Source organism: Saccharothrix sp. ALI-22-I (assembly GCF_001984175.1).
Taxonomy (GTDB): domain Bacteria; phylum Actinomycetota; class Actinomycetes; order Mycobacteriales; family Pseudonocardiaceae; genus Actinosynnema.
Genome location: NZ_MTQP01000060.1, coordinates 115,343 through 230,685, shown reverse-complemented (window position 1 = coordinate 230,685; position 115,343 = coordinate 115,343). Strand labels below are relative to the sequence as shown.

The 115,343-nt window shown below is 70.9% G+C and carries 85 protein-coding genes and 1 pseudogene (2 of these 86 running past the window's edge); 52 read left to right on the top strand and 34 right to left on the bottom strand.

The window, feature by feature from the left end; genetic code table 11:
- The 41 genes and pseudogenes from ALI22I_RS20490 to ALI22I_RS20290 form a co-directional block, all read left to right on the top strand.
- A protein-coding gene (locus ALI22I_RS20490; protein ID WP_077007142.1) for a hypothetical protein crosses the window boundary here: on the top strand, nucleotides 1-413 show its 3' portion. Its footprint begins 217 nt before the window's first position; only the last 413 of its 630 coding nucleotides appear in the window; its start codon lies beyond the left edge, outside the window; its stop codon occupies nucleotides 411-413.
- A gap of 249 nt (nucleotides 414-662) precedes the next feature.
- Nucleotides 663-1,736 carry a DUF4192 domain-containing protein gene (locus tag ALI22I_RS20485; RefSeq protein WP_077007141.1) on the top strand — a complete coding sequence of 358 codons (1,074 nt, stop codon included), beginning with the start codon at nucleotides 663-665 and terminating at the stop codon, nucleotides 1,734-1,736.
- Between the two features lie 207 nt (nucleotides 1,737-1,943).
- Nucleotides 1,944-2,543 (top strand): hypothetical protein, encoded by a 600-nt coding sequence (locus tag ALI22I_RS20480; protein ID WP_077007140.1) that lies wholly within the window; start codon nucleotides 1,944-1,946, stop codon nucleotides 2,541-2,543.
- A gap of 191 nt (nucleotides 2,544-2,734) precedes the next feature.
- Nucleotides 2,735-3,070, top strand: a complete 336-nt coding sequence (locus ALI22I_RS20475; RefSeq protein WP_143532336.1) for a hypothetical protein — start codon at nucleotides 2,735-2,737, stop codon at nucleotides 3,068-3,070.
- Between the two features lie 337 nt (nucleotides 3,071-3,407).
- Nucleotides 3,408-3,971 carry a hypothetical protein gene (locus tag ALI22I_RS20470; protein WP_077007138.1) on the top strand — a complete coding sequence of 188 codons (564 nt, stop codon included), beginning with the start codon at nucleotides 3,408-3,410 and terminating at the stop codon, nucleotides 3,969-3,971.
- A 248-nt stretch (nucleotides 3,972-4,219) separates the two neighbouring features.
- Nucleotides 4,220-4,450, top strand: a complete 231-nt coding sequence (locus tag ALI22I_RS49415) for a hypothetical protein (RefSeq protein WP_179118292.1) — start codon at nucleotides 4,220-4,222, stop codon at nucleotides 4,448-4,450.
- A gap of 229 nt (nucleotides 4,451-4,679) precedes the next feature.
- Nucleotides 4,680-4,904 (top strand): hypothetical protein, encoded by a 225-nt coding sequence (locus tag ALI22I_RS20465; RefSeq protein WP_077007137.1) that lies wholly within the window; start codon nucleotides 4,680-4,682, stop codon nucleotides 4,902-4,904.
- Nucleotides 4,905-5,123: 219 nt separating this feature from the next.
- Entirely contained in the window at nucleotides 5,124-5,735 is a 612-nt protein-coding gene (locus tag ALI22I_RS20460; RefSeq protein ID WP_077007136.1) for a DUF6927 domain-containing protein, read from the top strand.
- A 66-nt stretch (nucleotides 5,736-5,801) separates the two neighbouring features.
- Nucleotides 5,802-6,056: a hypothetical protein gene (locus ALI22I_RS20455; RefSeq protein WP_077007135.1), complete on the top strand. Its 255-nt coding sequence runs from the start codon at nucleotides 5,802-5,804 to the stop codon at nucleotides 6,054-6,056.
- A 421-nt stretch (nucleotides 6,057-6,477) separates the two neighbouring features.
- Nucleotides 6,478-6,762 (top strand): hypothetical protein, encoded by a 285-nt coding sequence (locus ALI22I_RS20450; RefSeq protein ID WP_077007134.1) that lies wholly within the window; start codon nucleotides 6,478-6,480, stop codon nucleotides 6,760-6,762.
- Nucleotides 6,763-7,238: 476 nt separating this feature from the next.
- Nucleotides 7,239-7,598: a hypothetical protein gene (locus ALI22I_RS20440; RefSeq protein ID WP_077007132.1), complete on the top strand. Its 360-nt coding sequence runs from the start codon at nucleotides 7,239-7,241 to the stop codon at nucleotides 7,596-7,598.
- A gap of 381 nt (nucleotides 7,599-7,979) precedes the next feature.
- Nucleotides 7,980-8,546, top strand: a complete 567-nt coding sequence (locus ALI22I_RS20435; protein ID WP_077007131.1) for a hypothetical protein — start codon at nucleotides 7,980-7,982, stop codon at nucleotides 8,544-8,546.
- 226 nt (nucleotides 8,547-8,772) lie between these two features.
- Complete coding sequence (locus ALI22I_RS20430; RefSeq protein ID WP_077007130.1) at nucleotides 8,773-9,114, top strand: hypothetical protein; 342 nt, start codon at nucleotides 8,773-8,775, stop codon at nucleotides 9,112-9,114.
- 554 nt (nucleotides 9,115-9,668) lie between these two features.
- On the top strand, nucleotides 9,669-10,340 hold the full coding sequence (locus ALI22I_RS20425; protein WP_077007129.1) for a hypothetical protein: 672 nt from the start codon (nucleotides 9,669-9,671) through the stop codon (nucleotides 10,338-10,340).
- Nucleotides 10,341-10,823: 483 nt separating this feature from the next.
- On the top strand, nucleotides 10,824-11,741 hold the full coding sequence (locus tag ALI22I_RS20420) for a hypothetical protein (protein WP_077007128.1): 918 nt from the start codon (nucleotides 10,824-10,826) through the stop codon (nucleotides 11,739-11,741).
- A gap of 243 nt (nucleotides 11,742-11,984) precedes the next feature.
- Nucleotides 11,985-12,908, top strand: coding sequence for a hypothetical protein (locus tag ALI22I_RS20415; protein WP_077007127.1), 924 nt, complete (start codon nucleotides 11,985-11,987; stop codon nucleotides 12,906-12,908).
- A gap of 203 nt (nucleotides 12,909-13,111) precedes the next feature.
- Entirely contained in the window at nucleotides 13,112-13,402 is a 291-nt protein-coding gene (locus ALI22I_RS20410) for a hypothetical protein (protein ID WP_077007126.1), read from the top strand.
- Nucleotides 13,403-13,730: 328 nt separating this feature from the next.
- On the top strand, nucleotides 13,731-14,495 hold the full coding sequence (locus tag ALI22I_RS20405) for a hypothetical protein (protein ID WP_077007125.1): 765 nt from the start codon (nucleotides 13,731-13,733) through the stop codon (nucleotides 14,493-14,495).
- 424 nt (nucleotides 14,496-14,919) lie between these two features.
- The gene (locus ALI22I_RS20400; protein WP_077007124.1) at nucleotides 14,920-15,510 is read left to right on the top strand and encodes a hypothetical protein; all 591 of its coding nucleotides are present in this window, start codon (nucleotides 14,920-14,922) and stop codon (nucleotides 15,508-15,510) included.
- 311 nt (nucleotides 15,511-15,821) lie between these two features.
- Entirely contained in the window at nucleotides 15,822-16,757 is a 936-nt protein-coding gene (locus ALI22I_RS20395) for a hypothetical protein (RefSeq protein ID WP_077007123.1), read from the top strand.
- Between the two features lie 170 nt (nucleotides 16,758-16,927).
- The gene (locus tag ALI22I_RS20390) at nucleotides 16,928-17,359 is read left to right on the top strand and encodes a hypothetical protein (RefSeq protein WP_077007122.1); all 432 of its coding nucleotides are present in this window, start codon (nucleotides 16,928-16,930) and stop codon (nucleotides 17,357-17,359) included.
- Nucleotides 17,360-17,759: 400 nt separating this feature from the next.
- Complete coding sequence (locus ALI22I_RS20385) at nucleotides 17,760-18,134, top strand: hypothetical protein (RefSeq protein ID WP_077007121.1); 375 nt, start codon at nucleotides 17,760-17,762, stop codon at nucleotides 18,132-18,134.
- A gap of 437 nt (nucleotides 18,135-18,571) precedes the next feature.
- Nucleotides 18,572-19,702, top strand: a complete 1,131-nt coding sequence (locus ALI22I_RS20380) for a hypothetical protein (protein WP_077007120.1) — start codon at nucleotides 18,572-18,574, stop codon at nucleotides 19,700-19,702.
- Nucleotides 19,703-19,776: 74 nt separating this feature from the next.
- Nucleotides 19,777-21,084, top strand: coding sequence for a hypothetical protein (locus ALI22I_RS20375; protein WP_077007119.1), 1,308 nt, complete (start codon nucleotides 19,777-19,779; stop codon nucleotides 21,082-21,084).
- Between the two features lie 218 nt (nucleotides 21,085-21,302).
- Nucleotides 21,303-22,271 carry a hypothetical protein gene (locus ALI22I_RS20370; RefSeq protein ID WP_077007118.1) on the top strand — a complete coding sequence of 323 codons (969 nt, stop codon included), beginning with the start codon at nucleotides 21,303-21,305 and terminating at the stop codon, nucleotides 22,269-22,271.
- A 482-nt stretch (nucleotides 22,272-22,753) separates the two neighbouring features.
- Nucleotides 22,754-23,044 (top strand): hypothetical protein, encoded by a 291-nt coding sequence (locus ALI22I_RS20365; protein WP_143532334.1) that lies wholly within the window; start codon nucleotides 22,754-22,756, stop codon nucleotides 23,042-23,044.
- A 269-nt stretch (nucleotides 23,045-23,313) separates the two neighbouring features.
- Nucleotides 23,314-23,925, top strand: coding sequence for a hypothetical protein (locus ALI22I_RS20360; protein ID WP_143532333.1), 612 nt, complete (start codon nucleotides 23,314-23,316; stop codon nucleotides 23,923-23,925).
- 321 nt (nucleotides 23,926-24,246) lie between these two features.
- Complete coding sequence (locus ALI22I_RS20355) at nucleotides 24,247-24,879, top strand: hypothetical protein (RefSeq protein ID WP_077007115.1); 633 nt, start codon at nucleotides 24,247-24,249, stop codon at nucleotides 24,877-24,879.
- A gap of 208 nt (nucleotides 24,880-25,087) precedes the next feature.
- Entirely contained in the window at nucleotides 25,088-26,056 is a 969-nt protein-coding gene (locus tag ALI22I_RS20350) for a hypothetical protein (protein ID WP_077007114.1), read from the top strand.
- A gap of 307 nt (nucleotides 26,057-26,363) precedes the next feature.
- The gene (locus ALI22I_RS20345; RefSeq protein WP_077007113.1) at nucleotides 26,364-27,335 is read left to right on the top strand and encodes a hypothetical protein; all 972 of its coding nucleotides are present in this window, start codon (nucleotides 26,364-26,366) and stop codon (nucleotides 27,333-27,335) included.
- A 339-nt stretch (nucleotides 27,336-27,674) separates the two neighbouring features.
- Nucleotides 27,675-28,184: a hypothetical protein gene (locus ALI22I_RS20340; RefSeq protein WP_077007112.1), complete on the top strand. Its 510-nt coding sequence runs from the start codon at nucleotides 27,675-27,677 to the stop codon at nucleotides 28,182-28,184.
- A gap of 171 nt (nucleotides 28,185-28,355) precedes the next feature.
- Nucleotides 28,356-29,093: a hypothetical protein gene (locus tag ALI22I_RS20335; RefSeq protein ID WP_077007111.1), complete on the top strand. Its 738-nt coding sequence runs from the start codon at nucleotides 28,356-28,358 to the stop codon at nucleotides 29,091-29,093.
- Nucleotides 29,094-29,287: 194 nt separating this feature from the next.
- Nucleotides 29,288-29,740 carry a hypothetical protein gene (locus ALI22I_RS20330; RefSeq protein WP_077007110.1) on the top strand — a complete coding sequence of 151 codons (453 nt, stop codon included), beginning with the start codon at nucleotides 29,288-29,290 and terminating at the stop codon, nucleotides 29,738-29,740.
- A gap of 186 nt (nucleotides 29,741-29,926) precedes the next feature.
- On the top strand, nucleotides 29,927-30,280 hold the full coding sequence (locus tag ALI22I_RS20325) for a hypothetical protein (RefSeq protein ID WP_077007109.1): 354 nt from the start codon (nucleotides 29,927-29,929) through the stop codon (nucleotides 30,278-30,280).
- Nucleotides 30,281-30,676: 396 nt separating this feature from the next.
- Nucleotides 30,677-31,417: a DUF7715 family protein gene (locus ALI22I_RS53785; protein ID WP_238598476.1), complete on the top strand. Its 741-nt coding sequence runs from the start codon at nucleotides 30,677-30,679 to the stop codon at nucleotides 31,415-31,417.
- Nucleotides 31,418-31,608: 191 nt separating this feature from the next.
- Entirely contained in the window at nucleotides 31,609-32,382 is a 774-nt protein-coding gene (locus tag ALI22I_RS20315) for a 5' nucleotidase, NT5C type (protein ID WP_083751874.1), read from the top strand.
- A complete protein-coding gene (locus ALI22I_RS20310; protein ID WP_077007107.1) occupies nucleotides 32,379-32,762 on the top strand; it encodes a hypothetical protein in 384 nt (127 codons plus the stop codon). Before ALI22I_RS20315 ends, ALI22I_RS20310 begins: the two co-directional genes overlap by 4 nt.
- Nucleotides 32,763-33,231: 469 nt before the next feature.
- The gene (locus ALI22I_RS20305) at nucleotides 33,232-33,672 is read left to right on the top strand and encodes a hypothetical protein (RefSeq protein ID WP_143532332.1); all 441 of its coding nucleotides are present in this window, start codon (nucleotides 33,232-33,234) and stop codon (nucleotides 33,670-33,672) included.
- Entirely contained in the window at nucleotides 33,669-35,321 is a 1,653-nt protein-coding gene (locus tag ALI22I_RS20300; RefSeq protein WP_077007105.1) for a relaxase/mobilization nuclease domain-containing protein, read from the top strand. Before ALI22I_RS20305 ends, ALI22I_RS20300 begins: the two co-directional genes overlap by 4 nt.
- Before the next feature lie 161 nt (nucleotides 35,322-35,482).
- The gene (locus ALI22I_RS20295) at nucleotides 35,483-36,880 is read left to right on the top strand and encodes an FAD-binding oxidoreductase (protein WP_077007104.1); all 1,398 of its coding nucleotides are present in this window, start codon (nucleotides 35,483-35,485) and stop codon (nucleotides 36,878-36,880) included.
- A 60-nt stretch (nucleotides 36,881-36,940) separates the two neighbouring features.
- Nucleotides 36,941-37,833 (top strand): annotated as a pseudogene (locus ALI22I_RS20290) (IS982 family transposase).
- 119 nt (nucleotides 37,834-37,952) lie between these two features.
- Here ALI22I_RS20290 and ALI22I_RS20285 read toward each other — a convergent pair.
- Nucleotides 37,953-38,414, bottom strand: a complete 462-nt coding sequence (locus ALI22I_RS20285; protein ID WP_143532331.1) for a hypothetical protein — start codon at nucleotides 38,412-38,414, stop codon at nucleotides 37,953-37,955.
- Between the two features lie 362 nt (nucleotides 38,415-38,776).
- Between ALI22I_RS20285 and ALI22I_RS20280 the strand changes: the two genes are divergently transcribed.
- The gene (locus ALI22I_RS20280) at nucleotides 38,777-39,634 is read left to right on the top strand and encodes a hypothetical protein (protein WP_077007102.1); all 858 of its coding nucleotides are present in this window, start codon (nucleotides 38,777-38,779) and stop codon (nucleotides 39,632-39,634) included.
- Nucleotides 39,635-40,045: 411 nt separating this feature from the next.
- Here the strand turns inward: ALI22I_RS20280 and ALI22I_RS20275 are convergent, their stop codons facing one another.
- Nucleotides 40,046-40,753: a hypothetical protein gene (locus ALI22I_RS20275; protein WP_077007101.1), complete on the bottom strand. Its 708-nt coding sequence runs from the start codon at nucleotides 40,751-40,753 to the stop codon at nucleotides 40,046-40,048.
- A gap of 205 nt (nucleotides 40,754-40,958) precedes the next feature.
- On the opposite strand from ALI22I_RS20275, the gene ALI22I_RS51010 reads away from it, so the two are divergent.
- From ALI22I_RS51010 to ALI22I_RS20250, 5 genes are all read left to right on the top strand, one after another.
- Nucleotides 40,959-41,174, top strand: a complete 216-nt coding sequence (locus ALI22I_RS51010) for a hypothetical protein (RefSeq protein WP_179118291.1) — start codon at nucleotides 40,959-40,961, stop codon at nucleotides 41,172-41,174.
- Between the two features lie 507 nt (nucleotides 41,175-41,681).
- A complete protein-coding gene (locus ALI22I_RS20265; protein WP_143532330.1) occupies nucleotides 41,682-43,373 on the top strand; it encodes a hypothetical protein in 1,692 nt (563 codons plus the stop codon).
- Between the two features lie 152 nt (nucleotides 43,374-43,525).
- The gene (locus ALI22I_RS20260; RefSeq protein WP_179118290.1) at nucleotides 43,526-46,297 is read left to right on the top strand and encodes a DnaB-like helicase N-terminal domain-containing protein; all 2,772 of its coding nucleotides are present in this window, start codon (nucleotides 43,526-43,528) and stop codon (nucleotides 46,295-46,297) included.
- Complete coding sequence (locus ALI22I_RS20255) at nucleotides 46,294-46,695, top strand: hypothetical protein (protein ID WP_077007097.1); 402 nt, start codon at nucleotides 46,294-46,296, stop codon at nucleotides 46,693-46,695. Before ALI22I_RS20260 ends, ALI22I_RS20255 begins: the two co-directional genes overlap by 4 nt.
- A gap of 78 nt (nucleotides 46,696-46,773) precedes the next feature.
- Entirely contained in the window at nucleotides 46,774-47,943 is a 1,170-nt protein-coding gene (locus tag ALI22I_RS20250) for a hypothetical protein (RefSeq protein WP_077007096.1), read from the top strand.
- Nucleotides 47,944-48,064: 121 nt separating this feature from the next.
- Here ALI22I_RS20250 and ALI22I_RS20245 read toward each other — a convergent pair whose 3' ends face one another.
- From ALI22I_RS20245 to ALI22I_RS51005, 3 genes are all read right to left on the bottom strand, one after another.
- Complete coding sequence (locus ALI22I_RS20245) at nucleotides 48,065-48,727, bottom strand: SMODS-associated NUDIX domain-containing protein (protein ID WP_143532328.1); 663 nt, start codon at nucleotides 48,725-48,727, stop codon at nucleotides 48,065-48,067.
- Nucleotides 48,728-48,740: 13 nt separating this feature from the next.
- Complete coding sequence (locus ALI22I_RS20240; RefSeq protein ID WP_077007094.1) at nucleotides 48,741-49,376, bottom strand: SMODS-associated NUDIX domain-containing protein; 636 nt, start codon at nucleotides 49,374-49,376, stop codon at nucleotides 48,741-48,743.
- Between the two features lie 486 nt (nucleotides 49,377-49,862).
- Complete coding sequence (locus tag ALI22I_RS51005) at nucleotides 49,863-50,027, bottom strand: hypothetical protein (RefSeq protein WP_179118289.1); 165 nt, start codon at nucleotides 50,025-50,027, stop codon at nucleotides 49,863-49,865.
- Between the two features lie 495 nt (nucleotides 50,028-50,522).
- Between ALI22I_RS51005 and ALI22I_RS20235 the strand changes: the two genes are divergently transcribed.
- The gene (locus ALI22I_RS20235; protein ID WP_143532327.1) at nucleotides 50,523-51,026 is read left to right on the top strand and encodes a polyketide cyclase; all 504 of its coding nucleotides are present in this window, start codon (nucleotides 50,523-50,525) and stop codon (nucleotides 51,024-51,026) included.
- A 192-nt stretch (nucleotides 51,027-51,218) separates the two neighbouring features.
- Here the strand turns inward: ALI22I_RS20235 and ALI22I_RS20230 are convergent, their stop codons facing one another.
- From ALI22I_RS20230 to ALI22I_RS20155, 18 genes are all read right to left on the bottom strand, one after another.
- Nucleotides 51,219-52,391 carry a hypothetical protein gene (locus ALI22I_RS20230; RefSeq protein ID WP_077007093.1) on the bottom strand — a complete coding sequence of 391 codons (1,173 nt, stop codon included), beginning with the start codon at nucleotides 52,389-52,391 and terminating at the stop codon, nucleotides 51,219-51,221.
- Nucleotides 52,388-53,032: a hypothetical protein gene (locus ALI22I_RS49400; RefSeq protein WP_143532326.1), complete on the bottom strand. Its 645-nt coding sequence runs from the start codon at nucleotides 53,030-53,032 to the stop codon at nucleotides 52,388-52,390. Before ALI22I_RS49400 ends, ALI22I_RS20230 begins: the two co-directional genes overlap by 4 nt.
- A 239-nt stretch (nucleotides 53,033-53,271) precedes the next feature.
- Entirely contained in the window at nucleotides 53,272-53,826 is a 555-nt protein-coding gene (locus ALI22I_RS49395) for a hypothetical protein (RefSeq protein ID WP_143532325.1), read from the bottom strand.
- Between the two features lie 29 nt (nucleotides 53,827-53,855).
- The gene (locus tag ALI22I_RS20225; RefSeq protein ID WP_077007092.1) at nucleotides 53,856-54,911 is read right to left on the bottom strand and encodes an NlpC/P60 family protein; all 1,056 of its coding nucleotides are present in this window, start codon (nucleotides 54,909-54,911) and stop codon (nucleotides 53,856-53,858) included.
- A complete protein-coding gene (locus tag ALI22I_RS51000; RefSeq protein ID WP_077007091.1) occupies nucleotides 54,908-55,324 on the bottom strand; it encodes a hypothetical protein in 417 nt (138 codons plus the stop codon). Before ALI22I_RS51000 ends, ALI22I_RS20225 begins: the two co-directional genes overlap by 4 nt.
- 277 nt (nucleotides 55,325-55,601) lie before the next feature.
- Nucleotides 55,602-56,132: a DUF6292 family protein gene (locus tag ALI22I_RS20215; protein WP_077007090.1), complete on the bottom strand. Its 531-nt coding sequence runs from the start codon at nucleotides 56,130-56,132 to the stop codon at nucleotides 55,602-55,604.
- Nucleotides 56,129-82,555: a UvrD-helicase domain-containing protein gene (locus tag ALI22I_RS20210; protein ID WP_077007089.1), complete on the bottom strand. Its 26,427-nt coding sequence runs from the start codon at nucleotides 82,553-82,555 to the stop codon at nucleotides 56,129-56,131. The genes ALI22I_RS20215 and ALI22I_RS20210 overlap by 4 nt, the downstream gene beginning before the upstream one ends.
- Nucleotides 82,556-82,638: 83 nt before the next feature.
- Nucleotides 82,639-82,926: a hypothetical protein gene (locus ALI22I_RS50995; RefSeq protein ID WP_077007088.1), complete on the bottom strand. Its 288-nt coding sequence runs from the start codon at nucleotides 82,924-82,926 to the stop codon at nucleotides 82,639-82,641.
- 84 nt (nucleotides 82,927-83,010) lie between these two features.
- Nucleotides 83,011-83,406, bottom strand: a complete 396-nt coding sequence (locus ALI22I_RS20200; protein ID WP_077007087.1) for a hypothetical protein — start codon at nucleotides 83,404-83,406, stop codon at nucleotides 83,011-83,013.
- A complete protein-coding gene (locus tag ALI22I_RS20195) occupies nucleotides 83,403-84,194 on the bottom strand; it encodes a DUF4913 domain-containing protein (protein WP_077007086.1) in 792 nt (263 codons plus the stop codon). Before ALI22I_RS20195 ends, ALI22I_RS20200 begins: the two co-directional genes overlap by 4 nt.
- Nucleotides 84,191-86,056 (bottom strand): type IV secretory system conjugative DNA transfer family protein, encoded by a 1,866-nt coding sequence (locus ALI22I_RS20190; RefSeq protein ID WP_077007085.1) that lies wholly within the window; start codon nucleotides 86,054-86,056, stop codon nucleotides 84,191-84,193. The genes ALI22I_RS20195 and ALI22I_RS20190 overlap by 4 nt, the downstream gene beginning before the upstream one ends.
- A gap of 248 nt (nucleotides 86,057-86,304) precedes the next feature.
- Complete coding sequence (locus tag ALI22I_RS20185; RefSeq protein WP_077007084.1) at nucleotides 86,305-87,789, bottom strand: hypothetical protein; 1,485 nt, start codon at nucleotides 87,787-87,789, stop codon at nucleotides 86,305-86,307.
- Nucleotides 87,790-88,165: 376 nt separating this feature from the next.
- Nucleotides 88,166-89,656, bottom strand: a complete 1,491-nt coding sequence (locus ALI22I_RS20180) for an SCO6880 family protein (protein WP_077007083.1) — start codon at nucleotides 89,654-89,656, stop codon at nucleotides 88,166-88,168.
- On the bottom strand, nucleotides 89,653-91,650 hold the full coding sequence (locus ALI22I_RS20175) for a hypothetical protein (RefSeq protein ID WP_077007082.1): 1,998 nt from the start codon (nucleotides 91,648-91,650) through the stop codon (nucleotides 89,653-89,655). The genes ALI22I_RS20180 and ALI22I_RS20175 overlap by 4 nt, the downstream gene beginning before the upstream one ends.
- A 3-nt stretch (nucleotides 91,651-91,653) precedes the next feature.
- Complete coding sequence (locus ALI22I_RS20170; RefSeq protein WP_143532324.1) at nucleotides 91,654-92,499, bottom strand: hypothetical protein; 846 nt, start codon at nucleotides 92,497-92,499, stop codon at nucleotides 91,654-91,656.
- A complete protein-coding gene (locus tag ALI22I_RS20165) occupies nucleotides 92,496-92,801 on the bottom strand; it encodes a hypothetical protein (protein ID WP_077007080.1) in 306 nt (101 codons plus the stop codon). Before ALI22I_RS20165 ends, ALI22I_RS20170 begins: the two co-directional genes overlap by 4 nt.
- 75 nt (nucleotides 92,802-92,876) lie before the next feature.
- Nucleotides 92,877-93,518 (bottom strand): hypothetical protein, encoded by a 642-nt coding sequence (locus ALI22I_RS20160; RefSeq protein ID WP_143532323.1) that lies wholly within the window; start codon nucleotides 93,516-93,518, stop codon nucleotides 92,877-92,879.
- 625 nt (nucleotides 93,519-94,143) lie between these two features.
- A complete protein-coding gene (locus tag ALI22I_RS20155) occupies nucleotides 94,144-95,550 on the bottom strand; it encodes a GGDEF domain-containing protein (RefSeq protein ID WP_179118287.1) in 1,407 nt (468 codons plus the stop codon).
- A 1,185-nt stretch (nucleotides 95,551-96,735) separates the two neighbouring features.
- Between ALI22I_RS20155 and ALI22I_RS20150 the strand changes: the two genes are divergently transcribed.
- Nucleotides 96,736-97,923, top strand: a complete 1,188-nt coding sequence (locus ALI22I_RS20150; protein ID WP_077007078.1) for a cytochrome P450 — start codon at nucleotides 96,736-96,738, stop codon at nucleotides 97,921-97,923.
- Nucleotides 97,924-98,049: 126 nt separating this feature from the next.
- Here the strand turns inward: ALI22I_RS20150 and ALI22I_RS20145 are convergent, their stop codons facing one another.
- On the bottom strand, nucleotides 98,050-100,584 hold the full coding sequence (locus ALI22I_RS20145; RefSeq protein WP_143532322.1) for an ATP-binding protein: 2,535 nt from the start codon (nucleotides 100,582-100,584) through the stop codon (nucleotides 98,050-98,052).
- Nucleotides 100,585-101,144: 560 nt separating this feature from the next.
- Between ALI22I_RS20145 and ALI22I_RS20140 the strand changes: the two genes are divergently transcribed.
- Both ALI22I_RS20140 and ALI22I_RS20135 read left to right on the top strand, forming a co-directional pair.
- Complete coding sequence (locus tag ALI22I_RS20140) at nucleotides 101,145-102,686, top strand: FAD-binding protein (RefSeq protein WP_077007076.1); 1,542 nt, start codon at nucleotides 101,145-101,147, stop codon at nucleotides 102,684-102,686.
- Nucleotides 102,687-102,845: 159 nt separating this feature from the next.
- The gene (locus ALI22I_RS20135) at nucleotides 102,846-103,361 is read left to right on the top strand and encodes a hypothetical protein (protein ID WP_077007075.1); all 516 of its coding nucleotides are present in this window, start codon (nucleotides 102,846-102,848) and stop codon (nucleotides 103,359-103,361) included.
- Nucleotides 103,362-103,501: 140 nt separating this feature from the next.
- Here ALI22I_RS20135 and ALI22I_RS20130 read toward each other — a convergent pair whose 3' ends face one another.
- The gene (locus ALI22I_RS20130) at nucleotides 103,502-103,855 is read right to left on the bottom strand and encodes a hypothetical protein (RefSeq protein ID WP_077007074.1); all 354 of its coding nucleotides are present in this window, start codon (nucleotides 103,853-103,855) and stop codon (nucleotides 103,502-103,504) included.
- A gap of 99 nt (nucleotides 103,856-103,954) precedes the next feature.
- Nucleotides 103,955-104,323: an NUDIX domain-containing protein gene (locus tag ALI22I_RS20125; RefSeq protein WP_077007073.1), complete on the bottom strand. Its 369-nt coding sequence runs from the start codon at nucleotides 104,321-104,323 to the stop codon at nucleotides 103,955-103,957.
- 896 nt (nucleotides 104,324-105,219) lie between these two features.
- On the opposite strand from ALI22I_RS20125, the gene ALI22I_RS20120 reads away from it, so the two are divergent.
- Nucleotides 105,220-106,473 carry an IS110 family transposase gene (locus ALI22I_RS20120; RefSeq protein ID WP_202971021.1) on the top strand — a complete coding sequence of 418 codons (1,254 nt, stop codon included), beginning with the start codon at nucleotides 105,220-105,222 and terminating at the stop codon, nucleotides 106,471-106,473.
- A 585-nt stretch (nucleotides 106,474-107,058) separates the two neighbouring features.
- On the opposite strand, the gene ALI22I_RS20115 is transcribed toward ALI22I_RS20120, so the two are convergent.
- From ALI22I_RS20115 to ALI22I_RS20080, 8 genes are all read right to left on the bottom strand, one after another.
- Nucleotides 107,059-107,925: a helix-turn-helix transcriptional regulator gene (locus tag ALI22I_RS20115; RefSeq protein ID WP_077007072.1), complete on the bottom strand. Its 867-nt coding sequence runs from the start codon at nucleotides 107,923-107,925 to the stop codon at nucleotides 107,059-107,061.
- A complete protein-coding gene (locus ALI22I_RS20110) occupies nucleotides 107,922-109,283 on the bottom strand; it encodes a hypothetical protein (RefSeq protein WP_077007071.1) in 1,362 nt (453 codons plus the stop codon). The genes ALI22I_RS20115 and ALI22I_RS20110 overlap by 4 nt, the downstream gene beginning before the upstream one ends.
- 3 nt (nucleotides 109,284-109,286) lie before the next feature.
- On the bottom strand, nucleotides 109,287-109,991 hold the full coding sequence (locus ALI22I_RS20105; protein WP_077007070.1) for a YczE/YyaS/YitT family protein: 705 nt from the start codon (nucleotides 109,989-109,991) through the stop codon (nucleotides 109,287-109,289).
- A gap of 403 nt (nucleotides 109,992-110,394) precedes the next feature.
- Nucleotides 110,395-110,874, bottom strand: a complete 480-nt coding sequence (locus ALI22I_RS20100) for a DUF6355 family natural product biosynthesis protein (RefSeq protein WP_077007069.1) — start codon at nucleotides 110,872-110,874, stop codon at nucleotides 110,395-110,397.
- Nucleotides 110,875-111,186: 312 nt separating this feature from the next.
- Nucleotides 111,187-111,468, bottom strand: coding sequence for a hypothetical protein (locus ALI22I_RS20095; protein ID WP_143532321.1), 282 nt, complete (start codon nucleotides 111,466-111,468; stop codon nucleotides 111,187-111,189).
- A gap of 96 nt (nucleotides 111,469-111,564) precedes the next feature.
- A complete protein-coding gene (locus ALI22I_RS20090) occupies nucleotides 111,565-112,317 on the bottom strand; it encodes a TonB-dependent receptor (protein ID WP_077007067.1) in 753 nt (250 codons plus the stop codon).
- Between the two features lie 51 nt (nucleotides 112,318-112,368).
- Nucleotides 112,369-113,325, bottom strand: a complete 957-nt coding sequence (locus ALI22I_RS20085; RefSeq protein ID WP_238598475.1) for a L,D-transpeptidase — start codon at nucleotides 113,323-113,325, stop codon at nucleotides 112,369-112,371.
- 86 nt (nucleotides 113,326-113,411) lie between these two features.
- On the bottom strand, nucleotides 113,412-115,343 hold the 3' portion of the coding sequence (locus tag ALI22I_RS20080) for a S53 family peptidase (RefSeq protein ID WP_083751871.1). The gene runs 54 nt beyond the window's last position; only the last 1,932 of its 1,986 coding nucleotides appear in the window; its start codon lies beyond the right edge, outside the window — the gene reads right to left on this strand; its stop codon occupies nucleotides 113,412-113,414.

Sequence of the window (115,343 nt, the reverse complement as noted above, 5' to 3'; positions counted from 1 at the left end):
GCACGCTCTGGCACGCCGACCCTCCGACCCTTCCCCGATCAGCGTGGTGGACGAGGGTGCACCACGTGTTGAACCGGGCACGGGCCAACGGCCTGGACCCGGCCGCGCGAGGTTGGCAACACCTGGTGCAGCACCCCGGATGCTGGAACGTCGACCTCGCCGCACTGCTCCCGCGCACAACGCCGGCACCGCGCGAGTCGACCCGGCTGCGCGAGGCCGAACTGCAAGTGCACGACCGCACCCACGACGACGCCGGTGACACCTACGTCCTGGAGGTCCACGGCCTTCGCCTGCGCGTCCGGCTGTGCAAAGAGGACCCGCACGCACCGGTCGTCGAGGTCGGCGGCATCGGCGGGCACCGGCTGGTGCCGGTCCGGGTGGGCCTAGGCGACGAGGAGATCCACCCGCTGTGAACACGGTGCGGGCCGTCGGCGCGAACCCTCCGCCACGGCCCACACCTGCCCCGTCCGCCGCCCGCTCCCGACCGCCCGGACAGCCGAGGCGCCGGGGCGCCGGTCCGGCCGCGACCGCACAACGGCGCGGGCGCGAAGCGCCAGCGGACACGCGTCTTGATCGTTAACGTCCGTGGTGTCGGTCCGCTGGGGTGACGCCCTCGGGTCGACACGAACCCGACAACCACTCCACTCACCAGGAGATCAGCAGTGCTCGACGAGCCCTGGACGAACCACCTGCCCGTCACCGACCAAGCCCTCACCGACCCGACCCTGTTCCTGTCGACGCTGCCCTATCAGATCGGATTCCTTCCCACCGCCGGTCAGGCCGTGCTCACCTGCCGGCGGGCCGGCGTCTTCGCCGAGACGAAGGTCGTCAACCTCGACCACGACACGGAGAAGGTCCTCACCGAGTACGCGCAGCGGTTCCACCGCGACAACGCGGACCCGGCGATCGCCCTCACCGTCGTGGCCGAGGACCACCACGGCCCGACGTCGGCCGCCGACGTGCTCGACCGGCTGGTGGCGGCGTTGCGGCGGGTCGGCACCGACCCGGTCGCCGCGTGCCGCGTCGCGTCGATCACCGAGGGAGCGGTGTGGACTTCCGCCGCCGGCCGGACCGGGGTCCTGGTCGACCCACGGGACACGCCGGCAGGGATGGCGGCCGACATCCACGGCTACACCTTCCACGCCGACGCGCAGGCACTGGAGGCGATCGTCGCACCCGATCCGGACGAGGTGGTCCGCCGGCGCGCCGACGCCTTGGGGCAACTGCACTGGGCCGAGGGACTGACTCTGGTCGCGGCCGACTCTGGCGGGCCGTCCCCGTCGCGCCGCCGCTACGACCTGGCCATGAAGCACCTGATGGCGGCGATCGACCCGACTCCACCACTGTGCGAAGGCGAGATCGTCGATCTGGCCGCCGCGCTGGCCGACTGGCGCGTCCGCGACAAGCTGATGGGCCACGTCCACGACCGCGACCTGCGCAACGCCGGTGCGCGGCTGTTCGGAGAGCTGACCAGGGCATGCCCCACGCCCGTCGTCGCCGACGTCGCGTGTCTGCTCGCCTGGTACTCGCTGTGGCGCGGTGACCGCGCCCTGACATTGCGCGCGTTGGCCCGCGCCGAGGACGCGGTGCCCAACCACCTGCTGACCGAACTGCTGTCCGAGGCCGCGCGCTCGGACAGCGGCTTGAAGCGGTTCGACCACATCGTCGGGATCGCGCGCGACGTCGACCTGGACCGTTGGCCGGTCGTGGTGGGTTTGCCGCACTACGACCGCTGACGGCGATCGACCCGGCGGCGGGCGGGGACGCGACGGGGAGGCAACCCCGGAACGCACCCCCGCCCGCCCTCTGCGGAACGGTCCGCAACCGCGCGGTAAGCAACCGCGCGTGATCTGCACAAACACTAGAGTTGATCTTGTCGGGCACGGGGGTGACGTCCCGATCCCGACGCGAACCCGACAACACCGAACCACCAGGAGAGACCCTTGTCCGACAACGCCCCTACCCAGCCCAGCGCCGTCCAGTTGCCCCCCGGCTTGCACCGCATCGTCTCCGCCGCGCGCTTCCTGCACACCGAAGTGCAGCAGAACGGAGCCTGGCTCGCCGCCCGCGCCATGTCCATGTTGGACGCCCCCGTCCTGGCGGCCGTGCTCGCCGCCGTCAACGACGGGTGCACGGCGCTGGCGGAGGTGACCGGCCAAGCGGAGAAGACCATCCAGTTGCCGGCGCCGTCCGACGACTTCGACGACCCCACCGACGGAACGTGTTCCTTCGCGGACGCGGCCTCGGACCTCGACCACGTCGAAGGCGGGTTCCTCGTCGCCCTGGCGCTGCTGGACCCGCACGGCCTGCGCGACAACGTCACCTTCCGCGATCCCGGCACCTTCGTCGTCGACTTCCGCAACCAGCTCGACGGCACCGTGCAGCGGCACGAGGTTCCCGACATGGAGCGCGCGTACGACCTGATCGACGGCCCGCCACCGTTCGACCACGCCACGATGACCATCCAGTTCGCCGTCCGTCGGGACGGCAAGGTGCTGCTCACTCCGGTGGAATTCGCCCGCGCCGCACGCCAGCAGGGCTGAACGAAAGGCTCTGCGCGGCGGACTGCTCACGGCCGCGCCGCACAACGGTCGCGAGCAGTCCGCACGCTCAACCACGACGGCTTCCCCAACCGTAACCACGACGCCGCGACCGGCATCGAGGTCACCTGATCAGCCCCGCGCCGGGGCCGACCGCACGTCGGCCCCGGCGCACCCCACATCGAGGAGTGCCAGTGACGAGCCGACACACCTGGAGCAGTGTGACGACACAGATCGCGCTGAATCCCGGAACCGCGACCGTCACCTTCCATGGCGACGGCACCGCCGAGGTCCACCTGAGGGCGGTGATGGTCGCACGCAAGGACGTCACCGGCATCGTGTACTTCGGCCCGGACACGACGGTAACGAGCAACGACGTCGAGGACTCCTTTGCCAGCACACCGCTGAAGTCCCACGTGCTCAACGCGGCGGCCAGGCGGGCACAGCAGTACCTGGCCGCCGCCCGGCGGCAGGCCCTCGCCGTCCTCGACCGCGCCACGACCACGACGTCAACCGGCAGCAGCGAGTAGCAGTCGTCTCGCCGGATCGGCGTGCCGAGGAGCACCGCTGCCCGCATCCGCCGCACACGCCGCCGACCGGGCGACTTCCCACCGCCCACCAGGACGAGCAGGAGCGAGCACCACCCAAGTGTGCGAACAGAGAGCAGGCGAACCGGTTCCCGCTGCCGAAAAGGCCGCGTTGATCGCGCTTCCCCACACCCGCCGCACCCGTCCGGCCACCGCACCCACAGGGACGTCAAGCGCCGGCACCGATTCGGCACGACACCTAAAGTTGATCTTGTCGGACACGGGGGTGACGCCCCAGTGCCGACGCGAACCCGGCAACACCGATTCTCGGAGGATTCCCTTGTCTGACAAAGACATCAAGAACCACACACAAGTCGAACTGCCCGCCGGCCTGCACGGCATCGCCGTTGCCGCGCACCGCATGCACGTCGAGATGCAGCGGGGCGACGTGGACGCGGCCGCCCAGCAGTTGCGTCAGCTGCCCGGCCCGGTCCTGGCCGCCCTGCTCGACACCTACGACTCCGCCTTCAGGTCGCTGAGGACGCTGCTCGACCTGGCGCGGCACACCATCCAGGTCCCGGTGCCGTCACGCGATGTCGACAGCACCACCGACGGAACCTGCTCGCTGGAGGATGCCCTCGCGCGGTACCCCGTTCCCTTCGTCCTGGGCCTGCTGGACCCGCGCGACGAGCGCACGCGCATCGTCTTCACCACCTTCGTCGTGGACTTCCACCATCCCGAGGGCGGCATCGTGGAGCGGCACGAGGTCGCGGACATGGACAGCGTGGCCGAACTGGTCGAGGACACGTGCCTGTCCACCCACACCAGGGTGGGCATCGGCCGCATCGTGCAGGAGGACGGCAAGACGCTGGTCACGCCGCTGGAACTCGCCGACGCCGACTGACCTGCGGGCACCCGGTCCGCGGGTGGTAGCGCGCTCCACGCCTGAAGCGCGGAGCGCGCTGCCCGCCGGCCGGTGCGACCGCAGACCCCGCGTCGGCCGGAGCGCCACGCCCACGACCGGTGCGAGCCCGAGCAGCGATCCGCAGGAGAACCGTTGTGCACCACGACCGCGACGTGCAGCCCGCCGCCGAGCACGGACACGCCCGTACCGCAGGACACCACGACCACCGGCCATAGGGGGCGATGAACGTGGGAGCCAGAACAGCAAGGCGGCGGCGCGCCAAGAAATATCTGCGCAACCCGTGGGGACCACCGCCCGGTGCACGCGAGCAGTGGCGGGCCGACCGCCACTATGAACGCGAACGCGCATGGCTGATCGCCCAGGGCCTGATGTGCGCACGGTGCGGCTACCCCTGGGAGATGCCGCACTGCCCGCACTGTCCCGCCTTCGTCTCCGGTGACGCCGAGCCCGAGGACTGACTCCCTGCCGTGCGCCCACCGGAGATGCCACCGGGCGCACGGCAGGTGATACCGCCTGGTCAGCACTACCGCACGGCGCGCCAAGCGTCCGCGCCGACACCGCAGACCGAATCAAGTTGATCTTGTCGGACGCCGGGGGTGACGCCCCGACCCCGACACGAACCCGACAACCACGACTAGGAGCACACGCATACGCGCGCACGAGCACGACGACGCCGACTCCGCCGGCGTGCCGTCCGAGATCACCGACCTCCACCATCAAATCCTCGGCAACCTCGACCGCACCTACAGCCTCGACTACCTCGGCCAGGATGGAAGGTTGACCACCGGCCAGATCCACCTGGTACTCGCCACCGCGGCCGCGGGTTCCCCGCGAGCAGGCCGCGGGCGGGTGGCGCGCTACCGCGCGCGCGTTCGCGTACCCCGCCGAGCACCGGGACCGCTCGCACTGTGATTGCCACCGGTCCTGCGCCAAGTGAAGGGCCGGTACACCTCATCGCCCGTCGGCCGTGCAGGCGAGAGGGCGCGAAGACCCCGCCACGCAATTAACACAGTGCCTCGCTCGACACCCCACATAACCCCACGGACAACAGGTCTGCAATTCGACCGGCGCTGCCCCAGGCGGCATCGCTGAATCGAACCTGTCGACGTAAATGACTGCACGGAGGAAAACATGGGCTGGACTGTTTATCACCGACCGCCGGGTAAGAGCGACCGTGAGCATTTCGAGCGCGAATTGCTTGACGCAAGCCGCTACGAGATCGTCGAGTGTGCAAGTAGAATCAACGTCTTCTACGCGGCCGTCCGCACCAAGGAGACGGGCGAGGTCTGGGCGCTGGTCGTGCTCGTACAGCGAGGTCGAGGCCAGTACAACTTCGGGTACAAGGACATGTCAGAGAGTATGGGGCCGGTGCAAGCCGACGCTCCTGCCAAAGTCCTCGACGTCCTGACCTCGACCGACTCTGAATACGCGCTGGCATGGCGACAGCGGTGTCGGGACAACCTGGCGAAAAGTGCTGCCGCTCGCAACCGGCAGCGCTCAGTGACCGCAGGTGTGGTGATCCAGGTGGCTACCCCGATCCCTTTCAAAAACGGCCGCAGCGTGTCGCGTTTCAAGTGTGTGGAACGAGGCGGCCGGAAGATTCGGTGGCAGGCGCTCCCGGACGACGACGCCGTGTTCTATTGCAACCTCGGTGCTCACTGGGCCAGGCGCTACACGTGGAAGATCGTCCAGACGGAGCCGCCTCAGGCGTCCGGCCTACCTGCGGCTTCGGAAACCAGTTGAGCACTTGCGCCCACAGCCTGCCACGGCGCTCTCGCGTCCTCGAATGACGATCCTGCGCATCTTCGAATGGCGCTGGTCACCGCGGTAGGCGGGCCCGGCGATCCGTCGGCTGCTCCGTTCCCCCGCTTCCCCGACCTGAGAAAGGGGGGGCGCATCACCATGTCCAAGCCCTACTGGGCCGGTCACATCCGGTGCCTGCAACAACTGGGCCGCATCTGCCGTCGCTGGCCCACGCGACTGATGGCCGGGCAACACGATCTGCGGCCCGGGCCGACCGTTCACCGCCACCAAATCCAGGAGGTCACCGTGCCGCTCACCTGACCGCGCTGGATCACCCCGTACGACGCCAGCCGTTGCGACGTGATCCATACCCGTGGCCCGTGTCACCCGTGCCTACGGGTTGACACGGGCCGTTGTAGGTCAGGTGGCCTGTTGATCCTCCGAGCCCGCCCGAACGTGGTAATCATGAGCACCGCGCACCTGCGGACCGCGCCACCCATCATCGCGGGAGTGCTGTTGGCAACGCGAGCCGCCCGCCCCGCCGCGGCATCAACAGCAGCGACAGACCGGCGTGGGCGAATCCGCCAGGCAGGCAGCAGTGCGCCAAGCTGAACAAGGGCGGGTTCCCAGAACGCGCAGGGCGCGGCATCGTGAGCGACGTCGAGCACCCCGTCCGAACCATGTCGCCCCGTTATCGTCAGCCGTATCCGCCCGGCACGACCGGGACAAACAGGGGGACCCGATGACCAAACACCCGCAGCCGCCACACCGCCCCAACGACTACGCGCGCCGCAAGGTGAACCGGATCTTCTGGTACGCCATGGGCGGAGCTTTCACCCTGGTGATGGGCGGCGCGATCGGGCTGCTCGCGGTGGCTCTCGAGCTGGTTCCCGACGCCGTGGCGGCGAAGGTGACGGGGATGATGTGGACGTCCGTCGCTGTGGGCGCGAGCATCCTGCTCGTCGAAGGGCTAACGTTGGTCGTCGCCAACGGCGGTCCGACCACTGACGTACGCCGCCGCACGTGACGTCACCGCTTCGCATTGACCACGTGCCCACCCGAATGGCCTGCCGCGCACAGACGGTAGGCCGTTCGGGTGGGCACGACCACAACAGTGCGGGCATCGCACTCTGCGGCACAGAGCGTCACCCGGCTTCCGGACCGCCAAGCGGAACGCTTGGCCGCACACGCCGGCCACACCCACGACTCGCGCAAAGGCACAGCACCAGCAGCTCGTGTCAGGCCCACACGCCACTGCGAATACACCGGAACACGCCGCTATCGTCGGGTGCGGCACGACCGCGTCGACGGCAACCACGAAGGGGACACGATGGCCGGCCGGCCGAGGGCGCACCGATCAGGCAGGCGTGAGCACGATGCACGGTTTCGGCAGGGTATCCGGTTGATCATCGGCGGCATCGTTCTCGCGCCGGTGGCGCACGTGCTCGACCACGCCGACGTCGGTGACCTCGTGCCCTTCACGGCCTGGTCGCGGCCATTCCCGTGACCGGCGTCGGAGGGGTGCTGATCGTCGTCGGGAACGCCGGGGCACCCCGCCGGGACACCGACCACGGCGACCACGCCCACCGGCCATCGTGGGCGCGTCCACCCGGCCGCGATCAGCAACTGCGATTGCACAAGAGCGGTGTCTGGTGCCTGGGGTTCTCCGGCGTCCTCCTGCTTGCCCTCGGCGTAGTCAACGTCGTCAACGACCTCGGAAACACCGCGTGGGGCATCGCCGGCGGCACGACCTTCGTGATGGCGTTCACCGGCGTCTCGTTGATACGAATCGGCGATGGTGGCGTGGCCGACTTCTACACCCGATCGCAAGGCCGGCGGAACCGGCGCGGCGAAACGGACTGATCCATCGCCTCCGAGCCTGTCGTCTGGCCGGACACAGCCCCATACCGAGAACGGCCCGCCGCGTGGCGGGCCGTTCGCTTGTTACCGCCATGACCGGGGCGCACGTCGCGATCGGCGCGGTATCCCCACGCGTGCCGCCAGGAACCGCTCGACATCACCCGCCATCGGTGGCGGCCATGGGCTCCCCGGCCGCCCAGCGGCGGCAGAACTCCTTGCCGCACGCGAGCGCCCTTGAGCCTCGTGCCACCACGCGGACCGACATCACCCCGGCGGGTCACTAACCTGCCGCAGGAAATAGTTCACGACGATATTGTCGGTTTATCGCCGAATGCAGTTCTCGCTGGCGACAAATTCCCGTTCCGATCCGTCAGGAGCACCGCTATGCCCGAATCCGGGATCAATACTGCGGCCCGATACGTCACCACCCGTCGATCGGCCTCCGCCTGGCCGAAGTCCGACCCCGCCGAGCCGTGCCTCATCGTGCACCGGGACGTGCTGCCCGACCTGTCGACGCCGCACCCGCTGCACGTGCTGGAGGACGGTTCGATCGGCCACCAGGCGTTCCGGAACGGCGATCCCGCCGCGCTGCTGGGCTTCCAGCAGGGAGCGACGCGAGGGCCGGTCCTGTCGTGGGAGCAGTTCTTCGCCGACCCCGAGGCCGCGATCGGCCTGGTCGTCGTCCTCGTCGACGACCAGCGCAACGTCTACGCCCGCCCCGGGAGCCCTGTGGTGCGGGTCGAGCACGGCACGGCCCGCCGGCACGGGGACGACCAACCGGACGACTTGCGGGCCACGACGATCACCGACTCCGACAGCGTCGCCGCGCACGCCGCCGCCGAGGCGTGGCGACCCAACGATGTCTACCTGGCCGCCCCGACCCACAACCCCGGCCGCTGCAACCTGCCGGCCGACCTCTGCCCGGAGTGCCTGAAGTTGGAACAGCAGTGACAGCACAGCGGGCGACACCGCCTCCGGCTGTCCGGCCCACGCGGCCGGCCGGACAGCGCCCTTGCATCCCGTCGGGAGGCCGGAGTGACGCCCGGCCTTCCGGCACGAACCCGACAACCCCAACCCCGGGAGCCGAACCCGTGGCGATCGCGGTTTCGGCTCCCGCCCCGGCGGTGCGACGGGCGAGCCACCCCGAGCAGGCCGGCTACCTCACCGGAGGAATCCCGTGACCGTGATCTCGGTGTTCGTCCCCTACTTCGACAGTGTCGTGCTCGGCTCGGCGCACCGCCGCCCGTGGATCGCCGAGTCCGCGGCACAGGCCCGACTCTCCGTCCCCGACGTGCCCGACTACTCGCCGGTGTTCCTCACGCTGGACGCCTGCCGGGAGTGGATCGCGTGGCTCATCACCAGGAGCCCGTGGTTCGCCGGCCCGGACCGGCCGGTGGAGATCCGCGAGGTGGTCGCCCGGACGCACCGCTACGGCGACCAGCCCTGGACCTGGGTCACCCCGGCCAACGGCGTTCCGTGGGAGTACCAGCTCAACGTCCCGCGCCACCAGGCCGTCTGAGCCACTTCCCCCGCCTCGGCCCGGATCCACCTCGCGGACCCGGGCCGAGGCGTTCCCCGACCGAAGCACCGGCCGACGACGGCCACCCGTTTTCCCGCACGACCCACAGCTGAGCGCCAGTGCGGAAGCTCCAAGAACACGGGATTTCGGAGGATTCCCCTGCCCTTGCCGCCCCCGCCCCGGGAGCACAGCGAGCGCCGGCCGGGACGGCACCCCACCCGCCACCGGTGCCGAGACGGCATCGAACCGGTCGGCGCAGTCGTGCTCTGCGGCCCGTGCCGCAGGGTCGCCGGACACCTAAGCACCAGCGGGTGAGCTGCAAGAACACTAGAGTTGATCTTGTTCGAAGCCGGGAGTGACGCCCTGATTCCGAACACGAACCCGACACTCGCACGCCCAGGAGTCCAATCCGATGCACCTTCACTTCACCGCCGATCCCGAGGTCGGCACCGTCGAGTCCCGCACCACGCAGCCCGAGCTCGGCGGTGAGGGCTGATGTACGCCTGGATCGCGGTACTCAACGGCGACGTCCGTGCGACGAGCCGGGAGCCGCAGTGAACCTGAAGACCGCCACCCCCGGCGAGATCGACAGCGAGCTGGCGAAGCTGTACGGCGTGGTCGCCACCGCGTATGGGACCGTTGACGACGCCGTGGACGTGCTGCACCACCTGCTCGGCGACCGCAAGCAGGGCAGGGGCAAGCGGGCCTACTGGCTCGACGGTCCGGACCGGACCATCGAGCGGGCGCACGAGCGGTTGGCCGCAGGCACCCTCGCGCCGTACGCAGACTCGGTCCGGGAGCACCTCGCGCTCATCGAGGAGAAGCGCGCCGAGGTCCGCGTCGCCCTGGACGCGATCAAGCCGCTGGAGGGCGAGCACGAGCGGCGCGGGTGGACGCGGTACTTCATCGTCACCAGCAGCAACGGGCACATCCACGCCAACACCGCGTGCTCGAACCGGGGATGGACGGCGTACGGGTGGCTGCCCAAACTGTCCGACCTGACCCCGGCGGACGCTGTCGAGGCGCACGGGCCGCTGCTGTGCACCAAGTGCTTCCCGAACGCGCCGGTCGAGTGGACGGTGGGCAAGGCCAAGCCGGCGAGCTGCGCGGGCTCGGGGAAGGCGCCGGTCAAGTACGAGCGGCGCGGCCGGTTCTACGGCGGCGAGTGCGCCGGGTGCGGCACGTGGAAGCCTGCCAACACGAACGGCGGTCTGCGGAAGCACTAGCGCAGGGCTGACGGAGGCGAGGCGCACAGTGGCGATGCTCCCCTGGCCGAGGTACACCGACCACGGCTGGACCATCGACAGGACGTGACCGCCGAGGGGAAGTCCGGCAGCGGCCGAAGCCGCGTCGGCACGACGGGCCGCTCACCATCGCGCCGGAGATCGAGCGGCGGCCGGAGGCGGGCGAGGGCCGAGTGTCCCGCATGGTCCTCGCCGCCGACTGACCCGACGGGCCGGTCGAGGACCTAGTTGCCTTCGTGTGCCGCTACCTCGACGTGTCCGACGTCGACGGAGACCCCCAAACCGCAGCGACGAGTTCGACCCGCTGGACGACCTCGGCAAGCCCTAGGTCGACGCGAACGAGATCCACTACCAGCAGCCCAACAGCACCTGGAAACCGCTGTAGCCACTCGACTGCCGGACACCGGGGTGACGCCCCGGTGTCCGGCACGAACCCGACAACCACACGCGTAGGAGTCCGACCCGATGACCAACGACACCCCTGCCCCTCACTCCACCGTCGATTCCGAGGGCGATCCGCAGACGAAGCCCGACCCGGATTCCGCGCTCTGGCAGCTCGACCGCTGGGAAGCGGGCACTCTCACCGCCAGGACCTGCCTGCCGCGACGCGATGCCGTCGCCGCGCTCGCCTTCTACGTGCGCGCCTCCTGGCGGAAGGCGGCCGCGTTCGACCGCACACTGCCCGTCGAGCCGCCCGCACGGGACTGGCAGGCGATCGAGCTCTTCTACGCCGTGATGGGCAAGCTGGACGAGCAGGCCGAGCACTACGACCTGGAGCCGATGCGCTTCGAGCACCACAGCACGACGCACGAGGTCCGGTTGGGCGGTGCGGCACTGCGCCGCCTGGACCGCGATCCCGCGACCGAGCGCACCCCGGTCTACGTGCTCGACACGTTGGGCGTGAGCGTGTCGGTGAAGGAGACACCGGACGGCCAGCTCGAGATCGGCATCGACGCCCAGGACCACCCGGGCGGACCGGTACGGGTGTCGGCGCTGCGCGGCGCTCCCGAGCAGCACCACGTCTTCTACGCCGCAGACGAGGTCGTGGACGATCTCTACGGGTTCATCGGCATCAAGCACATCGCCGACCGGTTCGGCGTGGCCATGACCACGGTGTGCTCGTGGCGCACGCGGTACGCGACCTGGTCGTTGCCGTTCCCCGAGCCGGACAAGAGCGGGTACGCCCCGCAGTGGCGCGGCGACCGGTGGCCGGAGATCGCGCAGTGGCGCGCCGACCATCTGGCCGGCCGAGTGCGGAGGACGGCCGCAAGCCAAGTGACAGCGCCGCCGGATCGTCGTTCGGGGAGAAGCGGGTCCGCCGAACACTCGGGAGTGCGCCAGGGACGCATCGTCAGATCCAGCGTCCGCAGGATGGTCACCTGAGCGTTGTCCACGCCGATCCCGCCGCACCCGAACGGTGCGGCGGGGTTCGCCTTGCCGGTGGCCGGTGGCGGGAGGCGGGAGGCGGAGCGACTTGGTATCGCGCCCGGACCCGGGTGTCCTCACGCGCTTAACCAACCGCCCGCGAGCCGCGAAAACACTACGGTCGATCTTGTCCGGGCAAGGGAGTGACGCCCCGATCGCGGACACGAACCCGACAAAGTTCGCACCTCCGGGAGCAACGACATGAACGACCTGTCCACACAGCCCGAGCAGTCTCTGGTCCGCTGGCCCCACACCGGCATCCAGGCCCCCTACCTGCTCACCGCCCAGCGCACCGGGACCTTCGAGATGAGCCGGGGCGCGGCCTTCACCGCCGACCTGGTACACCCCGGCCTGGAGGTGGTCGGCACGCTGGAGAACCGAGGTGACGACTGCGGAACGTGGTTCTTCCCACAGGACCGCGCTGTGTTCTCCCAGCAGGACTTGGAGAGGTTCGCCGTGCAGTGCCTCGAAGACGGCGAGTCCTTGAGCGAGGTGGCGTCGGTGGCGTCGGAGTTCCTGCTCGACATGGTGGTCGAGGAGAGCGAGGTCGAGGCCCTCGTCGCCGAGATGCGCAAGCGCAACGGGTTCCTGGTGCGTGTCTACGAGCCTCGCACGGCCGGTAACTGCGGCCCGCTCCGAGGCGAGGTGCTGCTCTACCAGAACATCGTGTGGAGTCCCCGGGACCGAGCGGCGTTCGTCGAGCGGCTGAACGCGAACCCGGACAACCACGTTGCCGAGGGCGCGTACTGGGAGATGTTCACCGGCAGGGAGTGGGTGCCGCTGCCGGCCGAGCGGGCGACCGACCCGCAGCAGCACGCGGACCGTATCAAGGAGATGACTGCGGTCTACGCCGTGACCAAGCCCAAGGTCAATGGGCGTGTGCAAGGCGCCGGACCGCTGGCCGACGGGCGTTACGTCAACGGCGCACCGGGCATGGAGTGGCTGTTGGTCGAGGACACCGGCATCGGACGCACCGACCAGTGGTGCCGCTGCCCCTTCTCCGTCGGCCGGGTGGACCGCCGCGCCACCGTGCGGTTCGAAAAGTGGAGCGACCGCGAGGGTCTGCTCGGCACCGGAACGCTGCACCAGCACGCGGCGTGCCGCCGTCTGATCACCATCGACTGATCCACCCCACCCCGGCCGCCCGCTCTCGCACCCGGAGAGCGGGCGGCTCCCAGAGACCGGGCAACGCGACCGCGACCGGCCACCGGGAGCGCCAGACCCGATCGCAGCACATCCAGAACCCACCAACCGCTGTAGCCGCCCGCCGGACACCGAGGGTGACGCCCCGGTGTCCGGCACGAACCCGACAACCCCAAGGAGAACCGATGACCCGGAACACGCCCGAGCCGCCCGGCAGCCACTCGATGCCCCAGGCCACCGACGGCGACATCACCACGGACCGCGTGCTCGCTGCGCTGCGCTCGGTAGTGGACTACCTCGTCAAGCCGGAGGCCGCCGACTACATCGAGCAGGACGACGACGGCCGTCAGCACCACATCCTGCACGACCTCGCCGTGCTGTCCCGCTTCGGCGACGCCGTCGAACAGGGGCGAGTCAGCGTGAGCGCCGCTCCTCGGCGCCCCGGCGAGGACGCGACGCGCACGTCGGTCGTGTAAGAGCGATCCCGCATTGCGATCCGGTCCCCGCTGTGCCTGCCCGGTGCAGCGGGGACCGGCCCGTGTGCACCGGGTCGGCGCGGCTCGAAGAGCGCGGGCCACTGTGCGGTCGCCGACACCCGGCCGCTCCCCGAACGGCCGATACGCCGGAGCACGGGATGTCGGCGGAACACGTCCCGCTACTGCGTTCCCGCGCAGTCCCGGCCGTACCCGCGCCTAAGCAACAACTCCTGGTCTGCGGAATCACTAGCGTTGATCTTGTTCAACGCCGGGGGTGACGCCCCGGTCGCGGACACGAACCCGACAACGCGAACCTTCAGGAGTACCCGTGCACGACCACTCCGGCGTACCGGACGCCACCGCGACCCGCGCACCTTTCGTCCCTGCGGGCGATCAGCCGCGACTGCTGCTTCAGCCCATCGGTTCACCCGACGCTCTGGGCATCGAGCCCTACCCGTACTGGACCGACCACACCGGCAGGGTGGGGCGCCAGGACGTGTGGAAGGGCAGGCCCTTCCAGCTCATCGGCGTCCAGCCCGACCTGGACGACCCCGGCAACGCCGACAGCGTGATCCTCGTCGAGCAGGTCTGGGCCGATCCGCGGCTGGCCTCCGACACCTACCCGGTGTTCGTCCACCTCTCCGGACCCGACGCCACTCCGGGAGAGGACTGGAATCCACTCGCCGAACCGTTCTACACCTACCGGCAGCGCATCGGGTCCGCGCGCATCGTCCACATCCCGTCGGCACCCGACCCGGCGAGCCCGGACCACGACAGCGGATCGGGCATCCGGCAGGCCCCGGAGAGCTCCGCCGATGCCGGTGGACAGCGCGCGGAGATCGACCGTCTGGCGGAGTTGGGCAGGCTGTTGGACAGGGGCACGCACGTGCGCCGCGACGAGCGCTACCTGGTCGTGTTGGCCGCGTCGTTCGCCGAAGACGATCCGTACTGCGAGGTGGCCGGCCCCGTCACGGCGGCGGCGGCCCTGCGGGAGTTCCTCGCCGTCAACGACGACAAGCTGGTGTTGGTGGTGTTCGACCAGCACGAGCGCACCACGCACTTCGTGGAACAGGGCGAGTTCGACAGCCTGTAACACCGCCGGGCGGCGTTCCCGTGACGAGCTGGGAGCGCCGCCCGCCGCAGCCTCCGGCCCGTCACCTTCCCGGAGGCCCGACCCCGTCGCTGTGCCCGGCGGCTCGATGCCCTGGGCGAGCCAATGACGACGTGAGAGCACCGCCTCCGACCGACGTGCCAAGCGCCCACTGCGAGGCGGCGAGATCACTAGAGTCGATCTTGTTCACGGGCCGTGGGTGACGCTCCGGCCATCCGAACGCGAACCCGACACCATCCGCCCCGGAGGACTCCGGCCGACCTCGTGCCGCACCCGGTCTCCACCGGCGCGACCACCGGCGCGTCGCGACCACCGGGTCCGGCGGCCGACGTCAAGCCGGTCACCGGCGCCTTCGTCGCCGCGCCGGCCACGCGACCGAGGCCTCTACCAAATGTGAAGGAATTCCATGCCATACCCCTACGGCTATCCCGAACTGGACGAGCTGTTGGCCGACGCCGGGCTCAGCTCTCCCGTTGCCGCCGCGCCGATCCGCAAGTGGCCGAGGATTCTCATCCGCCTGGCGGCGTACTGGCACGGCTACACCGGCCGCGGCCCCGCCCGGATCGTCGTCGCCAGTCCCGTTCCACTGCCCGGAATGCCGCCCAGTCACCGGATCGAGAGCGTCACCATGACCAGCACCGTCGACTTCGGCAACGTCGGCTGTGCTTCCGTCGAGGCGCTGGCCGACCTGCTGGACACCGACCCCCACCGCACCGCGTACTACGACGGCAGGCCCGCGCCCGATGTCCCGCTGCACATCGCGTTCGACACCGAACCCGTCGATCCGGCGGTCCCGATCAGGCACCGCCCCGGCCGCGACGACATCACACTGGAAGGCGCGGCAGCCCTCATGCGGATCAGCACCCCGCAGCACATCCCGGCCAGGTGGTGGCCGGAGGAGATGGCGCCGGGCGCCCAGGCGGAGTGCACGAGCTTCGACTACCCCGAGATGTTCGCCCCCGTCCGAAACACCTGGCAGGAGTGGATCGGGGGCTGACCACGACCGGCACCCCACTGCCCGGCCCGTCGTACCCGGCCGGGCAGTACCCCATCCACGGGGGCACCGGGGTTCATCGGCAACGGAAACCACGACGGGCCGGCCGTGTTCACCGGCTCGGGTCGGACGACGCCGTCGACCACACCCCGACGGGAACAGCGGCGCACCACTCCCACCAGGGAACCAGGCCGCGGATCGCCTCTTTACCGGCAGCGCGGAAATCCCCGACCAATAGCATCGGCCATGTTCGGAAAAGGAGTGACGCCCGATCCCGAACACGAACCCGACAGCCTCAATCCACCGGGAGAGCCGTGAACGGCATTGACGACAAACGCGGTACCGCACTGGTCTGCTGGCCACAGACCGGACTGGAAGCGCCTTTCCTGTTCACCGCCGCCGGCATCGAGTACGAGAGGATGCCGGACCAGCGGGTCGCCTTCACCGCGAACCTCGTACACCCCGACCTCGACATCGTCGGCACGATCCGCAACGCCGGCACGGGCGGCCCGACATGGTTCAAAGCCGCCGATCACAACCGGTTCTCCGACCTCGACCTGGAGTGGTTCGCCACCCAGTGCCGACTGGGCGGTGAACCGCTGCCGGGCGCCGAACCGATCGCCATCCTCCTCGGACTCGTCCTTGACGAAACCGAAGCCGAGATCGTGACCGCGCTGAAGGCGGCCACGATGCGAACACTCGACGGTTTGATGATCCGCACGTTCACGCCCTACCACACCGAGACGGCCGGAACGCCGGATTGCGGGGAAGTCCTGCTGTTGAAGAACTGGCTCACCGCCGGAATGGCCCCCCGCAACCGGCCGGTGATCGCCGAGGGACTGGAACTCGAACCACGGTACCGACGGCCCGACGACGCGATCTGGCAGATGTTCAACGGTCGACGGTGGGTTCCGCTGCTCCCGGAGAGCGACCACCCGCTGGAGATCCCGGCCCTCGAACTCGCGATGATCGCCCAGGTCTACGACAAGGCCAAGGCCGCGACGGGCACGTCCCGCGTGCGCAGCGCCGGCCCGATGGACGGCTTCTACGTCAGCGACTCACGCGAGCCGTCGCAGCGCCTGCTGCTCGACGACACCGCAGGAACCGCCCAACTCGACACGTGGTGCCGGTGCACCCCCGCGAAGCCCGCCGTGACGCGCTTCCAGCACTGGGACGTCCGTAAGGGCCTGCTCGGCACCGGCACCGTGCACGCCGCCCGGCGCTGCCGGCGAGTGGTGACCATCGACTGACCCGGCACGCCGCGCCGTCCCCACCACCTCGCAGGCGGACGGCTCGGCGGACGCCCAGGCCGGTGCAACCGCCTGCGGACGAGTACCAGCCCCGTCTGCACGTCCACGACCACCCACCAGCATCACTCCGGACCGGCGGCATGCGTGCGCCCTGCCGCCGGCACGGAGTGATGCCCGCGAGGAGCCCGACCCATGACAAGGGACCGCACCCGACCGCGCACTCCGGTACCCGTACCGGCACCGTATGCCCGGCCTGCCTGATCGACACCGGCCGGAAGCACGACGAGAGCTGTTGCCTCGCCGCGTGCCTGGTCACCGGCCTCAAGCGACTGGACTGCCCCCTGCTCGACGAACCCGGCCACGACTGCGGACGGGACACCTGGACCGGACAGATCGTCGGCGAACGCGAGTGCCGGGAGCTGGGCTGGTACAGCCGGCCGGTGCCCAACCCCACGGGCGGCGGCTTCCTCTACGAACCGTGCGCCCCCGACGACCCGCACGCAACGGTCGACCTCAACCGCCTCTACCAGCAGGGCCTGTGGAACCCGGAACGGTGTCGGTGGGAGCCCCTGTCCGAGCCGGACGGGCCGTCCACGACCTGACCCCCAGGCGAGAACGCCGGGCGTCCCGACCGGGGTCTCCAGGCGCCGGACGAGGCGCTGTTCGAGCCCCTGTCTCCGCCTCTTCGCCGGAGTCCGTCGTGAACACGTCGATCACGGCCGGTCAGCGCATCCGCACCACGTGACGCACGGTCTTGCAGCCAAGCCACCGGCCAACGCCGCTCGACGACGTGAACCACCGCCACCCCGCACTGAGCGACAGCGCGGAAAACGCGGAAACACTATGTTGATCTTGTCGGTCATCGGGGGTGACGCCCCGGTCCCGACACGAACCCGACAACCGGAACACCAGGAGTGCACACGTGCACCAGCACGACGACGACCTTTCCGACGCGCCGACCGACGCACTCGCCGTCTACGACCACGTTGGCGGTGGTGCCTGATGGGCGGCTTCGGCTTCACCTCCTACCAGTCGACCGGCGCCACGACGACGGCGTTCGAGGCATTGCAGCTCGCGCGGGACATCGCGGCCAGAAGGTGGGCCGCCGGAGACGAGGACAACGAGGTGCTCGGCATCCTCCAGAAGAACGACGTGGAGCAGGCCGCCGAGAAAGCGGTGACTCGTGCGGAAGCCGAGAGGCTGATGAACCACCTGCTCGGTACTCCCGCACCCGGCGAGCGGTACGTCGTGTTCAAGCTCGACGAGATTCCGCCCTACGCCAACCACTACGGCGACGTCGCCGGAGCCATTCCCGTAGCCGAGCACGAAGGCGGCCCTGTCGTCGCCTACCTGCTGTTCGGTATCGGCAACGACTAACCGGCGGGTGCGGGTACGGGCGGACGCCATCCGCCCGTACCACCCCGGCGCGAACAACGAGAGCGACCAGGCCGACACCACCGCGGTGACCTCCGGCGACGACCGCGCGCCGTCGACCATCGTGCGCGGCCGACCACGCGGCTCCACCGCGGCGAACCTCGACAGCGAAGCCGCCCATTCCCAGCCCCACGGAACGGCGGTCACGGCCGCCCGCGCACCACGCGGTGAGCCTCGCGCAATGCGGGCCCGGTCCCGGTGCGCTGTCTGCGGCCCGACCACCGGGAAGCGCTCATCCGGTCCCGTGGACCGACGTCGGCCCGCACACCCAAGCGACAGCACGGGAACTGCGGAAACACTATGTTGATCTTGTCGGTCGTCGGGGGTGACGCCCCGGTCCCGACGCGAACCCGACAACCCCGACAGGCAGGAGCACACCCATGAGGGAAACCGCCAACGACGGCGCGGCGCACGACCTCCGCACGCCGGCCGAACTCTTCCCCGGCGAGGTTCTGGTGGTCGTGCGCGGCTCAAACCCGCCCCTACCGGGCATCCCCCAGACCGGTCCGGTTCCGCTGCCCGACCACACCGTCACCGACGCTGACCGGCGTGTCGCGGGCGGTGTGGGCGTCTGGCTGCGCCGCCCGATCCTGGAGTGGATGGGCCTGATCGAGGAGGCCGACCACCCCGGCCAGGTGCACTACGAGTGGCGCGGTGACGTGCTGGCGGTGTGGGACGACCCGCACGCCGCCGACGGCCAGCCACGGTTCGTCAGGCCCGCCGCCGACGGCCGGTACCTGGTCCAGGACCACTGGATGGTCCTGTCCGACGACGCGGCGCAGCGCCACCTCGACCGCCACCGGGACGCCCTGACCAACCTGGCGGGCATCGAGCACCCGAGCATCGACCCGGTGCTGCTGGACTACCTCAGCCGCCCGGCGGACAGCCGTTCTCCGGAGACCGACGAGGAGATCGGGCGGCGACGCGACGCGCTGATCGAAGCGGTCCAGCGGTTCGATCCCGGTGTCGAGCGCGGGCGGGAGTACGACCGCATCACGGCCGCCCGCACAGCGGCAGACGAGGCCGTCGCGCACCACGCGCGTCGGTGCGTCCAGGCTGCGGCGCGCGCCGTGCTGCGCTTCCACCCCGACGCCTGGAGCGTCGTGGTCGACCTCCACGACCACGACCGGAGCAGCGACGCCAACGTCGTCCTGGCCGGAGTACGCGACTACCACCACAACGACCTGTCGTTCAGCGACGACCCACAGTGGCATCACGCCGCGACCGACGTCGAACGGTGGTTGACCGAGGCACTGGCCTTCCTCGCGCCGGAACGCCTGGGGTGGTGCACCGACCTCCGCGCCCGGTCGCTGCACATGGCGAAGGTCAACCTGCGCCCCGCGCCGGAACCGTGCCGCGCCCCGCACCCGCCCGCCGAGCACGAGCCCGTCGGCCACGCCGTGGTCGTAGAGGTCGATGCCTCCGAGCACGGCACCGAGGGCAGGCCGGACTACTTCCCGTGCTGCTCCGGCACCGCCACGCACCACGACGCGCGCGCCAACGGCAACTGACCCTTCCCTCACCGCGCGGTCGGCGCCTCCCGCGGGCGGCGCCGACCGCGCGACCTCGAGACGAGAGGCCCGACATGGGCAACAGCAGCAGGCCCGGCAGCATCGTCACCGGCACGCGCCGGGTCCGGGTCGTCCGCGTGGACGGCGAGTACTACCGCGTCCTGGAATCGACCTGGAACGGCACCGACGGCCTGTCCTACGACGTCGAGCGAATCTCGGACGACGTCGTGCTCACCGAGTCCGAGTCGTTCGGCGACCTGCCCGCCGACGCGGACGTGCGCGACCTGGTGGACGCCCTCACCGCCGGCGGGCAGCTTCCCCCGCCGCCCGCGCTGCGCCCGGTGCCGCCGCCCGCACCGGGCGCACCCCTTGCCGTCACCCCAGGCTGGGACGCGGTGGTCTGGCGCACCGGCGACACCTCCACGACCGCTGCGGTCGATGCGGACACCGTCGTCGGCTGGACCGCGACCACGCAGTCAGGGCAGGTCGACCAGGACTTCCGGATCCTCGACGACGGCCACCGCACCAGGCTGGTCTCGCCGTACCCGACGGCCGCACCCGGCCAGCCGTCCGGCAGGCGTTACTGCGCGGAGTGCGCCACCCCCGACCGCCGGGCCCGCGACGTCCGGGGAGCCGGCCCGTGGCACCAGGAGCCGTGCAGCCGACACATCCCGGTGCCCGAGTGGCTGCCCCAGCCGGGCACGCCCATCGCGCTGCTGCCCCACGCGCGGTGCGTGCTGTGGCTGGTAAACGGCAAGCGGTTCTTCGCCCCCGTCACGAACACCCGCCTGGTGGACTGGAGCCACGCGGACGCGCCGGACCCGAGCACGTGGTTCCACAACGACGCCGAGTACGAGGAGGTGAACACCGCGACGACGGCGCTGTACCGCCACCAGGCCGCCGGTGACCTCGTGGGTCTGGCCCACGCCCTGACCCTCGAAGCGGACATGAACCTCGGCGACGCCGCGGCCGAGGTCCGGCGCGACACCGTGCGGCTGCTGTACGTCCAGGCCGAGCGGGAACGCCGTGCGGCAGTGGAGCAGGACAGGCTGTGGGGCACGGTTCCCCGCCTGGAGATGGTGGTGGACAAACTCGCCGACTACCGTGCCCAGACCGAAGAGCCCGCCCGGTTGCGTGCGTTGCAGGACGTGGCAGGACGGCTGACGTCGTTCACCCAGGGCGAGAACTACCGGGTCACCCTGCTGGTGTCCGGGCTGGACTATCGCGAGGTCGTGGTGCGGGCGACAAACCGCGCCGAGGCGACGCAGCGCGCGAAGGATGTCCGGACCCACTACTTCGTCGGCGGCTGTCCGCCGCTGGACGGCTCGTGCGAGGTCGTGTTCGTCGTCCGGCTGACCCTGGTACCCGGCTTGCCGGCGTAGGCCAGGACAGCACACGTTCCGGTGGCCCTGTGACGCGAACCCGGCGACGCAGGGCCACCGTTCCACGACGCGCCGAGACCGGCTGCACCGTCGCACCCGCGCTAACCGCGAGCAACACATACCCCTGCTCCGTATGTTCGCTGATGTCGCCGCCGGTGAAGACACCCGGCGTTTCGACAAGCCCTCATCGGATCAACGCTTTGCGTGGGGAGAACTCCGTGCCCGATTCCGTTCCCGTTGCCGCACCACGCTCCACCGTCCCGACGACAAGCGCGACCACGATCACGACCAACCTGCCCGAATTCCGCGACGTTCCGACCGCCCGACCGCTGTCGATGCTGCATCGGCTGGGAGTCGACGACGCGCTCGCCGCCCCGATCTCCTACCTGATCGTGTGGGAGGGGGTGCTCGGTGGCGAGGACAACCACAGGATCGCCGTCCACGCCGCAGGCTGCCGCCGCGTGAATACCCGGACCGACCAGGCCGTCAACAGCGAGCACTCGCTTGTGCGGGCGCTGAGGAGCGCCGACCTCTTCTGCACGATGGTCGACAGCGCCGGTGTCGCGCTCTGCCCGTGCGCCGAACCGCAGAAGATCCTCCGCGAGAACCGCCACGTATTCGATCGGACGGGCGAGCCCTTCTCACGCAAGGGAGTCCACTCCCGCGCCGTGGTGGACATCCTGGCGCTGGCCGTCGCGGTCGGCGCGGCGGACGGCATCGTGCCCGTCGCCACCAGCGCAGGCCCGATCGGCGTGTCACGGTCCGCGGCCGGCGCACTCCTGGTGACGCCGCCGCCGTGGTCGCTGGAGATCCAGGACCACACCAGGTGCCATGACCGCCCGTTGACCCCGATGCCGGGCGACGCAGTCCGGTTGGCCGCGCCGTGGAGGTCGGGGCTGCTCGCTGCCGGACAGATCGGCGTGCTCGGCGGGTCGTTCCGCAACCGCAGCGAACCCGGCGACCGGTCATCGAGCATCGTCTTCAACGCCAGCAGCCACCGCGACGAGACCGGCGTCAGCAGTTCCGGCGGACCCGCCACCATCCACACCGAGTGGTCCGAACTGCGGCCGACCGGCGACGTGGCCCGGCTGTGGGTGTGGCGGTGGAAGGACGGCCACGTGGGCGCCCACAACGGCGAGGACTACGCGGTGATGGTGCCGGTGTGGGAATGGACGCCGACCGACTGAGCCCCCGGCGCGCGTCGGCACCATCTCCGGTAGTCCCGTTCGGCCCCGCAGCGCGCCCCGCGCCGCGGGGTCTTCGCCGTCTCCGCACCGCGAACCGACCCGACACAGCGATGCCCCCGGTGGCTTCGACGAGAGCCGGCCGGGACTCATGTGGTCTCCGGTGCGAGAGACCGCCGTTCCCCGCGTGGGTTCCGGGTGTCGATCGGACCGCCGATATCTCGTCCGTCGCCGGTCATGAAGACACCTCATCCCCGGCATCGCGGTTGCGCGCGGCACGGGCGATGCGAGCTCCACAGGACCGGCATCGCGGAAGGCGTCACCGAGGCGGATCGCCGTGCAGCCGACACCCGTGGTCCACGTCGAGCACCGCCGCAAGCGTCCACATGGGACGGTCTTGACCACTAGCGTCGATCTTGCCGGCACCGAGGGTGACGCCCCGGTCCCGACACGGACCCGACATCCCGCACCACCAGGAGAGCCGCGTGCACGATTGCACCCCCACGAACCCCGACCGGTTGCGACAGTCCCGGTTAGCGCAGCTCAAGACGAAAAACGGACGCCCCGAGATCCCCAGTTCCCGGGAACTACGCGAGGACTGGCGCGACGCCAACGACGTGTCCACCCACATCCGGTGCCCTCACGGCACCCGTTACGGCTATCAGCGCTTCCACTGCCGGGGCAAGTGTTGCCGCGTGGCCAACACCGCCTACCAGAACGGCTACCGCCCGGAGCACACCCGCGTGAAGCGCACGCTCCACGCCCGACGCCGATAACGCACCCCTTCTCCCCATCTGGGCACACCGCACGGCTGCGAGCCCCGAGCGCGTTTCGTGCGCCTGCGAAGCGCCTCTCCGTGGAGCGGACACGTCCGTTCCACGGAGAGGCGCACGCGTAACCCGCACCAGGCCGACGGCGACGCACCGGTCGGCAATCCGCTTACCGCCGGCGTGAACGGCACGAATCACTAAAGTTGATCTTGTCGGGCAAGGGGTGACGTCCGGTCCCGACACGAACCCGACAACCGACCAGCAGGAGTACACGCATGCGAGCGAACGTTGACGACGGCACGCGAGTCCACGGCGCGTCACCCGGCCCGGTCCGGCCCGGCGAGGTAATGGTGACGCGCCGCTACCACGCCGTGGCCTTCCCCGCCGTGGTGGACGGCGAACTGCACGGCGTGATCGACCACGAGCACGACCACCGCACGCTCGACGGCGACGAACAGGAGGTGACGGTGCGGGTCCGCGCGTCGGTCGCCCAGTGGATCGGCGTGTACGCGGAAATGCACTTCGGCGACGACGTGGTGCGGTGGGAGTGGCGCGGCAAGCTACTGGTGATCCACGACGATCGACGCGACGGGGACTTGTTGCCGCGGACCGTCGAGCCCGACGCCGAGGGCCGGTACGCGCTGGCCGAACCGTGGCTGGGCGTATCCGACCGGATGGTGGCGCGCATGGCCGCGCAGCACCGCGAGGCGTTGTCGATCCTGTCGGGCGACCAGCCGCCGAGCCCGACGCCGCCGATGCTGCACTACCTCAGCCAGCCCTTGACGCTCCGCGCCGACGACGCGCTGCTGTGGCACACCGAACTGAACCGCGGACGGGTGACCGAGGCCGTCACGCGGTTCGTCGAGAACCAGGGCACGTCCGCGTAAGCCCTGCCGCCGTCTGCTGATGGCGGCACCGCGTTCCCGCCGCCCCGGCACGCCCGAAGGGCGGCGGGAACGTTCCGGCAGAACCGCCGCACGCTTCCGCGAGGCGACCGCACAGACCCACACCGCGTCCGGCTTCGAAGCCGGGTGCGCTCCTGCACCGGCGAGGGCGCCCAGCGACTCGGCCGCCATCCCCCTTTGCGCCGGAAGGTCTGACGAATCCCGCACGACACCGAAGCCGGGAAATCCGCCGCTGCCGGACGACAGGCCGACGCCCGACCGCGATGCGGACCCGGCATCTTCCGAACCACCCAGAGGAGCAGCATGTCCGAGCACGACACCGAGACCTCCGACAGCCGCGCGACCCACCCGCAAGACGCCGCAGTGAGTACGACCCTGCGCGCCGAGCACGCCGTACCCGGCCGGCAGGTGTGGCCGGCCCGACCCGGCCACGAGCCGAGTTGGACGCTGGACGAAGTCGCCGTCCTCAGCCGCACCCGCGCTGCCGGCGAGCTTGCCGAGTTCGGCCAGGGCGCGCACATCGAGGGCGCCCACAGTCCCGACGAGCCCGACCTGGTGGTCCGGTGGACCTATCGCGACGGACGGCACCGGTGGTTCTGGTACGGCGCGACCGTGGCGGTCCGGCTGGTGGTCGCCACCGCGGCATCGGCCAGGACCACCGCGGCCCCGCCCACCAGGGCCGTCGCCGAAGCGCCGCACGGCGCACGCTTCGCCGACGGCGCGCACTACGTCATCGGCCCACCGACGCACACCCGGCGCTTCGTCTACCGGGTGTGCGACCGGCGTGACGACGAACTGCTGCTGATTCTGGTCGGGGTTCTCGTCGAACCCGCCAAGGTGCACCTCACGGAGCAGGTGCTCCCGGGCGTGACGTGGATGCCGGGTGCGCGCTTCAGTCGGTTCGACACCGACATCGCGACGCTCATGGAGACCTGACACCCCCCGCTCCGTCGGAGTTCGGCCTGGAAGGCGACAGCGCCACTCCGTGCCGAACCTCCGCACGGCCCGGTCGTGCTCCCGGCCGAACGCCGTTCTTGGTGCCAGCGGTGAACGGCACGAATCACTAAGTTGATCTTGTCGGGCAAGGGGGTGACGCCCCGGTCCGACACGAACCCGACAACCGGACAGCCAGGGGCAGACCCGCATGACGACCGACAACACCCGCACGCCGCGATCCACCGCGAACCCCGACCCCGGCAGCGAGGACACCGAGGCGCGCAAGCCGACCGGCACCGCACGTCCGACCATCCCTGACATCCCCGTCCTCACCCTCACGGAGCTGGCTGCCCGATTCGACGTGACGAAAGCGGCCGTATGCATGTGGCGCACACGATTCGGCCCCACGTCGCCGGCACCGTTCCCTGCCCCGGACGAGCCCGGCCGCAGGCCCAAGTGGCATGCCGAACGCTGGCCCGAGTTCGAGCAGTGGAACGAGCTGCGTCGGAACATCCCGCGCAAGGGGAAGCCGAAGCCCGCCACGCAACCACCCCCGCATGACGTGCCCGTGCCCGCGTTCGTCATCGACGCCCTCCGCGCCGTGGTGGCCTACAACTGGGCCACCGAGCAGGCCGACTTCGACCAGCAGGACGACGACGGCCGACGTCTCCACATCTTCAACGATCTGACCGTGTTGCACGACTTCCTCGACACCGTCACGGGCACCGGAGGAGCCGAGCACGAGCAGGCCCACGGCCCGCAGCAGGATGCGCCCGACGAGTCCGAGATGCTCACGATCGGGCAGCTCGCCGCCGAACTGGGAGTCACGAAGGCGAGCGTGCACGGATGGTACGTCTCGACCACGTTGCCCCGGCGGTTCCCGAAGCCGGTCGTGGACCCGTCCCCCGTCGAAGGCCGGCGCCGGGCACCGCGCCGGTGGGCCCGCTCCCAACTGCCCGCGGCCCGCGCCTGGCTGGCGTGGTACCGCCACTACAAGTTCAGCCCGAAGACCGACCCGCACGAAACCGGAGCCCTCACGGCGATGCCGACGGCGCCCGAGAGCCTCACCGAGATGCCGAGGGTGGCCGAGTTCCTGAAGTCGTCCACGTCCGGCCCCAGGGCCGGCACGCGTCGAGGGCACATCGCCAACGCCGCTGTCCGCAAGTTCGTCACGTAGCCCGCCCTCACATCCGGACCGGACCCCGCCACGCCCACGAGTGCGGCGGGGTCCGGCTCGTCGGCGGCCGGAACCAGAACCGGCCAGGCACCGAAGCTCCGGGGCAGACCACGCCGACACCGCGACGATCGTGCAGCGCTGAAACCCCGCTCCGACGCACGTCCGACGCCCGCGCTCCCGGTCCGCCGCCGTTCTTGGCGTCCGCACGAAAGAGCCCGGACCTAATAAATTGATCTTGTCGGACACCGGGGGTGACGCCCCGGTCCCGACACGAACCCGACAACCCAGCCCCACCGGGAGTATCGCCATGCACTCCACTCGACAACAGGACTACACGCCCGCCCTGTCCCTCGAACTCACCACCGCCGCTGTCTTGGAGCACGCGGACCTGTGCGCGGCCACGGCCGCCGCCGTGATCCGCACGATCTACCCGTCCGCCGCCACAGTGGACGTTCTCCTCCCGCAGGTATGGGACTTCCGCGACCAGGGGCTCGACCTGGACGCCGTGCACGACGCGACCGGACGCCGGCTCCAGAACGATCACGCCGACGAGTGGATCAACGCGCGAACGGAGGCCGCACTCCACATCGCCAACGCGCTCAGGTTCGCCGATCCCGAGCTCCTCGACTGGACGCCGGTGGACGCTTCCCCCGACCAGGACGCCGACGGGCACCTGTTCCGTCTCGCCCTGCCGCCGGAGGACCAGCGGCCCACGAAAACGAGCGAAGAGTTCGATCCCGCCGCGGATTTCGCATGGCGCAGGAGCTTCACCCCGTCGATGCTCTACCGGTTCGGCCAAGCGGTCACCGAGAGCCCCTATGTCAATCGGACCGAGCGGTACCTGGTGGTGTTCGCCGCCACCTTCGACGAGACGACTCCCGATGTCACGGTCACCGGCCCCCACGACGCCGCCGCCGCGACGCTCGACCTCATCCGGAGCAGCGAGGACGGGGACGGCAAAATCGCCTGGATGGTGCTCGACCGCGACGACAATCTGCTCGACTGGCTCGAACAGCGACGCTTCCAGGGGCTCGACATCTCGTCGGATCGGGACAACTACGAGCAGGATTCCGACGACCGGCACGAGTTTCCCGACGATGAGGAACCGGACGACGGCCGGTTCACCGACCGGGCCGACGACACTCACCCGGACGATCGCGGGGACCACCCGGTCAAGGACCACACGGTGTCCGACGTCCTGACTCCGGACGACGTCACCATCACCGTCAATCATCCGAACGACGCCGGGACCGCCCTCCAGGACTTCCACGAGTCCTGACCCGGCCGGGCCCTGCCGGCTCTCCGCACACCGATCCACACGCGACGCCCCTGCTCCGGCCGACCGGTCAGAGCAGGGGCGCCGTCATGTCCGGGGGTGACCGTGACGAACGCTCCGGACGACGCAACGACCGACATCCGAGTCGCCACCGACCGGTACCCGCATCCCCCTTCCGATCCCCCACCGCACCGTCGTGCCGCACGAGGTGTTCCGCTCGACCGCGCTGAATAGCCGGCCACGCCGAACCGACAAACCCACTAAAGTTGATCTTGTCGGACGCCGGGGGTGACGCCCCGATCCCCGACACGAACCCGACATCCCCACCACCAGGAGCACAGCGTGAGCGACATGCGCATCGAGGTCGTGAACTGGAGCCCCGACGAGACTGCAATGGCCCTGGGCCTGCCGCTGATCGGCACCGACGGCATCCCGGAACCGGCGTTCACCCTCACCGTGGACCGCTACGGCATGCCGGTCGTGGTGCTGCCCGACGACCTGCACGAGCACCTCCACGACACCGTCTGCGAGGGCTGGCACTCCACCGGCCTGTACCGCCACCCCGAGGGCGGGGAGTACTACGAGGGCGAATCCCGCGAGTTCACCCCGGACACCTGGGTCCATGCCTTCGTCAGCCGACTCATGGACGAGGTCGCCGCCTCCGACATCGTCGACGACTCCGACCGCCGACTCGCCGCCCACCCCGACGCCTGGTTCACCGGAGAGATCACCCGCGCTTCGGCGTGGGACGCCGAGCGCGGCGACTGGCGCGACAGCACGTGCCCCAGGCCCCACGTGGTCGTGCGCGGACAGCCGCTGATGCGCTCCGGCATCGCGGTCTTCACCGCCTGACCGGCCCGTCCCGCCCGCGCTTCCCGCGGCAGTGATCGCACCGACGACGCCGGGGGTGGGCCGACACCCCACGCCCCGGCCCGGTTCGCACCAATCAAACCCGGCCACCACCCCGCTCCCCGGCCGCCATCCCGCCGTTCGGCGGCACCTCACCGACACGAGGCCAGCACCATGACGAACACCGCCACCGAGGCGACCTCCAGCCCTTCCGAACTCGTCGTCACCGCCACGATTCTGCGTCGCGATCCCGACTGGGTACCCGACGTCACCGCCGTGGGCTTCTCCGGGTGGGCCGGCGAAGGCGACATGCTCTCGGTCAGCCTCAGCGGCTCACTGCTGACCGATCACGACGCCGAAGCCGCCGCCGCACCGTGGACGGCGTGTATCTGGCCCGGCCACGAGGACGGCGAGAAGCACTACTGCCACGACAGCCTCGACCGGTTCACTCCGGTCGAGGAGCGCGGCTGGTGCCTGCGCCGCTACACCACGCCGGAGCTCGCTGTCGAGGCGCTCGACACCGAGTACGAGCGCCGCCGCGCCGTCAACGTCCGGCGTGAGCTCGACAGCCGCTGGCGCGACGCGACGTCGCGGGGGCTCGCCGGCGACGGCAACGCCCCGGAGGTCGCGCTGCACTACGCGGAGCTGTACCTGCGCGCCGCTGCGAAACGGATCACCGGCGACTGGCGCAGGCGTGCGGGCATCCTCCGGGTCGCCGACCGGGTCGCCTCGCAGGCCTGCATCCGTCCCTGGCTCAGCACCGCTCCCACCACCGGCAGAGCCGTGCGGGATTCGGTGGCGCAGGAGCTGATGGACGAGGCGCAGAGCCTTCCCGACGGTGTCGTGGCCGACTGGATGTGCCGTGCCGCCCGCTCCATCACCCCTCTCGGCGAACTTCTGCCCGAAGGCTGATTCGACCGCGCCACCGGTCGCGCAGCCCGTTCCGACCAGAAACCACGTCGTCGGCCCGGCGATCCCACGAGACCGCCGGGCCGACGGCCGTCCCACGCACCGCCCAGGCCACAGCGGACGCCACGTCCGGATCACCGCGCAAGCACCCGCCTCCAAGCACGTTCGACAGCCGACGATCCCCCAGGAGCAACACCATGAGCACCGACCCGCACACCGCCGCCCCAGGCCGGCCCGCCCCGAACACCGCCGACGCCGACGCCGGCCGGCCCACGGCCAGCACGTACGTCCGCAACGAATTCATCCTGGGACCGATCCACGTCGTCGCGCTCCCCGAGCAGGAACTCCCGGACCGGGTGACCCGCGACTTCTACGAGCTGAACGTCATCGACGGCTGGGTCCGGCGGCACGAGTGGACCGACGAGTCGGGCGTCGCGTGGTTGTTCGAAACCACCACACGCTCACACGTGGGCGCGGTGCTCGACGCCGCACCGGAGCACTTCGAGTTCATCGTAGGCGCCCACCTGCGGTGGATCGCCGTTCTCGACAGCGCCAAGCACCGCAAGCGCGCCCAGAACCAGTGGCGCGCCCTGATGCGCACCCTGGCACGGCACGGCCTGGAACTCGTCCCGGTGTCGAGTGCCGGCTGATCCCCCCGGCCGCGCTGCAGATCCGCGTGGCGCGGTCGCCGTACCCGACGGCCGGCCCGCTCGAACGCCGGCCTTAAGGCGCAGCCTCGGAACAGCACAAACGATAAAGTTGATCTTGTCCGGGCGAGAGGGTGACGCCTCCGTTCCGGACTCGAACCCGACAACCTCGAGCCCAGGAGCAGCAACATGAACCCCAGCCGTGACCCGGTCGACAACTTGGCCCACGCGATGCGGGTCTTCATCCAGGCAGCCGGTCGGGCCGGCCACGGCGACGTGGCCGACACTCTGCCCGTCCTCGACGTCGTCGGGTTGGACACTCTGCTCCGTCTCAGCGACGAGGTCCGCGCCATCCTCTTCGGGACCGCGCATCAGGGGGACGTCCACGGCAGGGAGAAGACCCCGCTGTTCGACGCGGTGGTGGCCGATCTGGAGGGTACCGGCGGCACCAAGCACGGGACCCTGCCGGACCTTCAGTGCCGGCCCCCCGCCGCCGACGCCGCCTGGCCGACCGTCGATCAGGACGCCCTGCTGAACGTCTGACCTGTCCATCCGGCGCCCGCCCGCCAATCCGGCGGGCGGGCGCCGGTGACTGTGCAAGCGGCCGGTGCCCGGCCGGGAACAGAGACGGCGCCGTCGCCGTCGCGCCAGAACTGCTCACCCCGGCGGGGTCGATGCGAACGACGACGTCGCCCACGGACGCTCGCCTGCGGTGAATCCCCGGCACGTCGACCAGTCAGCCGACACACCGACAGGCCGCGCCTCGACATGGCCGGTCGCTGTCGAGGCCGTGCCCGTGCTCGACAGAAGACGCCACTCGTGGCCGGGCACCGCCGCAACCGTCCACGCGGAACAGTCGACGCCACTAAGTTGATCTTGTCGGCCATCGGGGGTGACACCCCGAGCCCGACACGAATCCGACACCCAGGAGCCACCATCGTGACCACCGACAACACCAGCGGTAGCGCGGACAAAGGATCCGACGCACCGCGACAACCGCAGTCCGACACCACACCCGACGCCGACCAGGACACCACCCGCACGCCCCACCGCACCCCGCATCCACCGATGTCGACCGCGCCGCTCAAGGTGCTGGTGGCGACCCGCAGGACCCAAGGAAGCCGCCCCGGCGATTCCATCGTCGCCTCCGTCGCCGACGGCGACCTGGTCGACTTCGCCTCCATGTGCGCGCGGCAACCCCGCAACTGCGGCTGCACCCAAAGCTTCGTCGCCTTGCACAACCGGTTCGTCACCACGACCGCGGAAGTCGTCGAACGGCCGATCACCGTCGAGGACTACGCCCACGCCCTGACAGCCAGTATCCGAGGCACTTCCGCATCCTCCACGCTCGACAAGCGCGACCGCGCCGTCGCCGAGGACCTACTGCGCATCGCGGCGCTCTGGCCGGTCGGCACCGTCGTCGAGCGCGACGGCAAAGACGTCGTGGTCCGTGTCATGGGCCTGGGCCCGACCGACATGTCCGCAGAGTTCCAGCCCGGCGACCGCGTCCGCTTCGTGTCCACGACAGACCCCGAGCTGTACTCCCTGCTGCGGCCCGGCGCGTTGGGCACGGTCGCCGTCACGGACGACATCGGCACCATCCACATCAACTGGGACGACGGCAGTTGCCTCGGGATGATCCTCCACGACGGCACCGACGTCATCGAACGCACCGACTGACGCGCATCCACCGGCCGAAGCGCCGTCGCGCAGCCCTCGCTTATCGGAACGGGAGCCGATTCACCCACCCCCGCCACATACCCCATAGGGGTACAGTTCCCGCAGTGGCAAACCGGTGACCACGCCCGGCTCTCCGCCACAGAATCCCCTCTGACGCCTCGAACCCGAAAGGTTCGCCATGCACGCCGACCATGCCGTCATACCCGGCCCGCCGATCCGTCTGCTCGATATCGGGATCGACGTCGACGGCCCGCTCTACGACTTCCCCGCCGCCGTACGAGAGTTCCTGCTGCGGACCGAAGGTCCCGGCCGGTGGATGCCCGAGCCCACCCGATGGCACTTCGGACCGGACCGGGGATTCACCGACGACGAGTTCCCCTGGGGTGTTGCACGCCGGAGTGGACGCCGGGGTCATCCTCCGCACCGGGACTCCCGCGGCCGGTGCCACCGACGCCTTACACCGACTGGCAAACGAAGGTCATCGGCTTCACCCGATCACCGACCACGCCGCGCTCGGCACCTTCGGCGTGACGGAAGCGACGCCCCGGGCGTGGCTGACCGACCACGCGATCCCGTACACGACGTTGACGCTCACCGCCGACAAGACGTCGGCATGGACCGACGTCATGGTCGAGGACCGGCCCGACAGCTGCGCGGCACTGGAGGCCGCCGGCACTGTGGACTACCTGCTGCACACCGGGTGGAACCGCGAGAGCTACCGCCCCCGCCTCGTGCGCGACATGGCCGAATTCGCGCACGCCGTCCGCGTCCACGCCGCCGATCCGGCTTTCGACAGCCGCCCGATCGCCCGCCGCCGCCCCCGTTCACCGACCGCAACGCTCAGCGCCGGAACAGGCAAAACGATAAAGTTGATCTTGTCCGGTGCGGGGAGTGACGCCCCTGCGCCGGACAAGAACCCGACAGCCGACCACAGGTCGTCTACGCACCGTAGGAGCCACCCATGACCCGCTCGACCCCGCTCGCGATCACCGTTCCCGCCATCGACGCCGAACTCGACGTCTCCGCCGTCCAACGCTTCGGCAACGGCGAGGACGGACGACTCATCGCGATCAGCTACAAGCACGAGTCCTTCTACCCGCACCTGAGCGGGCCGGTCCTGCACTTCCGACTCCCCGACGGGCGCGTGGTGCTCACCGAGCCCAACCCCGACGGGTACGACCTGGTCTGGGAAGCCGACCAGGAGCCCGCCACCATTGACCCTGGGGCGCACGAAGTCCTGCACATGATGTGGGACAACGTGAACACAGCCGTCCTGGACGTGCTGTCGGCGAAGTTCGGCGACGCCGCCGTGAAGGCCCTGGCCGAGTCCCTCGGCGCGAGCTGACGACCGGCCGACGGCCACGCCGCGAACCTGCGGCACCCGCCCGCCGACCCGGCGCGGCGGGGTGCCGGTGGTCGTGGAAGCGTCCGATGGTCGACCGACGAACAGAGACGGCCCCGTCGCCGGGGCCGTCGGGCCGGGGTTGCTCACCCAGGCGGGGTTGATGCCACTGTAGGCGGTCACCGACACCGTTTCCACCGGTTTCCGGCTGTGTGCCACGCCCGCACGCGACGGCGCGAGGCTCCGCCCGGAGAGCCCTGCCCGCTGCGACGTACTGCGTCGGTTGCCGGCCACCGACGGCCCGCCACGGCGCAGTGCGGACGGCGGTGTGCAGCAGTCCCGCGAACAGCAAGTTAATGCCAAGAGTTCCTTTTGCCCCAGCGTCTTCGCGCCTCATGTCATGATGGCGTCCAGCGAGCAGCCCCCCATGTGCGCGCTGCCGGTCGTGATGCCGGCGGGAGTGGGGGCTGTGATGACCGAGGCGTCCGGTGAACTCGACGTCGTCAGGCCGATGGTGCTGGGCAACCGGCGGCATGTGTCGGCGGGACAGCAGCCGCGCCGGGGACGCACGACGGTGAAGTTCTCCGACGTGGAGTGGGCGACGATCGTCACCGCTGCTGCGGCCGAGGGCCTGCGGCCGGGTGCGTGGCTTGCCCAGGTCGGGTTCGAGGAGGCGTCCCGGCGTCTGCGCGGCGAGGTGCTCGACCGTGCGCTGATCGCGGGTCTGGTGAGCGAGGTGAGTGCGCTGCGGCGGCAGTTGGCCCAGACCGGCGGGCGTGTACGCGAGGACTCGGCCGGCGCCGGTCTTCTCGGATCCTCCGCCGGCGTCGACGCGGTGTTGATCGCCGTGCAGCGGGCGGTGCGGCGCGCCGACGAGGTCGTGGTCCGGGTGCGTCGCGCGTTGCTGTCGTGATCGCCAAGGTCGTGCGCGGCCATCGTCCGTCCGGGTTGCTGCACTACCTGTTCGGGCCGGGCAGCCACGAGGAGCACCGCGATCCGCGGGTGGTCGCCTCGTGGGACGGCGCGCCGTGGCTGCACCAACCGCGGCCCCTGCCCGCCGCCGGTCCCGACGGTCCGCAGCCGGGGCCGTTCGACCTGGACCTGTCGGCGTTGACGGCCACGATGCAGGAGGTGGCCCAGCTGGCGGGCCTGCCGGTGACCAACCCGAAGGCGCTGCCGCCGGAGTGGGAGCAGCGGGTGCGTGACGGCACGGTGCCGTGGAACGCGCCGGAGTGGGTGCGGCACTACCGCTACGACCGGCGCAAGAAGGCCGTGGTGCCGCGGCCGGGCTACGTGTGGCACACCTCGGTGCGTCTGCACCCGTCCGACCCGGTGCTGGGCGACCGGCAGTGGGAGCGGGTGGCCGAGCGGCTGATGCGGGCCACCGGCATCCCGCGGGCCGGGTGCCGGTGGATCGCGGTGCGCCACGGCGAGGACCACATCCACCTGATGGCCACCTTGGTCTCCGAGACCACCGGACGCCGCTTCACCCCGTACCTGGACTACCGCGCGCTGCGTCAGACGTGCCGGGCGCTGGAGCGCGAGATGGGGCTGGTGGGCACCGCGCCGATCGACCGCACCGCCGCGCCGGCCCCGACCCGCAACGAGAAGGCCAAGGCCGAACGGCTGGGACGACCGCGGACCGCGCGGGAGGAGCTGCGCCGGACCGTGGCACGGGTCGCCGCCGCGGTGCCCGACGGCACGGGGTTCCTCGCCGAACTCGCACGGGAACGGCTGGACCCGCGGAGCGTCGGCGACGCGACCGGTCGGGTGCTGGGCTACACGGTGGCGCTGCCCGGCGACCTGACCAGGACAGGGCAGCGGGTCCGGTACTCGGGCACCGCGCTGGCTCCGGACCTGACGTGGACGAAGCTGACCCGGCGGTGGGCCGCCGTGCCGCCGGTGGCCGCCCCCGAGCGCACCGAGGTGGGCTTGGCGACCCCGGACGCCCGTCGTGACGCCCTGGAGGGCGCCGCCGACGCGGTCCGGCGGGCGCGGGACTGGGTCCGCGCCGCGAACCGCGTCGCTCGTGGCTCGCCGGCGTCACCGGTGCACGACGGCGGGGGTGTCGTCGAGGGTGTCGCGCACGCGGCGGGTGAGCTGCTGACCACACTGGTGCACGGCCGGCGGCACCAGCCGGACGGGACACCGCCCTGGCCGGCCGAGCGCTACGACCGCGCGGCCCGTACACCCCACCGCGTTCTGCCCGCCCGCCCAGGGCCGTTGGCCGGCTTGCTGCGCGGCGCGTCGCGCCGGCTGGCCGCCGTGGGGGTGCTGTCGGGGCGCGGCGGCGAGAAGGACGCCGCTGCGGCTCTGGTCGACGAGCTGGCCGGGCTGGTCGGCGAGGTCGCCTCGTGGCAGCAGGCACACGGTCGGTCCCACCAGGCCGCCGCCGCCCGCGACGCCGCGCACGTGTTGAGCGGTGCAGCGCCCGGCGGTTCCACCCGCGACGGCACCGCCTCGCGCCCCGATCGCGTGCCAGAGCCGCCAGGCGTCCGGTGGCGTCCGACGGCGACGCCACCACGCCCCGATCCGCGACCTCGGGGCCCAGGACCGGGATGAGCCGTTCAACCGCAGGGACGGACCGGCCGTTCCTCGGGTCGTGTGCGCCGCCACGCTGAGATCACAACGCCGTTACCCGTCCGGGTGAACGCCATGGTGCGGCAGCTTGCGAGAGGGCAGGAACGGGTGTTGCCTGAGATGGGATGGCGAGGAGGTGCACCATGCCTACCACCACGCAGCGGCGAGAGCTCCGCGAGCTCGCGGACAGTGTGCGCGGGACCGTGCTCGGCCCTGGTGACCAGGGTTACGACGAAGCCAGGCGGGTGTGGAACGGTGCGGTGGACCGGCGCCCGGCGGCCATCGTGCGCTGCACGGGCACGGCTGATGTGGTGGCCGCCGTCTCCTTCGCCCGTCGCGAGGGTCTGCTGACCGCCGTCCGGGGCGGCGGGCACAACGTCGCGGGCAACGCGGTGTGCGACGACGGGCTTGTCGTCGACCTCTCCCCCATGCGGGGCGTCCGGGTCGACCCGGGAAAGCGGACCGCCCGCGCGCAGGGCGGCACCACCTGGGGCGAGTTCGACCGTGAGACGCAGCTGTTCTCCTTGGCCACCACCGGGGGCATCGTCTCCACCACCGGTATCGCCGGTCTCACGCTCGGCGGAGGAATCGGCTGGCTCGGCCGCTCATACGGCAGCACGTGCGACAACCTCGTGTCAGCCGACGTGGTCACCGCGGACGGCCAGCCGGTGCGGGCGAGCCGCGACGAGAACCCGGACCTGTTCTGGGGTCTGCGGGGCGGGGGCGGGAACTTCGGTGTGGTCACCTCGTTCGAGTACCGGCTCCACGAGGTGGGGCCCGTGGTGCTCGCCGGGGCCGTCTTCCACCCCCTCGCCCGCGCCCGTGACGCCCTGGTGTTCTTCCGCGAGTTCACCGACACGGCGCCGGAACAACTCACGCTCGTCGCGTCGTTCCCGGCCGCACCCGCGGCGCCGTTCCTGCCGCCCGAGGTCCACGGCACCCGTGTGCTGGCCCTCGGTGTCTGTCACTGCGGCACCCTCGCGGACGCCGAGACCGCCGTCGCGCCGCTGCGCGCTTTCGGGTCTCCCCTCGCGGACGTCGTCGGGCCGATGCCGTACACCGCCGCGCAGACCATGTTCGACGAGCGTTTCCCCCACGGGCGGAACTACTACTGGAAGTCGAGCTATCTGCGGGAGTTGACCGACGAGGCGATCGACGTCCTGGTCGATCACGTGGCGCGGACGCCCTCCGCCGAGACGACGTCGTACGTCTGGCATCTCGGCGGTGCCATGGGCCGCTCCGCGGAAGACACCGCCTTCGGCCACCGCGACGTCCGGTTCGACTTTGCGGCCCTGGCCGGGTGGCTGGACCCCGCCCGCGCGGAGGAACACGTCGGCTGGGCCCGTGAGTTCTGGTCCGCCATGCAGCCGCACGCGTCGTCGGGTGTCTACGTCAACAATCTCGGTGTCGAGGGAGACGAGCGGGCGCGTGCCGCATACCGTCCCGAGGTCTACGACCGCCTCGCGCGCCTCAAGCGCGAGTACGACCCGGACAACTTCTTCCGCCTCAACCAGAACATCCGTCCCATGGCCACCAGCTAGACGGCAAGTCCTAAGTCCGGGAGGTGTCCGGCGGCGGACGAACGGTGTTCAAGATCAGTTGTGACGACCGACCTGAACGCCCTTCCGACCGCACTCTACGTCAAGATCGACGACTACCTCGGCAGGCCCGCCAGGATCGGACGACCGCCCAGGTTGACCGATGCCGAACCGCTCACCCTGGCCGTCGCCCAGGCCCTGCTCGGCATCCGTTCGGAGGCCCGGTGGCTGCGGTTCCTGCCCGGCACCTGCCCGGAGCCTTCACCTACCTGCCCAAGCAGTCCGGGTACAACAAGCGGCTGCGCAACGCCGTGCCGCTGCTCAAACGGATCATCAGGATCCTCGCCGTCGACACCGACCTGTGGAGCGACGCGACCTGGATCGTGGATTCCACCCCGGTCGAGTGCGGCCGCTCCCGGGAGACCGCCAAGAGGTCCGAGCTGGCCGGATGGGCCGGCTACGGCTACTGCTCCAGCCACTCGCGGTTCTTCTGGGGCCTGCGCCTGCACCTGATCTGCACTCCGTCCGGGTTACCGATCACCTGGGCCTTGGCGAATCCGAAACTGGACGAGCGCCAAGTGCTGATGGCGATGCTGGACCACGACCCGATCGTGCTGCACGACCGCCCCGGTCTGCTGATCACGCGGACAAGGGCTACGTGTCCGGCGAGTTGGACGCCTTCCTGGCCGAACGCGGGGTGCGGCTGCTGCGCCCGTCCTACCGCAACCGCACCCCGCACCCGACCCAGCACCTGCTCAAACCCGTCCGGCAGCTCATCGAGTCGGTCAACGACACCTTGAAAAGGCCAGCTTGACCTGGAGCTGCACGGTGGCCGCACGATCGACGGCGTGGCCGCCCGCATCGCCCAACGCTTCCTGGCGCTGACCGCCGCGATCCGGCACAACCGCGCCACCGGACAGCCCGTCACCCGATCACTGATCGCCTTCGATCACTGATCAGTTCGGAATTACTCGTCTAGCGCTCCCTGTCGTGGAGCCGACCGTCCAGCGGCAGTCCGGTCGTTTTCCCGGACCTGTGCAGAAGAGGTGGTCTTCCCCACTGGTGGGGCCAGTGTTCAGGCGAGTCGATCGGAGCCCAGGCGCAGAGGTGCGCCGTCGAGATAGCGGGCGATGACCGCACTGGTGTTGTCCGAGGCGACGCGCAGCAGTGTGTCGAGTCCGTCCCCGGCGTCGAATCGCACCCCGAACCAGGTGGCCAGCGGATCGTTCTGCCGGTGCGCCGGCCATGCGGCGGACTCGTCCATGCCGGCCTCGTCGAGCCGCCGCGTCGGTTCGACGAGGTCACCGGCCAACCATGCACGCACGAGACCGACTACGCGCGTGGCATCCATCGCCGGTGTGGCCGCTTGCGCCAGGGCATGGAGCATCCCGATCGCGGTTTCCCGGAGGTACGCCTCGGCATCGCCTCGCGGAGGCAACGCGTGAGCGAGCGTGTCGCGCAGGACGGCAGTGTCGAGCAGCACGTCGACAGCGAACTGCGCGGCAGCAGCGGACGGCAGTGCGGTGTCGGCCCCCATGCAGGCGATTCTGCCGTCCGTTCGGACGGCGTGGGACAAGTCCGGCACGGTCGGTCGTCTCACCGCGCAGGTCCGCCGTACGAGGGGCTTGGGTCGGCGCCGCGAAGCCGGACAGGAACCGCCGGGATCGGCCAGACGGCCAACCCGCTCCCGGCGGGAGCTGTGACAACAGGCGTTCATCGGCACCAAGTGGACCGCCCGACCTGCGCAGATCTTCGTGATGCAGAGGACAGGTGTCACCACCTGCCAGTCGTACTTGTCGCCAACCGCCGCTGCGGGCGTGGTTGTCACCGGCTCGACCAGCGGCGGCGATGCGGGAAAAGCGTTGAACGGACCGTTCTGCCGTCTGCGACGATCTCGCCGTGCCCGTCACCGCCGAAGACCTGTGCGCGTTCCTGCTCGACCTCGATGCCCCCGACCGCCTTGCACGCCCTCTCCTCCTGGACCCGGGTGTCGTGTGGGCCGGGGTCGCACAGCTGTCCGAGGCACTTGGGGCGGCGTTCGGCCGCCGGTGCGCTGTCGAACGCCTGCCGGAGGGTGGCGAGCACCACGGCAGCATCACCGTCCCGGGCGAGGCGACCTCGGCCGGCGCGCCGGTCGTCCTCGTGGTCGGCCGGTACGGCCTTACCGTGGCGCTCTCGCCCAACCACTGGAACCCTGACGGCTCCTCCACCATCCTGCTCGACGACGATGACTTCGCCCGCACTAAAGAGACCGTCTTCGCGACCGGTTTCGGGCTTACCTCGCCGGTGTCCGCGTTGACCCCTTGGCGGGCAGAACGCCCCTACCCTCGCCTGCTCTCGGCCCGCACGGCCGGGGAACTGGTCCGGCAGATCCGGAACCTGCCGACCGACGGGGGCCCGACGGCCGAGTTGCGCGAGTGGCTGTGCGCGACACTGGACGTGCCCGCGGACGGGCCGGCGGATGAGCGGCCGGCGTCGCTGGACGTGCTCACGCCCGAACAGGTCCTCGCCGAGGTCGAACGCATCAGACTTTGCGTGGGCGTCCTGTCCACACCCAAGGGCTCAGACGAACGCCGCTGGCCGGTCATCGACGACACGATCGTGGACGGCCACACCATGTGGGCCATCATGGCGTTCCGGAACGAGTTCGGCGAAGGGCTGAAGGAGGCCATACTCGCGGTTCACGAGCGTGCCGACATCCTGCGCCGCACGCGACCACACGGTTACGTCGCCGGCAGAGGCCGGGACGCGGCCTGACCCGCGGTGAACCGTCCGGAGACCGCTCATCGCGCAGGCAGGCCGGGCGGAGCGTCACAGCTGCCGTCGACCAGCGTCGGCGTTGCGAACGGCCCCCGTGCAGGCCTGAGCCAATGCCCTCCGCTCGATCTGGTGACGACAAGCACCTGTATGTGACAACAACCGCCTGTTGTGACTACAAGCGACAGGTGTCACCAAGGAGCCGTCGCGATCTGAGGTTCTGCTCGTGGATGCCAGCGATGGTTGTCACCGGGTACAGGTCCTAGTTGTCACCTGGTGCTGGTGCAGACGTAGTTGTCACACGATCGACTGGGTCGGTGTGAGCAGTCGGGGTGCGACAGGGAGACCGAACAGGACGGTGAACGTGGGCAGAGGTAAGGACGTCGCTGAAGGCGGTGTCCTTTGCCGTGTTCAGGAAACGGCCGGTGCCTCTGCCCAGGGCAATCCGATCTTGCGTTTGTCCAGAAACTGGATCAGCTCGTCGAGGGCTGCGGTGACATGCGCCAGCCGGGGCGGGATCGTCGCCGAGGTGATCACCGCGTCGATGTCGTCCAGGAGCGGCTTGAACCAGTTGGCGAAGTGGGTGTCCTCGCGCAGGCGATCCCGAAACTGCGGATAGGTCAAGCACTGCGGCGGGGCGTCCTTCGGGCTGTCCGGATCGACCATCAGGTCGCCAATGGCGCGCTGTTCACCGCCCAGAACCAGGAACGGCCCGAACTCGCGGTTGCCTATGGCCGAGCCCACCGCGACCAGGCGCTTGATCAGCTCACGGTTGTGTTTGCGGCGCCCCAGGTCGAGAAAGTCCACCTCGCGCCACATGATCTGCACTATGCACAGGTAGTGCGCCATGCGGTATAGGGTCTCGTGCCGCGCGTAGTCACGGAAGCGGTCCGAGCCTTCGCGGAACTCCTTGATCTGCTCGGGGACAGTGTTGCCCAGCCTGCCCCGCAGTGAGTGCGCGGCCTGGAGCAACGGCACGCTGTAGCGGCTGGCGAGGTGCCGCAGCTGTGCCCGTCGTTGCGCCCGAGTGCGCCGACGCTCGAACACCGCACCGAGCACGACCGTGACCACCGCGCCCGCCACCGAGACCACAGCGGCCAACACGGGCACCGCGTTCATCCCCGACCACCGTCCTTCCCATTTTGCGTAGACCAGACTCACGATCGTCGAGCACGTTATCGGCAACTCACCTCGAGAGGGGCAACGGACGCGCTACCTCCTCGAGGCGATGTCGATCTGACGGTCGGCCGTTCGTGTAGAGAGCGTGAGGCCCGGGATCTCCGGGCGGACGACCACAAAGGAGGCACGTACGGGCAAGGTCATCGTGATCGAGCACCTGACGCTCGACGGCGTGATGCAGGCTCCCGGGCACCCCGACGAAGAACCACGTGACGGCTTCCCATACGGCGGCTGGGCGAACCGCGCCCAGGATCCGGCCATGCAGAAGGTGATGGGCACGCACATGTCCAGCGCATGGTCCCTGTTGACCGGCCTACCGGCTGCCTCGCGGCACAGCTGTACCGCGAGGCAGCCACGTTGACGGACAACCAAGTCGAACAAAGGTGCCTGCCCAACAGGGCCCACAACCTCGGCTAACCGTCCCCGACCACTGCAGACGCTCATGCCCCCTGCTGAACGGCTCGGCGACAGCACCGGTACGCATCGCGTCGTCCCAACTCGCCTGTCGCCACAAGGAGCCTGGCGGACGCACCCGAACGACCCCCGCGCGGTAGCTACAGATTGTCACCTTCCTGCGATATCCTCACCAGGCAAGCAACTGCGAACAGGGGAAAGGGTGTAGGGCTCGTTACCATGTGTAGCGGCAGAGTGTGAGCAGGTATCACCCTCCGCACCGTGGTCAAGGTCGAGCCCTATGGCCCGCCTCGGCAAGCAGGACGTGTTGTTGCGCGCCCACCCGGCTTGACCGCCGGCGCAACGTCCACGCCCGACATCTGGGGACGGATGGTGACGTAGCACAACACGACTGCCTGGTCGACGCCTGCTGATGTCGTGGCGGGGGTCGATCGGCGGGTTCCGGGGGGAACCGATGGCCGAGAACACGCCTGACCTGTTGCTCGACGCGCAGGACGTACAGCGCTTCAATCAAGTGATCATGTTCCTGTCCGTGATCGGGCCCAGGTTCCGCGACGTGATGCGCGAGCTGCATCAGCGCCGAGCGCGCGCTCTGGAGGAGGCCGGGCGGCTGGCGTGGGATCCGGCCACCAACGCCGAACTGCTGCACCGGGCGCGCGAGCACCCGCCGCTGCGGCAGATGAACTCCGAGGAGCTGGACGCCTGGAACCGGCGGGTGCCGGAGACGCTCATCGGCAAGCCGGTCGACGAGCCGTTCACGGTCTGGACCGGCCGGATGACCGACGAGAACGGTCGCCTGACCGTCGAGTGGGGCGTGCAGGCCCATACGTGGGACAACGGCGTGCCGACGTCGTCGCTGTTCGTCGTCGTGGCCGGCGAGCGCGACGCCTTGGCGATGACCAAGCACCTGCGGGCGCACCCGCACCCCGATCAACTGGCCTACCTCAACGGCCTGGCCTCGACCCGTCCCGGCGAGTTCGTCGCCCCGACGGCGCCGGTGGCCCACATCCCGGCCGCGACGGCCGACCCGCGTGAGGTGCTGCGCGCCGGGTGGCCGCGCGTGCCGTTGATGTTGACCGAGCAGGCGTGGGAGGCCGCGCTGCGCAAGGTCATGCCGCCCTCCGCCGCCGACCGGCTCGTCGTGAGGGACCCGGCTCACCCGCACCACCGCGCCTGGGTCCAGTTGCACAGGTTGGCCAACCAGGAGTTCGTCAACGTCGGCGCCAATCCCGAGCGGTTGGCCGACATCATCTGGCGCAGGACGCGGTGGAACGACCCGATGGACACCCCGGCCGCCGTGGCCCATGGGCACGTCAACAAGGCACGCGGCGAACCCGGCTACGTCCAGCGCGTCGTCCAGCCGCTCGGGGTGAACCCACCGCCACGGCAGGCGGCACCACCCGTCGGAGCCCCGACCGGAAGCCGGATGATCCCGCAGCAGGGACCGGTCAACCTGTCCCGGGTGGACAGGCCCGCGCCGGCGTTGCTGTTCGCGCAGAACCTGGACCCCGACAATCCCCTCGACCGCTTGGCCGCGCGGCAGATGCTCGGCCACTTCCCCCCTGCGGTGGACCAGGTGCTGCTGACGAAGTTCCCGGGTCTCGCCGCCGACGTCGTGACCGAGCCGCGGGATGCGCGGGCCGCCTCGCCGGTAACCGGCGTGACCGGTGCGGTCGAGGTCGCGGTCGAGACGCCGGCCGGGCCCGTCGCCGTCGAGGAGCACAAGGCGAGGGTCGCCGAGCTCGATCCCGGCACGACGGCGCACCAGCGTGAGGCGTTCTACATGCTCGGCCACACCGCGCCCGCGGTGGACCAGGCCATCGCCGAGAAGTTCGCAGGCAACGAGCGCATCGAGGAGCGCGTCCGGGTGCTGTACCCGAACGGGTTCCCCGAGGCGCAGGCCGCCGCGCACCACAACCTCGCCCACGACGGCGAGGTCGCCGCTGCCGCCGGACGTGCCACGCCGGACAACCCGAGCACGCCGCAGGACGAGCACGACGCCGGACTGGCCACCGGTGCAGGCGAGCACGGCCACGCGGCCACCCATCACGGCCTGGCCGCCGGCGTGCCCGGCGAGCAGTCACCGGTCGTACGGCGCACGACCCACCGGGTCATCGTCGTGCCGGACCGCGACCGGCACCGCTGAGCCCGCGCACCACGCACCTCATCGGGCAATCAGCCACAACCGCGCGCCTTCGGCGTCCACGCCGAAGTCCTGACCGGCTTCGCAGGTGCCGTCGACGCACCGGGACCGACCGAGGCAGGCCCCGCAACACCGCAACCGACCGGGGGAATTCCATGACCAGCCCGAACACCACACATCCACCACTACCGCAACAGCCACCTCGCGCCGGGCAGGTGCCCCAGCCCACGCCGGCGTCGGCGAGCCCGACCGCGGCCTCCAACCTGGCGCCGACGTCGACGGCAGCGTCGGCGCAGGCTGCCACGCAACCGCGCACCGCCGCCGACCTCGCCGCGCGTCCCGCAGTGACGGTCACCGGCACCGCCGTGCAACTGGTACGCGAGATGCTGGCCACGACCGCGAACAACAGCACCGATCAGTACCTGGACGCCTGGATGGCCCGGTTGGGGCAGGCCCCTGCGGACGACGTGATCGCCACTGCCGGATCGCTGCGCGCACTGGTCGCCGAGATGAGGGCCCGAGCCCTCGGGAACGGACCACTCGCCCAGCAGTTGAACGACCCCGACGACCCCCGGATGCGCTCGGCGTTCGAACGGGTCGAGGGAGTGATCGGAGCGATCGAGACCCGCACCGGCACCGCCGCCGATCCTTCGCCCTTCGCCGATGACGCCCGATGGCTGTTCGACCGCCTCACGCCGCGTGCCGTCGCCCGCGCCCTGATCGACCCGCGCGGCTTCGACAAGGCACCACTGCCACCGGTGCTGAACACCGATCAGTTCCCGGGCGTGCTGGCCGGAGCCGACGTACGCGACAGGAAGACCCTGAGCCAGGCGACGGAGAGGCTGCTCATCACCGCACGCGACGACCCGAGGCAGATCTCGTCCGGGATGGTCATGGCGCTGACGGTGACCCAGCAGATCATGCTCAATCGTGGAGATCCCACCGCTCTCGCCCAGGCGCAGCGCGTGGTCGCGATCGACCCGCGGCCCGCGGCCACGGCGGCGCGACTACGCCAGTTCGCCAACCTGGTCGAGGCCAAGCAACGTGAGGCGGGCACACAGGCGTTGGCGTTGGGCGCCTACGACGTCAACACCCTGACAGAACACCTGCGCGGCGTCGCGGAACAAATCGACCAGATCCTCGGCCACGACTACCAGCGGACGCAGGCACGATCGTGGAACCTGTTCGCCACCCCGGCGAACGGTCTGATCGACGAGGCGGCACTGCGAGGTGTGGAGCGTGCCGTCATCGAGGCCGTCCAAGGCGCTCGCCCTGGACAAGCCACCGGCCGGCCGCCTCGTCCGTCGGTGACCCATCGCAGTCTGTTCACGCCTGCTCCGCAGGCCGAATCAACAGCCGAATCGTCGACACCGGGCACACCGGCGCAGCCCGCCCCCGGCACCGCAGCACCCGCATCGGCTCCGACACCCGGTGCCTCCCGAGTGCGCGGCACCGCAGCACCCGCATCGGCTCCGGCACCCGGTGCCTCCCGAGTGCGCGGCACCGCAGCACCCGCATCGGCTCCGGCACCCGGTGCCTCCCGAGTGCGCGGCACCGCAGCACCCGGCGGAGCGGACCCCAGTGCGGCTGCACCGGCGCACCCCGTCCCGGCCCAGGCACCGGATCCGACCGCGCCGGCCCCGCCCGCCCGGTTGACCACCCCGGCGAGCGGCCCGGTGGAGCCGCGGTCGACCACTCCCGATCTCACGGTCGATCCCGAGGTCGCCGCCGAGTACGCGCTGCTGGGCAGCCTGTTGCACGCCCCCGGTGTGCTGTCCCACCTGGAGACCTTCCTGGAGGCCGCCAACTTTGCCCACGAGGACACCAGGGCCGTCTACAGGACCCTGCTCGGGCTCCACCACGACGGCATGCTGCACGACGTGGTGTCGCTGCCGGAGCAGGAGCGGACGGATGCGGCGAACGAGAACCACGTCAAGCTGATCACGGCCTTGCGCGGGCAGGCCTACGCCGAGCACGTCGTGGCCAACCCGGCCCGCGTAATCGCCCGGATGAACGCCGCCGCCCCGACCTCCGCGCTGCCCTACAAGGGCGTGTACGAGCCGGCCGCCCAGGTCGAACTGGGCGGCAAGGTGCTGGAGGCGGCGTTCGTGCGCGAGGCACGCAAGCTGCACCTGGAGCTGAAGCCCGACCGGCCGCTGCTGTCGATCAGGAAGCCGACCGAGGAGGATGTCCGCGATCAGCTCGAGACGCTGGAGGAGCTCGCCGCCAACGTCGAGGACATGGCCGCCCGGCTGACCGAGGCCACCCTGCGCGCCGGTCGACAGGTCCAGCCCGTCGACTCGACCCCGGCCGCCGAAGCCGCCGACCGTGCCACCCGACCGGGTTGGGTGGCACGGAAGACGGAGGGATTGCGTGAACAGCTCAATCCGGTGCTGCGTCCCTTCCAGCACCGTGCCGAGCGTCTGCTGCTGCACCTGGTCCTGCACGCCGGACGGCTCGACCAGGTACCCCGGGCGGTGCTCGACCTGGACCCCGAGCAGTTCAGCGACCGCCGGCACGCCAACGTGTGGCGGACCGTCCAGGACCTGCGTGCCGCCGGCAAGCCCGTCAACTACGTGGCCGTGATGCTCGAAGCCGAGCACAACCCGGACGGGCACCGTCCGCTGCCGTCGCTGGAGTACCTCACCCGGATGGCCGCGCCACCGGTCGACCCGGAGACCAAGGAGATCGACCGGGAGAAGGTCGCGAGCGCCCTGCGCACGGTGGTCAACTCGGCGTTGGCGCGCATGACCAGCGACACGGGCAAGGCGGTCGCGGCGGTCACGGCGAGCGACGTTCCGGTGGCCGCGAAACTGGACGAGACCGCCAAAGCGGTCGACTGGCTCAAGGAGCGCGCGACCACCGCGCTGCGACGACACGAGCAAGCCACGGCGGTCAACGCCGTACAGGGAAGGGCATCGCGATGACCGAGCACACCACGTCCGAGCACACCACGTCCGAGCACACCACGTCCGAGCACGTCACCGCACAGCGCGTCACGGCGGAGCACATGCCTGCGGACACCGGCCCCGCGGAGACGCTGATCACGAGGATCCCAGTCGGGGAGATCGACCGTCTCGTCGAGGACGGGCAGGCGACGCGCTGGACCGAACCCGCCGGTGGTCTGCTGGTGACGATCGTCGAAATCGGCGGCTGGTGGTGGGGGCTGCGTGAGGGCTCCGACGCCTACGAGCGCCTGAGCGAAGAAGAGTCGGCGAGGTTGACGCACTTCCGCACCGCCTTCGAACTCAGGGAACGCGCTCGAGCCGAGGTGGCCGCCATGACGGCGCCCTCGACGGGCGCGCACTCCTCACCTCCGCGATGAGCATGCCGCAGCTCGCCGTGGCTGCCCCGGACGACGTTCTCGACAAGGAGGCGTGGTTCCCGGAACAGCCAGCGCCTGTTGGGCGCGTTGTTCGTGCGCCCGGACCACGCCGCCGTGCTGGAGCGGTGGCTGGACCCGAACGCGTTCGCCCGCCCGATCCACCAAGCGGTGTTCGCCGCGATCGTGGGCCTTCAACGGGAGGGTGGCCTGCGGGTGGTGCCCGCCGGGCGCGCCGAGCTGTCCGGGCCGGACCCGACCGCGTGGCGGGCGTTCACCGACAACGTGATGGCCGTCCAGCACGCGCTGCGCGCGGGCCGCTTCGGCACTGCCCTCACCGGCAACCTGACCGGCGAGCTGCGCGGGCTGGCCGCGGCGGGCATGACGACCAGCGAGGCGCACGTCCACGCCTACGGCTCCATCGTGTTGGAGCTGGCGTTGCGACGCGAAGCCCGATTCCAAGGGTTGCAGATGCGTCTCGCGGCGACCGCCGAGCAGACCGTCGGCGGGGACCACGCACCGCTGCACGTCGTCGTGGCCGCGATGGACCAACGGCTGACGCGGCTGGCGGCCCAACTCGCCGCCGTCCGCGCCGGACCGCACGCCGTCCCGCCGCCCGTCGCCACGGTGCCCATCCCCCGCCTGGCGGCCCTCAACCCGCCGCCCCGGACGGTGGTGCACGCTGCGGAACGCGATCTCGTGCACACCGTCATCGCCGATCCGCAGCGACGGGACCTGCTCGACCGCCTGGCCCCCGAGGACTTCGGCGACCCGCTGCACGCCACCGCGTGGCGGGCCGTGGGCGCGCTGGCCGAGCGCGGTGGGGTCGTCACCGCGGTGACCGTCTGGTGGGAGGCCGGCTCCCCTGTCGCGCCCGGCGCGCAGCCCCGGATCGGCGCGGAGGAGTTCGCCGCGCTCGACGCCGGTTCGCGTGTCACCGGCGGAGCCGGCGACCGAACCGCCGACCTGGTCGCGGTGGTGGTCCGCGCCGCGTTGATCCGCACGGCACGGCAGGCCGCCGATGCCATCGCTACCGCGGCGGGCGATCGGCGGCTCGCACCGGGACAGGTGGTGGACGCCGCCCAGCGCGCGGGTCAGGACGTGCTGCGCCACGTCGAGCGCTTGACCGGCATCCGCGGCACGACGCAACCGGGCATACCGAGTCTGAGCAATCGCCTGGCCGGCGAACGCGAGGTCGTCCCGTCGACGACCCGGCCGGCGGTGCCGGGCGGACACCCTCGCACACGCTGACCCCGGGCCGCGCTGCACGCCGCCCGGTGAGACCGGCATGCAGCGCGGACGGTCGGTCAGAGCACGGCTTGCGGTGGGCTGGTCGGCGTCGGACGCCGGCTCCGCGCCGACGTCACCAACGTCATCGCTCATGCAGCCAGTCGTGCGCCGACCCCACGGCCGGAGTGCTGCCCAGCAAGTAGCGGCTCTGCGGCGCGATGGGGTGGTCGCCCAGCTCGCCGCGGGCGATGTGCGCCCCGGTTGCCAGGGCCACCGTTGGCACGGCCGGGTCGGCGGCGAGCGCCACGAGCCGGTCGCGGAACCGCACGGCCTGCCGGCTGTGCGCCACCAGGTCGTAGACCTCGAAGTGCCGGAACTGCCACCACGGCTTGTCCGGCACCGGCGCCGGCTCCTCGACCAGCACGTGGGCCGGCGCGAACTCCAGCTTCGGCAGCGTGGCCGCGAGCGCCTCCTGACCGACCTCGCCGAGCTCCTCCGCGATCTCCCGCAGTAGAGCTTCGTCCGCCGTCTCCCGGTCGACGCCGGTGGCCGGCCAACTGCGGAACTCCGGCAGGTTCGCGGCCGGTAACAGGCCCCGCAGGTCGGGCTCACCACGCTCGGGTTGGAACCGCAGCGACCTGAGAAGCAGCTCCGACCGGCGCCGGTACTGGATCGCCCCGCCGAGCGGCGCGAGTCCTCTCGGGGTGCCGATCAGGACGAACCACAACCCGTCGTCGGTGCGCACGCGGGCCAGCGCGGCCACGGACATCCGAACCTGCTCGGGCGTTACCTCGTCGCCCTCCATGTCACCCCCAGTCTCAGGACGCCAGGCGAGCGGTGCCCGCCACCAGGTGCTTCGCCTGCGGGGCGATGTTCTGCCCGGTCGACAGACGACCGCGGCCGATCTCGACCGCCGTCGCCGCCACCACCGCGCGCTCGGTCGGATCGTGGGCGAGCGCCACGAGGCGGTCGCGGAACGCCACGTCGACCGTGCCGACGGCCGTCAGGTCGAAGACGGCGAGCCGCCGGAACTGCCACCAGGGCTCCCGCTCCGTCGGTTCCGTCTCCTCCGTGACCACGTAGGCCGGGACGAAATAGGTGGCCCGAACGTTCGCCGCAAGCTCCGGATGTCCGATCTCGGCCAGCTCCTCCGCGACCTCGCGCAGCAGGGCGGGCCCGTCGCCCTCGCGGTCCTCGCCGCTGCCGAGCCAGTACTTGAAGCCGTCCAGTCGCCGCCGGGGCAGCCGGCCGCGCAGATCCGGCTCGTAGGGGTGTTCGCGCCGGAACTTCACCGACTCCAAGGCCGGCTTCGTGGTCTCGCGGTACTGGACAGCGCCGCCCAGCGGCCGGAAACCGCGACCGGTGTCGACCAGGACGTTCCACAGGCCGTCGTCGGTACGCACGCGGGCATACACGCCCACGGACACCCGGATCTGCTGCTCGTCAGCGTCCACGCGTGGTTCTCCTCGTCGGGGGCACAGGTCGACATCCCCGCAACCGCCGGTCGGCGCCCGACCCCTGTGGTTGTTGTGGTGGGTCGAGCCGGAAGCTAGCGGTCAGCCTGCACCCCGCCCCGCAATTTCACGGTTACCCGGACGGGTTCACCCGATCGAGTCGTCAGACCCTGACCAGCACGGGGTGGCGTCATTCCGTACACGACCGGATAAGGAGCAAGGTGCCTCCCGGACACGCGGACGAGGGTTTGGTCGGCACCACCGGCCGGAGGTAGGACGGCGGTGCCGACCGGCCGGTGCTCACGGTCAGGCGGCCGGCGGACTCGGCCAGGGCGCGGACCGCCGTGGGAGTGGAGGCGCGGCTGCCGCCTTCGGGCGGCAGTGTGCGGCACGGCTAGGTGCAGGCAATCGCCGGAGATCGCGACATTGCCGGCGCGGCAGATGGTGGACGCGCCCGTACACGAGCCGTTGCAGGCGTTGTCGTCCTCAACCGCACGTGCGGTGGTCCCCGGATATCCGCTCCAGCAGGTCCTCCAGCTCGTCGCCGCGCACCGCGAACCGTTCGAGTCCGCCGAACGGGGCCGGGTACTCGCGCACGTCGTGCGGGTCGATGACGGTGGCGTCACCGGCGAGCATGCTCCACGTCACCATGTCCTCTCCTGCCGATCAACGACCCCGTCGTCGCGAGGACTCCACCCGTCCTCGGCCCCGTGGGCACGCCATGCCGATGGCGATCGGGCAGGCGCGCGGCAGAACCGACTCGAAGCACGACCTCCACCGAAGCAGATCCATTGATCACCGACCGGATTGCGTCCCCGGGGACGCGACGCCCGTCGCCGCACAGGAAGGTGTCGGCCGCCGAGATGGCATCCGCTGCCGACCTCGACTGCGTGCGGTCGTCCCACCTGTCACGTCTGCCCGTGCCGACGTCCTGCGTACAACCCGCGTGGGGTGTCGGTGGCCGGTTCCGATTCCCCGCCGACGGCCGATTAGTGGGGAGTTATCTGGTGGTGGCAGGGATACGTCGTGTAACGATGGCGATGAGACTGGTGCGGTCCGGTCGTCCTACCCGCTGACGCGCGTACCAACCTTCACAACCCGGCCGACGAGGATGGTGGTGGAGGATGGATGCATGATCGGTGACCGGTGGGGGTGAGCGACAGCGAGATCCTGCGCTCCTACCCGTGCGACGACTTCGTCACCTCACCCGCGCTGCGGGCGTGGCGGGGCGTGGGTGTCGAGGCGCCTGCCGAAGCGGTGTGGCCGTGGGTCGCGCAAGTAAGGATCGCGCCGTACTCCTACGACTGGATCGACAACCTCGGCCGCCGCTCACCTCGCGAGCTGGTAGACCTTCCCGAGCCTCGAGTCGGAGAACGGTTCACCACCGCCGGCGGGCGCGAGCTGGGCCGGATCGTCTCGGTCGAACCGGGGACCCAGCTGACAGGCACCATCATGGGCGCCTTCATGTCCTACGTCCTCGTGCCCCGGGATCACGACACGACGCGGCTGCTGCTCAAGGTCGTCATGCACACCAGCCGCTGGGCGGCCCTCGGTCTGTCGGTCGGCGATCTGATCATGGCCCGACGGCAGTTGCTGAACCTGAAGCTGCTCGCCGAACGGAACCAGCACCGGGCCGCGGGCGCGGGTTGAACGGCTTGAGGCTGAGAACACTGAGTCGAACCGGTACAGCAACGCCGCCGATGACGCTCCACGGTGGATGGTGGCTTGAGACAGTCCGCGCACATGGTTGCGAGCGGGGAATTCCTGTCGGGCGCTGATACGTCGGGCGCTCGCCGCTGGTCTGCGCGCATGCGGCACGTTACGGGGTGAGTGGCGTCGTGCTCACCGCGCTAAGCCCCGTGCTCCGTGGCCGGGTGCGGTGGAGATGTGGCGGACACCGGCCGTGCCGGGCGGTTGCAGTCCCGGCAGTGCGGACTTGCGCTGCATCTCGTCCACCCGTCTCGGCGCGGCGCCGACCGGTGTGGGCATGGGGCGCTCGGGGGTGAGGGCGGCCAGGTGCCGAAGCAGACCCGCCATCGCCGGCGGCAGGCCGGCGGCGTAGTCGGGGCGGGCGTGGTGCATCGCCACCAGCCGCCGCACCGGTGCCGCCTGGGCCAGCTGTGCCGGGGTCGCCGAGGACAACTGCCAGACCGGGTGCAGCAGTTGGGCTAACAGCTTGCGCGCGGATCTGTCGAATACCCCGAACTCGGGTTCGACCGGACGTTCCGGGATGGTGCCCGCCCGCCAAGCAGGCAGCGGCGCGAGGGTCGCCAGCACCGCGACGCGGTCCACGGGCAGCGCCTCGACCAGGTGTGGCAGCCGGTCGATCGTGGGGGTGATCCGCTGTGCCAGTCCCGCCAACAGGGCGGGCACCCGCTCCGGTGGGAGGTGCGGGGCGATCAGCCGTGGAAAGGTCTCGTGCGCGGCGTAGTCGTCGATCAGTGCGGCCAGGGCCGTTGCGTCCTGCCGCGGCTGGTCGCGTAGGCGGTCGGCCTCCTGCAGCACCGGGGGCAGGTCGAGTCCCACTGTGCCGGTCAGGGCACGAGCCAGGTCGTCGAGTCGGTCGGCCAGCACCGGGGCGAACTCGTGCCCGACGCCGACCCACGGCTGCCCCGGCTCGGTGCTCTGGTCCCACTGCTCGGCGGGGATGGCGGCGTGCAGGTGTCGGAGCTGGACCGCTTCGCCCGCCAGGATTCCGCACAGGTCCTCGACGTACCGGAGTTGGTCGACGCCGAGGTCCGCGCCGAAGACCGCCACCGCCCGGTCCGGATCGAACGGCACCGCGGTCCCGCCGTGAACCAGTGTCACCAGATGGCCGATCACCGTCGTGGCGTCGGCGGCGGCCTGTTCCCACAGGTGCTGTTCGGTCTTGCCGGGGTCGTAGTCGTGGTCGTAGTCGAAGGTCCGGTCGACGGCCTCCTGGTCCGGGACGGGATCGACCATGACGCCGGTGATGCCGGTGAACGTGCGGTCCGCCGAGAGATCCGGTCGAGGCCGATGCGGATCGTCGGTCACAGCGACCGCCCGGTGTGCGGAGCCGTACGCCCGTCGAGTCCGGCGGTTCGGTGCGGCCCTGTCCGGCTGCCCGGCAGTACGGCAGACCGTCGCGACGGTGCTCTGCCCGTGAGTCTGTTATCGCTTGTCGTGTGGGCCGAATCGGCGGTGAGTCCGGAATCGGCGGACCGAGGTACCGCGAGCGAGGCGGCGGATTCCGCTGTATCCACGGCTTCGCCCACGACGGGGACGACCGAACCGGTCCCGGTGAACACCCATCCGGTTCCGGCGGTGTCGCGGTTTACCGTACGGCGCCGCCCGTCGGCTGCTGCGGCAGCGTGAGCCGTCGCGGCGGTGGTCGTCGCCCGCACCGTCCATCCTCCCGGCACGGGACTCGCGTAACCATGGCGTCCGACTTGCAGGAACAGCGCTTGGAGGTTTTCCATGGAGTCGGGCCAGAATTCGGAATGGGTGCCGTTCACGCTCACCGAAATCGGATTGAGGAGCATGTGCCGGTCTGCCCGGTCGAACTCTAGGGAGATTGTCCAGCCTTCGGGAGTGTCGGGTCTCACGAAGATTTCGACGTCTACGGGCCTGTCCGGGTAGCGGGCTCCGCCGAAGAACTCCCAGCCCCACTGTTCGGGTCGCCAGCTTTCCGGCATCCTGAATCCATGGGACGTGGCAGATTTCGCGCGATCGGTCGGCGGCGCGGTCGAACGGGATTGATTCATGGTTGTCCAGCCATTGTGATGATGAATCCGGGAAGGGGTCGCACAAGCCGGAACATGCTCTGTTCGAGTTCGACTTCACGGAGATCCGCGTCGGCGCGGTGTCGGTTGGCCACCTGGGCCGCCGGAGGTCAGTGGTGTCGCCCGACTCCCCGGCAGCGCAGTAACCGCTTTCAGCGGCGCAGGGCGACCGGACCCTCTGTCGGTAATCCCAGCGGTCGTCCGGCCGGACTGTTCATGACGTGAGGGCCCGGTTCCCGCATCGAGCCGGCGACGTTCGCGGATTTCGCAACGATCACTTCCATTGCCTCTGCAAGAGCCAGGCATTTGTCGTTCGGCAGACCCGCCACCGCGGCCAGATGAGGCATGGACGATGGAATATAGGTCGAGTGGAGTCCGCTCTCACGCGCCTCGACGATCATCCGGAGTGAGATTGCGTCTGCCGTTAACTGGTTCCGCACCCCGCTGGCGTACAGATGTTGGGCCGGGGTGTCCGGTCGGAACGAGGAGGTCGACTCGGCCAGCGGAGACAGGTTGCTGCCGAGCAGTGTGGCGATGATGAGGTTGCCCGTCAGCGACTCGGTGTGTCGCCTTCCCTCGTTGCGGAAGTGACCCGCGAAGTTCGTGACCGCTGTCGGGCGATCCGCCTTCGCGAAATAGTCGACGGGTGTGCCCGAAACCTGCATGGCGTTGAAGCCGGCGAACCCGTCTCCATTCGGATGTGTCACGTGAACTCCCGGTCGCTTGTCGTGTTCATCTACGCTGCCACCGCGGTCGCGTCGAGTGGTCCGCCGAATACGCGAGTCGCCCCGAAATAGTCCCCACCGGTCCGGATCGGGGTGACAAGGATTGTCTGCCCGGATTGAGGCGCTTCGATCATTTGTCCGTCGCCGACGTACAGCGCGACGTGGTGGATGTTTCCGAGGACGCCCCAGAACAACAGGTCACCGGGTTGCAGTCGGTCGACCGGCACCGGTTGGGACTTCGTCGCGTCGTACTGGGCGTCGGTGACCCTGGGCAGGGTGATGGTCTGGCCGCTGCCTTGGTAGTAGGCGTAGCGGACGAGGCTGGAGCAGTCGAAGCCCACGACGCCGGCGTCGATGCCGAATCCCTCACCGGGGCCGTTGAGGGTGCCGCCGCCCCAGGCGTACATGACGCCCCGCTGCTGGTCCGCGAACCGGATCACCTCGGCCGCGCGGCCGTGCAGCCCTTCCACCGGGAGCGCGGAACGTTCCAGGGTGTACTTGCCCGAGGCCAGGTCACGGATCTTCGTGACGTAGTTCGTGGTCTCCGCGAACGGTGGGATGCCGCCGAAGCGTTCGACGTTGCCGGGGCCGGCGTTGTAGGCGGCCAGGGCCAGTTCGATGATCTCGCCGGTCAGGCCGGTCCGTTCGGTGACGAAGTCGACGAGGTGGCACATGTAGATCGCCTGGGTGGCGATCGCGTCGGGCGGGTCGCGCGGGTCGGCCGTGCCGTCGCCGTCACCGTCGACGCCGTAGGCGGCCCAGGTCGTGGGGATGAACTGCGCCAGGCCGGTGGCCTGCGACCCGACGTTGTAGGCGTCGGGGTTCCAGTTGGACTCGGTCTCGAGTTGGGCGGCGAGGATGCAGCCCGTGGCTTCCGGGCACGTGGCCGCGGCGCGGCGCAGCGGCGCACGCATCGGCTCGGGTACGGCATCCTCGTCGAGTTGGCAGCCGCCGGTCATCGGGCCGGTCAGGGTGCGTTTCTGCTCCTCCTGCGCCCCGCCGCCGAGGATGAGCAGCAGCACGGCGACCAGCAGCACGGCGACGGCGCCGATCACCTTGCCGTTCACGGCGCGCTCCCCGCGCCGCCGGTGCCCGGCGCGTCGGAGAAGGCGACGTCGGCGACCCTCCAGCCCTGGTCGGTGCGGACCAGGGTGCAGTACACCGCCGTGGAGGTCAGGTCCTGGCGCCGGCCGTCGTCGGCGACCGCGACCCGGCCGGCCACCACCCCGGCCGCGGCGCGGTCGGCCCGCATCGGCGGCGGGTCGTCGCCGATGGGGCGGGTGTCGACCAGGATGCGGGCACCCCGATCGGCGAGCGCGTCCCAGTCGTGGTCGCGGCCTTCGCCCGCGAGCTGCTCGACCAGTTGCGGTGTGCCGAACTGCGCGGCGGCCCGCCTGCGGGCGTCGGCGGGCCCGCGGTCGACGGTGGTGTCGCCGCTCAGCGCGGCCAGCGCGAAGGCGCTGCACGTCTCCTGGGTCACCGTCCGGGCGTCGGCGGTCCGCTCGGTGCCCGCCGTGGTGGTTGACGGCGGATCGGGTTGCCCGATGCCGGAGCAGCCGACGGCCGACAGTGCCGCCGCGACCGCGATGATCCCGAGTGATCCTGCTGAGATAGCTGGTGATGTGGCTGTTTTTGGGCGCGCTCCACCCACGATCGTCCCCCTTCGATGCGGTGGTGATCAGGAACTCGGTGCCGAGACCCCCGGCGACGGCGACCGCTCTGGGTTGTCGCCGCCCGCGTGCTACGCGGGCGGCCGGCTAGTCGTGCTCGTCGGTCACCTCCGTCTCCGCGCGCCGCGCGGCCTCGTAGGCGGCGAGCGCGGCATCCACGGCGCTCGCCGGCCACACCGGCGACGTCCGCGGGTCGGTGTGGCGTGTGATCGCGACGTCGCGGTGCGCCAGCAGCACGCGTACCCAGGTCGCCAGCACTCCCGGTGCGGGTGTCGGTGTGAGGTCGAAGTGGACGGCGTCACGGGCCGAGGGCTCGTGTGCGAGCTTCACCCGCCAGGACCACCCGGTGTGCTCGTCCCACAGCAGACGCATCCACTCCGCGTCCGGCCAGAACGTGTCCGGCCAGTCGGAGTCGGGGACGGGTTCACCGATCGCCAGGGATGCGAACCGGGGCGGGCCCGGCAACAGCACGACCTCACGGCCGACGATCCGGACACGGTGGTGGAGCAGCGCCTGCGTCACCGCGTGCACGTAGGCGTGGTGCAGCCAGGGGGCCGGTGGGTCCTGGTGGTGTGCCCGAGGCATCGTCGGCTCACCCGTGGCCGGTTCGCCGGTCACCGCGACCCCCCTCGCGCGGGTCCGACCCCGCCTGTGTGGGCGGTGCCGCGCCCTGGGAAGCGCCCGTCGACCCCGCCGTGAGCGGCCGGCGCCGCGGAGACGACCAGGTCCTGTCGTGGCCGGGTGTCCGTCGGGCTCGCCCACCGTGTCCGGGCTTGCCCGTCGTCGCCGTGGTGACCGCTGCGTGGCAGGGGTTCGTCGAACAATCCGGACATCGTCCAGTGCCCCGGCGAGTGGAACACCGTCGTGACCGGCGCGGTCTGCGGTTCGAAGGGCACGTCGGGGAGTTCGGACAGCACGTCGACCAGCAGCGGCCAGATCGGGTCGAGGTCGGCGGTCCGCGGTTCGAAGGGCATGTCGGGCGGTTCGGACAGCACGTCGAGCAGCAGCGGCCGGATCGGGTCGAGGTCGGCGGTCTGTGGCTCGGTCGCCCGTTGCAGGGGAAGGTGGTCGACCTGTCGACGGGCGAGCCCGGAGCGCTCGGTGTCGATCCGCACCAGGTGTGTGGCCAGGTCCACCAGCCGTTCGATCGGCCCCTGTCCGTTCGCGATCACGATGGTGTCGGTGTCGTGATCGACTGTGGAGCCGCCTGCTCTCCAGCTGCCGCGCACGGAGAACCCGAGTGCGGCGGCGTCGGCCACCAAGTCCGCCCAGTTCCGCCTGATCGCATCCCGCAGGTCGCCTGGTTCCTCGCGGGAACCGGCCGTGGCCGCGTCCTCGGCGCGATCGGACCCGCGGAGGTCGTCGACGGTCGCGGTGGACGTTTCCTCCGGTGCCGGGGTCACGGGGTCGAACCACCCCGCTGCCGGTGCCGGTCCGGTCGGTGTCGTGTCCTCGCCGCGGATCCCGGCGGCCGGTTCGACCTCGGTGCGCGGATCGGGTTGTGCGGTGCCCCGCCCAGCCGGAGGGTGTTGCGTCGCCGTGCCTCCCTCGCCTGCCCGGATCGGATCGGCGGCCGGTGACGGTGGCTCGACCGGCTCGACCGGCATCGGTGCCGGCTCCGGAGTGGGAGTGGGGCCGGCGTCCACTGGAACTGCCGGCTTCACGGACCGCTCGGTCTCGGTCTCGACCGACGGCGGGATGTCCACCTCGGCGGCTGTCCCGCCCTCGCCGAGCGCGAACTCGGGATCGTCGGCCATGGCGTAGAAGGGGTCGTGGCTGTCGTCCTCGACCTCCTCGTCCGGATCGGCGCGGCGATCGTCGGTCATGGCCTCGGGTTCCACGTCGTGGTGGAAGTCCTCCTCGAAGTCGGCGTCACCCGCGAGGTCGACCGAAGCCGGCGTCGGCGCGGGGCGGTCGTGCCGGGCGTCCTGTGTCTCCTCGGATACAGGCGAATACGTTTCCGGCCGGTCGGTGTCGACGTCGTCGTCGCGGGCGGCGCTCCCGGGCGTCACGGGCACGGTGACGGGCCCGGCGGTCTGCGGCGACGGGCCGTCCGGAACGGACGAGGTCGAGGCGACGGTTGGCGCGTCGGAAGGTGCCGGGTCGAGGACCGCCGGGGGTAGTGCAGTGGACGTCACCTCAGCCGGTGCTCCCTCAACCACGTCCACGAGGCGCCCGCGGGCCCGATCCGGGCCGTGCTCGTCCTGTGCCGGTGCGTCCTCGACGGGCTCGGCGGCGGTCCGGGAGACCGATTCGCGGCTTGACGGCTGCGGCGCTTGGGGTCCTGTTCGCGATGGGGCCGGGATGGGGCCGGGCGGTTCGTCGGACGCCGCGAACCGTTCCGGCGGCTGAGGCGACTCGGGCACTTCGCGTGTCGTCCCGGCCGTGTCGACGTACCCGGCGGGGTCGTCGGACGTCGGCGCAGTGCCCGTGGACTGCGCCGATCCCATCGGCGCGGGCCCGTCCTGGGCGGCGATGTCGAGCGAACGGGGTAGGTCGTCTCCCGGTGTCGTGACCTCGCCTGCTGCGGCGGTGCTCTGGTCGGAAGGGAGTACCTGGTCGGGTTGTTCGACCGTGACGGGGCCCGAGTCGAGGCCGAACAGCCCGACCGACGCGGTGTCCGCGGCAGGTTGCGCGCTGCCCGGGTCGGCGGGTGCCGTCGGTCCTGCGGCCGGCTGTGCCTGCGGTTGCCGGTCGGTGTCGCCGATGTCCACGGTCTGCGCGGCGAGGATGTGCTCATCGCCTACGGCCTCGGCTGCCCTCGCCGGCTCCAGGTGTTGCCGCGCCACGACCGCGCTGTCGGCCGGGGCCGCGACTGGTGACAGGGGCAACTGCATGGCTGCTGCTCGGATCGCATCGAGTCGCCGTCGTCGTGCCTGCTCACCGGCCGTGGCGACCACGTGGCGCACTACCCGCTCCACCGGACCTTCGGAGATCAGCCCATTGAAGAGATAGGTGCGTGGCGTGGTGATGTCGTCGACCAACTTCACGCCAAAGGTGATGTGGGGCGCATCGACTGCGGCGAGTCGCAGAACGGGTTGCCTGTCGTCGCCGCGGACCCAGGATGTGATGAGCAGGTTGCCCCAGTTCCACAGCTGTTCTTCCTCGACAGGGTCGATCACCAGGTGGTCGTGCTCGGCGATCGTGACCCCGTCGGCGTCCCGCAGCCGGAAACGCGAACCGGCCGTGGAGGGGGCCACCTCGGCGATGCGACGCAGCGCCGCGACGTGCCGCAACGAGTCGAAGAGCGTGGAGGGGAATTCGATTCCCGCCGCTGAAATCGCCGACATGGCCGGCCCCAGATCGCGATCGGACTCGCCGAGGTCGAAGATGTCGTGCTCGCGCAGAACGGTGTCCACAAAGACTTCGGCCGCGGCGTGATTGACGTGCACGTACATGGCGACCACATGGTCGGCGAGCACGACGACCCTGTCCTTGAGAAGCATCGTCGGGTCGGTGACCAGCGTGCGCGTGTCGTGGTCGATCCCGCCGGAGCCGGCTCCGGGGACGGATTCATGGCGGTAGCCGGCGCGCTCGACCTCACCGATCAGGGTCTGCCACTTGCCGGCGTGTCCCTTCCCCACCGTCCACAACAGCTTGGCCGTCCCGTCACGCAGCGGGCTGTCCCCAGGCTGCACGGAGGCGGGCACGGTGTCTTCGCCTGTGGTCGTGTCCTGTTCGGACTGCCCGGTCGCACCGGTCCCGGGGTGGGGCTGTGCCGCAGGCAAGGGTTCACCGGGTGCCCCCGCGTGAGGACCGCCCTCGGTCCCGGCGGTGCTCGATACGGGCATCGGGGCGGGCTCTGCGAGGTTGAACAGCCCCATCTGCGGGTCGTCGGGCTGTTCAACCGGTTCCTGCTCCGCCGGCTGCTCGTCGACCGGCGCGGTGCTCGCGCCGCTGCTGTCGGTGAGCAGCCGGTACAGCTGATCGAAGGCCTGGACGTGATGTCGGGTGCCGTCGATCGACACCGGGCTGACGACCTCCACGCCCTGATCGGTGACCTGCCACAGCAGGATCAGGGTGGAGGTGCCCCGGTGCCACCGCTCGACCGTGCGGTCGTGCTCGTCGAAGGCCCGCTCGACGCGATGCCAGCCGAACTCGGCCGGGTCGAGGTCATCGGCGCCGGTCACACCGGTGGACGTCGTCCCGGACGGTGCGTCGGGAACTGCCGGGGACGGCAACGCCGGTGGGGCACCGATGTCGGCCAGCGACTCGGGCAACACCGCCAGGTCCAGTCGCGGTTCGGCGGCGTCACCGTCGAGAGGAAGCCGCCACACCTCCTGTTCACCGGCTTCTCCGCTGGTCGGGAACCGATATCCGGTCAGCTCAAGGTGGCCGTCGGCCACGGCCGGTCCGGTGTCCAACCGGAACGGCTCGCCGTCGCGGTCGAGCGTGTCGCCCGGCTTGAGGCTGGACGTCCTCTTGGATGCCGCCGGTCCGGAGGGCAGGTGGATGCTGAGCACGGCTATCCGGTCGAGGACCGCGGCGTCGTCCGCGGACAGGTTCTCCAACTCCTCGACCGGGACGAGGAGCTTCCTCGCCAGGCGTGTGGAGTCGCTGCGGCTGCGGCGCGTCGCCTTGCGCGCCGTGCCCGCCTCGCGCGCCGCACGGGCGGCGGCCAGAATCGTGTCCATCGCCCGGCTCTGGTAGTCCGACAGCTCTCGCACGACGTCGCGGGCAAGGTGCTGTTCACCGAGCGCGCCGAACCGGCTGAGGGCGTTCTCGAAGCCCTGGCGCGCGGTGGTGGCGTCGAGCAGGATGCGGCCGGCGGCGGGGGTGATGCCGGGCCGGACGAAGTCGTGCACCTGCTTCCAGGTCATCCGCCCCTGGTGGTGCTGCGTGGGGGTGTAGATGTCGATCGTGATCGACTTCGGGTCGTACTCGACGCGGGTGCCGTCGACTCCCGTGCCGCCGATGGGCGCGTTGCCGTCCGCGTCGCGGAACGGGGAGCCGAGCTCCTCCTGCTCGATGTCGTACACGAGGCGGGCGAAGGCAGGCCCGTCCAGGTAGGTGGACAACCCCCGGACGATGTCGGCCTCGGTCAGGGGTTCGTCCTCGGGCGCGTCGACGGGCGCGACGCCGGGGCTCTGCCGCACCCGTCGCGACGGCGCGGACGGCGCGTCGGCGTCGGGCAGGTCGAACCAGCCCGAGTCGGCCATGCCTTGCGCGACCTGCTCCAGGCGCTGGACGACCACTCCCATCCCGGCGTGGCGCTTGAGTGCCCGCCCCGCCGGATCGCCAACGCTGATCCGGGCCCTGGCCTCGACCGCCAGGGCACGCAGCATGACCGCGGTCCGGAACCCCCGGCCGGCGTCGACTTCCTTCTCCGCCCGCTGCTGCGGGTCGAACCGTCCACCGCGCACCAGAGCGGTGAACGAGTCCTTCAGCACCCCCAGGGCGAAGGGGTCCACGACCGCCAGCAGCGTCGGTGACACGGTGTGGCCCAGGAAGTCCCGCACCGGGTCCCCGCCGTCGCCGTCCTGCAACGCCGTGGCCGCGCCCTCGACGGTAAGGGCCGTCACCTGCTTGAACAGCGCGTGCGCCTGGGCCCGCGCCAACGTCATCGGGTTGCGGGCGATCCGCTCGATCCGGTCGCCGACGGCGCGCAACTGCTCGGTGAAGGTGCGGCCCTTGCGGTGGGTGCCCAGGGCCTCCCGCAGCGCCTCGGCGTCGGGTACCAGCGTGTCGACCAGGTCGGCCAACTGCCGCACCCGCACGGCGGTGTGCAGCGGGAACAGGTCCTCGTAGGCCACCCGGATCGCGACTTGGCGGGTCGGGAGGTCACCGCCGCTGGCGGCGACCAAGCGGGCGACTGCCAGGGCGACACGCGCCGGCGGGGTCGGCACCCCGTCGACCTCGCCGGGCAACCGGTCCTCCTGCTGCCGGGCCCACGCCCCGAAATGCTCGACACCGGCCAAGTCCGCAAGCTCGGGCGCGACGGGGAACGGTGTGCCGAGCAGGTCCACGGACGGCTGTTCCTGGCCGGGGACATCCGGGAACAGCTCGCGTCCCGCCGGGCGCGCCGGCGGTTCGTCCAGCGCGTCCGCAAGCGTGCTCGGATCGGGCTCGGCGCTCGCCTCGGCCGCGTCGCCGTGAGCCGCGACCTCGTCTCCCGGCTCTCGGGCATCATCGGCGGCGGCGCCCAAGGCCGGTGTCGTGGGGTCGGCGACCGCCTCCGGTTCCGCGGCCTCGCCGTGTCGGATGATGCCGTCGGCCACCGCGGTGGCCGTGCTCGCGAGCAGGGCGAAAGGTGTTTCGTCCGGGCCTTCCGCCGCGTCGGACGTTTCTTCGTCCCTCTTCGCCTGTTCGGCCAGGGAAAGCATCCAGTCGGCCAGGACATGCAGGGCCTCGGCGGTATCGGAGCCATGTCCGGCCTGCGCCAGGCGCCGGGCGTGGTCGTCGATATCGAGTCCGGTGCCGGTCGCGTGCGCGGCCAGGGCGTCGTAGACCACCCCCACGGCAGGGTGGTCGACGTCGTGACGATCCAGGAGCAGCGCGCTGCCCAACCACAACAGCCCCACCCTGTCGCGGCCGGCTCGCGCCGCGAGGAACGCGCCACGGAGCGCGATGAAGGAGGAGGGATCGGCCAGCTCGCTCGAGGCGATAAGGTGCTCCGGACTGCGCAGCACGGCAAGCACGTCGGGCTCTCGCCGCGCCGGGCGCTGTTCGAGGGCGAGGACCTTGAGCACGGTGTCGGGCTCGACCTCGGCCCACGCCAGCAGTTTGCCGCGCTTGTCGGGCTCGTCCCGTTCGATGGCGATGACCATCTGGCCCACGACCCGGGAAACCCGGACGTCGAGGACCACTCCGCGGGTCAGCCCGCGCTGGTTGACGTGCCAGCCCTCGGGGGCGTCGCCCGCGCGGATCTCCACGTACGAGCCCACGCTGTTCAACGGCAGGGACGGGTCGCCCTCGATCAGGCGTTCCAGCGCGGTGCGCGCCTTGTCGAGTTTGAACTTGCCGTTCCTCGCAGGTCGCCCGGCACTGGCCGCCACCGCGCGCCGGTACAGCTCCCGGTCGTGTTCGGCCAGGTGCGCGAACCCCTCGGGGAAGTCCAGGTACTTGTGTCCCTTGGGTGCCTTGCCTCCCAGGACGAACGACACCCACGGCCGCAGGCTGCGGTCGTTGTCGCCCAGCAGCCAGGTCACCAGCTGGTCGCGGTCCTCCGCCGGGATGTCGGGCAGTGGCGGTGCGAGCGGGATCGGCGCCTCGCCGACGGTGAAGTACCAGTCCTCCTGCACCGCGTCCGCCGCGCGGACGGCGATCTGCGCCTGGCTCCCGTCGGGCTCCTCGGCGAACGCGGCGACCAGATCGTCGGGGTGGTCCACCGTTTGCACACGCCACCGGCCCGGTAGCCGCGTGGGACGCGCGATCCCGTACAGACCGGCGTGCTCGACGAACCTGCGCAGCGCCTCGGCCGTGAGGAACTCGCCCTCCCGCCACCGGTTGTCCTCGAACGGTCCATACAGGACAGCCGCCCACGTCAACGTCCGGTGCCCCTCCTCGGGAGGGGTCACGGCGAGACTCAGGGACACGTCGTGGCGACGCCAGTGCCCGGTGACCACGCCCCCGAACTCCTCCTGGTTGGCCTCCAGCAGGTGCCAGTGGTGCTGCTCCAGGAGGGCGGGGACCTCGGTGAGGCCTGCGATGAGCTGGTAGCCCTCCTCGTCGTAGCGTCGCTCGATCTCCGCCGCCGTCAGGTCCGGCGCCGCCTCCGACGCGGTGGTGCCGGCGCTCGCCTCCTCCACGACCGGGGCGTTGTCGACGGGCGGCACGGGCAGTGTCGGTGCAAGGCGCTCGGCGCGCTCCAACCAGTGCAGGGCCTCGTCGTCGCGAGCGCCGTGGCGGGCCATGCGGATGGCCGTGTCGAGGTGTTCGCCCACGCCGCGCCGGTAGGACGGGCCGGTGAGGGTGTAGGGCAGCAGCCGGGCCACGCGCTCGGCCCAACCGGGCACGGAGGTCGGCACGCCCAGTGCCTTGGCGTGTTCGGTCTCCTGGTCGACAGGCACGTTCTGCCGGTAGTTGTCCAGGTAGAAGTGGGCGCGGGGAAGCCCGAAGGTTGCGCCGGTGCCCGTGATGACGTTCAGGCTCTTGTCCGGCCACGTCAGCACCGGCGTGGCGGGCGCGGCGGGTTCGGCGAGCGTGATCCACCACCGGTCACCGATCAGGTCGACGCGGGCGGACAGGCCCGACTCGCGTGCGCGCACGACCAAGGGATCGGTGTCGATGACGGGCTGATCGGGGCCGCGCGGCGGCACGACGACGGGTACGTGGTCAGATGTGGCCGCTTCCGCCATGGTGTCGCCGTCATCGGCGGTCACCGACGGCCGGCTGTTCAGGGCGCTGACCACGAGGTCGGCCAGGCGATTGCGGGTCAGGCGCAGCGCGGTGGCGATGTCGTCCATCAGCTCGTCAGCGCGCTCGTCGTCCATCGCCGCCAGCAGTTCGACGACACGGGGAACGGCATCGGTGCCGCCGGGCGCCTGGGCGTCCAGCCACGCCTCCACGACGAACGCCGCCATCGCGCCGGGTCGCGTTCCCAGCCTGGTGTCCAGCCGGTTGACGCGGCCGACCGCGTGTTCCAAGCCGACATCGACCAGCAGTCGCGCCACCTCGCGCCCGGCGCCGACCTGACCTTCGACCTCCTGCAGCCTGTCGGCGAACACGGCGATACGGGACTCGACCAGCACGTCGAGCGCGGGATGGGTGTAGCGGGGATCGAAGTAGGCCGCGATCAGCTCCTCGGACGACCGGACCTTGGCGAACTCGGCGGCGTCCATGTCGTCGGGGAGGATGGTGGCCAGCAGGTCCGCGTGGCGGCGGACACCGAACTCCGTGGCCCTGAGAGCCGCCTTCACACCGGGCCCGTCGCCGTCCAGGCCCACCGCCCGCTGCTGTCCGGCAGGCAGGACGCGGTCGAGCAGGTCCCAGTGGTGCGGGGTGACCGCTGTGCCGAGAGTCGCCGCCGGCAGCAGCCGCTGCTGCGGGCCGGCGGCCCTCAGCGCGGCGACGTCCATCGGTCCTTCGATCACGACGGGCAGTGCGTGGCCGATGAGGTCGCGCTGCTCCCACAGGCCGAACAGCAGCGAGGACTTGTCGAACAGTGGTGTGGCGCGGGTGTTGAGGTACTTCGGCGTGACGTTGTCGTACAGGGCGCGCCCGGTGAACCCGGCGATGCGGCCCTGCTCGTCGCGGATGGCGAACACGATCCGGTCGCGGAAGAAGTCCTGCACGCCCTTGCCGGTGTGGCCGGCAACCCCGGCGTCGACCATGTCCTGGTCGCGGTAGCCGAGCGTGCGCAGGTGCTCGACCAGGACGGTGCGCTGGTGCGGGGCGTAGCCGATGGTCAGCCCGACCCCGCTGCCCGCGCGGCCACGGGCGAGGGCCACCTTCTCCGCACCGCCCAGTCGGTCCTCCAGGTAGCGGCGGGCGGTCCTGGACTGGTCGTACTGCCGTTCGAACCAGTCGGCCGCCGCCTGGTTGATCGCCGCGTACCGGGCCAGCAGGCGCTCGGCGGTGATCGACGCCGGGTCTTCGATGTCCGCCGCGGCCGTCGGGAACGCCTGATCCTGCTCCTCGGCGAGACGCGACGGCGTGGCCGCTGCAGGGCCGGTGGCGAGTGTGGTCTCGGCGGTGGGCGATGGTCCCGCCGTCGGCGTCGGCATGGTGCTCACCGCCGCGTCGACAACGGCGTCTGCTTCCACGGCAGTCCGCGCGGCGGCGTCGCCCTGTGCGGTAGCCGATTGCTCCCGAATCGCGACGCGGAGGTTGTCCCAGTATTGCCGCTGGACAGGGTCGGCGATCTCGGCAGCGTCGAGCAGCTCCAGGGACCGCACCAGGTCACCGTCGGAGTACGCGGCCACGGCCTGCTTCTCGATCTCCTTGCCGCGGCGTTCCTGCTCGGCGCGCTCGGCGGCGTTGCGGGCACGGATGGCCGCGTCGTCCGGTGGCCGCCGATGACGCAGCTCGGGGTGGTCACCGAGATGGTTGTTGATCCACTCCCACTCCCGTTCCGAGCCGTTGAGCAGGTTCGGCGACTCGGTGAGGAAGCGCCCCACGTCCGGCGCGATCGACGCGTAGGCCGCCGCGTAGTCGCCGATGACCCGCAGCACCTGCTGTTCGCGCTCAGGGGTCAACCGGTGGCCGCCCACGGCCTTGTCCACTCGCGCCTCGGCCGCGCGCATCCAGTTCTCGGCTTCGTCCAGGTCGCCGTCGACGACGGCGTGGTGCGCGTTGTCCAGGAGTGCGCTCACCTCTGGCAGGTAGTGCGAACCGACCACCGCGTACGGGGCCAGGTTGGCGACCCGCCGTGCCCAATCCGTCATCGCAGCCGGGGCGGCGAACAGCTCCTCGGGCACCGACTCGCGGTAGCGGGCCAGGTAGTCGGCCACGGCGGACAGCGGCATGGGACGTGCCGCGCCGTCGACCACCTGCCCGGTGTCGACCGAGTACGACAGCGCCGGCGGGATCGGCAGGTCGGAGGCGTGCCGCTCGCGCACGGTGATCCACGCCTTGTCGGCGACGCGGACCACCCGCACGTCCAGCCCGTGGGGATCGGCCTGTTCCCGCCACCAGGTCAGCGACGGCTGCGAGACCGTGGCCTGGGCCGTCTGCGGCGTGGCGTCCCGTGGCGCGGTCTCTCGGCGCGGCTCGGGCGTTCGGGACGCCTCGGTGTCGGATTGCGCGGGCGCGCGCCGGCGCACGTCGGCCAACACCCCCGTCAGTGCCTGGGCCTGCGTGATCGGCGGGATGCGGCTGTTGAGCAGCACCACGTCCAGGTCGTCGTGCACCTCATGGTGGAGGCGTTCGCGCCGGGAGCCGGGCCGGAAGTGCCGCACGACCAGGCCGTGCCCGGCGAGCGCGCGGGTCAGGACGGCATTCCACCGGTTCACCACCCGCGCGAAGTCCTCGCCGTCGTTGCCGCCGTACCGGCGGCCGGTGCGCGGGTCGGTGCTCATCATCTCGTGCGCGGGCAGCCAGGTGTCGGTCTTGCCCTTCTCGCCCTGGGCATACAGCTCCAGCAGCCGGTCCACGTCCGCGCCGGTGATCGAGGTGTCGGGCAGGAGCCGGTCCAACGCCACATCGGCCTCGAGATCGAACCCGCTGGAGGCGGGCAGCCGCAGCAGCAGCCGGGTGTCCCGCTCGATCACCGGGTCGGGGCGCCACCCGTCGGTCTCGGACGTGGCGTGCACGGTGCCCTGCCGCCGCTGGGCCAGCGCGTCGGTGAGGATGGACGCCTGGGTGCCTGCGGGCAGTCGGCTGTTGAGCAGCAGCACCCCGAGGTCGTCGTGCACCTCGTGCTGGGTCGTGATGCTCTTGGCGTTGGAGCGGAAGTGCCGCACAGTCATCCCGTGCTTGGCCAGTTCCAGTGCCAGGGCGGCGGTCCACCGGCCGATGACGCGGTTGTAGTCGGGATGGGGTGCCGAGTAGTAGTGCGACGGCGACAGCGGGTCGGTGTGCAGCAGTTTCCACTTGGGCAGCCAGGACTCGGTGTCGTCGGGATCCCCTTGGGTGTGCAGGTCCAGCAGCTGCTCCAGTTGCCAGCCGGTGACGCGGTTGTCGCTCATGGCCTGGGACAGCGCCCGATCGGCGTCGGGATCGAGCGTCGTGCGCTTGGGAAGGCGCTGCGCCAGGGCGAACTCGGCCGGGTCGACCCCGGCGTCCTCGGCGCCGAACAACGCCAGCGGCTCGTCCTCCGGCGCTTCGTCGCTTCCGGCCGACGTCGGCAGGGCTTCATCGGGCTCGCGGCGGACGGGGGTGATCGAGGTGGTGTCGGTCGGGCCGGTCTCCGCTTGCCCGGACGGCGTCTGGACTGCCGCCGCGTCGGTGACCGTCGCGGCGGGTTGCTCCGCAGAAGCAACCGGTGACGGCGGTTGGGCGGGGGTGGACGCTGCTGCGGTGGTCAGTGCGCTCACCAGGTCACGACGCAGGTCGTCGGCGCGGCGCGCAGCGTGCCTGATGCTGTCCATCAGCAGGTCGCGGATCTTCTCGCCGCCGTCCGGGGCGTCAAGCCAGGCGGTGTCGATCTCGACCCGGTAGTGGTGGCCGTGGTCCTTGGCACCCAGCTCGGCCGACACCGCGCCCTCCTCGGCGGTGAAACGGATCACGGTGTCGCCCAGGGTCAGGTGGTCGCTGAACAGCAGGACGTTGGCGGGCTTGCCTTGCGCCTGGGACGGGCGCAGGCCGTCGCGGGCGCAGCGGGCGAAGAACAGCAGCGCCGGGGCGGTGGTGAACTTGTTGAGCTGGTCGGAGATAACGGCGCCCGGAATCACGAACCGCTCGTTGCGCGAGATCAAGGCTGCTGCGGCGGCTTGGGCGACGAGGTCGAGCGTGACGGAGTCGGCCCACCAGCGGGCAGCCTGCTGCCACTGCTGCTCGTTGTCGCCGTTGCGCTCCAGCAGCAGCGTGCGGGCCTGCTCCGCGAGCCCTTCGCGGTGCTCGGTCACCTCGTCGAGCAGCGCCGACAGTTCCAGGGTCTGCTCAAGGTCCGGCAAGCTGCGGTCGGTGACGATCTCGCGCGCATCGTGGTCGATCCGGCTGTCGATCTCACCGCCGTCGGGAGCGGTAGCAGGCGTCCAGAGGTAAGCGGCGGCGGTCAGTGCCTGCCGGATCTCGCGCCGCAACTCGGCGTGCTGCTGACGGAACCGCTTCTGCCGTTGCTGTTCGAGCTGTGCTTCGCGGCGCAGCGCTTCGTCATCGGCTTTCGCCAGACGGCCGGGCAGGAGTCCAGGCGCTGGGACCACCTGCCACTCCGGCAGACGCTCCACGACGCTGTCGGGCAGCTGACCCGTTTCCAGGCGCACCGGCATGCCGGCCAGCACCAACCCGGTCATCACCTCGTCGATCCGGAAGACCAGCCGGTCGTGGAAGCGTGCCAGGCGGTGTCCGTCGAGGGTGACCGCGCGGGTGCGCGGCAGCGTCCACGCCATCGGTGCCCTCTGCTCCGGGATGGACTGCCCCGGAGCCCACCCGGCTTGTGTGGCCGCCAGCACCGGCTCGACATCGAGGTCGGCCGGGACCAGCAGCCTCAGCCCGTCGTGGTGGGAGAAGTGCACGACCACGACCGGGTCGGGTCCGACGCGGACGTCGTCTGCCCCTGGCGCGAGGGCCGGTTCGTCACCGCGCGCGTCGAGCGGCGAGGCGGGGTCCGGCGCGGTGAACGGTGGAGCGGGTGTGATCAACGACGGCGCGGTCTGTGCCCGGACGTCGGGCGTGTCCTCGGGGGCCACGGCTCGTCGCGGGCTGGGCGCGGGTGCCGCGGTGGTCGCCGAGGCCGGGGTGAAGTCGTGGATCCAGGACAGCGACCCCAGTTCCAGCCGCAGTTTGGCGCGGGTGACGGTGACGTAGGACAGCCGCAGTTCCTCGGGCTCGGGAAGCACCGTGTTGCCCTCGTCGTCGACGGTAGGGCCTTTGAAGTCGTCGGCGATCTTGACCCTGTCCCACTCGCGGCCCTTGGCCTTGTGCGCGGTGGACACGATCAGCTGCGGCTTGAGGTCCTCGGCGGTGGCGTGCTCGTCCACCAGGTCGTCGGCGAGGCGGATCAGCTCCTCGGGGCCGTACTTGTCGACCATCTTCACGAACGCACGCAGCGACTTGCCTTCGTCGTTGTCGTCGACGAAGCGGCGCACGTCCGACCAGGTCCTGAAGTTCTTCAACTCCGGGTGGCGGGTGCGTCGACCGCGTTGCAGGGCCTGGGCTGCCTTGGCGATGTCCTTGAGGTCGTCGCCGCCGCCGACCAGGGCGACGCGCCTGCCGGCCTCGAAGCCCTCGACGACCGCGGCGACCGCTCCGGCGTTGGTGCGCGCGAGCACCGCGTCGGGGTCGGGCACGGGCTCCAGACGGGTGTCGAGCGCCGGATTGCCCTCCAGCCGCAAGTCGGAGCCGAGCAGTTCCAGGAACTGGTTGCCCAAGTCCTGCACGGCGGTGCCGAAGCGCCAACTCTTCGTCAGATCGAGCACCGCGTCGGCGGGCCAGCCGGTGAGGAAGTCACGGGCGCCGCGGAAGCCGTAGATGGACTGGTAGGTGTCGCCGACGACCACGGTCTGCGCGGTGTGGGCCTGCACCAGGGCCGCTTGCAGCCCGTTGACGTCCTGCACCTCGTCGAAGAAGATCACCTGGCCCGGCAGGGTCGGGTTGCCCAGCGCCCAGATCTTGAGGTAGTCGTCGTGGGTGAACGCGAGCCTGCCCTGTGGGGAGGTCTTGTCGGCCCAGATGCGCCGGGCGTAGTCGAGCACCAACGCTTCCAGGTCGCGGGAGCGGGCGTCGATCACGGTGGCGGGCAGGTGGCCGCGGCCGATCCCGGCGTCCGGGCTTTCCCGGAAGTTCTTGACGGTGGCCAGGGCCATGCCGGCGAAGCGTCCGACGGTGTGGTCGGCGTCCGGATCGCCCGCGAGGAGACGGCGGGAGGTCTGGTCGAGGCCGAGGCCCAGGTCGCGGGCGACGTCCTCGGGCCACCCGTCCTTCTTCGCGATCGTGGCGTTGATCTTGTCGGCGTAGCGGGGGTCGTTGCGCAGGGCCTGGCGGGCGAAGGCGTGCATCGTGTCGGCGATCACGTTGGACCCGAAGGCTTCCTGCGCCTCGTCCGCGATCGACCGGTTGAACGCGACGTAGACGATCGTCGTCTCCGGGGCGTGTCGCTCCAGCCATGCCGCCAGCAGCCGCAGGGTCGTGGTCTTGCCGGTGCCGGCCAGAGCCCGCACCGCGACGTCCTGGCCGGCGGCGTAGGCGTCGATGATCGCCTGCTGCTGCGGGGTCGGCGGGAACGTCGGACCGCTCCGCGCCGCGCGCCGCTCGGCCACCTGCTCGTCCAAGGCGCGCAGCGTCTCGCGCAGCGCCTGCACCGCCTCTTCCCTGGTGACCCTGCGCCGGCCGGGAACGTACTCCCATCCGTTGAGTTCACGGGTGTACTTGAACCCGTTGTCCAGCAGCGCCGCGCGCAGCGTTTTGGGATCGTCGGGCTGGGTGCCGGACACGATCGCTGTGTCGCCGGTGACCCGGATGCCGATACGGCGTGTCCACGGTCCCGGACGCGCCACGACCGTGAAGCCGTGCGCGGGCGTCGCGCCGGGTGTCGGAGCACCGACGGGTCGCGGGTCGCCGGGCGTGTCGTCCTGCGGCACGGCGGCCGTCGGCACCGGTGCGGGCACGGGCGGGGCCGCAGGCAGGTTGCGTGCCTGCCACTCCTCGAACCGGGTCAGCACCCGCTGCGGCAGGTCACGGATGTCGAACCGGACCTCGAACCCGGCGTCGGACAGGCGCTTGGCCGCTCCGGTGAGCTTCCTGACCAGTCGGCCGTGGAAGTTGACAAGGCTGCGGCCGGTGCGATTCTGGTCATGGCTCTTGGGCAGCACCCAGGCCCTGGCGGCACCGTCGGGACTGTTGCGCACCTGCCGCCATTTCCATCCGGCGCGTTCCGGTTGCAACGTGTCGAAGATGTCGTCCGTGTCGGCCGTACCGAGGATCAGCCCGCCGGCGGCGGTGCTGAAGTGCACGGTCAACACACGGGTCTGCTCCGCCGATCCGTCCGCCGCACCGGTTGCCGCTTCAGGCGCGTCTGCCTTGTCCGGCCCGCCCGGTTCGTCGCGGCCGTCGACGGTCGCGTCGGCTGCTTGCGCGGGTACCGGCTGGTGCGGGATGTCGACTGTGGATGGCCGCACGTCCGCGGCGTCGACGGGCGTCGCGGGGGTGTCGGTGGGCGCGTCTGGTGCCGCGGAAGGCGTCTGGATGCCCGCGCGCAGCCCGAGAGGTGTCGCCGGGAGCCGGCGGCCGTCCAGCACGGCCTTGCCGAGCACGTCGTCGCCGGCGTGGATGAGTTCCAGCCGCTGTGTGCCGCGTTCCCAGATCAGTTCGTACGCGTACGGCTTCGGCTCGGGAAAGCGCCCCTTCTCCACGGTCGCCGTGTGCCGCCAGCCGTGTTCCAGCAGCAGCGGCCGGATCCGGTCCAGGTGCGCGGGCAGCGTGTCGGAGCTGATGGGCAGGTGACGGGCGACCGCGCGGACAGCGGCTTGCCGCGCCTGCCGCATCGTCCCGGCTGCGGTCGTGACGGTCTCGACCACTACCAGGCGGGCCGACGGGCCGGCGGCTCTCACCCGGTGCACCGCGCCGGGTGCCGACTCCGACGACAGTGCCAGCGACAGCCCTCCGGCGATCTCGCGGGACGCGTTGATCCGCAAGCGCCCCCAGACCAGTTCGCCGGTGCTGCCTGTGCGGGAGCCGACCAGCCTCGACCAGTCCTCGTCCACGTCCAGTGCCCGGCCGAGTTCGCCGGTGCCGGGATTGCGCGTCCGCACGACCTCGTTCTCGATGGACGACGCGACGTGGCTGATGTGCCGCAGTGCGGTCGCGGTGGCCAGCCGGTCGCGGATGAACTGGCCGATCGGGCTTTGAACGCCTGCCGTCCGCAACGCTTGGACCACTGTCTTGAGGTCGTCCAGGTCCGCGGTGAGCGTGGGATTCTCGACCAGCAGCGCGTCGATCACGGCCTGTGCCGTGTCGTCGTGGAGGTGCTTGCGCAGGTCACCGACCCCGTCCGCGAGGGCGAGCAGTTCGTCCTCGCCCGACCAGGACGGGTCGGTGTGCAAGGTCCGGCTGGTGTGGTCGAGGCGGCCCACGCCGACGCCGGCGGTGTTGGTCCAGGTGTAGCCGGCGTCGGTGATCTCGGCATGGAGCAGATCACGCGTCGCGTCCGGAGTCGCCCCGCTCACGGTGCTGAGCACGACCTCGGCGGTGTTGCGCTGGTCGTCGCTCAGGACGGTGGCGTCCTGGACGTCGACGGCGTCTTCTTCCACCGCGACACCTTCGGGGCGGGGCTTGTCCCGCACGGGTGTCGCGGCCTGGGTGGCGTGGTCCTGTCGTTCGTGTCCGGGGGCGTGACCCGACGACCGTTCATCGGCTGCGGCCGTCTCGGGAGCGATACCGGCGGCTTCGAGGACCTGGTGCAACTCCGGTTCGGTGATCCTCGGATTGGTGCCGTCGAGCACGCCGGGGCGTTCCTGGACCCAGGTGATCACACCCGCGGACGAGATCCCCGCTTCCAGCACGACGAACCTGGAGGTGATCGTGTCCGCCGGCCGGAACCACTCGATGACGAATTCCTGCGGGGCCAACTCGGGGCGGGCTCCGTCGAGGTAGGAACCGCCACGTTCCTTCACCTCGCCCGTGCGGTCCAGGCCGTGGTCACGCAGGATCGCCTCGACGTGGCCCAGGGTCGGCCGCTCCGGCCTCGGCGGTGCCGGAGCCGGGTCGGGCAGGTCGCGGGGCTGCGGCGGGACCGGTGGTGCGCTGTTCCAGGCGTCGAGGGCCTGCCGGAGTTGCTCGGCGTCGGGTGCCACCGTCACGCGGTCGGCGTCGTCGAGGTCCAGCACGTCGAAGGTGCCGTCGGCGAAGCGGACGACGTGTTCGTATTCCCGCTTGGGCGAGGTCTGTCGGTGGGGGAAGTGCGCCACCTGTGCGGTCACCTCGCCGACCCGCGCCCGGCCGTCGTAAACGGTGTCGGCGCGCGGGGTGAACAGCAGCGCGGTGCCGGGCGCGATCCGCCGTACCCACTCCGCCGTGGCGTCAGCCGTGTCGATGACCGTGAAGTGGTCGACGTAGCCGGTGTACCGCAAGGGCTCGGGAAGGCTCACCCAGCGACCCATGCCCGGGTCGTGTCCGGCCGTGATCGCGTCGGGGTGCGCCGCGAACCGCACGTCGAGCCGCGCGCCGTCGCCGAGCAGTTGCAAGGCTGTGCCGTCGTCGAACGTCAGCCGATGGATCTGCCTGGTCAGGCTGCGGGTGCGCCGGCCGTACTTGACCGGGTACTGGATGGTCCGCGGCCCGCTCTCGACGACCCGGCGGGGTTCGCCGTCGACCCGGACCACGTCGCCCGGCGCCACCTCCGACGCCGGGCGCCCCAGGCTGAATCCCTCGGTGTCGGTGATGCCGCCGGGCGGCAGCGCCACCGTCGGCTCGCGTAGGCCGACGATGCGGAACCCGTAGGCCGCGGCCCACGCCTCGGCCACCAGGTTGACCGCGTCGGTGAACGTGCGCCCATCGGCGTCACGCCACCCATAGGACCACACCGCCCAGTCCGAGGCCGCGAACGGCGCGGGGTTGCCCTCGTCGTTGCGCAGCGCGACCAGACGCGCCGCGAGGTCGTCCGCCTGCTCCTGGCTCACGCGCGGCGCCACGCTGCGGTCGCCCCGGTAGAAGGACTTCCCGCCGATGACCGTGACGCCCGCGGCGGTGGTGATCTTCCATCGCGAGGTGTCCGTGTCGTGGACGCGCAGCCCACCCGGTGGCGTGGTCGCGGCGATCTCGCGGGCCCACGCGACCGCGTCGACCTGCTTCTCCCACGCGGTGAACTCGTCGGCGACGGCGCGGGCGCGCAGACGTCGATGCGCGGCCACCGTCCGCAGGTGGGCGTAGTCCTCCGGCTCGACGGCCGTGACGTCCACGCCCGGCGCGGGCTCCGGCGCGTCGGCTGGTTGCTGCTGTTCGACGGGCGTGGCGACCCGGTCGGGGCCCGGCTCGGTCTTCTCGGCCCGTTCGGGTCGGGCCGGAGGTGTTGCCCGTGGTTCGTCGGGCGCGGGCGTCGCGTCCAGGGCGGGACCGAGGCCGTGCGCGGTGTCGACCACGACGTTGCGGGCCAGGGCGAGCCAGTGGGTGGCCTGCGGGGTCTGGTCCAGGACGTAGCCCGCGACCGTGTCGTCCACGCCCGGGTCCTCGGCTGCCGAGGTGATGGCCCGTTCTTGCAGGAACTCGCCGAGCACGTGCTCGGCGAACTCGTCCGCCTCGGAAGTGCGGGCCAGCTCCAACACGGTCTCGTCGGTGGCCGCCGCGCCGATCCAGTCGCGCAGCAACGCGGCGTGAGCCGGGTCGCGCGGCAACCCGAGATCGTTCATGAGGTGGCCGATCAGCCGGGGCAGGTCGGCGGCGAGGTCACGTTCGGTGCGGGCCCGGACGAACGCCGAGGCGATCCGAGTCACCTCGGCCGCGAACTCGGGTTCGTTCGCGAACCGGCGCGCCGGCGCCAGGGCCTCGGGCACGACCGCCTCGTCACCGGCGGAGCCCAGGGCGGTCAGCGGCACGGTGAAGACCCTGGTGATCTCGCCCGGCAGCATCGCCCACAGGTTGTCGGGGGTGTTGCGCACGGTCGCCCGCACCGCACCGGACATCGACAGCCCGACCAGCTCGCCGACCAGCCACCCGGCCTGCGGCTCGTCCAGACCCACGACGTGGCGCAGCTCGCTCGACACGGCCGCCACGTCCCACGGCTCGACGGTGTCCCGGTCGGTGGTGCCCGTCGGCCTTCCCCCGATCTCGTGGTGCTCGCCGTCGGTCGTCCCGGTCGCGGCGTCGAGTGCGGCGTCGGATGTGTCGGCTTCGACCGCAGGCATGGGGTACGCGGCGGAAAGGCCGACGTCGCGCAGGCCGCGGACGTGGTCGAACACCACGTGACGGGCCAGGTCGTGCCACAACCGGGCGTAGCGGTCGTCGAAGACGTGGTCGGGCAGCAGCGTGTTCAGGCGGGTGGCCTCGTCGAACGCGGTCCAGGACGTGTCGATGAGGTGGCCGGTCAGGACCTGGCCGAGCCTGCCCTTGTCGTTGTTCAGGGCCGTCTGCCGGATTCCGGGGTCGTTGGCCGCTTGGGTGATCCAGTCCCGCAACCACACGGCGTGCTGTGGCTCGACCGCAAGCCCCATGTCGGCGGCGTGGTGCTCGATCAGCTGGGGCAGCGGCGCGCCGAGGTTGCGCAGCAGGCGCCCGACCATGACCTCCAGGGCGAGCTGCCGGACCCGCGCGGCGAAAGGCTCGTCGCGATACCGCCCGGACACGACTGCCACCGCCTCCGGGAAAGACGACTGACGTCCGTGGTTCTCCCGGTCTCTGGTCGGTTCCAGCAGGTGACGGCCCAGCACTGTGCCGATCTCACCGACCAGCCGGTGCTGGACGTCGCCGGCATTGATCGCTGCGGTGAGCTCGCCGGCGTGGTCGCGAACGGTGTCGTGCACCGTGTCGGCCAGTGATACCCGCACGAACACCCGGTTCATCCACTCGGCTTGCTCGGCGGTGATACCCAGCTCTTGCACGAGGTCGGCAGGGCGTAGGGCGCCTCTGTGGGCGAAGTCGATGCCCGCCGGTTCCGGCACGGCCGAGTCGAGCCGGACAGCAGGCTCGCCGCCAGGCGCGGAAGCGGTGGGCGAGTGGGCGGGCTGCGGGATGGGCAGTGCCGCGGCCACGATGTTGACGGCGTCCAGCAGGCGCTGCTGAGCGGTCTTGGCCGCCGTCGCCACCGTGGCCCGCATCACTCGGTCGCCGTTGTCGAAATCTGCCTCCACCTCGTACAACATGTGGCCGGCGTCTGCGGCGGCAAGGTGAAGCAACCAGCGTCCGCCTCCCTGACGCGACGCGCCGATCTCCATCTCGCCCCAACGGGCCCAGACCTGGCTGTTGCGCCGGCTCAGCGGCAGCCAGCCGAGTTCAGCGACTGACTCTTCCCGGCCGTTGAGCAGCCGCAGTCGGGCGTCCTTCGTGGACGGCGCTGCGGCGGCGATGCGGCGCAGCGCAGCGACGTCGCGCAGCGCCCCGAGGACGGCCCACTCTGCGGGACCACGGACTCCGGCTTCCGTGATCGCCCGCCGCAGTTCGTCGCCATGGTCCTCGTCATGCACGTCGTGAGCCGTGAGGATGCCCTCCACCGCAGCCTCGGCCGCGTCGCGGTTGACTTCCTCTCGAATGGCTTGCAGGAAGGGCAACAAGTCGCGCAACTCGTCGGCCGGCGGCAGTCCGGCTCGGGAGAACACGATGCGCTCCGTGTTGTCGACGGTGCCGTACTCGACGTCTGCCGACCGCAGGTAGTAGTAGTTCGCACGCTCGATCTCCTCGACCGCGTTGCGCAATGTGTCGACGGCGTCGGGTCCTGCGAGCTGTTGAAGCGTCCGTTCCCGCAGCCACACGTCACTTGCGGTCGGGCTGTCGTCACCCGGAGATCCCGGGGGCGTGCCGTCGGTACCGGTGGCGTGTGTGGGCGCAGGATCGGGAAGGTCATTCCCGAGTGTCGTGGTCGGGGCGGTTTCCGGCACGCTCGCGGGCCGGCGTTGTGAGGCGGGCTGGAGCGGCCAGGTGAGCGAGCCGGTCTCCATGACCTCGGTCAGGTGGTGGCGCTCCAACCGGGCGCCGTCGACCTTGTAGACCATCAGGGGGCCCTGGTCGCCGGTTTCCGTGCCGATGTCGACCTGGTGACCGGTGGTCTCCGCCCACTCCCGTAGCAACGTCGGCAGGGACTTGCGGGTGTGTTCGGCCCGCGCACGGGCCGCGCGTGCGGGCCGGTCCCGTCCAGGCGGGGCAGAGCCGGGTCGCGTAGGCCGCGGTCCGGCGGCGCGACCGCCGGTCGCCGCGGGTGTCGTCGCGGGTGTCGTCTCCGACGGACGCGCCGGTGCGCTGTCGCGCGGAGGCATGTCGGCAGGCCGGGTCGGGGTGGGCTCGGCCGAGGTGGGATCCGGTTCGGCATGCGGCACCTGCTGCGGCGTGATCTCCTCCCACATCCCGTCGACCACCGTCGGGACGGCCTCGTCGTCGATCGGCATGTCGACGTCCTGTCCGCCGCCGCGCGAGTCCGCTTTCCGGCCGCGCTCGCTGCGGTCGGGGGAGCCGATCTGCAACCAGACCTTCAGCGACTTCTCCAGCGACGGGTGCTTGTCGACGCTGACCCGGTCGACGATCGCCACGTACCAGCCGGCGAAGCGTTCGGCGGCCTCGTCGCGGAACCCGTTGACGCGCGCGAACGACGTCGCGTGTTCCTGCACCTCGCGCATGAGCGCGGCGTGAGCCTCGATCCGCTGGGCGCGGGCGATGGCCTCGGGCGAGTCCGCGGGCAGGTTGGGGTCGACGAAGTCGTCGAAGGGGTCGGCCAGTTCGGCGATCAGTTCGAGGCGTCGTTTCGCCACCTCCTCCCGCCGCTGCTGGAGAGGGAACGGTTTGCCCACCTCCTGCTCGGCGGCGGACAGGTCCTGCTTGGCCTGCTGGATGTTGTCCTCGGTGACGAGGACCGCGTCCGGCAGTTCACGCAGTGCGTTCTCCAGCCGGGTGATGATGCCGTGCCTGTCCGGCAGTTCCGCGCCCTTCAACCAGACTTCCGGTATGGACTCGGCGAGTTCGGGAAAACGCAGTAGGATGCCGTTGTCCCAGAAGGAGCTGCGGTTCATCGCGGCTTCGAAGTCGAACCCTCCGAGGCTTCCCAGTGCGACGGTCCGCCACCGGGCGCCGAGGCGGGTCGATGCCCATTCCTGCATCAGCGTGGCCTTGAGCGACTCGGCGGCCTCGGCGCGTTTGGTGTGGTGCTCGCCGGCCAGGGTGATCGCGAAAGCGTCACCGCGGGTGTCGACCAGCCGCGTGAGCTGTTCCTCCTGCCGGGCCTTGAACCGTTCCAGGCGTGGAATGGTCTCGGCGGCTTTGGCGATCTCGTACTTGAGCCGTTGCTGGTTGCGGTGGTGGGCGTCGGCCTGCCGGGACAGACGCTTGTATTCCTGGTCGAGTTCGGCCTTCTCGCGGTAGCGACGGTCTCCGGTGGCCGCCGCCATCACATCCGCCAGGTCGATCGCCTCGTTGTCGTCGAGCATGCGGCTGCGGGCGGGCTTCTCGTTCGAGTACAGCGGTGCGAACATGTTGAGTTTCTGGAGTGCGATCTCGTGCTTCTTCGCGTCCATCGACGGCGAGGTGACCGCCCTCGTGTATCCGGCCTCCGCGTTCTGGTTGTGCTGCCGGAAAATGCGACCCTGGTTCTGCGGACTGATGTCCGCACGCCAGTGGCCGTGCAGTTCGTAGCCGTCGGTCGCACGATCCTGGATGTTGAGGCCCGCGCCCATCTTCGAGGACGAGCCGATCAGCACCGACACGGAGCCGTCGCGCGCCAGCGCGTAGAGGTTCGCTTTGCGTTCGGGCGAGTTGCCCGCCTCGTGGATGAAGCGGATCGAATCCGCGGGCATGCCCCTCCGGACCAGGAGGTCTTTCAACTCGTCGTAGACGTTCCACCCCCTGCCGGGGGTGGACAGGTCGCAGAACACCAGGATCAGGCCGCCGCGGACGGGGTGTTCGGTGCCGTCGCGGCGAAGGTAGACGTTGTCCTTGTTCGCCTCCCACTGCTCGTGGATGTCGTCGGCGACGACGTCGATCTTCTGCGGTTCGTCGGTGGTCAGGCCGACCAGTCGCACATCGAGGGCGACCTTCTCGCCGTCGTTGTGGATGGTCAGCGCGATGTCCTTGAGGTTCTCCTCGTCCTCGTCCTCGCCGTCGCGCGCGGCCTGCTTCATGATCCGTTCGCGGCGCGCGAGGTCCAGGGTGTAGATCCGCGCTTCCTCCGGCGCGGATGCCTGCAGGACGCGGATGCGTCCACCGCGCAAGCGCGGCTCGGGAAGTCCGAGTTCTTTCTTGCTCTTGAAATCGGACGTCAGCCGCAGCGCCAGCCACAGTTCCGGCTCGTTGATGGTGCCGCGCATCCGGAAGTTGGACTTGAGGGTGCCGCCCGGAGTCATCTCCATGGTGGAGAGCGCGACGCAGTAGGTGCGGATCCACGCGTCGAAGTGGGGCAGTTTGTGTCCCAGTCGACGCATCCACAGGTAGACCTCGGTGAATTTGTTGGTAAACGGCGTGGCGGTGGCGAGGACGACGCGCGGTCCGCCGTACTGCTCCGTCAGCCAGTCCAGCTTCATGTCCAGGTCGATGGCCCGCTTGGCCCCGGCGATCGCAAGGTCGGCGGACTGGCTGTGGATCATGCCGTTCTTCCAGTCCTGTGCCTCGTCCAAGCCGACGATGTCGGGTTTCAGATCCTTGAACGTGGCCCCTTCGGCGTCACGGGGGACGCCGGCGATCATGTCCTCCAGGGTTTTCTTGGCTTGCTTGGCCGCCCTCTCCAGCGTCTTGGTCATGGTCTTGCTGCTGCCGTCCTGCTCCGAGCCGGTCTTGGCGGCGAGCAGCGCGTCCAGTTCACGCTGGAGCCATTTCTCCTGGAATTCCGGCTCGACCGGGATCCTCTGGAACGCCTCCTTGGTCATGATGATGCAGTCGAAGTCGTTCTCGGCCGCGTAGGAGACGAAGTCGGCGCGGTAGTTGATCCCCTTCTTCCTGTCGATGCGCAGGTCGTGACTGGTGGCGACGAGCAGGGTGGCGTTGGGGTAGGCCCGCATCCACTCGGTCTCGAACTGCGCCGCGATGCTGTCGTTGCGCACCACCACGACCGGCTTGTTCGACAGGCCGCGTCGCCGGCGTTCCATGAGACCGACGATGATTTCGAGGGTCTTGCCTGCGCCCGTGCCGTGCACCAGGCCGGTGGCGGGCTGGTAGATGACCCGGCCGATGGCGTTGATCTGGTGCGGCTCGAGCGCATACACGTCGGACAGGCCCGGCAGGGACAACTCGATCCCGGAGTAGTCCGGCGGGATCTCGGAGTTGAACAGGTCGTTGTACTGGGTGATCAACTCCTGGGCGCGGTCGGTGTCCTCCCACACCCACCCGGCGAACCGGTCCCCGATCTCCTCGGCCTTGTCCAAGGCCAGGTCGGTCCCCTCGGGGTCGAAGACCGGTTCCTCCTTGGCCTCGCCTCCCCTCACGGTGGGGACCATCCTGGTCACCACGATCTCGCGGCCGTCGAGCAGGTCCTGGGCCAGGTCCAGGGCGTGCTTGCCGGCCGTGCCCCAGATCTGGGTCGCCAGCACGGAGTTCTCGTTGCCGCCGGTGATCGCCCAGTAGCCGAGCTTCTCCTCGACGCGGATGCCCTGGTCGTCCAACAGTTCGCGCAGGAACTGCTGGACGTAGGAGGGGCCGATCCAGGAGCCGAGCCGGATCTCGATCTCCGCGGGCCCCAGGTCGGCGGGCACCACGCGTTCGAGGGCGGCGACGTTGACGGCGAACCGGTCGTCCTCCCGGGCTGCTTCGCGGGCGCGGGCGAGCTTGGCGCGCACGTTGCCCGACAGGTACTCCCGCGCCCACACCGGATCCTCGCGTCCGGGTTCGTCGTAGACCAGCTCGCCCAGCGCTTCGCGCGCCTGTGCGGCGTCGGGCATGCCGAGCAACTCGGCGATCACGTCGAGGTCGACCCGGGAGTGGCTGTCCAGGCAGATCGACAGCGCTTCCTCGGGGGTGTCGGCGCCCAGGCGCTCCGGTCGCGGGTTGGACACGCGCTTGGTGAAGATGTCGGACTTACGGGCGGTGCCGGCGGCCGGGTCGTAGTCCTCCAGGCCCCGCACCCGGCTGGACAGGGGGTCGCGGCGGAATCCGCCCTGCTTGGGGTGCTCGGTCCTGGTGGTCCTGAGCCCCAGCTCGTCCAGGTCCAGGTCGGGATCGGTCTCCGGCGGCGCGGTGGCGATGATCGTCTCGGCGGGCGGGTAGGCGTCCGGACGCGGCGGGATGTCCTTGATCTCGGCCCGCGACAGCAGCAGAGCGGGGTTGGACTCGGCAAGCGCGTCCAGCAGGCTCTGCGCGTCCTCGGCGCCCCTGTACTGCTCACTGTCCAGTAGAACCTTGATCGCCTTCTTCACCCGGCGCTTGCGGGCGTTGGCGTGGTCCTTGCGGATCGACTCCAGGTACGTCGACAGCAGGTCCTGGCCGATTCCCTGGTTCCGCAGGCCGGTGAAGAACTCGGCGAGCTGCTCGGCGGTGGGCGGGTACTTGTCGAGGTTGCGCTTGTCGCACCACTTGCCGTAGACGTAGCGGCCCTGCTCCAGGGGTTCGGTGACCGTGAACCGCTTGACCGGCCCGTAGAGCCGCACGTAGTCGTCGTAGACACTGTTGAGCCGGGCGCGCAGCCCGGCGATCTCGGCGCTGTCCTCGACGGTGGTCTGTTCGGCGCGGTGCAGGGCGATGGTGATGTCGCGCAGGGAGATCAGGCGGCGCAGTTCGTCGGCTTCGTCCTCGGGCGGCTCGTAGGGCTGCTGCTCGCCGCGGACCAGCCGGGTGAAGGTGCCGTCGTCGTGGGCGGTGAACATGCCGTCGAAACGCCGGTCCTCGGCCTCCAGCAGCCCGATCTGTCCCAGCGGGCGCGTCTCGGCCGCAGGTGTCGGGAGGGGACGGGTGAACCGGACCCACAGGGCCTCGCCGGCCACCCGGTCCACCGCCTCGGCGAACTGTTCCACGACGGTGGCCGGGTCGCCGCGGACCACGAGTTCCTTGCTGTCGTACTGGCGGCGCTGGGCGTCGAACGTGCCCAGCACGTTCTCCGGGTGGTCGAGGAAATAGCGGTTGACGTTGAGGACGGTGCCGTCCTGGCCGATCTCGACCGGCAGCGACCGCTCCCAGGTCTCCGAGTGCACCCGGATCTGCTCGTCGGGGTGGCGGCGGCGCAGGATGAGCAGGTCCGTGACGACGTCGGTGCCGGCGGCGCGCTGGTGGGCGTCGGTGGGCAGGCGGATCGCTCCGACCAGGTCGCCCAGCTGTGCCATGCGCCGCCGCGCCTCGGGATTGATCTTGTCCATCGTCCCGGACGAGGTCAGCACCGCCACGAGGCCGCCGGGCCGGACCAGGTGCAGGCTCTTGACGATGAAGTGGTCGTGCAGCACCAGCCGGGTGCCCGGATTGTGGCGTTCGTCGCGCACCTGCCAGTCGCCGAAGGGCACGTTGCCCACGACGGCGTCGAAGCTGCCCTCGGCGGCGTCCAGGTCGGCGAAGTCGCCGGTGACGACGTGCACGTCGGGGTAGAGGGCCCGTGCGATGGCGGCCGTGGTCGGGTCCAGTTCGACGCCGACCATCCGTGCGTCCTCGGGCGCCAGGCCGATGAAGTGCCCCGGGCCGCAGCCTGGTTCGAGCACGTCACCGCCGGCGAAGCCCAGGCGGGCCAGGCCGTTCCAGATTGCCGTGACCATCCCGGCGTGGGTGTAGTGGGCGTTGAGCGTGGAGGCGGACGCCTCGGCGTAGTCGGCCTCGCTGAGCAACTCGCGCAGTTCGGCGCGTTCCTGCTCGAACTCCGGCTTGTCGAACACCTGGGGCACCGAGCCCCAGCCGCCCCAGCGGGCCAGCACGGCCTGTTCCTCGGCGGTGGCGGGCCTGTCCTGCTCGTCGAGCAGGCGCAGCACCCGCAACGCGGCGAGGTTGTCGCGGACCTTGGTCCTGGCACCCGAGCGGGCGAAGTCGTCCTGGCTCTCGGGGGTGAAGCGGGCTACTCCGGCGTCGTCTCCGGGCCGGTCTCGTCCTCCCCGAAGTATTCCCTGAGCACCTCCGACTCCGCTGTCTGCCAGGCCGTGTTCAGCGCCGCCACGTTGGCCAGGTAGCTCGAGGTCGAGGGTGCCGTCGCCTCCAAGGCCAGCCTGCGCTGGTCGATCCGTTCCTCCAGGTCCTCGCCCACCTGCGTGAAGTACGCCTCCGGGTCCTCCAGTCGTGCGTACTCCTGCGGCCGGTCCTTCTGCCAGTGCTCTTTGGCCTGGAGCCCGTAGTGGTTCATCGGCATGGACTTCCTCCTCGGGACCAGTGTGCACGTCGGGGTTCGGCACGCGGTCGTCGCCGGGCCCTCCCGTCGGATGGCCGGGTGTGGTCATGGTCGGCTCCCCGCGGGTGGTTCCGGCGAGGCGGTGGCGCCGGGTGCCTCGCCCGTGTGGTCGGTTGCGCGGGGGCTGCTTGTGCTGTCCTGGTGGGTTCGCTGCGGGTCGGAGAGGTCGACGGCGGGAGTGGTCAGACCGTGGGTGCCGAGGCGGGCCTGTGTCCAGGCGATCGGGTCGATGACGGCGAAGACTCCGTCCGCGAGCTCCGTGAGTTCCTCCAACAGCCCGTCGAGTCCGACCGCGGTTCGCGCGTCGAAGTCACGGAGTCGACGAATGTGATCGGTGAGGTCGACCCAGTTCGCTTCCAAGGCCGCCATCGAGGCAGCCACGTCGGGTATGCCGGCCGCCTGGGGATTCGGGGCCGTGTGGTCGTGGGAGGAGTTGTTCATGCCGTTGCTCCCGGTGCCGGTGCCTGGCTGAGGTCGGCTTGGCCCAGTGGCTGGGTGGCGTCGCTGTGGCGGGTGGGCGAGCACAGGTAGAACGGCCCGAACGGGCTGGTCAGGGTGCTCAGGTGGGGGTCGAGGTGGTCGCGCAGGTAGACCGACAGCCAGGTCGCGGATTCCTCGCCGGACAGTTCGTGCCAGGACAGGAACAAGGCGATGAAGCGCTGGACGGCGTCGTGGTGCAGCCACCAGGTGCGGCACCAGCGGATGCCGTTGCCTTCGCCGGAGGTGCTGGTCTTGCGGACCATCGGCGCGATGTGGGTTTCCACCCACGCGTGCAGGACCGGCAGGTCCGGGCCGGGGGTCGCTCCGGCGGTCGGTGTGCCGTCGGGGGGTGGTGCTCCGCCGTCGAACAGCGGCACGAGGTCGCCGCCGCCGAACAGCACGTCGACACCGCCGGCGACGGGGCCGCCCGCCCCGCTGTCGGCTCCCGGCTCCCGGTCGGGGCCGTAGGCGCCGAAAAGACCCTCGTCGAACACGGACGGGCCGGGGCCGTCGGGGCCGTCGGGGTCGTCGCCGGGGGTGCCCTGGCGGGTGAGGGTGGTGAGCGTGTCGGCGTGTTCGACGTAGTGCATGGCCAGGGTGCGGACGGAGGTTTCGACGTCGTCGAGGCCCTTGGCCGCCCACTGGGTCAGGCCGCGCAGTTCGTGGACTTCGGTGACCAGCTCGAAGTTGTCGGCTTCCAGCGCGGCCACGCGCTGCTCCAGCTGTGCCAGGCGGTCGGGGGCGGTCATCGGCGGCCACCTGCTGCCAGTTCGGCGGTGAGTGCCGCGGCGACGGGGTTGTCGGGGCCGAGGTAGTCGATGGCGGCCTGCTGGACCTGGGAGGTGGCCTCGCGCGAGTAGGTGGTGATCTGTTCGGTGAGCGGGTCGCGTTCGGCGTACCAGGGGTGCAAGGTGAGCAGAGCGGTGCGGCGGCCGGCGCTGAACATCAACGCGTGGGTCTTGGGCAGCGCCGCGATCTCCGAGGCGGGCATGATCCGCTCGGTGCGCAGTGACCGTGAGGTCGAGCCGCCGCCGCTGGAGTAGGAGGTCGAGACTTCCTCGACCTTGTGGTCGCCGACCAACTGCGAGAGGTATTCGGCGAAATCCGCGTCCTGGACACCGGCGCCGACGGTCTTGATCGTCGCCGCGGACCAGAGCGCGTCGAAGCCCTCCTTGCCCCAGACCGCGCGGCCCTGCTCCCGCGACTGGAGGATCACGGTCACCATCAGGCCCATCGACCCGAAGTAGCTGTACCAGTTCGGAAGTTCGGGCAGGCGGACGATGTTCGCCGCTTCGTCGAGGCTCATGCAGACCGTGGGGTCCAGGCGTCCGCCGTTGGCCTGGGCGGCGCGCGTGCAGATCTCGATCAGCTCACCGACGATCGCGGCGACCACCGGCCGGCCGCTGCCCTCGCCCTCGCGGGAGAGCAGATAGAGGGTGGGGTGCGGGCCGACGCCGCGGGTGATCAGGGTCCACAGGCGCAACTCGGCGATGGATTTCGGGTCCGACGGTGGCTGCCGCCAGGTCGAGGGCGGGGTCACCCAGCGCAGCAGCGCCTCGGACTCCAGGCACGACAACGCGGTGGCGACGCCTTCGTAGATGCCGCCCTTGGTCTCCGGCGCCAACTCCAGAGTGGACTTCAGGCTGGCCGCCTGGTCGCCGTACCCGGCCTTCTCCAGATGGAACGCGGGTTCCTCGGAGCGGGTCGCCACCCACATCACGACATCGCGCAGGGTGTGTCCGGAGCACGCGGCCGCCAGCAGCATCTGCCGCAACGTCTTCTGCGACGCCGGGGTGAAGAACGGGTCGGCCCGCTCGGTCCCCCCGCCGCCGCCGACCTCGCGCATGAAGTAGGAGGCCATGCGGGAGGCGGACTCGACGCTGGTCACCGTCGCCAGCGGGTTCCACCAGAAGCGCTGCTGCTGGTAGGTGATCAGCTGGGGGTCGAACAGGAAGACGGGGCCCTTCTTCGCCCGCACGGTGGCGGTCAGCAGCCACACGTCGGGCTTGTTGCTGGTCGCGACGACCGGGCCCGGCGCGGCGAGGATGTCCGGCACGACCTTGGCGCTGGTCTTGTTGGAGCGGGGGCCGCAGATGACCAGTTCGACGTCCTCGAAGGACTTGTAGAGCGTGGTGCCCGAGACGTCGCCGAGGGACACGCCGACCTCGAGGGGGCGCAGCGTCTTGGGCTTGCGGCCCTTGAGCGAGGGGCGCAGCCCGATGGCGCGTTTGGCCACCGCGCGCAGTTGCAGGTCGCGGAACGCGCGGGGCGCGGTCATCGCCCGCCGCCCGTCGCGCGGGCTGCGACGACGGATGACCAGTAGCGTCACCGTGATCGCGACGCCCGACACCACGACGACTTGTCCGCAAAGGACGATGAAGAACAGGGGTGTGGACCCGTCGGTGCCGATCAGTCCGGGCAGGCCCTGTTTCTTCAGGGTGGTGGCGACGTCGCCGTAGGGCGGCACCGTGAACCCGTCGGCCGACGCGAGGTGGGCGGCGACCCACGCCGCGCCCAGCGCGGCGAAGATCAAGCCGATCACGCCGGTGATCAGCCAGGGCGCGACCGGTGCCCCGCCGCCGGCGTTACGGCGTGTGTACGGACTGGACATGGCGGCTCGTCACATCCGCACGGTGTTCAGGCGTGCGTCGTGCCGCTGTGCGCCGTACGTCGGCGGCGGACGTCGCGGTCGCCGCCGCGGATGTGCGGTTGTGCTGTCGGTGCTGGTCATCCCCTGTCCCCCCGAACAGTGATGTGGCGGTGTGCGTGGCGGTGTGCGTCGACGACCCGGTCAGGGCGTCCGGTGCCACCGGTGGACTCGGCGCGATGCGCGCCGGGTGCGCGGGCGGTGTCCGGCCGTCATGCCGCCGGCCCGGTGTGCTGGAACGCGGCGTCGGTGTTGTAGAGCTCCAGTTCGCGGCGGTGCAGGTGCATGCGCACCGGCAGCCCGGCGCGCTCACCGGCCTTGATCAGGTAGAGACCGCGTCCGGGGTGGCGCTGGCCGGGCACCCAGGTGCCCGCGCTCTGCCAGGAGGCCAGCAGTTCGGCCTCGCGGCTGGACAGCGTCGTGGCCAGCGAACCCAGTTCGGTGGCCGGGAGTCCGCCGTAGACGTGCACGGCGCACCTGCTGGCGATGCCGCGGGCCTTGGCCCGGTCCTCGGCGGTGGGCAGGGCCTCCAGGTCGTCCATGGAGTGCGTCAGGTACATCGACGCCACGCCCTTGTGGCGGTTCAACCTCGTCATCCGGTCGGACTTCTCGACCAGGCCGGGGCCGGTGCGCAGCGCCCGCCACGCTTCGTCCTGGACCCACAGGATGTTGCGGCCGGCGCCGGCCTGGCGGGCTTCGATCATGCCGCTGCCCCAGGCCCAGCTGCACAGCATCGCGGCGGCGACGACCTCGTCGGTCTCCTCGTCCAGTGCGCTGATGTCCAGGCTGGTCGCCGGCGACTCCGGGTCCAGGCGTGCGGTGCTGCGCCGGTCGAACAGGCCCCGCAGTGGCCCTTCGACCAGCAGGTCCAGCGCCGACAGCACCGGCCGCATCAGGTCGAAGTACCGCCTGACGTCAGCCTCGACGCGCGCGGCGTCCAGCAGCCTCGCCGGCGCCTGGTCGAGCACCCGCAGGACCTCGGGGATGGTGGGTTGGCCGTCGATGTCGGCGTCGGCTGCCAGGTCCAGGGCGCGGCTGACGATGTTGCGCTCGGTCGGGGTCGGCTGGCGGTCCAACTCCAGCAGCAGCAGCCCCTCCAGCAGCGCGGACTGGCGTGCCCGGATGCTTTCCCGCAGCGCGTCGCGTCGCCGCCCCGCCGGCTCCCGGGCCAGCACCTGTCCCAGCGGCCCGGGATCGAGCGGGTTGATCGCGTCGTGGCCCCGGCCGACCTTGATGACGGTGCCGCCGAGGTTGGCGATCAACGCCGAGTACTCCCCCTTCACGTCCGCCGGTACGAACAGGTTCCATCCCATGGCGACCAGACCGGTGCCCAGGCGCTTGGCGAACGCGCTCTTGCCCACACCCGGTTGGGCTTGCACCCACAGACCGGTATTGGAAATGAGCCCCATTTTCAGCCAGTCGCCGGGGTGGAGACCCACGGGCTCGTGCGTGAACAGGTCGTGGCCGATCGGCACGCCGCGCACCCGCGAACCGCTGCCGCCGACGAACGGATACAGGCCGGCCAGTTGCGCGGTCGTGCCCTGCCACACCGTGGCGCTGCCGACGTGGTGGTCCCGGCCGCCGCCGGCGGTCGCCCAGCCGCGGGCGGGCGGAACGGGCCGGGCGCGCAGATCGGCCAGCGGGTCGAGCCTGGCCGGCACGACCCGCGCCGCGGCGGCGGCCACCGTCTGCGGCACGCCCCCGCCGTCGAAGGGCGCGGAGGCGTCGGGAGGTGCTCCCTTCGCTCCCTTCGCGCCCTTGGGCGGTTGGCCCGCCGGCCCGGGTGTCGGCGTCGGCGCCTGTCCGTGCTTCGCGGCGGTACGGCCGCGCCTTCGTCGTGTCCACAGCATGTCGTCCCCCAACGACTCGGAAAGCCTGGTCTTGTGCCGGTCCCCCGACCGGCGTGCGCTCGTCGTCGACGTGCGCGTCACGGCCCGTGGCCGCGACGTCGCCCGGTGCGTGGTCTCCGTCGGCGTCCGCGGGCGGGGAGTCGTCGCCGGCCGCCGCGCGGTCGGAATGGCCGGGGCGGCGGTGTGCGCCGGACGGGGCGCCGGTCGGGGCGGGGCAGTCTGGTCACCGCGCCCACCGGCCCCTCTTGGACAGTTCCGGCGGGTAGATGCCGGCCCCGAGCGAGGCGACGAAACCGGCGTGCTGCCAGCCCCAGCAGCGGCGCAGCCGCAGTTTGGCGTTGCGGGCGCGCGACTCCATGTCGGCGATGGCGTCGGGCAGTTGACCCGGGTCGGACACGGTGGTGGTGACGTACATGGCCCACAGCCCCACACCGGCGCCGTGGGCTTCCTCCTCGGCGGCCTGGACGGCGCGGGCTTCGTCGGCGCGGTCGCGGGCGGTGTCGTCGACACCGCGGCGGTGGCGCAGCTGGCGGCGGAACGAGCTGCCCGACGCCTCCCGGGTCACGACGTCGCCGGCCTGGTCGGCGGGGTAGGGCTGGTAGGTGATGCAGACCCGGCGGTGGTAGCGGCCGGGGGTGACCAGCGGCGCGAGGATGGTGGAGGTGACGTTCTGCTCGGGCAGCGCGGCCATCGCCCACGACACGCTCCAGCCGGAGTCGTGCCAGTAGTGGTCGGTCAGCGACTCGGCGCGCACCGGTCCGGCGTCGGCCCAGGCGAGAAGGTGGTTCTGTTCGGCCAGGCGACCCAGTTCGCCGCGGGCGTGAGGGTCGTAGGCGCTGCGCAGCCAGTGCGTCCACTGCGCCGCGGTCGCCCGTCCCAGGGTGGCGACGCCGGTCAGCGGCAGGTCGCCCTCCAGACCGGTCAGTGCCCGGCTGACCTCGGCGACGCGTTCGGAGTCGTCCTTCGGCGCGGGCCGGGCGCGTTGTGGTTGGAACGTCATGTTGACCCGTGCGCTGATGTCGGCCGTCGCGCCGCGATGCGCCTCGGCGACGTCGATCATCGTCTCGCGTGCCACGGCCGGGGCCGCGGGGTCGAGACGTTCGGCGACGTAGTCGGCGAGTTCGACGCCGGTGGCCGGCGCGGATTCCACGACGATCGCGATGTGTTCGATGGTCGGCTCGTAGCCCAGTGACGCCAGCCAGCCGGCGAAGCTCCCGATCCACAGATCGGTGCGTTCCTGGTCGGCCAGCACGGTTCCCACCGGCGCGACGCGCACGCTCGAGGTCAACCGGCCGGTCCGCCGGTCCCACAGCAGCCCGTAGGGCTGCCCGAGTCCGTCCTGAGTGGACAGCGGCATGACCGGCGCCAGGACGCCGGGCAGTTCGTGACGGCGCGGGTGTGTGGTGAACACGCCGCTTTCCCAGTCCGTCCACCCGCGTCGCCGGGCGGTGCGGGTGCGTACCCAGATCACCACCGCGCCGCCGATCGAGGTGCCGTGGGCACGGTGCGGGATCAGCGTCAACGCGGCGGTGATCACCGCGACGGCGATGACGACCGGCAGGATCAGCAGCGGCAGGCCGAAGGTGGCGATCACCATCCACACACCGAGTGGGACGAACAGGCACGCGGTCATGGCCGCGGTCTGCGCCTCGGTCAGCCGGCCGACACCGAAACCACGCCGTGCGCGCCACCCGCCGTATGTCCTCGTCTTCATCGTGTGTTCCCGTCGTTCGAGGCCGCACCGTCCGAGCCGGTCATCGCCCCACCGATCTGTTGCGTGCCCTGCTCGGCCGCCGCGGTCGCGGCGACGACAGGGCCGGCCGCCGCGCCCGCCGTGGCCGTCGTGCCCGCAGCCGCCCCCTGGATGCCGGTGCCGCCGGTGGCGGGGACGACTCCGGAGTTGTCGCCACCCTGCGCGGGTTGGGTCGCTGTGCCGTTGCCCGGAGGCTGGGCGGTCGTCGCGGACGGATCGCCTGTCGGTCCGCCGGATGGGCCGTCGCCGTTGTGGGCGGGGGTCACCGACGCCGCGTCGCTGTCGTTTCCGTCCTGGTTGCCGGCGGGGCCGCTGCGGTCCATGAACCGGCTGAACGCGCCGGCTCCGCTCCCGCCGCCCAGTGCCGACGCGGCGGCCCCCATCGCCGCGGCACCTCCGCCGCCCCCGCCGCCCGAGACGAGTTGCTGGCCGCCCCAGTCGAAGAACTTGAACAACGTGGACATGCTGAAGACCGCGAGGAAGATCACGGCGATGCCGACCAGGGCGGACGCGAGGGTGCCGCCTGTGCCCATGAACTTGAATCCGACGGCGTAGATGACCCCGGAGACCGGCTGGTGGAGGTCGATGGCCAGGCCGACGCCCAACACCTTGGGCAGCCACGGCTTGGTCCGCTCGGTCATCTGCCCGGCCGCCGCCGTAGGCAGCAGCGCCAACAGGACGAGCAAGCCCGCGAGACGGAGGAAACCCAGACCCCACTGGATGAAGGAGAGCACCAGCAGGATCAGCGCCAGGCCGAAGACGGCGCCCGGCGCCGTCGGGGTGAGCACCAGCAGTGTGGCGGTCGTGGATTCGGAGAAGTCCTGGATGCTGTCGTCGAGGACCTGGTCGACCAGGGCGACGCCGCCCTCGTGGATCAGGATGGCGACGGTGCCGCCGAGCGAGGACCAGGCGACGAACGACAGCAGGCCCATCCCGGTCGTGACCAGCGGATCGGCCTTGCGGCGGTACATCAGCAGGATTCCCTGCCAGATCACCCCGCCGACCAGCAGCGCGATCCCGACATAGCGCAGCATGCCGTGGATCTCGCCGATCGCGGGGCTGGACAGCATTTCGCTGCGGTCGTCGCGCAGATACCAGGTCATCGACTCGGTCAGCAGGGTCGCCGCGCCCTCGACGAGGGTCTCGGTCAGGCCGCCGAACCACGAGTCGGTGACGTCCTGCGCGATCTCGCCGGGGCTCTTGAGCGTGGTGGTGGTGTCCGCGTCGCCTTGCGCGGGGAAGTCGTTGAGCGCCTTGGCGCGGAACGCCTCGATGCGGCGCACGTAGTCGTCGCTGAAGGTGTTCCATGCCTGGCAGCGCTGCTTCTCGACCTCCTGGGCGTTGTCGCAGCCGATGTGGAAGCCGTCACAAGGAGCGCGTTCGGCGCCGAAGAACCGGTTGGTCTCCCCGGCCCGGGTGGCGTCCGATGCCCGGTCGGTGCAGTAGTACGAGGTCTGGTGCCCGTCGCCCGCGGTGACGCCCCACGGAAAGCCGAAGGGCTTGGTGTCCGGGCTGGTACCGGCCCAGCGCCGCACGTCGTCCACGCAGTAGTCGCGCGGGATCGACGCGGCGATCTCGCCGGGCAGCCTGCGGTAGCCCGCGAGAATGGCGTCGTTGCGCGGCTTGTCCTGCGCCTCGACCTCCGCACCGAACGCGCCGGCCTGGAAGTGTTCCAGCAGCTCGGGGGTGTCGACGATGATGCTTGCCGCCCACAGTCCGAAGTCACCGCCCTTGTCCCCGCAGTCCGGGGCGGTCATCCACGGCGAGGACTTCCAGCCGTCGCTGTCGGGCACGTATTTCTGCAAGCCGGCGGGCAGGCCGTCCAGGCCGGTCACCGGTGCGGCCGCGGCCGGCGCACCCGTGACCAGGGCCAGCACGCCCAGCAGCAGGACGAGCAGCGCCGGTCGCCGTACACGGGCGCGAAGGCGCGGACGGGAGCGGTCGAGGCGGGGCACCGGTCAACGCCTCCCGCGCGAGACCCGGCGATGCACCAGCGGCACCAGCAGCAACGCGGCCAGCCCAGCGGCGCCGATGCCGATCATCGGCAGCCAGGAGCCGCTCGTCGTGACGGCCGCCCGAGCGACCGCAGGGTGCGCCGCGATGGCGTCGCGCCGCACCTGCTCGACCCGGCGTACGTGGTTCTCCGCGAAGGCGTTCCACTGCGCGCACGCGGTCTTCGCGCCCGTGGTCTTCGCGCCGTCGCAGGAGATGGCGAACCCGTCGCACGGGCCGCGTTCGGCTCCGACGTGCCGGTTGTACTCCTGCTCGCGGGTCGAGTCCGGGTCGCGGTCGGTGCAGTAGAAGGAGCTCTGCCCGGTGGTGCCCCACGCGAACCCGAAGGGCTTCATCGTCTCGTCGGCACCGGCCCACCGGCGCACGTCGTCGACGCAGTACCCGGCGGGCACGGTGTCCAGGGCGTTCTCGCCGAGCGCGCGGTAGCCGTCCAGGATCGCCTTGTTCCGTGCGGCGGCGGCCGAGGCGCTGGGCTGGTAGTGCTCCAGCAGTGCCGGGGTGTCGCGCAGAACGCTGATCACCCACAGCGAGAAGTCCCCGCCGCGCCCGGCGCACGTCGGGATCACCATCCATGCGGCGCGCTTCCACTCGGCCGAGTCCGGCACGTACTTCGTCAACTCGGCAGGCAGAGGCCGGTCCTGAGCCTGCGACGACGCGGAGTCGGCCCCTGCGGCGGCGACGCCGCCGACTGCGGCCGTCAGCAGGGCGGAGACCGCCAGCAGCAGGGTCGCGGCGACCCTGGCAAGCATCGCGACGGGCGTTGCCGGCCCGTGCACATCGTGGCGGCTCATGAGACGAAGAATCCGACGAACGAGGCGGCCCCGAGCACCATGGCGACGCCGCCGACAATCCAGGGAATTCCCAGGGCGCCCTCGATCGCCATGTTGTTGCGATTGCGCCGACCGACGATCATCGCGATGCCGACCCACATCCCGCAACCGACCGCACCGACCAGTCCACCCCATTTCATCCACGCCAGCATGGTTTCCGCGCCATCTGCCAACGGCCCTTCCGGCGCCATCGGCTCCGGATCGGGAAGTTCGATCTGCGAAAGAAAGTCAGTGAATTCGAGCACAACCGTATGCACGCTCATTAAGCCTGATCCCCCAACGTGATATGGAATGCGCGGTCGGCCCCCCTGGCCGCCGCGAAAGAATGCGACTGCGACCTATGGCCGCCCTGCGGTGGGCGGCGGCCACAGTCCGATCCCGCCCGGACCGGCGCGCGACAGCGACGTCCGGCGCAGACCGCCGGCGACAGGCGCGTGAGGCGGGATGTTGCGCGGACCTGCGGCGTGCGAAGGGATGATCGGCGGCAACGCCGACCGGGGCTGGAACAGCGCCATGTACGTGCGTTGGTCGCGCATGGACTTGATCGCCTTGGGCAATTCCGTCCACAGGATCGCCAGGTCTCGCCCTTTGGGCATCGCCTTTCCGGGGGCGGCTGCCATGCCCACCCATTCGCGGCGGTGCCTCACCTCGAATACCGCGAACGCGTGGGTGCGTGCCAGGTTCAAATGCACGTTGGCGTTCTTGACGACCCCGCGCTGGGTGTCCATCACGACCAGGATCGGCTTGTGGAACCGGAGGGCCTCGTTCAGTGCCGGGCCGACGTTCATCGCCGAGGCGACGGTGTTATTGGTGACCAGTACGTCGATGCGCCCACCCGCGTACCGGTTGGCGTCGACGATCGGAGATCGAGGAAAGGCCATCGTCAGGAGTCGCACAAACGTGCCGACCCCGGCGCCACCGGCTACACCCGCCACACGCAATGGCTCGAATTGCCCACCCGTCACCGTGTCCCCCGACACTGGTCGCGGCACCGGCGTCGCGCCGTTGCCGTCACCGTCGGCCGGGTGGGCCAGTCCGACGGCGCTGTTGCTGTTCATCGGGCCCGGTCGGGTGACCGGGACGTCGTCTCCCAGTGGGGTCTCGGCGCAATGCCGAGGCCCCCGTGCCCGGTGCGCGTAGGCGGGGCCTGCGCGTCGGGCGGTGCTGCTGCGGCGGTCTGGACGAGCCGAGGCTTGTCACCTCCCGGCAACACGAGCCGGGTTGCCCGTCCAGACCTTGCCGCCCCCAGATCACGAGTCCCGCCGCGTACCGTCCGGCGATTGCCGGTGAAGATCGTGGTCGGGCGCAGCCCCCCGGCTTACCCGTCCAGCGACCTTCACCCTCGGTGACGCTCCATACCGAACGGGTGTTCGATAATGCGGCGCGCCGGTCCCGCCGGATTGCCGACCGCCGCCAGGGTTCTCCCGTCCCGACGACGATCGCGGATACGCAACGTGTTCGCAATCCCCCCTTACGGGGGCAATTCGACTCGCGTCGTCGCTCACCGTGAGGTGATCGGCTTCGCGAGCCAATGTCAGACTAACACTCGGATGGCGTACACCGCTCCTGTGACACGTAACTTTCCGTGAGATTTGCTCCGGCAGCTCAGCTGGGAGTGTCCGTCTCGACGAGAGCTGCGGTCGACGATGCCGTGGCTACGACCACCCGGTTACGGCCCGTGCTCTTGGCGCGGAAGAGCGCCCCGTCGGCCCGCCGCGCGAGTTCGTCCAAGTCGCTCCCGCCGCCCCGGGTGACGGCGATACCGACCGACACGGTGCAACAGGGAACACCGTCGGTGCCGATGCGGATCGGTTTCCCACCGGCGGGAAGGGTGACCGCCGTACGCAGGCCCTCGACGGCGATGCGGATGCGCTCCCCCGCCTCCATGGCCTGGTCGAGGTCCGAGCCGCGCAGCAGCACCACCATTTCCTCGCCGCCGAAGCGGCACACCACGTCGTGGTGTCTGATCTGCCGGCGCAGTTCCTCGGCGACCGCCCTGAGCAGCTCATCCGCACCGTGGTGTCCGATCCGACCGTTCCACAGCTTGAAGCGGTCGATGTCGACGAACAAGTACGCTGTCGGCTCCCCCAGGCGTTCGTCGTCGAGTAGGGCCAGCGCGGCAGCGGGCTCGAAGCCGCGGCGATTGAGCAGGCCGGTCAGTGGATCGTGCAGGGCATCGGCCTTGAGTTGCGCTCGGTCGGCGTGGGCCTGCTGGAGGTGTTGCTCGGTGCGCGCTGAGCGAATGACCACGGGCACGAGCAGCAGAACGAGCAGCGGACTGAGCATCTGGAGCACGGCGATGCCGACAGCCAGGGCCAAGGTGTTGAGGATGGCCATGTTCGCGGCACGGTCACCGAACAGCCCGGCTGGCGACCAGTCCCTAGTGGACAGTCCGCGCACGACGCCGATCACCACCGCCTGCCCGGCGAAGTAGCTGGCCATGGCCGACGCGACGGCCAGTGCCGCCCAGACCATCTCGGCAGGGCGATCCGGCAGCGACGTGGTGGCGGTCAGCCATTCCCGCAGCCGCGTCACGGTCGCCACGGCGCCCGTGCCCAGGATGCTCACCGCGACCGCGGACGTGGTGAACACGAAGGTGTGCGGCGGACGGCGGGCCACGAGGTAGCGCTGGGTCCTGACGCCCACCAGCAGAAGCAGCGTCAGCGGCAGTGGCAGCACGAGCGCGCCGCTGGCCAGCCACAGGCTGGTCTGGTCCACGTATTCGCCACCGGGGCGGTGGGTGCCGCGGCGGCGTTCCTCGAGCTCCCTGGTCAACACCATGTGCAGCACCGCCGCCGTCAGCAGCGCGGCGAAGCGCATCAGATCGTCCGCGGCCACGCGGGCCGTTGCCGACAGCCAACCGCCTACACAGGCCACGAACAGGTGGACCAGCAGGACCCAGACCACGACACCGCGCGGCCGGCTCCACAACTGCCAGGCGCATACCTGCCGCCGAATCCGCACTGGTGCGGAGGTGATCCGCTTCCGCCAGAGGATAATGCCGGTGCTCAACCGAGTTCTCCCCGACCGAGCGACAGGTGGCCCCCCCATGACTTGCCGCCGCTTAATCGTGCCGTGGGACCGAGGCTCTGCGGAGGTGAGTTTCGTGTTCGTGCCCCCCGGACGCGGTGACCGCGAATGGCCCTGATCCACATCGCCCTGAATCCCCCTTGCTCGTCATAGCCCCATGGGAGGTGCCGTTGTTGCCGGGTGGACCCGTCCGGGGTCCCCCAACCCTCATGTCGACCCACGAGGCTGGCCTCGCCCTGGTCCGAAGGTGTACAGGTGGAGCAGGCCCAGCGTCGGTCGATGCAAAGACGCGGACCACACCGCGCAGAGAATCGGTACAGGCGGCCACGGCCCGCTCGACCGCGTCACCGAGGACATTCACCTGTTGCCGCCGGGCTTCGTCGAGGAGGAACAGTGGATGCCCTGGTGCTCATCCACGTGCGAGAACGATGCGTGCCTGGTCCACGGCGAACACCTCGCACCCAGTGTCCGGTCAGCCTCGGCGTCGGGCGGTCCGACGCGTCCGGCCGCCAGCGTTCCAACGCCTCGACTGCCACGCCAGCCTGGACGGCGAGCTCGTCCAGGTGTAGGCCGTGACGCCCTCGTCGGTATTCATAATCTGCCCCCGCCTTCCTGTGCCGACATGCGGGGTCGGTGAGGAGCTGGGCACCTCGCCGACCCCTTGACGTCGGTGTGCGCCGGGCAGACCGCAGCTCACCCCCCGACGGCAAGCTGCGGTCGACCCGTCGCCGTCCCCTGGCACGGCAGGTCGGTGTCCGCCCGAGCAAGATCCAGCATGGCCATGACCGCGCCGGATTGACTACGAGGCCGGGCCGCAGATTTCGGGTCTAGGGAATCGCCTGCGAACCCCGGTTTCGAGACCGAACCCCCTGGTCGATCAGGCGCGTCCCGTACCGGGTGGGGCATGTCTACCCAGGGGGTGCATGGGATGTGCTCAGGGGGAGGTGCGCGTACCGACTGGGGGTGGAGGTCCGGGCGGTGCGGGATGGACGGGCAACCCGGGGGTGCCGCTCGTGATCAAGCTCTGGTTGTCTCCGAAAGGGGCGGCCGGAGGATGTCGAGTCCTGTTGACACACAGTGATCACAGTGGAGGTCCGGATGGCGGGTCGGGATGCGGTCGACGCTGGTCACGGCAGCCGCGGAGGCGGTGGGTCGACCCCGAGGTGGATGGCGGACTTCGACCACCTCGCGCCCGGCGTCGGTGACGTGATCCACGAGCGGACCGCCGAGCTGCGCAGTGCCTGCCCAGTGGCGTACAGCGGAGCCTACGGCGGCTACTTCGTCGTCACCGGCTGGGACGAGATCGACCGGGTGGCCAAGGACGACGACACGTTCTCCTCCGCGGTCGACGGGCTGGGCGCGACGATGGTGCTGCCGCAGTCGGAGAAGGTGACAGCACCGCTGTTCGAGTCCGACCGACCCCGGCACTCGGTATGGCGGCGCGCGATGCAGCCGTTCTTCACCCCCGCCGCCGCAGCGCGGATCGAGCCCGAGATCCGGCGCCTGGTGCGCGAGGTCCTGGCCCGGTTGGCGCCTCGCGGGCAGGCGGACCTGGTGGCCGAGTTCGCGGCGGTAGTCCCGCCGCTGGTCACCGCGACGATCCTGGGCGTGCCGGATGCGCGCCGAGGGGAATTCGCCGTCCTGACCAGGGGCCTGTTCGGAGCGACGTCACCCGAGCAGGCCGCCGGGGCCGGCGGTCGACTCGCCGCGCTCCTGACGGGACTGATCGGTGAACGGCGCGGCGCTCCGGTGCGCGACGTGCTCGGCGCGGTGGTCAACACCACCGTCGACGGTGTGCCGGCGACCGATGAGGAACTGCTCAAGCACGCCTTCCTGATGGTGGCGGCGGGCACTCTCACGGCGGGCGACACCATCGCCAACACTGCCCTGGTGCTGGCCACCGACGCCGGGCTCCGGGCTCGCGTGCTGGCCGACCGGACGTTGCTCCCCGCGGTGATCGAGGAGAGCGTGCGGCACGAGTCGGCGGTGGCCGCCACCGGACGCACCGCGCGCCGGGACACCGTGCTCGCCGGTGTGGACCTGGTGCGGGGAGACCGGCTGTTGCTGGTGTGGGGCAGCGCCAACCGCGACCGGACCCGTTTCCCCGACGGCGAGCGGTTCCGTCTCGACCGCGCCCACCCGACCCGCCACCTCGGGTGGGGTGCCGGAGCGCACCGGTGTCTGGGCATGCACCTGGCGCGGCTTCAGCTGCGTGTGGTCTTCGAGGAGTTGCTGGAGGTCCTCGGCGATTTCGAGCCCGAGGAGGGGTTCGCTCCCCGGCGCACGTTCGGCGTGCTGCGCGGCCTGCGTTCGGTGCCGGTGCGGTGGAAGGTGGGCGGCAGCACGCCGGGGTGACCGGTCGGCTCGGGTCCACCCGGTCACGGCCGGGCAGCGGGGGTACGGCGTTGGCAGTGCAACACCGCCGCCGCGGTCGGTGCCCTACACCACGGCCCCTGTTCGCGCGGCCGGGACGCGTGTCGGTCAGGGCGCCTGGACCGGCAACTGCTTGACCGGCAGCTGCCTCATCCACTCGACCAGCGCCCAACGGTCGGGGACGCCCAACGCACGGTAGGTGCTGGTCAGGTGCTGCTCCACCGTGCTCTCCGACACATGCAGCCGCCGTGCGATCTGGCGGTTGGTCAGTCCTTCGGCGACCAGAGCGGTGATCTGCTGTTGCCGGCCGGTGAGGATGCTCCAGGTGGCGTTCGCGTAGCGCTGTTCGTTGAGCAGCAGGGCGTCGCCCGCGACGATGTGCGCGGTCAACGCGAGGCGGTGGACCTCGGCCGCGGGCATCGCCGCGCCCTGCGCGAGGATCGGCTCGAACTCGCCGTTGAGCAGCACGGTCAGGGTGTCGCGGGCGCGTTCGCGTTGCCGACGGAACGGGGCCAGGCCGACCACGTTGACGTTGGTGTCGTGCTGGATGGCCAGCGCGCCGCCCATCAACGTCGCAGCGTCCACGGCGACGTCGCGGGCGCTCTCGGCGGATGTGTTCTCGGCCAGCTTCCCCGCGATGGCCGCCAGCGACCAGAAGCACGCCTCGCTGCCCCAGGTCGAGCCCCACTGCTCGCCGAGCTCGATCTGGGTCTCCAGGCCGGCGCGGAACCACTTGGTGGCCTCCACCGGCCGCTCGTGCATCAACGGCGCCAGGCCTCGGGCCCATTGTGCCCAGCTGATCGCCCAACGCGCCCCGGCGCGTTCGGCGTCCTCCAGGCACGTCTGCGCGACCCGCACGCCGGTGTCGTCGTCCCCCCAGAACCCGGCGCCCAGTGCCCGCATCAGCAGGAAATTCGCGCGGTCGCCCTGGTACTCGGGGCCGAGTTGCCCGAACAGGTCCACGGCGCGTCCGAGCACGTCGATGCAGTCCGGGGTGCCGACGGCCAGCATCAGCCACGCCCCTTCCAGAAACACCAGGGGTGCGATCCCGTCGGCGGGTTGGCCGGTCATCGCGGCCAGCTCGCGGGCCTGCCGCAGGTGCACCTCGGCCTTGTCGGGTTGGCCCTGGCACAGCCGGATCCATCCCAGCAGCGTCGTGGAGCCGATCCGCTCCGGCGTCGGTGCGACGGGAACCAGGTCCAGGAACTTCTCGAACCCGTCGGACCACTCGCCCAACAGGGCATGGAAGAAGGGCAACCGCAGCCTGGCCAGGTGGTAGAGGATCTCCAGACCGGTGTGGTGCTCTCCGCTCGCCGGATCGGCGCACCAGTCCAGGGCGGCACGGAAGTTGTCGATCTGGTCGAACGCCTGTTGCAGGATCTCGACCTCGCGGGGCCCGAACCAGGTGTCGGCGTAGTGCTTGGCCAGGTCGCGGAAATACCGGGCATGGCGTGTGCGCACCTGCTCGTACTCGCCGTCCTCGATCAACCGGAGCCTGCCGTACTGGCGCAGCGGCACCAGTTGTGCCACGCGCCCCGGGGTGGCCCGTTCGAGGAGCGACTGGTGGATCAGGTCCTGCACCAGGTCGACCACCGCCGAGCGGGGCACCGTGACGCCGTCCGTGCCGCCCTGCGCGAGGACCTCGTTCCCGCCGTCGGCGCAGACGGCCTCGATGTCGGCGAAGGTGACGCTGCCGGCGAACGCGGAGATGCGGGCGAGCAGGCGGCGGTGCTGCGGGGTGACCGACCGCCAGGAGAGGTTGATCGTCTCCTCCAGTTTGCGGTGGTGCCGGGCCAGGCCCCGTCTGCTGCGCCGCCGGCCGCCGGCTTCGGCGTTGAGCAGCCTGCCGTCGTCCAGGCGTTCCAGCACGTCGCGTGGCGCCATGCCGCCGATCAGGCGCACGGCGACCAGCTCCAGGGCCAGCGGCAACCCGTCGGTCCAGGCGACCAACTCGCCCAGGCTGTCCCAGTCGTAGTGGGAGTCCAGCGGCAATCCGCCGTCGTTGAGGCGTTTGACCAGCAGGCGTTCGGCGTCGGATGCCACACCGCAGCGCGGGTCCTCGCACCGGTCGTCGCAGTCGCAGTCGCCGGGGGCCAGCGACAGCGGCGGCACGGGCACCACCCGCTCGTCGCCGATGTTCAGCGAACCGCGGCTGGTGGCCAGCACCCGTAGGCCGGGCACGTCGTCCAACAGGTCCTCGACCAGGTCCGCGACCTCGTCGAGCAGGTCGTCGCAGTTGTCGAGCACCAGCAGCGTGTCACCGCGCCGTTTGAGGTGGTTGACGATGACGGTCAGCGGCCGATCGGTGCCCTGGTTGGTGATGCGCAGCGCCTCCTGCACCGTGCAGTGCAGCCGCTCTTCGTCCTGCTGTTCGATGTCGGCCAGGCTCGCGACGGCGATGTAGCCGGGATCGGGATCACGGCCCGCGGCTTCCAGGCGGGCTTGGTGCTGCCGGGCAGCCACCCGCACCGCCTCCTCGGCGACAGCGGTCTTACCGACGCCGCCGGTGCCGAACAGTGTCACCACCCGGTCGAGGGTCTGCCCCATGAGGAAGTCCACGACCTCGGCCACCAACTCGCGGCGCCCGATCAACGCCCCGTCGGCAGCGTCGCCCGCCGATCCCCGTACCCGTTCCACCGTCATGCCCCTCACCGCCGCGTCGTCCCCCATCGCGTTCCGCCCGGCCCGACCACGATCGGCGTAACACATCAGGTGGTCACATCCCGTTGAGCGGGACGCCACCGACCGTAGCGGACGGACGATCGTGCCCGCTCAACAATGCCCTCGTCCAGTCGATCCGCAGAAAACGGGCAGGTTCACCGTCGGTCACACCACACCTCGAACACCATCCCCGTCACCCGAACGCGACTCCCCAGCGACGCACAGTGATATCCAGGGGGGTGGCGGAGTGTCCCCTGGGTCGGGAATTGGGATCTCGCCCCCTGGCGCTTCCGGGGGTGGTCGGGGCGAAACTTGGGCTGCTTCCGGCGGACCACGGCGGGGAGCACGTCGCCTCGTCTGACCTGCCGGCCAGTCACGCGTCGTCACCGGTCACAGAAGGTTCTGGGGAGCACCACCTCTGGCCGTGTGCACGGATCACCGGCGTTCGCCGGCAGGCAGTCGACGCACAGCGCCACGCGCCGCCGTGAAGCCGACCGGACCGTGCAGGGAAGCCGACCAGACCGTGCAGGGAGCCATCCTCGATGACAGACACAGCAGAGCACGACGCCACCGGCCACGATCAGACCGCACAGGACCCGGGCGGCGACGACCCGGTGGAGGCGATCGGCTGGAGTTCCGCGCGCGGCGGCGGCTGGACCCTCGCCGACCCCGCACGCCGGATCGACCCCATCCCCAGCCTTCACGGCACGCTGCACACCGACGGCCCGAGGGTCGACCGGGCGAGCCGGGACCTGGGCCGCATCGTGTACGCGAGGCCCTCGGCCGTGCTGGTCCCGGGCGATATCTCCGACATCGCCCGGATGGTCGCCTACTGCCAACGCCACGACATCCCCGTCACGGCACGCGGTACCGGCCACGCCATGCACGGCCAGGCACTCGTCCACCGCGGGCTGGTCATCGACATGACCGCCCTGCGCACCATCCACGCCATCGACCCCACCGACTCCGGTGGTCGGGTCGACGCCGACGCCGGCACGTCGTGGTCCCACGTGGTCGCGACCGCCGCCAAGCACCGGTTGGCGTTCCCGTGTCTGACCGGCTACCTGGACCTGACCGTGGGCGGAACCCTGTCGGTGGGCGGCATCAGCGCCGCCTACGGCCAGGGCGCGCAGATCGACCACGTCGTGCGCGTCCAGGTCGTCACGGGCCGCGGCGAGATCAAGTGGTGCGACGCCGAACACAACAGCGAGCTGGGCCAAGCGGTGCTGGGCGGCCTGGGCCAGTACGGCATCATCACCCGCGTCGTGCTCGACCTGGTGCCGATGCCGCAGCGGGTACGCACGATCCGCCTGCTCTACACCGACCCCGCCACGGCAGTCGCGGCGATGACCACCCTGGTCGACCGCGGCGAGGCCGACGAGGTCTTCTGCATGATCTTCCCGCCGGGCCCGGACACCACGCCGGCCTACACGGTCATCGTCGCCGCGTTCGGCGCCCCCGACGACCTGCCCGCCCCCTCCCGCCTCCTGCGGGGACTGCCCGATCCGGCCGCGCCGGTGGAGTCCGAGGACTCCGACTACCTGCACCACGCCACCCAGTACACCGGGCCGATCAACGACGCCCGCGAGCACGCCGGCTGGGACGACATGGTGAAGCCCTGGTTCGACGTCTTCCTGGCCGACGACGACGTGGCCGGTGTCGTCAGCCGCGTCATCGCGGCCATGGAACCGGCCGACTGGTCGCCCGCGGGCGGCGGGTTCGTCCTGTTGTTCCCCATCCTGCGCGACACCCTCACCGGACCCCAGCTACGGCTGCCCGACCCGGACCGCCACCGCACGGACGGCCGCCCGATCGTGTTCCTGTTCGACGTCCTCGACGCCCATCCCCCCACCGACGACCCCGCCTACGCGCAGATCAAGGTGGCCCGCAACGCCCTCTGGTGGCGCGACATCGTCGAACCCGCCGGCGGACGCCGCTACCCCATCGGCGTGCTCGACTTCGGTTACGACGACTGGCGACGGCACTACGGACAGCGCTGGACACGCGTCGAGCAGCTGCGCCATCGCCACGACCCGAGCGGCATTCTCGCCACCGGCCAGGCCGTCTTCGGACACCACTACTGACTCCCGATACCCACCCGACCCATCCGGTAGTCCGGCCACCGTCCAACGGAAGACGGGACAACAGCCGGTCAGCGCGACACCCGGCCCGCAAGCCAGAACGCCATTGCGGGCACGCGCGCCGGCGACCACCCCACCGCACCGCACCACCAGGAGCCGACCATGAAGCACGGGCCGCCCACCCGCGCAGACCGACTACTCGACCAGCTCCGCGCGGAGCTGACCCGCCTGCTCGGTGTCAACGCACTCGACGACCCGCAGCAGGCACTGGGCCTGCTGCGCGCGGTCGCCGCCTCCTGCACCGGCATCGCCACCGAACCGACGGCACCGAGCCTGTTGCGTCGGAACGCGCGACACCTCGCCGGAACGCTCGTGCGCAACCTCGGGCGCTGGAGCAGCATCGACGCCCTGGCCGAACTCGACGACGACGGCCGACGCAAGCTGCATCTCGTAATCCTGCGGCTGTGCATGGACCTGCCGGTCACCGCGTGGCACCTGGCCGGCAGTCTCGGCGTGCGGCAGAGCGTCGACCTGTTCTTCGTACCGTTCGCCCGCCGCGCCATCGATGACGGCAGCCACTTCGACGGGCCACTGCCGCGGGCGCTGCCCTATCTGCGCGACATCGACCTCTCCGACCACGAGCCGACCATCTCGTTCACGGCCCTCCGCGCGGGTTGACTCTCCGCGCCGACCGTTGTCGTTGCACGTCCGGACATCCGCGACGATCACCGGAGAACTGCGGCACGTTCCCCGCGCCTGTCCCCCCGACGGCTCCTTACGGGCAAGGTAATCTCCGGACGTCACAGTCCTCTTACACGTCAGTCACCCGGGCTGGGACCGATGGTGTCCAGGCCGACCAGCGTCGCCCACAGCTCGGCGTCTCTCTCCTCCTGGTTGGCGTAGCCGATGCGGTCGGCCAGGCGGCGCGCCACGTCGGCGGCGGCCGTCGTGGCGGGGTCGAACGTCACGCCGTCGTGGTCGAGCACCAGGTGGCCGAGTTCGTGCAGGAATCCGTGGCGGCCGTACAGGCCGGTCGCGCTGTCGTCGTAGACCAGCATGTCGGCACGGGCACCGCGCACCACCAGGTGCCCGGACCAGCCGAACTTGCTGGCCGGGGCCACGTGCAGGCGGCGACCACGCCAGTCCCCGATGCGGGCGGCCAGCACGGCCATGCCGTCGGCGTTCCAAGGGTGGGGGATCAGTTCCCACGTTCACTCGGTGTTCGATCGGCCAGGCAGGCACCCAGCTCTACCCCGGCAGCTTCGCCACGCCTACGCCGCAGACATTCGGCGTGGCTCCTGACCGGTCGAAAAACGCGGCTTCGGAGTCGATCCCCTCGCAAAACAGAGGAAGACGCGGTCGACGCGGTGGTGGGCGCGGCCGCGGTAGGTGAAGTGGGATTCGTGGACCCAGAGTTCGGGGCCGATGCTGGTGAGCACGATGCCGGTTTCCTCGCCGACTTCGCGGCGGACGGTGTCCGGTAGTGCTTCACCGGGGTCCTGGCCACAGCTGGGCAGTTCCCACCAGTGGTGGCCGGGTTGGTCGGGGTCGCGGGCGTGGACGAGCAGAACGCGGTTGGCCAAGTCGAGCAGGAGTACGCGTGCGCCGACGCGTGGGGCTGGACTGGTGGTCGTGGTCATCGGGTGCGCTTGGTCCTCGCGTCGGTGGTGGGCGCGGGTCTGGTGGCGTTCGTCGTCCCGAGGAGGTCCGGCCGCCGGTCCGAACAGGTCCGGTTCGGGCGTACGAGGTCGGCCACCACGCGGGGCGACGTTAGCAGCGGTCCCCTCTGGTGACGGCCAGCGGACAGTGCGCGGGCTTCTCGCACCGACGTCAACGGGCGGTCTGGGTGAACCCGCTGCGGAGCGCGGCCGAACGCATGCGGTGGCCATCGTCCAAGTCTGAACCCGACTTCCTGGAGTGCCGCGACATCAGTGGTAAACCCGATGTCCACCCGGAAGGGCTTCGTGGTTGCCGGTGGCGGAGGTCTTCGTCCTGCCGACTGTGAAGGCAGGTCCGCCCAGGGGGATCGATCGGCGTGCACGACACGCCGACTCGATCGTGTCGGTGGTGGGTCGTAAGCTTTGTCGCGGACACATGGGGCTCTGCTGCTGAGCCAGTGACCGTTTCCCCGCGTCAGCGGGGGTGAGCAGCCGGCATCGGGCGACCAGCGGTCCGATGAGGATTCCAACGACGAGGTGTGCGTCCGCGACGACACCCGTGGCACCTGCGCGCGCCCGGATTCCCTGCCTCATCCCTGCGTTGAACGGAGTTTCACCGTGCACCCGAGTCTCGACCGTCACACCGGATCGTGTCGCCATCGCTTCCGGGAGTCGGACATCGCCGTGCGGCCGCCCGGCGACAACCCTGTCCGCACGTGGCAGGCGATCACCACCGCGGCGGACCGGGCGTGCGGGCTGCTGCTAGCGTCGCGCGGTCGGCGGGCCGGGTGCACGCCTATTGCGATCCCGGGCCGGCGAGCCCTCTGCAGAGAACGAGCTGCCCGGCCCGCCGACCCGCGCGCGGCGGGGGTGCGGGTGTGAAGCCGCCGCTGTTTACCGCCGGCGTGGACTGGTCGGAAAACCTCAACGACGTCGCCGTGGTCGACCGATCCGGCGAGGTGGTGGCCCGGGCGCGCGTCGAGGAATCCCCCGAGGGGGTCAAGCAGCTGCTCAGGCTGCTGGCCGGGTTGCGCAGCAGTCACCGGCACAGTCGCAAGCAGGTGCCGATCGGCATCGAGTCCACTCGCAGCCTGCTGGTGGAAGGGCTGCGGGCGGCCGGGCAGACTGTTATCGCGATCAACCCCACGGTCGTGGACCACTACCGGGGGCAGCTGACCCCCACCAAACGCAAAAGCGACAAGGGCGACGCGGCGCTGCTGGCCGACATCCTGCGCACCCACGGTCACCGTCACCGGTCTCTGCCCGAGAACTCCGAGTCGGCCGAGGCGGTCGCGGTGCTGGTGCGTGCGCACTGGCAGGCGCAGCGCACACGCCAGTACCAGTACAACCGGCTGAGGTCGTTGCTACGCGAATACCATCCGGCCGCGCTGACCGCGTGGGCCGACCTGCCCGGCAGGCTGCTGCGCCCCGAGGCACGCGCGGTACTGCGGCTGGCGCCCACCCCGAGCTCCGCCGCGCGGCTGACCATCCGACAGCTTCGTCGCACGCTGGCCGAGGCCGGCCGCACGCGGCTGTTGGACCAGCACGCCGACCGGCTGCACACCCTGTTCCGCGCCACGGTGCTGCGCCGCCGCCCCGGCGTGGAGGAGGCGATGGGTGTGCAGGCCTTGGCGTGCCTGGACATGCTGGACCTGGCGTGCGCCACGGTCGATGCCCTGGCCGAGCGCATCGAGGACGCTTTCCTGCGCCATCCCCAGGCCAAGATCTACCTGTCGTTCCCCGGCGTCGGCGTGCTGACCGGCGCGCGGCTGCTGGCGGAGATCGGCGACGACCCACTGCGCTTCGCCGACGCACGCGGTCTGCGCGCCTATGCCGGTGCCGCACCGCTGACGTGGGCCAGCAGCACCAGCACGTCGGTCACCCACCGCAGGATCGCCAACCTGCGTCTGAAAGCGACCGGACACACCTGGGCGTTCGCGACCCTGACGCGTTCGCTTGGCTGCCGGGCCCACTACGACCGTCGTCGCGAACAAGGCGACCGCTATGCCGCCGCGCTGCGGCACCTGTTCGGCCGGCTGTTGGGCTGCCTGCACCGCTGCCTTGCCCGCGAAGAACTCTACGACGAACAGGTCGCCTTCCCCGCGCGGCGACCCGACGCGCTGGAAGGTTAGGGTCTTCTGTGGACGAAGGGACGTCCGGGACGCCCAGGAATCGACCCCGGGCCACAGAGCCCTTAAGCGGGAACGGTTGCCCGTTCGCCCCTTCGTCCAACCGGGTTGCGCGGGCGACACGATAAAAGGTCGGGCACGCCGCAGGGGTTCGATGCATTCGCCGGTAAGGCGCCGGGCATCGTCGACCACCGGCAGTCGCGGGGTCGAAGCCAGCACGCCCAGCAGGCTGGTGGTGAGCTGGAACCGGTTGACCGAGAGCGGGGTTGAGTCACCGGTGAGCGCGGTGACCAGTTCGGCGACGGTACGCCGCACGGTCGGGCGGCTGGGGAACGACAGCGAGCAGGTCACCACGCGGTGCTCATCGGCGTCGCGCAGGCGTTCGAGGTTGCCCTCGACGGCGATGTCTTCCCAGTGCCGGCCGCACCGTGCATGACGCCCAAGGCCCGGCGCTAGACCAGGTCGTCGATGATGCGCGCGGTCTGTTCGTACTGGTGCGTGTCGCGCCCCGCAGGCCGAGGAGGTGCGGGGGTCTGCGGGTCCCATTCGGTGTCGGTGTCTCCGGCTGCGGTGCGGACGCTCGACAGGTCACCGGTCCCCGGTGGGCCCGTGGAGGTGTTCGGTGGCGGTCCAGGTGTGCACGACACCGCCTGGAGCCGGGTACTGGACCACCAGCCCGAGTTCGAACGGCACGAGTTCGCCGTCGCGGTCGGGATGGTCGTGTTCGGGGTGGTCGAGGTGGTGCGCGTAGACGACGCGGACCGCCAGGTCGACGGCGGAGCGCAGGAACACGTCCAGTGCCATCGCGGTGGTGCCGGCCGGTCCGACCAGGGTGTGCACGACACCGCCGGTGAGCAGACCCGGCCACAGCGTCAGGCTCGGGTGGACGGTCGTGGTGTAGCCGAGCAGCCGTGGCCAGCGGTGCGCGCGGGGCATGAGAAGCCCCACCGGTGCAGTAGCCGTCCCGGGGGCCGGTGGGGGTGGCGTCGGGTGGTGGGCGGCGGGAAGCGGCATCGTGAGTGTGCTCCTTGCGCTGGTCGCGGCCGGTGTGGTGTGCGACGAACCGACAGGTGCAGCGACCGGGCCTCGGACGAGTTCGCGGAGGCGGGATCGGGGCAGGATGAGGTGGGCGGCGATGTGGACGTCGCCGTCGCCGTAGAGCAGTTCCTCCGGCGCGACGTGGAAGGCGGTGGCCAGGTTCAGGATGTCGAGCATCGAGACCTGTTGGCGTTGGGCGAGTTCCCAGGCGGCGTACTTGCTGCGGGTGATCGGTGTCCCGTTGCGGAGCATCAGCCGTACGACCTCGTGTTGGGTGAACCGGCCGCGGACACGCAGACGCCTGAGGTTTTCGGCGATGACCTGGGCCGGCGTCGCGGGCGGCGTGACGGTGCCGGCCACCGGTGCGGCATCGGTCGGCGGTGGCGTCGCGGAGCCGGTGGCGGCCGGGTCGGTCATCGGGACCTTCCCTGACCGTGCGGCGGAACGATGAGGCTGCTGGTCGAGCGGGACAGCAGGCCGGAGGCACGGCCGGCGACGAGTCCGTCGCCCAGGCGACGGACGGTGGCCTCGATCCTGGCCATGGAGGCGATGGCGTCCGGGTACGGCTGGAGGAGCATGCCCAGGGCTGCCGGGAGCTGGACCGGGTCGATGTACTTGACCGACCCGGCGGCATCGACGGCGGCGACGACCTCGCCCGCCTCGTGGTCGTGCCGGTAGGTGATGCGCAGCCCGGCGACGGTGACGCTCGTGGTGGGGATCGCGGTGATGTCGCCGGCGGCGGCTACCTTGTAGTGCAGGCTGAGCGTGGCGCCTTGCCGTTCGGGCGCGACGGGGCGGCCGTCGACACGGGCGACCTTGTCACCGGCGAAGCTGATGACGGCGAGCGCGTCGCCGAGGAAGTCCACCAGGGCACGCATCTCGGCGTGCATGCCGCGCAGCCGCGGACGCGTCATCGTCGCCGGGTCCAGGTCCGACGGCAGCGGTTGGTCGGCGAAGTCGGCCGCCCGGGTCCGGATCTCGGCGTGGATTTCTCTACGGGCTTGGAGGATCTGCTGTTCGGTGACGGTGTGGCCGGGCCGGCCGAGGGCGATGTCCAGTCCGTGCAACGCTGTCTGCGTCGCGGGGTCGCGGAACAGGTAGTCGTCCTTGCCCACCGGGCTGGCCAGGAACTCCTCTAGCGCCCACGGCCCGTCGAGCCGGGCCAGCGCCTGTGAGCACAGCTCCTCGTACTGGTGCAGCAACTCTTGGGGCATGTTGCCCGCGAGGTTCCCGTGTTCCCAGAGCAGGACGCGGGATTCGCGGAACAGCGCCTGCTCGGTCCAGACGGCCAGTCGGGCCGCCGCTGCGCCGAGCGGATCACGTTCGTCCCGCAGGGCAAGTCGACCGGCTTCCGTCGACTGTCCTGTGTCCGTCGACTGGGCGGGTTCGCCGCCGACGGCCTGGGCAAGGCTGTCCTGTCGGTCCACCTCGCGCCTCAGCACCGCGACCACCCGCTGCGGTGCGTCGGGCAGCGTGTAGAGCTCGTCCGGGCGCACCCCAGCTTCCTGGAGCACCCACAGTTCGTGGATCAGGGTCAACGAGCGGAGGTAGCAGCGGGCGTGTTCCACGGCGGCGGGGTCGTAGGCGGCCTCGATTGCGGCGACCTCGTCCTGGTCGGGGTTGGCGAACCCCTTGCGGGCCAGCGCGTGTTGCTCGGACGCCTGGTTCCAGCGCCGTTGGATCTCGACGCGGTGCGCGTCGGTGTCCGGGTGGCCAGGGGTCAGCGCGGCGGACACCAGTTCGATCATCGGTGTGGTGGTCAGGTCGTGGACCATGGGTCATTTCCCGACCGGCGTGTCGGTGGCCAGTGCGGTGCCGGCGCTGTCGACGATCGCGCCCGGCCCGTTCGACGCGGGCCCGTTCGACGCGGATACGGTCGGAGTCGCGGTAGCCGTGGTGGGCGGGATGTGGTCGAACAGCGGCTTGAGGCGGGCGACGAGCGGGCCGACGGCGAGGGCGAGCAGGACGCTGCCCGCGCCGACGACGCCGGTCCGCACAGCTGCGGCCGGGCCGATCAGCAGCAGACCGCCGGCCAGGCACGCGAGGTCCAGCACGATGCGGGCCCTGGCCCGGTCGTAGCCGTGGAGGTGGAGGTGTTCGATGATGCCGTCGCGGGGGTTTGCTCCCAGGTGAGCGCCGAGGTAGAGGGCGACGCCGAGGGCGAACGCGAAGCCGCCAGCGGGCAGTTGCGCCAGGCGCAGTGGCAGTTCGCCGTAGGTGGGAACGATGGCCAGTGTGAGGTCGCAGCCGACGCCGGGCATGATCGCGGCGAGCAGGGTGGCGGGGCCGGGGCGGATGCGCAGCGGCACCCACAGCGCCAGCAGTACGGCCTGCACGGCGATGATGCCGCCACCGAGGGTGAAGCCGGCGCGGTCGGCGACGGCGGCGTGCAGTACGTCCAGAGGCAACAGGCCCGACTGGGAGCGGACAACAAGCCCGACACCGACGCCCATCAGGGTGGTGCCCACGACCATCTGGATCACGCGGACCACCCACGCGACCCGACCGGATGCGCGCCGCGGCGGCGGTGTCGGTGGTCGGCCACGCCAGGCTGGTCGACGCCTGGTCGCCCGGTGGCGACCCGGCCGGGGACGCGATTGACGGGCATCCGGTTCACCGGTCGCCAGCGCGGTGCGCGAGGCGTTGTCGCGCAGTGCCGTGTGGCGGGTCACCGCGACCTCCTCCAGGGTGGGTGTGCTTTGTGTGGGTGCGCGGCCGGCCTCGCGGGGTGCCGCAGGACCGGACCGCGCGGGTGGAGAAGCGGCGTTGTTCCGGGCGCGCGGCACGGCGGTGGTCGCCGTGCCGCGCGGGGAGTCTGCTGCTCGGGGTGGCGCGGTGCGTGTGCCGGACGTCCCCGACGACGGCGGTCCACGCGGGTGAGGACGCTCAGCAGTAGCGGATGCACCAGGCGTTGGTGATCAACCCGGCGCCCTGCAGGTCCGGGTGGCGGCTGAGGTTGGTGGTGCTATTGGGCCCCACCCAGATGTCCCGGTAGTTCGCTCCGTACCAGAAGTTGACGCGGATGATGATCCAGCTGTTCTTGCAGTGTCGGTACCACGCGTCGCGGCCGGTGTAGAAGCCGCAGTCTCCGTAGGCCAAGGTGCCGACGCCGCCGGCGGTCGACGACGGCGAGGACGGCGCCGACGGCGCGGCGGGCTCCTGTCGGTTCTGCGCCCCGAGGGTAGTGCCCGAAACCTGGGAGCCGGGCGTGACCGTCTGGATCTGGGAATGCCGTCCGGTGTCGGTGGGGCCGTAGGGGCCGCCGAGAGCCATCTGCGCGGAGGCATTGCCGGCGAGGCTCAGAGCGGCGCCGACGGCGACGGCGAGCACGAGGCCGAGGCGGGTGAGGAACTGTCGCAGTGTCATCTTTCTGTCCTTGGTGTGTTGTGCGGTGGGGACCGGTTCGTCGTCGATTCCGGTGTTGTCGTCCCGGCCGCCGTCGCCGGCTGTGGTGCGGCGGCCGGGGTCCGGGATGTGGTGGCGGTGAGGGCGCGGCCCGCCCGAGGGCGTCCACGGGCGGACCGCGCGGGTGGAGCAGCATGGGCGTCCGCTGGCCGCCGCGACGGGGAGGTACTGTCGTGACGGTCGTGGCGGGTGGGGGCCTGCTGCTCCGGCCATGGGCGTGCGTGGCGGGCGTCCTCCGACGCCGGCCGGTCCGCACAGCCTGCGGCAGTCGGGTCAGCGGGCCCGGAGCCCGAGGAACTCGCCGTAGATCTGCGAGTCGGACTGCGAACCGTGGGTCTGCCCGTACAGGCGTACCGAGTCGGGGTCGACCGCCGAGTACGGCGCCTGGAAGTCGGGGTCGTTCAGCGCCATCTGCGCGGAGGCGGTGCCGGCCAGCCCGAGACCGAGACCGGCGGCGACCGCGACGACGGCGCCCAGGCGGGCGATGTTCTTGTGCATGTCGTTCGTCTCCTTGGTCGATATTCCGTTGTGCAGCCGCTGTTTGCGGCTGGCCACGGTCCGGTGTGGACTGTGGGCGCTATGGGCGCGGCCCGCCCCGGGGGTCGCGAGTGAGGGCGGGCCGCGCTGGTGGAGCGGTCCTGGCGTGGACCGTCAGCCGGTGACGGGGTGGTGGCCGTCGACGGGCTGGGGTCGGGGTGCGGGCCGCTCCGGCTCCGGGGTGCGGGTGGTGCCGCGGCTGCTGGGCGCAGTGGTGGTGGGGCGTGTGGCGTGCGTGCTCGTGGTCGTCGGTGCGGTGCTCGACGGTCGCGTGGTGGTCGGCGTGGTGGTGGACGGCTGCGTCGGCCGGGTGGTCGTGGGCGCGGTTGTGGTGGGCGGAATGCCCTTGGCGCAGTTGACGACCGCTGCGGTGATGGTCTGCGACGCCTTGCCGTTCGCGCCGCGGATGGTGATGACCGCGCCCGGCCCCTTCTTGTATTCCACGCTCAGGTTCGGGGCGGGGTTGACCGGTCCTTCGCCCTCGGGGTAGGTGATCACGCCGTTGTCGCACTTCGCGCTGATCGGGCCGAAGGTCACGCCGCCGACCTTGATGCCGGCGACGCGGGCCTCGGCCATGCCCGCGCCCGCCTTCACGCTCACGCCACTGGCGGTGAAGGTGCCCGCTTCGCCGGAGACGTCGCCGCCTGCGGTCTTGACCTCGCCGGCGGAACTGACCGACGGCTGTGCGGAGACCGGGTCGACGCCGATGGCGGACACGCCGTAGGCGGTGGACGTCTCCGCCTGCGCTTCGGCCTGCGCCGTGGTGGGGCTGCCGGTGAACAGCACGGCGCCGGTCGCGACGCCGAGCGCGCCGAGCGCTGCGCCCGCAAGCACGGCGCGGGCGCGGTGGTGGGTGGTGCGGACCACGAATCCCCCCTTGTGTGTGGTGTGGCCCTGGTTGGGTGGGCCTGATGTCGATCAACCGATCAGCACCGGTGTCCCGAGTGGGACCTGGGTGCTGAGGACTTCGAGCGCGTCCGGTGGGACGCGGATGCATCCGTCGCTGGAGGCGGTGCCGTAGACGTCGCCGGTGGGCCAGGTGTGGATGCCGACGGTGCCGGGGCCGCCCGCGTAGCTGGTGTGGGTGTCGCTGTGGGTGCCCAGCGGCAGCACGATCGGAGAGAAGGTGGGCTTGGTGTCGCGGATCGACGCCAGCAGGAACGTCCGTCCCGGCGGGGTCGGCGACTCGGCCTTGCCGATCCCGACGCTCCAGCGGCCGACCTCGCGGTCCTCGTGCAGCAGGGTCATGGTGAAGGTGCCGCGGTCGACGACGATCCGGTGCGAGGTGTGGGCGGTGGTGACGCGCGGGTCGTTGGTGAACACCCAGCCGGTGGAACGGCCGGGGCGTACCGGCAGCAGCACACGTGCCCATCCGGGCTGCTGGTCGATGATCGGCAGCCAGGTGTCGTTGGCCAGTTGCAGCGGCGGGAGGGCGGCGATGGCGCGGTCGCCGGGCGCGAGGTAGACGGGCACGGTGTGGGTCGGGTGTAGCACCCGACCCGACGGTGCGGCGGTGCCCTGGTCGGGCGGCGCGTCGCCGACGGTGCCGAAGGTGGTGGCCTGCGGCAGGTTCGCCAGTTCGGTGTCGCTGACCGGGCGCGGTTCGACGGCCGGTTCGGCGTCGCGGGCGGGGTCGGCCAGGCCGTGCTCGCCCGGCGCGAGGTGCACCGGTCCCGCCGAGACGGCCGGCCGGGAGGTGAGGGTGACGAGTCCGGCGAGGGCGAGCGCCACGGCCGCGACGAGCACCAGGCCGACGGCCACCGGCCTCGACCGGCGACCGCGCGGCGTGCCCACCGGTCCGGTCTGCGGACCGGTCACAGTGGATGTGTCGTCCTCGGCGCGGTCATGGTGGTGCTGTTGGGCGTCGTCGGTCACCGATGGTCCCTCCTTTGAGGACGGTGGGAGTGGTGGGAAGCGGTGGGGCGACGGCGGGCCCGTGTTTCGCCGCCGCCCCACCGGGCTTACTTGCCCAGGGCCGTGGTGAACCCGGCCGTGGGCGTGCCGATGCCGGTCACCGGGTCCCACCCGGCGCCGGACTGGAGGGTCTGCGGCTTGGTGTCGAAGTCGATCAGGTAGCTGCCCAGGCCGCTGGGGACCTCGACGTCGGCGAAGCCGACCATGCCCGGCGTCCACAGCGCGGCCGCGACCGGCTTGACGTCGGCCACCTGCGGGTCGCCGACCATGTCGTAGAGCGCGTCGTTGAGGAAGCCGAAACGCTGCACGCCCTGGCGCTGCTGGGCGTCGGCGACCAGGCCGGCGATCAGCGGCGCGGCCAGCGAGGTTCCGCCGCTGATGGACTCGTGGAACACGCCGTCGACGGTGTAGCCGATGGCGATGCCGGTGTAGGGGTCGGCCAGCGCGGAGATGTCGGGCATGACCCGCTTGCCGCCCGACACCGAGGTCGGCACGACGCCCTGCTGGTAGCCCGGCGCGGGGAAGTAGATGCTCGCGCCGCCGCCCGCGCCGCCGGCGAACCTGCCGTCACGGTCGTTCTGGGCGACCCAGGTGTTGCCGGACTGGGTGTAGCCCGAGCTCTGCCACCCGGTGGCGAACGTGACCTTGTTGTCCGCGTCGAGGGCGACGGTGGTGCCACCGACGGCGGTCACCCACGGATGTGACGCGGGCCAGCTGGCCTCCGGTCGGCCCTGGATCGCGCTGTTGTCGCCCTGGTCGCCGGAGCAGAACAGGATCGTCTGCCCCTGGATGGCGGCTTGGACGGCGATGGCGCCCATCTGCCGGCGCTCGGCGGCCGACGCCAGGCTCTCCCCCGGCATCAGCCACGAGTTGGAGATGACGCTGGCCCGGTTCTCGCTCACCGCGGTGTTCAGCGCGGCGTTGAGGTCGAAGCAGCTCTGCGCCCCGTAATAGACGATCTTCGCGGCGGGCGCGATCTGGTGGATGGACTGCACGTCCAGCGCCTGCTCGCCGTACCAGGCGTCCGGCCCGCACTGGTCGTGGTCGGTGAAGTTCGACGGCAGGACCGCGCTGTACTGGCCGGGCGCGAGCGCCGGTGCGCCGAAACGGCGCGCCGCCTCGTTGGTGTCGGACTCGATGGTGGGCAGGTTGTAGGCACCGACCACCGCGACGGTCTGGCCCGCGCCGGTGTCGGAGCCGGTCAGCCCGTAGATGGCGCGCATCTGCGGTGCGAGGTAGCCGCACAACCAGTTGGACTGCTGCCCGGCGGCGTGCTTCTGCGGGGCGCCTGTGTTGTTGTGCTCGCCCCAGTATGTCGCGCAGGCGTCGGTGTCGGCCGCAGCGGACACGCCGTCGCCGGGCGTGGCCCGGCCGGTCGCGGTGTCACGGGGCCGGGAGCCGTTCGGTGCGCGCAGCGCGATCTGCTGGGTGGTGACGGTCTTGGCGGCATCGTCCAAGCCCAGCACCGCGCTCACCGCGCCCCGCAGCGTGCGGGGCAGGGAGATCGACTGCTCGGGAGCGGCCAGCACGTGGATTCGGCCATCAGGGGTGGAGATCCTGAACTTGCCCAGGTTCACCCTGAACGCGTTCTCGATGCGGCCGACGTCGCCGGTGACCTCGACGAAGTGACGGTTCGCGCTCACCCCGTCCACGCGCAGGCCCTGCGAACGCAGCCACTCGGTGACGCGTGCGACGGTGTCGTCCGAGGCGGCGTAGCGCCTTGTGAACTCCTCGCCGCTCAGGTACCGACGGTACTGCGGCGAGTCGGGGTCCGACACCGCCTCGGCCAACCGCTCGGCACCGTGCGGGTCGCGCAGCGCCAACGCGACCTTCACGCGCCGCTGCTCGCGGTCGTCGACGCTGCCCACCCGCGCCTCGGGTTTGGCCCACTCCGGCGCGCTGCCCTCCACCGTCGCCTGGTCCCCGTCCGGCTGCGACAGCGCGATCTGCGCCGACGCGGGACCGCCCATGACCCCGAC

What these genes read in the sequence shown, in the direction of transcription:
- ALI22I_RS20180 (WP_077007083.1), bottom strand. Translation starts at nt 89,656, where the DNA reads ATGAAGACGAGGACATACGGCGGGTGGCGCGCACGGCGTGGTTTCGGT.
- ALI22I_RS20255 (WP_077007097.1), top strand. Translation starts at nt 46,294, where the DNA reads ATGACCGAGCACACCACGTCCGAGCACACCACGTCCGAGCACACCACG.
- ALI22I_RS20325 (WP_077007109.1), top strand. Translation starts at nt 29,927, where the DNA reads ATGAACCCCAGCCGTGACCCGGTCGACAACTTGGCCCACGCGATGCGG.
- ALI22I_RS20380 (WP_077007120.1), top strand. Translation starts at nt 18,572, where the DNA reads ATGAGGGAAACCGCCAACGACGGCGCGGCGCACGACCTCCGCACGCCG.
- ALI22I_RS51005 (WP_179118289.1), bottom strand. Translation starts at nt 50,027, where the DNA reads ATGGTGACGTGGAGCATGCTCGCCGGTGACGCCACCGTCATCGACCCG.
- ALI22I_RS20295 (WP_077007104.1), top strand. Translation starts at nt 35,483, where the DNA reads ATGCCTACCACCACGCAGCGGCGAGAGCTCCGCGAGCTCGCGGACAGT.
- ALI22I_RS20170 (WP_143532324.1), bottom strand. Translation starts at nt 92,499, where the DNA reads ATGAGCCGCCACGATGTGCACGGGCCGGCAACGCCCGTCGCGATGCTT.
- ALI22I_RS20260 (WP_179118290.1), top strand. Translation starts at nt 43,526, where the DNA reads ATGACCAGCCCGAACACCACACATCCACCACTACCGCAACAGCCACCT.
- ALI22I_RS20150 (WP_077007078.1), top strand. Translation starts at nt 96,736, where the DNA reads ATGGCGGACTTCGACCACCTCGCGCCCGGCGTCGGTGACGTGATCCAC.
- ALI22I_RS20400 (WP_077007124.1), top strand. Translation starts at nt 14,920, where the DNA reads ATGCCATACCCCTACGGCTATCCCGAACTGGACGAGCTGTTGGCCGAC.
- ALI22I_RS20360 (WP_143532333.1), top strand. Translation starts at nt 23,314, where the DNA reads ATGCGAGCGAACGTTGACGACGGCACGCGAGTCCACGGCGCGTCACCC.
- ALI22I_RS20140 (WP_077007076.1), top strand. Translation starts at nt 101,145, where the DNA reads ATGACAGACACAGCAGAGCACGACGCCACCGGCCACGATCAGACCGCA.
- ALI22I_RS20420 (WP_077007128.1), top strand. Translation starts at nt 10,824, where the DNA reads ATGACCAACGACACCCCTGCCCCTCACTCCACCGTCGATTCCGAGGGC.
- ALI22I_RS20335 (WP_077007111.1), top strand. Translation starts at nt 28,356, where the DNA reads ATGACGAACACCGCCACCGAGGCGACCTCCAGCCCTTCCGAACTCGTC.
- ALI22I_RS20130 (WP_077007074.1), bottom strand. Translation starts at nt 103,855, where the DNA reads ATGGCCGTGCTGGCCGCCCGCATCGGGGACTGGCGTGGTCGCCGCCTG.
- ALI22I_RS20450 (WP_077007134.1), top strand. Translation starts at nt 6,478, where the DNA reads ATGACCAAACACCCGCAGCCGCCACACCGCCCCAACGACTACGCGCGC.
- ALI22I_RS20145 (WP_143532322.1), bottom strand. Translation starts at nt 100,584, where the DNA reads ATGACGGTGGAACGGGTACGGGGATCGGCGGGCGACGCTGCCGACGGG.
- ALI22I_RS20190 (WP_077007085.1), bottom strand. Translation starts at nt 86,056, where the DNA reads ATGTCCAGTCCGTACACACGCCGTAACGCCGGCGGCGGGGCACCGGTC.
- ALI22I_RS20410 (WP_077007126.1), top strand. Translation starts at nt 13,112, where the DNA reads ATGACCCGGAACACGCCCGAGCCGCCCGGCAGCCACTCGATGCCCCAG.
- ALI22I_RS20305 (WP_143532332.1), top strand. Translation starts at nt 33,232, where the DNA reads ATGACCGAGGCGTCCGGTGAACTCGACGTCGTCAGGCCGATGGTGCTG.
- ALI22I_RS20435 (WP_077007131.1), top strand. Translation starts at nt 7,980, where the DNA reads ATGCCCGAATCCGGGATCAATACTGCGGCCCGATACGTCACCACCCGT.
- ALI22I_RS20265 (WP_143532330.1), top strand. Translation starts at nt 41,682, where the DNA reads ATGGCCGAGAACACGCCTGACCTGTTGCTCGACGCGCAGGACGTACAG.
- ALI22I_RS20310 (WP_077007107.1), top strand. Translation starts at nt 32,379, where the DNA reads ATGACCCGCTCGACCCCGCTCGCGATCACCGTTCCCGCCATCGACGCC.
- ALI22I_RS20135 (WP_077007075.1), top strand. Translation starts at nt 102,846, where the DNA reads ATGAAGCACGGGCCGCCCACCCGCGCAGACCGACTACTCGACCAGCTC.
- ALI22I_RS20385 (WP_077007121.1), top strand. Translation starts at nt 17,760, where the DNA reads ATGGGCGGCTTCGGCTTCACCTCCTACCAGTCGACCGGCGCCACGACG.
- ALI22I_RS20285 (WP_143532331.1), bottom strand. Translation starts at nt 38,414, where the DNA reads ATGGGGGCCGACACCGCACTGCCGTCCGCTGCTGCCGCGCAGTTCGCT.
- ALI22I_RS20110 (WP_077007071.1), bottom strand. Translation starts at nt 109,283, where the DNA reads ATGGTCCACGACCTGACCACCACACCGATGATCGAACTGGTGTCCGCC.
- ALI22I_RS20200 (WP_077007087.1), bottom strand. Translation starts at nt 83,406, where the DNA reads ATGAACAACTCCTCCCACGACCACACGGCCCCGAATCCCCAGGCGGCC.
- ALI22I_RS20275 (WP_077007101.1), bottom strand. Translation starts at nt 40,753, where the DNA reads ATGAACGCGGTGCCCGTGTTGGCCGCTGTGGTCTCGGTGGCGGGCGCG.
- ALI22I_RS20350 (WP_077007114.1), top strand. Translation starts at nt 25,088, where the DNA reads ATGACGACCGACAACACCCGCACGCCGCGATCCACCGCGAACCCCGAC.
- ALI22I_RS20415 (WP_077007127.1), top strand. Translation starts at nt 11,985, where the DNA reads ATGAACGACCTGTCCACACAGCCCGAGCAGTCTCTGGTCCGCTGGCCC.
- ALI22I_RS20460 (WP_077007136.1), top strand. Translation starts at nt 5,124, where the DNA reads ATGGGCTGGACTGTTTATCACCGACCGCCGGGTAAGAGCGACCGTGAG.
- ALI22I_RS20165 (WP_077007080.1), bottom strand. Translation starts at nt 92,801, where the DNA reads ATGAGCGTGCATACGGTTGTGCTCGAATTCACTGACTTTCTTTCGCAG.
- ALI22I_RS20330 (WP_077007110.1), top strand. Translation starts at nt 29,288, where the DNA reads ATGAGCACCGACCCGCACACCGCCGCCCCAGGCCGGCCCGCCCCGAAC.
- ALI22I_RS20455 (WP_077007135.1), top strand. Translation starts at nt 5,802, where the DNA reads ATGGCGCTGGTCACCGCGGTAGGCGGGCCCGGCGATCCGTCGGCTGCT.
- ALI22I_RS20125 (WP_077007073.1), bottom strand. Translation starts at nt 104,323, where the DNA reads ATGACCACGACCACCAGTCCAGCCCCACGCGTCGGCGCACGCGTACTC.
- ALI22I_RS20245 (WP_143532328.1), bottom strand. Translation starts at nt 48,727, where the DNA reads ATGGAGGGCGACGAGGTAACGCCCGAGCAGGTTCGGATGTCCGTGGCC.
- ALI22I_RS20390 (WP_077007122.1), top strand. Translation starts at nt 16,928, where the DNA reads ATGCCCGCGAGGAGCCCGACCCATGACAAGGGACCGCACCCGACCGCG.
- ALI22I_RS20355 (WP_077007115.1), top strand. Translation starts at nt 24,247, where the DNA reads ATGTCCGAGCACGACACCGAGACCTCCGACAGCCGCGCGACCCACCCG.
- ALI22I_RS20375 (WP_077007119.1), top strand. Translation starts at nt 19,777, where the DNA reads ATGGGCAACAGCAGCAGGCCCGGCAGCATCGTCACCGGCACGCGCCGG.
- ALI22I_RS20315 (WP_083751874.1), top strand. Translation starts at nt 31,609, where the DNA reads ATGCCGTCATACCCGGCCCGCCGATCCGTCTGCTCGATATCGGGATCG.
- ALI22I_RS49400 (WP_143532326.1), bottom strand. Translation starts at nt 53,032, where the DNA reads ATGCCGGAAAGCTGGCGACCCGAACAGTGGGGCTGGGAGTTCTTCGGC.
- ALI22I_RS50995 (WP_077007088.1), bottom strand. Translation starts at nt 82,926, where the DNA reads ATGCCGATGAACCACTACGGGCTCCAGGCCAAAGAGCACTGGCAGAAG.
- ALI22I_RS20115 (WP_077007072.1), bottom strand. Translation starts at nt 107,925, where the DNA reads ATGACCGACCCGGCCGCCACCGGCTCCGCGACGCCACCGCCGACCGAT.
- ALI22I_RS20195 (WP_077007086.1), bottom strand. Translation starts at nt 84,194, where the DNA reads ATGACCGCCCCCGACCGCCTGGCACAGCTGGAGCAGCGCGTGGCCGCG.
- ALI22I_RS20345 (WP_077007113.1), top strand. Translation starts at nt 26,364, where the DNA reads ATGCACTCCACTCGACAACAGGACTACACGCCCGCCCTGTCCCTCGAA.
- ALI22I_RS20100 (WP_077007069.1), bottom strand. Translation starts at nt 110,874, where the DNA reads ATGACACTGCGACAGTTCCTCACCCGCCTCGGCCTCGTGCTCGCCGTC.